Consider the following 115,343-nt stretch of genomic DNA (forward strand, 5'->3'; position numbering starts at 1 on the left):
CAAACTCCTTGGATACGGTTCTCCATTCATAGGCTTTGACTTGGTCCGACCAAATCTCCAGCGTATGGCTTCCCTCATAAGGCGTATTCGGGCCGTTCGCATACCGGTCGGCATAGGTAACGTTCTCCGCACCGGCTCCCGCGCTCCATTTCCCCGGCTGGTTCACCTCGTCAGGCTGATTAAAATCATCGATGATGATGGACGGCGTGTAACCCGAGACGCTTCTGACATGGGCAGATGCTGTCAGGTCAGGGTCATACGTACCTGCAAGGGCAATCCCCGCAGGGAATGATTGCAGGGCAATCGCCGCCATGGCGGCAACGAGCAGCGGTTTCATGAACCTCTTCAGCTTATTCACGTTCAATCCTCCTCGCATGGCTATGAATATGTTCACACACGGATATTACTGCTGCTTCACCATTCACCCCCTTTCCGCTCTCCTCCGCATTGTTCCGGATCCGTTACACAATCATCCCTTCTCGTGTGCTCACAACAAGCTCCGTTCCTTGCTCAGCCTTCACCGTCAGGCATTGCGGAATCGTCAGCTCATAGCGCAAACCTCCCCCTTCCTTTCGATTCCAGCGGGCTTCAATCAGCCCGTAACGGGTTGGCACTGCTCCTTCCGCCTCGGACAAATCACCCGGATCGAATTCAATTCGCACCTCCCGATCGCCAAGCCGTCTCAAATCCAATCCCAGCACATATTGGGTCAAAATATAGCTGGGCGACGCCCCCCAACCATGGCTGAAGCTCACAGGGATATGATCGATCAGATAGGTCGGCGTGTGTCCCTGATACGGACTCGGCACCGTGCTGAACGGCAGGGCTGGATCGAACGTCTCCCACCAGGTCGTCGCTCCGCGGTCCAGCATTCCGCCCCAGTATTCGCGAATAAGGTCCAGCGCGCGCCGGGTTCTCCCTTTGCCGATTAGCGTTTCAAGGACCACATGATAGAAGAAAGCGCCCTTTAAAGGAGGAAGCTTCCCGGCCTCATACCATTCATCCAGAAACCGATCGGCTTCCTGCGGATCCATAACGCCCGACCAGACGGCAGCAAAATTGGTCTGAGCCGTGATCTGAGCCGACAACCCTTCCGGACCGATGCAATCAGCGAATACGATATCGCCGGGCTTCCGCATCTGCCCCCGGATCGCCGTCCTCAGCCGGGCCGCATGCTCCCGCCACTGCCTTGCCAAATCGTGGAGATCCATCTCGGCAGCCAGATCCGCCGCCAATCCCAGCGCCTTGTAATAGAAGCAGGAAACGGCCGTCACCCGGTCCCGCCGATCGATGTAATCGGCCCAGTCGATAAAGCACCACCAGCCTGGCCTGTCGGCCCGTGCAAACAAGCCGCTGGAATCCTCCTGGTCCCGGAACCACGCCATGAGCCGCTCGACCGCTGGCCAGATTTCGCCGAGAAACCCGCGGTCCTTCGTGTAGAGCCAATGGGCGTGCACGCCGAACAGCCAGTGCGCGCAGAAATCCGGCAGCAGGAACGAATTTCGCTCCGGTCCCGTACCCGGAATGGAGCCGTCCGGATTCTGAATGCGCGCTCCTTGCAGCAAGCATTTACGAAGCAGCCGTTCGTCGCCGAAAGCATGGTAAATCACTTTGCCCATTACCACGGCATCCGCTACCCATAGCGCCTCCTCCCGCAGCGGGCAATCCAGCAGATGATCCTGGCTGTTGACGAGGGTCGTGTAGACGCCGACCTCCCAGATCCGGTTGAGCCGCTCATCACTGCTTCGGAAATAACCGGACCGGTCAAACGGATAATGCACGGATTCGACGGCAAAATTCGCCACCTTCAACGGAACCGGCGTCGCCTGGCACGACACCTGCAGAAACCGGAATGCCCGCCGACCGAACGGCTTAAGCCGGTTCATCCCTGGACGCAGAATAAACGTATCGTACAGCTGCAGCTCCAGCGATTCCCCATACGACAGCTGGATGACGCCGCCTTCCGGGGCATGAACCTCCAGCTCGGGGTACCCTACCGTTTCCTTGCCGAAGTCGAACACCACCCCGGGGAGCGATCCGGGGGCGCTTGCATCCAGCGTCCAGCTATCCCAGCCGCTGCCGCCGGCTCCGGCCGATGCTTGCGCTGCTTCGGCCAGCATTCGGCATTCTCCGGCGCTGACCCCGAAATTGGAGTCCGTCCGGACGATCGCAGCCGGCTTCGCCAATACCCGTTCCAGCGGCGGAATCTCCCGGGGAAGCAGCCGCGGCCAAGGGGAGTCCGGATCCAGCGCAGCGGCGACTACGGATGCTCCGGCCCATGAAGCATCGTGATAATCGGGCTCCTCCCAGCCATCCTCTTTCTCCGCCAAGTAAATTTCGCGGAAACCGTTCCACAAATGCTGCCTGGAGACCTGGGCCATCCACCTTGGCGAACGGCGGACCTTCCAGTCGGTATCCGTTGCAATAACAGCCAGTGTCCCGTCGCCCATCTCTATTTCCAGCTCAGCGATGAGGCCGCCCGGACCCTGCATCTGTCCTGTCACGATATCGGAGGTTCCGAAGTTGTAGGCGACGATCGCGAGCGCATTCCTTCCTGAGCGGATCAGGCCGGTTACGTCGATTTCGTCGTAATATTTCCACTGAAGGTCAGCGGGAGACGGGCCTCTTCCCGCAAAGCTTCCGTTGAGGTACACCTGATATTTTTGATTCGCCGACACGAACAGCCGGGCTCGGGAAGCTGATTTTTCAAGATCAAAGCTCTTTCGAGCCTCCAGGTAAACATTCGGCGTATTGGGGGGAATGTCTCCCCAGATCCAGCTCGCCTGCCATGACGCCTTCTTTTTGTGCAATTCAGCTTTCATCCCAGCCTCCCTGCCAGCTCCGCCCCTCGGATGCGGGCCGATTTGATCATACGACCGTCCTTCTCCAATCTCCACTCCACCGAAATGGGTCCCCGCGGGCTCGGGATCACGCCGCTTGCCGCCGTTAGCCCTCCGATGGCATGAGGTTCAAACGCAATGCGTTCATATCCGGGAGAAAGCGCCCGAATGCCGAGCACATACTTGGCGATCCACACGACCGGCGTACTGGACCAGCTATGGCACAGACTCATCCTGTAGGAGCTGTACGCGGTATATGTGGTCAGCGCGTGGTGAATATCGCTGCTCGGCGTCAGCCTCACGCCTTCCCAAAAGGTCGTTGCTCCCGCATCCAGCATCGTCCCCCACACGGTGGCAATCACTTCCCACGCCCGCTCGTGCATTCCATGCTCCGAATAGCACTCGGCCAGCCAATAAGCCGAAAGCGGGGTGAGCGGGTCCCTCAGCCGATAGCCAAGCAGAAACCGGCGTGCATGCTCTTTACCGACATACCCGCTCTTAATGCCGATGACCGAAGTCAGCAACGCGTAGGAGGAGCCGATGAATCGGCTCTCGTCAAGCTCCGCGCGCGGCTCACCCCACTGAATGCCAAGCTCCGGTATATCCCCTGCCAGCTGCTGCATTTGGCTCTTCGTCATGCTATAAATCGCATTCAAGCACGCCCAGGACTCGGACTCGGCCATCGGCGACCATTCGATGAAGGAGTAAGTCCCCTCGGCCTCCGGCATGAACACCCCGGTGCCGGCATCCGCATTCGCCCTTACCCAGGCGATATGCCGCAGCAGCTCCTCCCGGAGCTCCAGCACAAACGCACGGTCGCCCGTCTCAAAGTAGTACTCCCAAATGCTGCTGAGCCACCACAGCGTATAGGAGGGCAGATTGTTCATCCAATAGCCGTAAGGCGTCCGGCCCAGCTCGCGAAGCGACCGTTTCAGGACGGAGTAATCGTCCCACAGCGAATATTCGGTTTTGGCTGCCAAATAAATATCGTACGCCCAATTCAGACGGTCCCGCTTGATGCCGTCCCACAGCCCGATTTGGTGGCATACCCGGCTTGTATGGACCGATACATCATAGATTCGCCGCATCAACGGCTGATCGACCTGCAATTGCCCGACCTGGTTCAGTGCAACGCCGGCAGCCTCCAGCCGAATCTCGGCTTGGAAGGGCGCTCCGCAATCCCCGCTCACGTACATCCTGACGTAGCGCATGCCTTGGGGATTGGTTGCGACGGCGCTCCCCGCAGGCACGGTCAGCCATTCGGTCATGCATCCGTCGTAATGCAGCAGCTCTTGCAAAGATTCCGCGCCGTTCCATAACAGACCGATCTCCGTATCCCCCCTGTTCTCGACCCAAAACCGCACGTTCAGCTCCTGAGGCAGTTCAAGCAGCAGCTGCGGCACCCGGCTTAAATCCAGCTGGCGCTGCTGCGTCCGGCGTTCCTTCCACTCGCCCTGCTTCAGGAGATGGTAGAAAATATGCCGCTCGTTCCGGGCCTTTACCTCCCCCAGGAGGATCGGTCCGGTTGTAGTCCCTTGTAGAAGAAAGGCGCCATCCTGATCAGAGTCCGCCACCATGCCGTTAACCGACATAACGTTCACGCCATGGATCGGCTCGGTAGCGATATCGCCGTAACCGCCGGCAATGAACCAGCCGGGAGCCCCGTCCAGATCACCGAAGGGCTCCTCGCCCCATACGCACACCACTTCGGCGGGGGAATCGCCAGCGCTCCAGGTCTCGTCCGTGGCCAGCCACAATCCTTCACTTCCGCTTATATACGCGATACAGCCGACCGAGCGGTCGTGCAGATGCATGTTGATCGGATGCATGGGCATCGATACCGTGTTGCGGATTTCCAAACGAATCGTGTACGCCCCCGGCTCCAGCCGGTCCGGCAATCCTTCTACCTTGAAGAATGCCGACGTATGCCTGGCGTGCTCCGCAACGCGACCAACGGGCGCTCCGTTCAGCATGATTTCCACTTCTCCCGTGCAGGCAAGCTTCATCTCTATCCGCTCCGCCTCTTGCAGAACAAAGGATCTCTCCAGCACGATCCGTCGTCTGCCTTCCCGTTCCGGGTGCCAGATCCAGCTGGGAATCTTCTCCGCTTGTCTGTGTATATTCATCCATCTCTCTCCATTTGGTCCGTCGTTTATATTTTCAAGGCACCCTGCGTAACCCCTTGAATGTAGTACTTCATCCCGAAGCTGAACAGCAGCACGAGCGGAATCGCCGAAATGATATAAGCTGCGAATTCCACGCCCATGTTGGATATGCCGAACTGGTTCGTAAACTGCGTAAGACCGACGCCAATCATCTGAATGCTGTTCGATTTGATCGTGAGCAGCGGCCAAATATAGTCGTTGTAAATACCGACCGATTGCATGATCATCAGGGTCATGAGAACCGGAACCGACAACGGCAGCACCATTCTCGTAAAAACGACGAATTCGCCTGCGCCGTCGATTTTGGCCGCATCAAACAGCTCATTGGAAATCCCCGCCATGAAGCTTCTGCACAGAAACGTGCCGAAGATTTGTCCTCCAGCCGCGGCGCTGATAATAATAACCCAGGGCGTATTGACCAGGCCCAGGTTCGCATACAGCACGTACGACGGGATAAGGGTCATCACGCCCGGGATCATCATGATCGCGAGCATCATCATGAAGAGCAACTCCTTGCCGAGGAATTCCTTCTTGGCAAAGGTGTAGCCCGCCACAGCGGACAAGGCCACCACGAGCGTGCCTCCCACCGCCGCATACAGCACGGTGTTCAAGGTGTAGCGCCAAATGGCCGCGAACGCTTCCGCATAATTGCCGATTTGCGCCGGGACGGGCAGCGTCCAGATGCCTCCTAGAATCTGGGCGTTATTTTTGAAGGATGAGATCAGCGTAAAGACGATCGGGGCGAGGGTTAATCCTACAAAAACCGTAATCAGCACATAAAGCGCCGACTGCTGAACAAGCCTTGCCTTGGTATTCATGCCGCTCCCCTCCTAGTCCGTATTCGTTTTGATAAATTTCATATTGATGACCGTAATGATCATTATGATGGCAAACATGCTGACGCCGAGCGCCGAGGCATACCCCAGATCATTGAATTTCGTAGCGGCAAAATACATCTGCAGCGCCGGTACGTAGGTTGAATCCGCCGGCCCGCCCCCCGTTACGATCAGAATCGAGCCGAAGTCCTGGATGATGCCGATCAGCCCGAGCACGATCAGCAGCTTGAATTGCCCGGCCAGCAGCGGCAGATGGATGGTGCGGATAATCCGGAAGGATTTGGCCCCGTCGATCCTGGCCGCTTCAATGACCTCGTCCGGAATGGCGATCAGCCCCGAGTAGAGCACCAGCAGCTGAAGAATGCCGACGAACGGGAAGCCCATCATGATGATAGCCCACAGCGCGGTATTCGGGTCTCCCAGCCATGCATGGCTAAGCGATCCGAGCCCGATCATCCGCAGAACCTGATTCACGAGACCGATGTTCGGATCATACATATCCTGCCAGACCAGCAGCATGCCGACGGATGGAATGACCATGGAAATAACAAAGAACGTACGGAATACGTATTGTGATCTCTTGCTTCTCAGATGGTAGATCAGCTCCGCTACAATCAGCGGAGGGATGAGAGCCTTAATCAGCCCGGTCACGATCAGGATCAGAAGATTGCCCACGCCTTTAGTGACGTACGGATCATTCAGCATGCGCCTGAAATTGTCCAGGCCGATGAATTCGCTCCTGGCCCCCGGATTCCAGTCATATAAGGAATGAATCAAGCCGGAGAAAGCCGGGATATACAGGAATATGATCAGAAGCGTGAAGCTCGGCAGAAGCATGGCATAGGCCAGCTTGCTCCTCCACAATCGCTGAAGGATGTGGGGCTTCTTGCGCCAAAGCCACAGGAACAACAGTGCGATCAGCACGATGGAGACCACGACCGCCCCGATTTGAAGCATCTTCTGAGTCATCGCCGCTTGTTTGCCTTGCGCAAGCACGGCTCCGACTTCATATTGGAAAACGGCTCCTTGATCCGATCCTGCAAAGAGCCTCGTGCCGTCAGCGCTGAATCGGATTTGCTGGCCGGCACCAACCTCCTTCGTGCTCCACAGCAGAGAGCCGCCCTCGTCCGCCACGTAATAATTGCCGGAATAATCAGCGACCGCAACAAATGCTCCGTCATTGGTGATATGGACAGATGTGACCTTGTCCTTGGTCACCAGTTCGCCAAGGCTGTCGCCTTCGGACGAGTAGATGACCGCTTTATTGTTGGACGATCCTACGACCAGCGTGCCATTGTCGCCGACGGCCACATGCTGGATATCACCGTCTAGGGGGATCTGAAATAGCTGCTCTCCGGAAGGGCCGAACATATAAGCATACTGATTGGCCGCACCCGCTGCCAGCCATTGCCCATTCGGCGATAAGGCTGCTGTCTTCACGGCGATGCCCACAGGGATCTCTTGCAGCACCTCTCCCTGTTCGTCCAGCAAACGAATCACGCTTTCGTTGTGGAGCGTTATGATCACTCGTTTGCCGTCCGGTGTTGCCGATAAATTCTTGATCATTTTTCGGAAATCCCTGCTCCAGATCTCCTCGCCCTTCGCATCAAGCTTATACAGATGCCGGTCGTCGGAGGAGACCAGCATCTGTCCGTCATTCAGAAGCGCGACACCGGTAACGACGTTTTTTGCCGCAAATTCGAACTGCTGCGTGCCATCTTGCTGAAGCAATATTGCGGTTGCATTCTGCGTGCCGACCGCCACCTGCTCGCCGTCTTCGGAGATGGACATCGCTTTGATCGTCAGCCCCTGCTCCATGGTCCAGATCGGCACGGAGGCATAAATCGGCGGGATCCACAGACATAGCAGCAGCAGTACTAATAGGATGGATTTGATTGCCCGCATAACCTTATGTTCACACTCCCTTCCATGCCAAGTGGAAACGCAGGACCGTTCGATACGAGTACCCCTTTTTGTTTAAAACGGTACCCTGCGCTTCACGATTTCGCATGCTACTGCCTAACCGGCGGCTGCCGCTCCGGATGCTCAAGGTCGGAGAGCTCCTTCTTGCGTTCCTTCAGCATAGCCTCAAACTTGGCATCAATGTCGGCCTGGTACTGCTTCAGCAATTGGTCCACATCGATTTCATCGTTGAAATATTTGGAGATGAGGCCGATGTAGCTCTGCACGGACGGCTGATAGTCGTGGAGACCGCGCGCCAGCACATTGCCCGGGCTGTTCAGTCCTTCCGTGTTTCCGATCGCGTCGAACGACTCGAATGTCTTCTTCATTTCCTCCGGCAGCTCGATATCGTTTAACAGCGGAGCGCCGCTTAAGGAAGCATCCTTGGAGTTTTGAACAGCCTCAAGGTATACCTTGTATCCTTCCGGACTGGTCAGATACATCATGAAATCAATGTTCAGTGCGGTCTGCTCCGCATTCTTTTTGACAAAGCCGTAAAAACCGGTATAGATATGGATCGTTCTAGCAGGCGCCTGCACCAGCTCCCCTTCCATGGAAGGCATGTTGAAGAATCCGAAATCGAATGATTTTACGCCTCCGCTCTCGCCCGTCTTCTCCGCATCGGCAAAATCCTTCGGAAGCTGCCAATAAGAGGACGGCAGCGCAACCATGGTTGCGGCCTTGCCGGTTAGGAACAGCTTGTAGGCCTGCTCCTCCGACATGCCCATGAATCCCTCGGGTGCGTAGCTGAACAAGGTCTTCAGATTGGTCAACACCTCGCGCCAAGCAGGATTGCCCTCGACTTTGTATGGACCGACCTTGTCTTTGATTGCCTTATACATCCGCAGCTCATTCGTCGACACATTGGAACGGGAATCGTTGTACGGATCGTTTAGATCGAACTTCCAGTTATCGTCGATGCTCGGCATATAGGTATAATCTTCCGGCTTGGACCGGATCAGCTCCACATAGTCGCGGAAATACTGGTCCGGATAAATGCGCATCAGCCAACCTGCCTGACCGCTCCATAAGGAGAGCGCATTGCCGCCGATCGTAAACGGGATGTACCCTGCTGCCTTCAGCTTGTCAAAAGCCGCGGTCAGCTCGTTAAAGGTTTTCGGGGTGTCTGTGATGCCGGCCTTCTCAAACATCTCTTTGTTGTACATCCACAAAATTTGCACCGATTCGAAGTTCAGCGCTTGCAGCGTTTGCAGGTTAGGATCATCCAAATTGACGCCCATGCCGTCAAGATTGAAGCTTTCCTTCCAGAGCTTCCCCGTATAGGGGTTCTCCGTCTCCAGCCAAGGCTTGAAATCGACGAATTTCTGGTCTTCATTCAGATCGCTGTTCTCATTCGTGTTCACAAAATCGGCCTCCGGTTCCCCGGCGGCAAACTGGGCCTGCAACCAATCCCGGTACCCCTCGGCCGGCTTGATATCCACGACGACTTTAACGTCAGGATGCTTCGCCATATAGGCTTCGGCTACCTTGCCCCATACTTCAGCGGAGGCTCCGCGCAAGGAGATCTGGATGGTGCCGCTTTTTGATGGTGCTGCCGGCTGGCCGGTAGCAGGTTCTGCGGGTGTCGTATTGTCGTTATTGTCGTTACTAACGGGAGTCGGTGCCGGTTCGGCACGGTTGGCGCTGCCGCCGGAACAAGCGGCGAGCAGCGTAATGAGCGAGGTGATCAGGATGAGGCTAACGAATCTTCGAAATGGAAACATGACTTTCACTCCCCCTAAGCGTTCAATGTATTCGCTTACATTTATGTGAAGTCTAAGCTGATCAAGTTGACCTGCATCACTCCCTTCAATGACGATGGGGTACAAAAACGTTTTTGTATGGCTTAAAAAAAGAACCGTCCAACGAAATCTATTCGTTATCAGGTCGATTCTCTTTCGCACACGGTGCAAGGCAGTACAATGGTCTGGATATCATCAAAGCCGATCTCGCCGTCGATCAGCTTCATCAGCAGCTTCGCCGCTTCGAGTCCCATCTGTCGCATCGGCAGCTCGATCGAGGTGATGGACGGACGGGCCAGCTGGGATACGACGGTATTGTCGAAGCCGATGACCGCTACGTCGTCCGGCACTGCATAGCCGAGCTCCTGCGCCCGCTCCACAACGCGGGAGGCAATGACGTCCCGGCCTGCGATAATAGCGGTTGGGCGGTCCTTCAGGCTCAGCAGCTTCTCGGTTTCCGCATATCCGCTGTCCTGCTCGAACGAACCGATGGCAACCAGCTGCTCGTCGAACCGGCCCACGAATTCCTCCATCGCCAGACGATACCCGTTATACCGGTCAAGCGAGGCATCCACCTCCAGCGTGCATGGCGTAATAAGCGCAATGCGGCGGTGGCCCTTGCCGACTAAATACTTCACCGCTTCGTATGCCCCTTGTTCGTTATCCGCGTTAACGCTGTGGCATAGACCCGGGATGGCGGGCCTTCCAAGCAGCACGAACGGGAAGCGGTTCTTGATCAATTCATCGAATGGCTGATTGATGGCTGCCCCCATCAAAATCAGGCCGTCGGCCGACTGCTTCCGGTACACGTCGAGCAGATGATCCGCAAGCTTGCTTGTGCTGGGCTTCTGGAAGGAGAGCAGCAGATCGTAATTATTATCTCCCGTCGCCTGCCCGAGACCCTTGATCACGTCAAGAAGAATGCTGTTCTCCAGCCCGTCTACGGTGTCCTCGACGACCAAGCCGATGTTGTTCGTCTTCTTGGTCACTAATCCGCGCGCCGATTGATTCGGCCGGTAATTCAGCTTCTCGATTGCTTCAAAAATGCGTTTCTTCGTCGCTTCGGCCACATGGGCCGATCCATTCATCGCGAAGGATACGGTACATACTGCCACTCCCGCTTCGCGGGCGACGTCTCTAATGGTTGCTGCCATGGTTATCTCCTTATCTCGAATGAAATCATATGTAATCCGTGTAAGCGATATCATAATAACATAAACGATCGATTGGGGTAGTAGCTTGGTATGCAAAACGTTTTTGCAAAAACGATTTGTATCTAAAATACACCCGTAATTTACCAGTGTCAACAGAATTTTTTCCTCGATTCGATACCGCGGATTTGGAATGAGTTACAGATTGCTGTTAAGAAACCGGTTCAGCCCGGCTTGATAAAATCCTTATTGCTTTCCGCCCACGATTGCAATACCATTAAACATTATAATGATATAATGTTGTGACGTAAAAATCGTGAAACAGGGGGATTATCTCGATGAAATTACGTTTCGAGGGCCTAACCGCGGATATTGAATCCGGTGCCCGGATATTGTTGCATGAGCTTGGCGTGGAGATGAGTGAGGACGGATTTCCTGTCCGCATCGGACAGTCGGAGGGCGAACTCGTGGTCGGCCGCGAAGCGGACCATGCCTACATCCGCTATGGGGCGAAGCATCAATTCTTCCGTGGATTGGGCCTGCTCGTTCAGCACAGCCGCCAGCGCGAAGCCTTCCATATTCGGGAACAACAACAATTCGACCAGATCGGGCCTATGCTCGACCTGTCCCGCAATGCAGTGCTCACGGTAGAGAGCTTCAAGCTGATGCTGAATAAACTCGCCTTAATGGGCATGAATACCGTCATGCTGTATATGGAGGATACGTACGAGATCGATGATGAGCCCTATTTTGGATATATGCGGGGCCGCTATACGCAGGAGGAGCTGCGGGAAATCGACGACTATGCCGATCAATTCGGCATTGAGGCGTTCCCGAGCATCCAGACCTTGGCACATCTGGAGGAATTCCTGAAGTGGGAGCCGATCAAGCATTACCGCGATACGAAGGGAGCGCTGCTCGTTGGCAGCGAGCGAACCGATTCCCTTATTGAACGGATGATCGAAGCAGCCACCGCCCCGTTCCGCAGCAAGAAAATCCACATCGGCATGGACGAGGCGGAGGAGCTCGGCCGCGGCAAATATTTGGACCTGAACGGATATGAGAGCCGCTTCGACATCATGCTCGCGCACCTGGACAAAGTGCTGGCTGCCGTCCGCAAGCGCGGACTCAAGCCGATGATGTGGAGCGACATGTTCCTCAAGCTCGCTTCAGGCGGAGGCGGCGATGCGGCATATTACGCTAAGGACACCTCGATCCCGGAAGAGATGGCCCGCCGCATCCCGAAGGACGTGGACATGGTGTACTGGGACTATACCCACATGGAGCCGGGGGACTATGAGAAGTTGATCGCAAATCACCGTCCTCTCGGCTGCAACCTCGTCTTTGCCGGCGCGGTTTGGATTTTCAATACGTTCGGCGTCAATTACGGGCTCTCCCTTAACGCATCCGATGTCGCATTGCAGATGTGTAAGCAGGAGGGCATCCGCGAGGTATACGCAACCATGTGGGGAGACGACGGAAATGAGGGCAATCCGTTCGCGGCCCTGCTGGGCCTTCAGTTATACGCAGAGCATGCCTACTCGGAGCAAAAACCCTCCTGGGCCCACTTGGCCGAACGGGTAAAATTCTGCACGGGCATCGAGATGGACACCTTTCTGCTGCTCAAAGATCTGGACGAAATTCCGGGCCAGGAGCCGAACAATGCGAAGCAAAGTAATCCATCTAAATTTCTGCTGTACCAGGATGTGCTTCTCGGTTTATTCGACAAGCAGATTGAGGGCTTGGACCTCGCGAACCATTACGCGGAGCTGGAGCAGCGCATTCGCGACAAGCGCTGCCCGGATGCCGGGCTGGATTATCTGTTCGACATGCCGGAAAAGCTGAGCGCCGTATTGAAGCGCAAAAGCGAAATCGGCATTACGTTGAAGCATGCCTATGATGCCAAGGATCACGAGTCGCTGCGGCAAATCGCCAAAAGCGTGCTTCCTGCCATCGCGGATGCCGTCCGTGACCTGCGCGCCTCGCACCGCATCCAGTGGCACCGGATGTTCAAGCCTTTCGGCTGGGAGGTCATCGATATCCGCTACGGCGGCGTCCTCACCCGCCTGGACACCGCATCGCTCCGCATTCTTGATTATGTGGACGGACGAATCCCGCGGCTCGAGGAGCTGGAGCAGGAGCGGCTCGTGTTCAGCACCACCAACCGCTTCAACCACAAAGGCGTCGGCTGGTGCAGCCACTATTACCGGATGGCGTCGCCAAACGTATTCTATCATGTGCTGAATCCGTTCTGATCCGGCAAACTCCGAATGGACCCGAAGGCCGAAGGCCCTCGGGTTACCAGGTCGTACCTCTCGTCCATGTCGCAGCAATGAGCCAACATCATCGAACAAACAATGGGCCAACCACCAAGCCAACATGGAATCGACATTGGATCAACATTGAACCAACATTGGACCAACATTGGACCAACATGGAATCACCTCGAATCAAAGTTAAACCGGCTTCATCCGTTGAACCCAGCGTCTCATCCGCGGTAACTCAACCCATTTGCATCAGCTCGGCTGGCTCATCCAACGAGTGACCCAAAAAAAGAGCGGCCCCAAGGGTCGCTCTTTTTTCATAAAGTCAACGTTTCCTATAATCAAAGGCACTCCATTTATGCTACTCCATGCGATCCCATAGCGCGCCGAAGGCCTCGGCATCCATTTCGAAAAACACCTGCGCATGGCTGTATTTTGCATAAGGCCCGCTTTTGAACAGCCGCAGCTCTACCTTGGTTCCATCCTCCAGATTCAGATATAAGAATTTCTGTTCACCCGAACCGGCATCGTATATTCCGGCTTCCATCAGCTGGTTCTCCGCAACCGGCTTTGCCTCATATAACGCCTTGATGAAAGCGTCCAGTGAAGCATCCGCGGGCAGCTCCTCGAGACGGGTCTCCCCCATATTCCAGCTGTCAAAGTCCTGCCACTGCGCTGAGGCGATCCGGCCGTCAAGCTTAAGCTTGCCCGCGATATCCTCACCCCGCATAACGGTAATGCCATTCAAATGCTCATATAACTCGGCAAAGACCTGACCGTCGTGCTCTTCATAGGACATGATCCGAAACGTCTCATCGTACCCCTGTACCGCGTAAATATCCGCCTCGCCGATGGTGGAGGCAAGCTCCGTATAATCCGCCTGCGTGCTCCATTCCGTAATGCCCGCCGTCGTCCTGCCGAGCTTCTCTCCGCGCAGCTCCTTGGCCGTCTCGGCCGTGATCTGCGTCCCTGTCTGGGTGTAAATGTTGCCTTTATAGACGACCAGGCCGATCATATCCATCATGACGCCGTCGTCTTTCGGAAGCTCGATCGCAGGAAGCTCCACCTTCTCGTGCCCGGCTTCGGCCGGATCCCGAGGACCCTCCATCCCGGGCAGTGCGTCCTGGCCATCGCTCACGGTCGGCGTCACAGCAGGCGCTTCCGCTATAGGCGTATTCTCTGTCTGCCAGATGATCGATATCACCAGCACCACGCCTAGCATAACGGCAGCGCCAACGCCAGCCATGCCGATCCGGCTTCTCCTTATCGGCGGATGTTTCTCTTGCTCTTTTTCTCGGATTCCATTCATGAGACGTTCCTCCAATCCTTGATCAGGTTCTATACGATTTATCAATTTCTTGTAATCATTCCGGTTCATGGGCGCTCCTCCCCTTCCAGGTCCATTCGCAGCAGCTTTCTGCCGCGCTGAAGACGCATCTTGACGGCAGATTCGCTGATCTGGAGAATGCCGGCGATTTGCCGCACCGAATAATCCTCGTAATAAAACAGATGAATAACCGACTTGTATTTAAAAGGCAGGCCCATCACATGATCCATAAGCAGACGTTCCGACGGCTCCTCGAAGTAATCGTCCATATGCTCCATTCGGGTCACCCGTTTGCGCCACAAACTGGACAGCATGTTTTTGCACTGGTTTGTAATCACCCGGATCAGCCAGGCTTTCTCGTGCTCCCTGTCTGTGAACACAGGTGCTTTGTTCATCAGCTTGATGAACGTTTCCTGCATGGCTTCCTCGGCATCCTGCTTGTTTCCAAGGTATACCATCGCAATTTTGAACAGCATGCCGCCGTAAAGTTCATAGGCTTCCGCAATATCCCCGCCCGGCCGGAGCGAATATGTCTGCATGGTGTTTCAGACCTCCTTTTACCCTTAACACAGTTATGGACGCAGATGGGTCACATTTGGGTACAAAAAAAAAAGAGCCGTTCCCACAGGGAACAGCTCTTTTGCGGTCAATCCTCACAGCAGCGCGACACGCTGCCGTACATTTCGCACGATGATGTGCGCCCATGTTACTTCGCAAAGGTCAGCTTGCCCAGCATCCGGTTCAGCACCGCGGCGCTCTCGCCTCGCGTTGCATGGGACTTCGGCGCAAACCGCTGTCGGTTATCGCCGTTCAGAATATCAAGCTCGCCTAAAACTTGCACCGCTTCCTCGGCCCAAGCACCGATATGAGCCTCATCAGCGAAGCGGATTGGCACATCGCCGCCTTGCTCGTACCCGGCGTATTCCAGCGCCTTATGCGCCATAGCCGCCATCTCTTCGCGCGTAATCGTCCGGTCCGGCCGGAATGTGCCGTCCGAATAACCATTGACGATGCCCGCTCCCACAGCCGCCCGGATCGAACCGGCATGCCAATCGTATACCGATATATCCTCGAAGGAATCCGGTCCCGCAGCAGCACTCAGACCGAGCGCCCTTACAATCAGCGCTGCAAACTCCGCCCGCGTGATCGGAGCATCCGGCACGAAGGCTTGCTCCGAACGTCCGGTTACAATCATCTTGGCAGCGAGTGATTCAACGTCCCCCTTCGACCAGTGGGAACCGATGTCTGGGAACGTGGCCGTATTCCGGAGAACCAGATAAGTTCCGCTCTCCCGGCTGTAGATATCGACCTGCTGCGCGTTCACTTTGAACGGCACCGGTGTGTAGCGTCCCTCGTTCAGACGCACCACCGCCAGCGAATTGGCCGGTCCGGTCTGATCCACCACGACCGAACGTTTCACGTAAGAGGCAAATTCATTCAACTGTGCGGTTTTGCCGCTGGAGGCATGCGCCTCTACAGCGTAGTTCACCGCTTGCAGCGGGCGATAGCCCTGGGCTGCAGCTGCCTTCAGCGCGTCGGTATCCTTGGCCACCCGGACAACCAGGCGAATCCCCGCGGTATCCGTCCCAATCTGCTTCGCCAAGCCTTGAAGGTCAATCTCCTTCTTCGGCAGATCCAAGCTTCCGAAAGGCGTTACGACGCTCAGCACCTGGACGCCTGCTTGGGCAAGCCAAGCTTGCAACGCTTCGTTATCCACCGTAATCGAGGCGGATTGGAAAGGCTGCGTGCTTACGGCCTCGACCGTTACTTTTCCGCCAGTCGGCTGCTTCAACGCATCCTTCAAGGCAGACCCGGTCACCGTGCCGGAAGCTTCTCCATCCTTCACTTGAGCCTGCACCTTGACTTTGCCCGGCTCTGCAGGCGATGGCGTGCCGGTACCCGGCGGGTTCACCGGAGGGGTTGCCGGTCCAGGGGAACCCGGTGTGCCTGGATTTCCCGGCTGGCCAGGCTGCCCTGGCTGTCCTGGCTGCCCTGGATCCGGTCCTCCAGGAAGCGGTGCTCCCTTCAAGTCAACGATCCGGCCTTCGACTGCCGAGGTTTTGTCCGTAATCGTGCCTACCTTTTTCACATAACCCGAGAAAACCTCATAGTCCGGAAGATAAAGCAGCTTTACGCGCCCTTCCTGATAGGCCTTCTCTAGCGATGCGTAGAAATCGCCGCCCTTGGCGGTAAACGCGTTCGTAGCAACCTCGTACGATTGCTTCGGATCGATCAGCTCATAGCCGTTCTTGCCCTTCACTTCCATGCGGAGCACACGCTCACCGGCCGGTTTCGTGGAATCATAGTAGAACCTCATGCCGGCAATATGCGGGAACCGTCCGTCCTGGGCAGGGATTTTGGACACTCCGTTTTCCAGCGCCTCTTTAATTTCCTGACCGGTCAGGGTGATGGTAACCAGATCGTTGTTGAACGGCAGGACCGTCATGATGTCGCCCATCGTAACCTTGCCGGCTTCGATCGACTCCCGGATGCCTCCGCCGTTCTGCAGCGCGATCACCGCATTCGTTCCCGCTGCCCGCGCCGCATCCAGCATGCCGTCGGCAATCAGGTTTCCAAGATTCGTCTCCTTCGTCCGCACATCGGCCCGGACACCGTTTAATTTAACCTCCGTATAGCCGACCTCCGTCTGCTTCAGTTCCTCTACGCCCGGCTTATATTTCGTATTCAGAAGGTTGAGCGCCTCGGCATCCGGCTGGATCACGTACTGGCCGCTGCTATCCTTTTCATCAACCGAGATCAAGCGGCTGTTCCAATCCTGCAGAGCACCCTCGTCGTCGAACACGACTTCCAGCCTGCCTAGGAATTGACCCTTCTCGCCGGTCTGTACGATCAGCTTTGGCTCGCTGTCCGTACGATCCACGACGGCTTGATCCAGCTTGGTGTGGCTGTGCCCGCCCACGATAATATCGATGCCTTCCACGGCCTTGGCCAGGTTTACGTCGACGTCGTAGCCCAAGTGCGACAGCACGACGATTTTGTTAATGCCTTCCTGCTGAAGCATCGCGACGGTATCCTTAGCCTTCTGTACGGCATCGTCAAACGTGACCGGCCCCGGAGAGGCAATGTTCGCCGTGTCTTCGGTGGTCAGGCCGATCAGGCCGACCTCCTGGCCGTCCACTTCCATGATGACCGCCGGATAAATGTTGGCGGCTTTGGCATCCCGCGTGACGCCATCGTTGAATTTCTCCCGAAGCACAGGATCTGCCGAGAAGTTCACATTCGAAGACACAAACGGGAATTTTGCGTTCTCGATGAATGCGTTCAACACCTCGGATCCTTTGTCGAATTCATGGTTTCCGAAGGTCATCGCATCGTATTGAACCAGATTCATGAACGCCAGATCGGCTTGTCCTTCATATTGATTAAAATAGAGCGTCCCGGAGAATACATCCCCCGCATCCACAAGCAGCGGATTCACCGCTGAAGCCTTCGCTTCTTTAATGGCCGTCACCCGGCGCGCGATGTTGTCGGGCGAGCTGACGGTATCCAGATTCGCGTGCGTATCGTTCGTATGCAGAATCGTCAGCGGGAAGCCCGAAGCGGCCTCGCCCGTCAGGTCCAGCTGCGCGACCACCGGATCATGGTCGGACACGCGGCCTTTGGAGGCCGGGAAATCGGCGTTAAGATGGACAACGTCAACCTCAGCCGACTTCGTCAGATTCTTGCTGACCAGAATATGGTCAAGCACCTGCGAGTTGCCATCGTACGTATACGTATACCGCTCTCCCGGCGGCAGAATGTCGATCAGATTGTCGAGCTCATTGCCTTTCAGAATCGTTCCGGTCTGCGTGAACTGGAAATCATTCAAATCGCCCAGAACGATGATATTCGCGTCAGGATTGCCCTGCAGCACATCTGTGACGAAGCCGTTCACGACAGCCGCAATCTGATGGCGCTGAGCCTCACTGGATAGCAGTGGCGGCTGCGTGCTGCCAAAAGGCCCTTGGTCTCCCGATTTCGAATTGAAGTGATTCGCTACGACGATCACTTTTTCGCCGCGGAATTCGAACTGGGCGGCCAGCGGCTTGCGGGATGCATGGAACGCGCTGTTCTCCGGTTCGATCCGGCCCGGATTGTAGGTAAGCTGATCCGTGGCCGCATCATAGGCAACCGCATCCGTCGAGGAGCCTTTCTTGCCGTTCACGCTCTCCGACAGCTTGACGCGGTCGGCGTTATAGAGGAAGCCAACCCGGATATTCGCACCCGGTGCACCGCCATCTTTGTTGTTGACCGGATCGATGTCCGTGAAGCTGTACTCCGGTCCGCCGGCCGCTTTGATCGCTTCGATCAGCGCCCGATAGCTTTGATCCGCCGCGGTCGTGCCGTCATTCTTCTCCCCGTTGTTGTCCTGAACTTCGACCAGTCCAATGATGTCCGGGGATTTCAAATGACTCACGATGGAATCCGCAAGCTTGTTGATCTTGGCGGAGCCCACGCCAGGGTAAAAGTTCTCGATATTATAGGTCGCCACGCGAAGCTGGTCATCCTTCACGTCGATCGTGGATACCTCTTGTTCAAAGGAACCGCCTTCGATCGCAGGCAGCCCGTCTTTTGGAGGAATGACCTTGAAATTGCCGCTGTTGTATCCGATCACGCCGATGACATCCTCGGCAAACGTATCGCCCGTGCTCACTTCCTGCCCCGGATTCCCGTAAGCGATGATCAGGCGCTGCGGGTTGAAGTTGCCTTGCTCCTTCAGCACCAGACCGCCTGCCGGCGTAATGACGTCCGGAACGTTATTTTCGACACGGGTCGGAATGTTGTAGGTGCCGCTGCTCGTCCAATACGGACTAATAATCGTCGGCTCCGGCAGTCTGACCCGCATCCCTTCAAGCGATTCGTAGAAATCGATAGCGTCTTCTTCCGGATCGAACACCTGGAATCCGTCATTATCGATGATCGATGCCGGGATCGGCCGCCCGCCCTTGCCCAGCGTAACCGGCTCCGGCAGCGGCTGATTTTCCGAGATTACGGTGAGCGATTGCAGCTCGATCTGGGTTGAGGTCAGATTGGACGAGCTTCCTTCGTTATATTCCGCCACTTTGCCGGTAACGGACACAAGGTCGCCTACATCCGGCAGGTTAGTACTGCCCGTCCCAAACACGAAAATCGCATCGGAGGTGTTCGGATTATTATCCGGCTCTGCATCCTGGATATAGAAGCCCTTGATGCTGCCATTGGAGAAGGTATAGCCGTATTGCGTAACGATACCCTCAATGCCCTTTACGGTTTGCCCATTATACGGCGAGGCGTGTCCTTCGCCTTGAATGTCCGCAATGCGCGGCTGCTGTGTCGCCTTGTAAGCAAACTCATACACTTTGCTCACATTCGTGCCAGAGACCACGATGGCCTTGATGGTCATGTCGCGGTCCACTTGAATCGGCTTGGTGTACAGCGTGCTTGCCGTCGTCGGAGTCGTTCCGTCCACCGTATAATAGATGCTGGCTCCAGTCGTCGGACTCGACAGCTCTACCGTGCTTCCGATCATGATCGGGCCTGGCCCCGGGCTTGCGATCACGGAGAACAAGTCTTCAATCAAGGCATCATTGCTTAGCGGGATCAGCTCGTAGATATTGTCGTACTGCTTCACCACGCCCGTTACCCGGCTGAAGGTTTTACCCGGAGCAAGCTTCGACAGACCGGAATAAATGATGAATTCGTGCCCGCCTTGCTCGGCCGTAAACTCGCCCGCCCGATTCTCGGACTTAATGGACACATCCTCCAAATAAACCAGCCTTGCCTCGTAAGCTTCCCCTTTGTCTGCAGCAAGATCCGCTCCGCTAATCCGTACCGCCTGCGGCGGTCCGACGTTGCTGTCCGTCACGTTATACGGCAGCAGCGCATGCGGCTTGATCTCTTGCAAATTGTTGTAGATTTCCATCACGCCGGCCACGCTGACCCGATCACCCACTCCTGCGCCAATCGGATAATCGTAGAGCACGATGCCGGCCGTATCGTCCTGGATATAAGTTTCTCTGCCTTCGATATGCGTGATGATGCCTTCCGTCCAGACGTGTTCGCCTTTAGACTTGGTTCTCGCTTCCGCAACCGATGTTTGCTTCAAAATATCATATTGGAACGACGTTACCGGCCCATCCGGAACGCCTTCCATAGCGGCAAACGCATCGATTCGGGTCGGCTCGTTGATGACGATCGGACCGTCTACGAGCTCAAACCCTCTGCCGGCGTTACCCGAAACGTACACATCCGCATAGACCGAGGCGCCTACCGTAGGCGGGGCCAGCTTAATCTCTGTCCCTGCCGGCCAGGCATTCGGTTCCGGGGAGGCCGTTACCCTGCCTAAGCCGCTGCCGGGATTTCCGGGCGTAGCCTGATATGATTTGTTTCGAGGGTCCGGTGAACCAACGTAGAAATCTTCTGCATTGTTGTCCGTATCCAAACCGCGATTCCCTGGCTGACCTGCGGTCAATTCTTTCCGAATCGCCGCCGTGCCGGCGGATAACGCAGCCGTCGGCTTGGTTTCCGAATCGCTTGCGGAGCCGTAGCCGATCAGATCGACGCGCTCCCCTGCTGCGTTCACCAGGTCTACCTTGCCGTTACTGGCGGCTAGGGCCAAGTTCCCTGTCAGATCGGGTGTTGGAAGAGGCAGACCTGTGTTGCCCCCGCTTTGCTGAATTAATAGATATTGGTAAGGCTCGATGCTACCTGTTAAAGAGGTTGTGTTATTAAAATCACCTGCTGCACTTGCATAACGTACCTTCCAGCCTGTAAGGTCCACGGCCTGTCCCGTAGGGTTGAACAACTCGATGAAATCGTTGGCATAGACCGCCCCGTTGCCCCCGCCGCCCCCATAAACCTGGCTGATGACCACTTGATCATTCCGAGGCGAAGCTTCCGCTACCTGCACGGATCCGAAAGGAACAAGAATACTTACCAGCATAGCAATAGCAAGAAGTACACTAAGTGGTTTTCGGCCCTTCTGGAATCGAATGCGCATTCAGGTATTCACTCCTCAACTCTATTAGATTTTCAGCCTTATTTACTATATATACCAGAATTGTTTTGGCCGATCTAATAGAAAGTGAATCCTATGTAAAAAAACCTCCGTTAGACCCAGCCTTCCAGGCGGAGGTCCTATCGGAGGTTTCTTTTTTCGTCAAAATCCTATCGCTTGCCTGAGTCGAACGGCTCCCCGACGGCCTTAGGCGCATTGGAGGACTTCGAGAAAATGACCAATGCGATCAAGGTGACCACGTAAGGGAAAATCTTCAGGATCACCGGCGGGATCACGGCCAGCTGCGGAATAACCTGCGAGACGTTCGCCACGGTGCTCGCAAATCCGAAGAAGAACGTTGCCGCCAGAATGCCGAACGGCTTCCATTGGCCGAAGATGAGCGAGGCCAGGGCGAGGAAGCCCAAACCTGCGACGTTGCCGGTAAATTCGCCGGAATAGGTCATCAGGATAACGGCACCGCCAAGCCCGGCGAAAGCGCCGGAAATCATGACGCCGACATACCGCATGGCGCGTACCCGAATTCCGGCAGCCTCCGCTGCGTGCGGATGCTCGCCGCAAGCTCTTAGGCGCAGACCGAACGGCGTCTTGTACAGGATAAACGCGCTCACCAATAGCAGGATCAGCACGAGCCACGTCGTAATGTAAGTGTTCGTAAAGAACAGATCTCCGATGATCGGAATATCCGACAAAATCGGAAAATCAAACGGTCTAAAGCCGCTCGTAATGCGGATGTTGCCGCTCCCCGTAATATTCCGGGCCAGGAAGATCGTCAGGGCGCCCGCAATCATATTGATTGCCGTACCGCTGATGATCTGGTTGGCGCTAAGATTAATGCTCGCAAAGGCGTGAAGGAGCGAGAACAGGGCGCTTGCCGCCGCTGCGGCCAGAAGTCCGACCCACAGCACCCACCAGCTTCCCCCGAACTGCGCCTGCATTTTGGATACGACAAAGGCTCCAATAAAGGAACCGACGATCATCAGTCCATCGAGGCCGATATTCACGACCCCGCTTCGTTCACTGAACAGCGCGCCCAAGGCGGTTATCAACAGCGGGATGGTGAAGACGATGGCATACGGAAAAATCTGTTCAAGCGTTGTCCACATGTTCTCGTTCCCCCTGCTTTTTATTTGCCGCGCTGTGCGGTGCTCGTGACTTGCGCACTTTCCACTTGCGGAACAGGCGCTCGATCAGAATGCTTGTCGCCGCAAAGTAGATGATGATGGCAATAATCGAATCGGCGATCTCCGGCGGAATTTCCGTCATCGCATTCATGAATCCCCGGCCCGAGTACAGCACGCCGAAGAAGAGCGCGGAGACCATCACGCCAAGCGGCGCGTTCGCCCCGAGCAGCGCAACGGCAATGCCGTCAAAGCCCTGGCTCGGCAAGACGCCGATCTGAAGGCTCGACGCATTCCCGGCGTACTGCGCCACGCCCGCAAGGCCGGCAATGCCGCCGGCGATGAACATCGACAGCACGATGCTGCGCTTCACCGCAATCCCTGCGTATTCGGCCGAGTGGCGGTTGAATCCGACCGCCTTCAGCTCATAGCCGAGCGTCGTTTTATTGATCAGGAAGGCGACGACCAGAACGGCCACCACCCCGATAAAAAAGCCGAGATTGATGTACGAGCCCTGGAACATATCGCTCAGCCAGGACGCGTGAAGCATCGCCTCCGGCGGGAGCTGACGGGATTCCGTCTCCAGGCTTTCCCCTTTAAAATATCCCGGAATGACGTAATACACGGTCCAATACGCCGTCCAGTTCATCATGATGGTCGATACGACCTCATGCACGTTGTAACGGGCCTTCAAAATGCCGGGGATCAGCGCCCACAAAGCGCCGCCGATGAATCCGGCCAGCACCATCAGCGTCAGCAGCAAGGCCCGCGGCAGATCCACCGACAGGCCGACTGCCGTCGCGCAGAAGCCGCCGAACAGCATCTGGCCTGCGGCCCCGATGTTGAACAGCCCCGTCCGGAAGGCAAAAGCAACCGACAAGCCCGTCAAGATAAGCGGGGTTGCCGTCGCCAGCGTGTTGCCGATCCTCTCTGGGCTCTTCAGCCCGCCCTGGATCAGGAATTTGTAGCCTTCCACCGGATTGTGGCCGGTCACCGCCATCAGCAGCGCCCCAGCCAGGAGGCCGAAGAGGACGGCCAGCAGTGATTTTATGCTGTTATTCATGCGCTGCCCTCCTCTTTATGATACCCGGCCATCATGAGGCCCAGCTCTTGTTCGTTCGTTTCGGAAGCGTTGACCACGCCGACCAGCTCGCCGTTGTTGATGACTGCGATGCGGTCGGACAGGTTCAGCACCTCATCGAGCTCCAAGGATACGAGCAGCACCGCTTTTCCTTTGTCCCGCTGCTCCACAAGACGTCTGTGAATATATTCGATCGAGCCGACATCCAAACCGCGCGTCGGCTGAACCGCGATCAGCAGATCCGGATCCCGCTCGACCTCGCGGCCGATGATCGCCTTCTGCTGGTTCCCCCCGGACATGGAGCGAACGATGGAGCGGCCGGCCTCCCCGGAACGGACATCGAAGCTCTGAATGATATGCTCCGCATGCTTGCGGATGGCCGCTCGCTGCAATAGCCCGTTCTTGGAGTACGGGGGCCGCTTGTAGATTTCCAGAATCAAATTCTCTTCCAGCGTATAGTCCAGTACAAGCCCGCGCTTCTGACGGTCCTCGGGGATATGCCCGATGCCGCTCTCATTGCGCTGACGCACGGACAGCCCGGTAATATCCTTTCCATTCAGGATCACGCTGCCGCTCTCTGCCTGCCGCAGACCCGTGATAGCCTCTATCAGCTCGGTTTGCCCGTTACCGTCCACCCCGGCAATGCCGACGATCTCGCCGGCACGCAGCTCAAGCGAGAAGGCTTTAAGCGCATCGACCTTCTTGCTGTTCTTCACGGTCAGCGAGCGAATTTCGAGCACCGTCTCTCCAGGTCGACTCTCCTGCTTGTCGACCTTAAAGGAAACGCTGCGGCCGACCATCATCTCGGCCATCGTCTCCCGGCTCGTATCAGCCACGTCGACGGTGCCGATCGTCCGGCCACGCCGGATGACGGTGCAGCGGTCAGCCACCGCCTTGATCTCCTTCAGCTTATGGGTGATCAGGATGATCGATTTGCCCTCTTGAACCAAATTTTTCATAATGCCCTGCAAATCCTCGATTTCCTGCGGCGTCAGCACCGCGGTCGGTTCGTCGAAGATCAGCACCTCCGCATCGCGGTACAGCATTTTGAGAATTTCCACGCGCTGCTGCATGCCAACCGAGATGTCCTCGATTTTGGCGTGCGGGTCCACGTTCAGACCGTACTGCTTGGACAACGCCTCCACTCGGTTGGCAGCGGTCCTGATATCTAGCATCCCCACTCGACGCGTCTCGCTGCCCAGTATAATGTTCTCCGTCACGGTGAACGCCTCAACAAGCTTAAAGTGCTGGTGCACCATCCCGATGCCGAGCCTGTTCGCCACGTTCGGATTCGAAATCCGCACTTCCCGGCCGTTGACCTTAATGACTCCGCGGTCGGGCTGGTACATGCCGAACAGAATGCTCATCAGGGTTGATTTCCCCGCGCCGTTCTCGCCGAGCAGCGCATGGATCTCCCCTCTCTTCAACTGAAGCGTGATGTCGTCATTGGCCACGATGCCCGGAAATTCCTTGCGGATGCCCACCATCTCGACAACATAGTCCATGGTTTAGCGTCCTCTCCTTCATATTTGGTAGATGCCGTCTGTTGTTCCAATCCTATTCCCACTTACCTTAAAAAAAGACGGAGGGAAGTCCGTCTTTTTTTTAACGCATTGCGGTTATCCATTCAAATGTGCCCGGCAACCCCGAGCAGGGCGCTCCCTTGACTATTCGATCAGGTCGCCTTGCTCTGCCGCCACCGTAATTTCGCCGGCTTTGATCTTATTGAACACTTCATCCACTTGCTTGAGAATGTCCTCGCTCAAGTTTGGATTTTCAGCCGGAAGGCCGACGCCGTCATTCTTCGCATCCAGCGTGATCGTCTGTCCGCCAGGGAACTTGCCTTCGGTTTCGGCTTTGATCATGTCATAAGCCGCTTGGTCGATCTTCTTCACTGCGGAAGTCAGGATCACGGATTTGTCGCCTTCATACACGCCGTCTTGATACTGGTCGACGTCTACGCCGACAACCCATACGTCATTGCCGTTCTGCACACGCGTCTTGGCTTCGTTGATCGCCCCAACGCCAACGCCGCCTGCGGCAGCGAAGATGACATTCACGCCGCGGTCGTACATTTGGGCGGCCAGCTGGCTGCCTGCGGCAACATCATCAAAGGTACCCTGATACACGACATTTTCCTTGTTGATCGTCACTTTCGTCCCCAGGCTCTCATTCGCGTATTTCACGCCCTGCTGGAAGCCCCAGTTGAACTTCTGCACCGGAGGAATTTTCATGCCGCCGATAAAGCCGGCCTGTCCGTCCTTCACGTGAAGGGCTGTCGCAACGCCCGCCAGGAAGCCGGACTCCTGCTCGGCGAAGTAGATGGCTACGGTGTTCTCTTTAAGTTCTGGATCCGCATCCGGATTAGGACGAGGAGATCCGTCGATCAGGACGAATTTTGCGTCCTTATACTTCTCTTGTGCCTTATGCACAGCCGTCTCGAACTTGAAGCCAGGCGTTACGATGAATTTGAATCCGGCATCGTACAGGTTGCCGATCTCCTTGGAATAGTCAGCTTCCGTTGTTCCAGCCGGCTTCAGGTATTTATACTCCATATTAAAATCCTTGTTCGCCTTGACAATACCTTCATACGTCCCTTGGTTGAACGACTTGTCGTCAATGGTGCCTGCGTCGGTAACCATTCCGACCTTGAAGTTTGCCTTCGGTGCGTCCGAGCCTGCACCCCCGGTTGGCTCAGATGCTGGCTTGCCGCCGCAGCCCGCGAGCATGGTGACCGATAACGCCAAACTGATTAATGATAAGACCCCTTTTTTCATTAAGGTTGACCCTCCTAGGTTTATATGCCCGAATGGTAGATTCGCGCTATTTACAATATATTAATAATATAGACCGTTTTCAACAAAAATTTGGGTGTTTTTGCCAAAGTACATCTGTAAAGCGGTGAATGGCTTAAGCCTTGGTATATAGCCATTTCATGCGCATTTTAGAGCTCCTAAACAGAAAGAAGGCAATAGATCCGCATTTATAGATAACATAGGGATTACAGGAGGTGTGATGCAGTGGTTGAAGCAACGAATTTTATAGAGAAAGAAAAAAATAGAGTTGATCCTCTCATTCCAGTAGCATGCGCCTATTCCGTTCATTTGAAAGCATAAAAGAGCACCCCCCGAGGTGCTCATTCAGTATATATAATGATGCATTCTGTATATGTACGTTTACGGCTCACAGCTGAACCTTCTTACTTCCTACGCTGATGCTTCGTCATTCGGCTGTACGTGATGAACGCAGCAGCAATCATCGCGATGAACCCCAAATTACTCGCCGACTCCGGCGTCATGCCAAACAAAACGCATAAATTGGTTACCAAGCTTCTAGTCAGCAGCGCCGCCGCAATCAAGATCAACGGCCGCCACACATTATATCCTCTCATCCCCGCAACACTCCTGCTCCCAAGGTCTATTGACGCATCCTGCTCCCAGCATTATCATCTTTCATAAAAACATTATACCATGAATAAGTATGCGCATACATTTTATAAAATGGTTAGAAAGCAGCTCCAATGTAGAATCTACAATGAGATTCAAGCAACTATATTAGATAGCGGTATCCTGATAAAAACAGCCATAAGTTGGCCGCTTATCAAAAGCCCCCAGCTTATGGCTGTACTTTACGCCAGGCTCTGCCTGAATCTATCCCAGCTTATGTCCGCAGTTCGGACAAAAGTTCGAGCCCTCGTTCTTCGCTCCGCAGTTGGGACAGAAGTTCGGTTTGCTCTTGCCCTCGGAGGGTGAGGACGCCGGCGGCGATTGGGATTCTCCTCCTGCATGCTGCTTGTCGTTCCGGGCTTGGTCTTGCCCCTCCGCCCTCTCGGGGTCACGTTGGTCCCGAGTTGGACTGGCATTCATGTTTCGCATCATCTCATTGACCATATTCATCCCCATCATCATGCCGGCCATATCCGAAGCAGCGCCTCCGCCCTTTATTTTACCTGAAGCGATGCCGTCCGTTATGCTGACCTGCTGGTATTTCTGCAGGTTGCCGATCATTTCATGGGATGCCGTCTTCGTGATCATCTCTTGGATTTCCGCCGGATAATTGAAGCTCATGACCTGGAAGCCGGTGATAGAGATTCCATTGTCCATCACTTCCATATCCAGGTCCTCCCGGATGCCTTTGGCGATCTCGGAGGCATTCGCCTGTAGATTGAACATGTTCTTGCCTTCACGGCTGATCCATTTCATCAGGAGCTGATCCAAAACGGACGTAATGCGGATTTTGACATCCTCCACCAGATAGCTCTCCCGCATGCCCGCAATCTTGTCGATCAACGTCACATAATCGGTGACTTTGAAATTGAAGGTGCCGTTAGCCCGGATCGGCATGCCGCCCGGAAGCTGGGGCGTCGGAATCAGAATCGGATTTTGCGTTCCCCACCGGACGGTAAACTCCTTCGTGTTGACGAACAGAACCTCTACCCGCATACCGCTGTTGAACCCGAACCGAAAGCCCTTCAGCGTGGACAGAAACGGAATGATGTCCGAATCGATACTGTACTCGCCCTCATCTTCAAAGATCCCTTCAATCTTGCCGTTGTTCACAAAGATGGCGTCTTGGCCGGCGCGAATGATCAGCCTGCTGCCTTTCTTGATCTCCCGGTTGCTCCACTTCCAAAAAATCATATCGTCTCTAAACTCTTCCCATTCCACCACGTTGGAGAATTGATTTCTGAAAAATCCCATGCTACGATTCCATCCCTTCCTTTAGAATTTCCCACGGCTGCTGCTATGCGAATGGCCACCGCTCGTTACGCCTCCGCCGGAGCTGCCTCCATCATTTTTGGGTATCTCCCGTCTTGTTGTCGTCGTTCGAATGTACCGATCTTCCTGATCAATAATGCCCGAGGTGCTCGCATCCTCATAAGTCCGGCGATTGACCGTCACCCGGCCGCCGGCGCGGTACGTCATCAGGCCGACGGCCAATCCGCCGATCAGGACAGCACCGCCGAGCTGAACCCATATATTGAACAGCGGATTATCGGGATTGAATCCCGGCTCATAGCCCATATATTCATGCGCGGATATAATGTAGGCTTCGAATGCCTTCTTATACTCCCCATCCGATAAGTCGCCCGTGATCTTGCGGCGGATTTTATCCAGCCGGTTACGGTCGAGGTATTCCTCGGCTTTGTAATATCCTTGCAATTCCACATCGCGGTTGCGCATATCCAGCCCCAAAATGACGGCGTTGCCGTGTGGCCTGTCATACCCGGGCGCATACGCATCATAAAAATCCTCAATCAATATCTCGATATCCACATTGTCCGGATTGTCCGTAGTAATTATGATAAAGTCCGTCTCCCGTTCGGCTCCGTACTCGCGGGCCAAGGCGCTTAGCTCCTCATACTCCTGCGCACTCAAAAGCCCGGCGTCATCAAAGATGAGCGGCTTGGCCTCGGCAGCAGCGGCTGTGGTTCGAAGCGGCATCATAAGGAATACCGCCAGCATCATAATCCATCCTAACCTTAGCAACGACCGTCGTCTTCTCACCAGAACCCACCTCCCATCATCCAGGCGATCAGCTTCAAGGACAAGAAGGACACGCCGGATATCCCGGCGAACCACGCGGCGATCTTCGCCTTGCTGAGCGGCGGCCTGCCCACCACCTTGCCCGTTTGACCGTTCATGGCGAACGTGTATACGGTTTTGTTGTAGTCGTAATGCACCATCCATACCGGAAGAAGGACGTAATCCGCTTTTTTCATCGTTGTATCAATCTGCTTATTAGTGTAATTAACCGTTGTATACCCGGCGACTGCAGACGAAATAGCCGCATCGATGTAGCTGCGAACCTTCTCTTTCGCCCGAGGGAGAAGCTCCTGGTCGTTGTAGCTGTATTTTTCCGCCAAATATCCGGCAAGATACGGGGTTTTGAATTCCTTCAGCTGCTCGTAAGGAAAAGGCTCCAGCTTATCCATCAGCTCATCGTCCATTTTCGCCGATGCATCAAGCGGAAGCTTCGTGTAATTCAAGCGCATCTTACGGTAGATCTCGTAGTGCTGCGTTTCGGTATATTCGTAGTCACCTTGCGTGTATGTTCTTACCTTCGTTGCGTGACCGTGTACCTCCACCCGGTTATGCAGCTCATATAACCAGAACGGCACATACATGCCGGTTAAGCTCTTGATCCGGTTGGCGTTCATGAACCCCCGCGGCGTGAGAAGGCCGTTTCTGCACCATTTTCGAAAAGCCTTAATCGCTTCCTCCTTGCTAATGGAAAAAGGAATGACCATCGCCGGAGCAAGCTCTCCGGTCAGCCGATCAGCGAGCACTACCGCGGAACCGCAATAACTGCAGCTCGTTGCGCTGGTCTCCGCATCCGTCATGATCACGGCCCCGCAGCTGCCGCAGTGGTATTCCTTGACTTCACCCTCCGTAAACACCTGCTGCTTCATCGGATCGGGGAGCTGATCAATATGTTCTTGGTTTCCGCAGCCCGGGCAAGACAGCGTTCCCGTCGCCGCATCAAAGCTCATCCCGCTGCCGCAGTACGGACATTTGTATTCAATTACCGGCATCGGATCACCTCAATTCCCATCAGACCATTACTCCTTCTGTTTCGATTCGCCGCTGCGATCATCCGGGGCTGCTTCCGGACTCGCTGCCGTATGGCTATCATCGCTGCGTCGCTTCATCTGTTCCTCAAGCTCCGCCATCAGCACGTCCAAATCGTCTTCCTTCGATCCGGCCCGTAGCTCCGCGAGCGCCAGCGCTTCGTCCAGGGTCCGGTTCGCCTTCTCCTCCATCGATTGGAACGCCCCAGCAACGTCGCCACGGGAGGAGCCGCTCTCGTTTAAGCGCTGCTGATGCCTCGCCTCGGCCATTTTCCCTTTGAGCTCCAACCGTCTTGCTTCGAGCCGCTCCATATCCGCGACTAGCTTATCCTGCATCTGCTTCATGCTCACCGCATCGGAAGCGGCCTGCTCATATGCCTGCTGCAAGTCATCGAGCTTCACGGCCGTCTCCGCCTTACGCTCCAGGAATTTGCGGGCATCGACTTCATTTCCTGCTTCCGCCGCCTTCTCGGCATACCGCTGCAGCTTGGCGACCTCCGTAATGCACTCATCCAGCGTCCGTTTGGCCCGCCGCTCCTCCGCAAGCAGTGAGGCCGTCTCCGCCTTCACCTGGCCCAAGTCGCTGTGCAGGCTGCGCATATATTCATCAATCGTCTTCTCCGGATCATCCGACCGATCCAGCAAAGCGTTCACATTCGCTCGCATAATATCGGTAAATCTCGACAGCATTCCCATGGACATGTTCCTCCTTGGCAACTTTGTTTATCTAATAATACCGGAATTCATCCGGAGAGGTTTCATTTCTCGATATTTCATGGCATGTTTTCCGAAAATTTACATTAGGTAGCGAGAGGTAGTTAGGCGGGGCTTCATTAGTGGTTGATCGTAACGGGGAAACCATTGTCTATCCTGGTCGAATGTTGAGTATTTCTGGGAAATATGACGAGGAATTGTTGTTAAGGCAAATTGGACAAAAGGTTATCAAAGCGTCTAGCTTTAAGGATTTTTACTGGTTGAAGGAGGAGTTTTAGGCCTTGTGCGTAGATTCTTCATTCAGGCTTCCCCATTAAAAATAAGTCTATATTGAATTCGTTCGCTCCTCATCCCTTGATATTCTTCACTGCCTATTCGACTTATTTCTTTGAACCCTAAGTTCTCAAGCATTTTTCTTGAACGAGCGTTGGCCTCGTGAGTTTCAGCGTTAAAAAATGAAATTCCTAACTTCTTCGATGCATATTCCATCATACACTTTGCCGAAGCAGATCCGATCCCCTGCCCCCACAGCCTGCTCTCACCAATTGCAATGCCCAGTTCAGCCGTATTACCTTTCATGCAGGCCATATCTGCATATCCAATTAATTTCCCGTTCAACGTAATTCCCATTCGAATAAAATCTTCGGCAGGATGATTTACGCAATTGCGCCACCATTTATATAATTCTTCAGAGCTTCTGTTGATTTCCCATCCATTCGCTTCACAGAAGGAGTCATCCTTGCTCCATGCCAAGACATTTTCAAAATCATCCAGGGTAATCGGCCGTATGTGAATCCACTGTGAAAGGTTGCTTTGGCCATCCATTCACTTTCCCCCTCTACATATAAAGATTGAACATTGGCCGATAAACACCGGCCATCGTTAGTACAAATGATAATAGGAATTCGGGTGAGTGCCAACACCGCAAACTAAAAACAAAAAAACAGCCGCCCCTCAACGAGGGACGGCTGTTGAACACTGTTTACATCTGGGCGCCTGTTTGGTAACTGAGAAGCTGCCGGAAGGTGCCCTTCTGATCCTGAGACAGCTGCTGATAGCCTCCTTGCTGGATAATCCGCCCTTGCTCCATCACGATGACCTGATCGGCATGGCGGATCGTGGACAGCCGATGGGCGATCACGATAATGGTCATGCTTCCCTTCAGCTGCTCCAGCGCCTCCTGGATCTGCCGCTCATTCTCGCTGTCCAGCGCGCTTGTCGCTTCATCCAGCACAAGAATCGAGGGCCGCTTCAAGATGGCTCTTGCCAGGACGATCCGCTGTCGCTCACCGCCGGACAAGCGCACGCCGCGGTCGCCAATGACCGTGTCAAGCCCCTGCGGAAGCCTTCGCACGAATTCGTCCGACGCCGAAAACCTCAACGCTTCCCACAGCTCATCATCCGATGTCTCGGGAGCGGCCAGCTTCAGGTTATCCCGGATGCTCTCATTGAAGAGAAAAGGGTCCTGCGCCACATAACCGATGCTCCCCCGGAGCGACAGAAGCTGACGTTCATCCTGGATAGACACGCCGTCCGCCAGAACCTGCCCGCTCTCCGGCTGGATCAGTCCCATGAGCAGATCGATCAGGGTGCTCTTGCCCGCGCCGGATTTGCCGACGATGGCCGTCATGCGGCGGGCCGGAATATGTAAGTTAATGCCCCGCAAAGCGTAGGTCGGAGAAGAAGCGTCATATCGGTAGTCCACATCACTGCAAGTAATACCCTGCTGCAGATGCAGTCGCTCGCCATCCGGGACTCCAGCCGTTCCGGCAAGCTCCCGGTCTGCCTCGTATTCCGCTTGCAGCTCGCGTATTGCCCGAAACGCCGGGAAATTCGAAGCAAGCTGCTCGGTACTGGTTTGAATACTGATAAATCTTGGCCATAACCGTGAGAAAATAAGCACAATCATCAGCAGCTGCTCAGCCGGGGTGCGAAGCACCTCAAGAGCAAGGTATACGAACCCGGCAACGAGGATGACGGACGAGAGCCGGTAAATGAGCTGGGACAGGGAGTTCACTTTATTGAATTGGATGAAGTTCCGCTCCATTTTTCGCGACAGCCTGTCAAACCAATCCATATGGGACGGCTCCAGCCGGTTGCTCTTGATGTCCTTGATGCCGCTGAAATGCTCGCTGATGCCGGCAAAATAATATTTTGAAAGCTCGGTCGTCTGCTCGCCGATCCGCTTCGAGCTGCGGATGAACTTGCGCCCGAACAAGGCGAGGACCCCTCCGCTGACCAGCACGATGAGGGTTAACAACGGAGCCAGCCATAAGGCAAGGCCAATCTGAATGATCGTGAACAACAACGACGAGATCATTTGGAAGAACAGAAAGGTGCCTTGGTTCACGCGCCCAAGCTCATTGGTCATGACATGATTGAAATCCGATTTGCGGTGGCGGAGAAAAAACTCCCATTTCGCATGCAGTAATCCCTGGTACGTCTCCATGCGCAGCTTGCGGATAAATCGCTGCAGGATCTTGGCGTTTAGCAAGGTCTGGCTTCGCTGCAGCAGGGCCTGCCCGCCCACAATCACGACATAGATGGCCAGCACCACCGGCAAATTGAGCTGCAGGGACCACGAATCCGCAAGATCCATCAAGGTCGAGACGAGCGGGACTCCGCTCAGATCGGTCTGAAATACGCCGATCACGCCGAGAAGCGGGACGATCAGGTAGATGCCGATACCGTCCAGGATGCTGATGACCAGGATCATGCACATATTAAGGTAGAGCTTGAACCCGGCCATCCCGTGCATTTTTCGGATAAAATAAATGAGATCCTTCAACGTAAAAACTCCTTACCGGATGACCGATTAAAGTTCAGCTCCTCCGCCCGCATATCCTTGCCGAATATTCCGACGATCGCATATTTCTCATGCCCTTCCTTGCCCGTAACAATGTAAGAACCGCTGCGGAGCCAGGCGTGAGCCACCATTTGTCCTTGGTCATCCCGCCCGCTTCCTAAATACAGTGTATAGGGAATGCTTCTTCGCTCCAGCATTTTCTTGGCGGCAACGGCTTTGACCAGGCACTGGCTTTCCCACCAGGTAACTCGGCTCATCGCATGTACGGCTCTGGAGATTTGGCGAAGCTGCTTCAGCTCCTCCTCCGAGCAGGTATACGGCGTTTCCTTCATAAAATCGCCCAAGGAGGGCGCCACCTTCGCGAAAGGCAGCTGCTTGAACACTCTCCCCCAAGCCAAGTAAACATAAGCTTCGATGAACATCAGCTTCATCGCAACGGGAAAAGACATATACGTCCTTGCTTTCCGGTATAGACTCATTAGGCCTTCTTCACCTGCACAAGCCCTTCATCGGCAAGCTGCCGCAGGAACCGCTGTACCTGCTGCTCGCACGCATCCGGTTCGATATCGTATTCCTCAACGAGCCTCTCCACCATACCGCCGACCGTAATCGGCGTAGACGCCAGCTCCCAGATCCGGCCGCCAATCCGGCCCAGATTGTAATACTTTCCATTATCGATACTCAGCATAACCTTCTCGCCGTCCATATCACTGACCAGAAAGCCTTCGGACTGCATGATCAGTACCTCATCCGTAATGAATTCCGTGCTCATGGGCTCATCCTCCGTTCGTTTCACATCGTAACCGTTACTCCCGTCACACCGACGGCTGCTTCATCCGCCTCCAAAACCAAAGGAAGGGCCGAAGCGGAACATATAAAAAATAAAGCGGTTTAGGCAAAGGCAGCTGAAGGGCATCCCGCGAGCTTGGAAGCAGCTTATTAAACACGTAGGCGATTCTCTGTTTGCCGGACATCAGCGAAAAAAGATAACGGTTATAATGACGGGCTACGCTTTTTTCCGGTACCGGATTCAGCTGCACGATTCTTTGGATGTAATAAAGAGACTTCTCCGCCAGTCGGTACGATTTAGCGCCAACTGTTGCCGCCTCCAAGTCATGAGGAACCTTAGCCGAAAGGAGCAGCGACGATAAAATAAAGGCCTGCCCTGCATACATCTCGCCTCCGTACCGCTCCAGATGCTGGTTTAATCGGCTGTTGTCAAGCAGAGGCAGCAAACGGACAATATCCGCTAACCAACGTAATCGGAACCAGCCATGCCTGGCTCCATGGTCCGTCAGGTAACACAGCAGATCCTCGTTACCAAGGCAGAAATAGGTCTGGCTGGACAGCCTGACCTCTCTTCGCCGCTGCCACAGCTGCTCAAACGAGAAGGACCTGCTATAATGGGGATTTAATCGCCAATGAATCTCCACCTGAGCGAAATGCTCCCGATGCTCGAACGAGCGATGATGGCTTTTCTTCTTCCAATTGCCCAGCACGATCTCTTCCTCGGCCTCATATCCGAGCTGTGTCAGCACTTGCTCCGCCTTCTCCACATCTTCTGCATCGACTAGGATATCCAGATCCTTCGACGTTCGGTGAGCCACGTCCCCGTATAGGTGCAGGGCCAGAAGCGGCCCCTTCAGCCAAAGACTCCTAATCCTAGCCTCTGCGAATACGTCGCATATTCGGCTCATCTCTCTGCTTAAGTGAAGCATCTTGATCGTGTTGTTATGATAATGCCGCTGCAGCGACTGCATGACATAAGCCGGGATCAGCGAGGTATCGCTCCCTTTCAAAGCCAAGTAAACCAGCGGATAGACTCGGTGATGCACAGCCAGCTTCATGAACAGATTCCAATCCATGTCGGCGGCCTCCTGCGGAAGAATGGCCTGATCCTGATCCCGATTCCGTAAAATCGACAGCAGGAACGACAGCTCCTTCGGCGCATCGCGCATTTCAAGCGTCAAGGCGTCCTCCATAATCAATCCAACCACCCCAAATGTTTGCTTTGTCATAGCAAAATATACGGTGCAGGTTCCTTCACACCCCGATTCATCCCCGGACGGCCTACGGAATAGTACACTAGCTGCGTATTGGCCAGCTGCTCTTCCTTATAGATATTGCGGCCATCGATCAAATACGGGGACTTCAGCCAACTCTCGATCTCGGAAAGCGGAATGTGCTGAAACTCCTTCCATTCCGTGAGGACACATAGCGCATCCGCCTGCCAAGCGGCTTCGCGGGCAGTGTCGCAGTAGATTAGACTGTCGACATCGCAGTTTCTTCTGAAGTTCTCGGCAGCAATTGGGTCGTAAGCCTTCACCTTGGCCCCCATCTCGGTTAAAGCTGCAATGATTTCGAAAGCAGGGGAATCACGCACGTCGTCCGTCTCCGGCTTAAACGCCAGACCCCATATGCCAATCGTCTTCCCGGCGAGATGGCCCATCAAGGATTCCAGCTTGCGGATCACATTAAACCGCTGCTCCCGGTTCACCTCGACGACCGATTTCAACAGCTTGAAATCATAATCCATCTGTCCAGCGATTTGGATCAGGGCTTGGGTATCTTTCGGGAAGCAGGAGCCGCCGTATCCGATCCCCGCCTTTAAGAACGAAGCACCGATGCGCTGGTCAAATCCCATTCCATAGGCGACCTTCGTTACATCCGCTCCTACCTTCTCGCAAATATTCGCAATCTCGTTGATAAATGAAATTTTGGTTGCCAGGAATGCATTGGAGGCATATTTGATCATCTCCGCGCTGCGGATGTCCGTAACGATAATATTGGAGGTCAGGCTCCGATGGAGTTCGGTTAGCCGCTCCCGCACCACTTCGCTGTCCGTACCGATAATGATACGGTCAGGGTTCATCGTGTCCGAAACCGCCGTTCCCTCTCGCAGAAACTCCGGCACAGAAGCAATATCGAAAGGCTCCTTCGAATGCTGCGCGATAATGTCCCGGATACGCTCGTTCGTCCCTACCGGCACGGTACTCTTGGTGACTATGATTTTATAGCCGTTCATTGCCTGACCTATCTCGCTCGCCGCTTGTTCAATGAAGCTCAGATTAGCCTGGCCGTTCGGCAGCGAGGGCGTCCCTACCGCAATGATGATGACCTCGGCATGCTTTACGGACGCTCCCAAGTCGGTCGAAAAGCGCAGCCGCCCCCTCTCACGGTTGTTTGCGATCAACGTTTGCAGTCCCGGTTCATAAATCGGTACCTCCCCCCGATTCAGCATTTCAATCTTGGCCTCGATATGATCAACGCATATAACCTCATTGCCAAGCTCTGAAAAACACACGCCGGATACCAGCCCAACGTAACCTGTACCGATCACCGTAATTTTCATTGTTCTCACCTCACCTTTATGTTCGTTCTTGCACAACGGTCAGCCCTATTAATTCAAAACGCTAATCTTGATTTCATCCCAGTCCATGGCCAGCCGGACAATGTCGTCCTCAATCAGCTCGCTGCCCGTCTGAACCTCTATAATTTCAATATCCGTAATGGCCCGCAGGCTGTGCTTGGCTTCCGCCGAAATGATGACGACATCACCCTTGCCGATCATGCGAACGGCACCGTCCAATATCATTTCGCCTTGCCCGGATACGACGGTCCACACTTCGCTGCGCAGCAAGTGGTATTGATAGCTCAAATTTTTGCCCTGAAGGACGCAAATGCGCTTCGTCAACACCTCATGACCGTTCGGATACTTGATATAATCCAGCACGCGATAACGTCCCCATCGACGCTCTTCATACATCGGTCGTTGGTCTCCGAATTGGAGCACCTCCTTGATCCGCATGCTGGCATTCTTCTCTGATACCAGAATCCCGTCCGGGCTCGCGGCCACGATCAAATTCGGCGCACCGATTACCGTAATCGGGATATCCAATTCATTGATGACATGCGTATTCACGGAGTCGTCGGTCAGTGTCCCCTTTCCGACTAGTGGTGTATGAATCTCCTCCGTGAGCGCATCCCAGGTCCCGAGGTCCCTCCATAGCCCCTGATAAGGCAGTGCAACGATATTCTTCGCCTGCTCGACAACCGCGTAATCAAAGCTTGTTTTCTCGACTTGCCCGTACTGCCGAAGCAGCTCATCGTACTGGATTGGAAGGGAGCGCTCCAACAAGTGCTCAAGAACATATTCCAGCCGGAACGCGAAGACGCCGCAGTTCCACAGAGCCTTATGCTCGATTAAGCTGTGTGCGGCCTCTTCTTCCGGCTTCTCGACGAAGTGGCTTACGTTCAAATATTCCGTGCCGTTCTCGAGTCTCGATACCGACTGCGGGACGATATAACCGAACTTCGAGGAAGGATGATCCGGCGAGACGCCGATCAACCCTATATCTGCTCCGGTTTCCTGCATAAGCGTCTCCAACTCCTGCACCTTTCGGAAAAAATGCGTATCCACATACGGATCTACCGGAAGCACGATGGCAATATCCCGGGGACTGACGCCTTTAACGGAATACAGATAGCAGACCGATAAGGCGATGGCCGGGAAGGTGTCCCGGCGCTCCGGCTCGATGACCAGCTCCACTTCATAGCCCAGCTGATTCTGCAGCAATTCCACCTGGGACTTTCCGGTAGCGATCACGGCGGCTGGATGGAGATTCATGAGCCCTAGCTGGCTCCACACCCGCTGCACCATGGACTCCCGCTTTCCGGAAGCGCCATTTAATATTTTCAGAAACTGTTTGGATCTGGTTTCATTCGATAGCGGCCATAACCGATTACCGCTTCCTCCAGACAACAGCACGATTTGCATGGTTAATAGCTCCCTTCCACTTGCGCGATCTTGGCGCCTCTCTCCCTGGCGCCCATCAGTCCGTCGATGCTGGATTGCAGACGTTCGATGAATACATGCTCGCCGAAAGCCTCTGCATGCTCCCGAATCCGGGCCGGGTCCCATTCATATTGGTCGAAACGCTCGATCGTCTCCGCCAAGGATTCCACCGATTGCTCTGCAAAGAACAGACCTGTCCGCTCGGCTACAACCGTGTCCAATGCTCCGCCTCCGCGAAATGCGACAATCGGTCTGCCGCAAGCATTCACCTCGAGCGGCGTTATCCCGAAATCCTCGATTCCCGGAAAGATCAGTGCCTTGCAGCGCTGCATATGACTGACCACTTCCTCGTCGCTTCTTCTCCCAAGGAACGTAACCGTATTACCTGCAAGCTGCTCCAGCCGAGGCCGATCGGGCCCATCCCCAATCACGATGAGCTTTCGGCCAAGCCGGGAACAGGCTTCAACCGCAAGATCGATCCTTTTGTACGACACAAGTCTGGAGACAACCAGGAAGTAATCCTCCGGATCGCCTTCTCCAACACTGAACCGGCTGATTTCTACCGGAGGAAAAATAATCGTTGCGTTCATTCCGTACGTATGTCCGATCCTCTCTTTAACAATGGTCGAGTTGGCAATCAAACGATCCACCCGCTTGGAGTTGCGGCAATCCCATGCCTGAAGCGGATATGTCAGCCATTTTGCAATCCGTTTTACGTTCTTTGGCACCGGAACACCTTCCATATAGGCCTCGAAGTTCCAGGCGAATCGCATCGGCGTATGGCAGTAGCAGATATGTACACTGTCACGGCCCTTCCTTGCCCCTTTCGCATAAGCGCTGCTAGAGCTCAGGATGAGGTCATAGCCTTTCAACTTCATGGATGATACGGCGAAGGGATAGAGCCAGAAGAACAGCTTGAATTGGCGCAAAATCCCCGGTATCCGCTGCATCCAGGTTGTATGGATGTCCGCATCCTTCAATTCCGGAAGCAATTTGTCCCGGTCGACAATCGTCGTATAAATCGGTGCGTCCGGGAACATTTTGTGGAATACGGCCACCACCCGTTCCGCGCCGCCCATTTGGTTGAGATAATCATGGACAATGGCAACCTTCACTTTTCGCATTTACATGAACTCCTTTGCCTGTTGGCGTCGGGACCGTTCCCGGCCGGATTTCGTCAGCAGCTGCTGATAGATCAGTTCCACGCGGTGCGATGTCTGCATGATGGAGAACCGTTCCTCCGCCCGCTCCTGTCCGCCACGGCTCAGCATAGCCCGGATTTGCGGATCATCCAGAAGGAGACGGATGCAATGATTCAACTCGTCAATGTTTCCAGTCTCGTACATCAATCCGCTCTTGCCGTGCTCAATAATTTCGGGGACGCCTCCGCCCCGGGTTCCCACGACTGGGGTGCCTTGAGACATCGCTTCGATCACGACCCGGCCGAAGGGCTCGCGATCCGAGCATAATAAAAGGAGATCTGCTCCGCAGCAGATCTCCAGTACATCTTCTCTAAATCCCGTAAATATGACGTGTTGTTCAAGCCCTAACGATCGTACCTTTTCCCTCAAGCTAGTGAGGTAATCCTCATTCTCCTGGCGGAACTTCGCTTCACCAACGATCCACAGATACGCCTGCCTTCCCTCGCGGAATAAACGGGAAAGCGCCTCAATGGCGTCCTCTTGTCTCTTCCAAGGGGCGATCTGGCCTATGATTGCCATGACCTCCGCATCCTGCGGCGTTCCCAGCTCCCTCCGGGTCCGTTCACGTATCGATTGCCGCTCTTCAGCTCGGAATGGCTTAATCTCGACTCCATTATGTACAAGATGGCATTTCCCGGTTAGGGACCGATGGTCCATCGCTTGAATGACTGGCTCGGAAATGCCGATCAGCGCCCCGGCGGTGCTGCCTGCAAACCTCCGGATCAAGCGGCCTATTATTCCTTCCGGAGGCATATCCCTCACATGCCAGATGACCGGTATCCGATGGTACCACCGGAACAGCCCTGCCATGATGCCGGCGCGTATGGAGTTGGCATGGATGAGATCCACCCCGCTTTTCTTCATTAGAAGCGCCAGCCTCCAGCCTGCCAAGAGCATCCCCATAACATAGATCAGCAGGAGAAACGGATTGCGGGTCATTCTCGCACGGTAGCTAGGGAGGGCTACTACCTCAAGCCCTTGATCGCGAGCCTTCTGCAGCAGCTCCCCCTCGGGAGCGAATAGAATCGGCTCGGCTCTCGTCAGATGCTTGGCGGTCAGCAGAAGGCTGATCTCCGCGCCGCTGATCGCGCTCGTATGGTTATAAAAGGCGATCTTCATTTCCGAAACACCCTTCTCTTATCGATTTCCTCCGCGAACACCTCGGTCACGGCTTCTGCAACCCGGTTCCATGTGTATCGATTCAATACATGTTCTCTGCATGCTTCACGTGACGGGAGAAACGATTGCCCATTGAGCACGTCAATGATCTTGCGGCTCATCGCCTCAGACGTCCCGTCCTCAAACATCAAGTCGTCGGAGATGCGATGCAAAATTTCCTTCGTTCCTCCATACGGGGTGCCGAGCACAGGTGTTCCGCAAGCTAGCGATTCCACGGTGATCAGGCCAAAGCCTTCGAGCGTCAATGTCGGAACGATGCTGATATCGGCAGCCTGATAGTATTGCACAAGCTCCTCGTTCGTAATCCGGCCGAGCAGTCGAACATTGGCAGTAAGCCCGAGCTCCCGAATAAGCGCTTCATACGGTTCGCGCATCGGCCCGTCTCCCCCGATATAGAGGCGGACATCCGGGTGCTCGCGAACGACAGCCACCATGGCATGAATGAGGCGATCGATTCCCATCCGGCGTACCAGCCTCCGAATACAGAACAACACAGGCTGGTCCGGAAGGATCCCCATTTGCAATCGGAGCCCTTCCCGATCCGGGTTAGGCAGGAATAGATGATGGTCAACCGCACCCGGTATAATATGGATTTTTCGTTCATCTACGCCGTAGGTGTTCCTTAAAATGTCCCGGAAATACTCACTAAGCACGATGAAGCTATCCGACCGGCGATAGGTCAGCAGCTCCACTTGTTTTTTGAGCCAAAACTTCGCGCCTTGGATCATGCCGATATTGCCCTTCTCCTCTACCCTGGACTCCATCGCCCACGGTCCGTGAAAATGGGTAACGATCGGGATATGGGGAGGGATATGGCTTCTTGTAACCATCGTCGCATAAAAAGCAAAATGCGGATTAAAGACATCCGGCCGAAAGCTTCGGACCGCATGGACCGCATGCTTCTGCACCGATTTCATGCGCGGCAGGAAATGGTTGAGACGAAGCTCTTTGGTTGCATTGCTGATGTTCCGGTCGGGAGGCAGCTCCGCTCCTTGCGGGGCTACCACAACACCCAGCCCGGTATGCCCGTAATCCTTCATAGCCTTGGTGTAGTCCGCAAAATAGCGGTTCAGTCCTCCATGCTGGATATCAATCCATCCCATTCCCGTCGAAAGCACATTCATGGCCATCTCTCTTTTCTTAATTCTGATATGAGAATATTGAATAAATCAAACATTTAATCTCAGGATACTCCTAGCACCAACAAGAATTACGATTCCTGCGCATAACCCCTCTTCATCTCACGGATTGCCTGCTCATAACATGCCAATCGATTTTTTGCCGCATTGTCCCAAGTGAACTTCTGAGCCGTGCGATAAGCGTTGAAACGAAGCTGCTTCAGCAAGCTCGGATCGTGTATCAGCTTCTCTATCGCGACAACCATTTGATCAATGTTTCGCTTGGGTATGACAAGAGCATCGACCCCATCCGTTACAATATCGGCCGGTCCTGCCGTATCTGTCGTAATTGGCGCCAAGCCGCATGCCATACACTCGATTAGCGTTTTACCGAATCCTTCGGATAATGTCGGGAATAGTTTAATATGATAGCCTCTTAGCAGGTGCGGCAGCTCACTGTGTTTATACGTTGGAATGGTCGTGACCCTATCCCTGACCTCGGGATCGAAGTCGGCCAATACCTTCTCATCTTCACAGCCCGTACCCATAAAGGCAACTTCCACATGGGCATATTTTGCAAGGATGGTATTCAGGGCCTGTGCACTATAAGATATCCCCTTCCTGTGGATGTAGCTCCCAACCTGGGCTATCTGGATGACTTCATTGTTCGCTGTTTCCATATCATTTACCGGAAGATTCAAGAAATAACTTGGGATCCCATTAAAAATGGCGCTAATTTTATACGAATCTTTGCCAATCTGATCCTGTACGAAGTGTTTGTCCTCGGAGTTGAGGACTATTGAGAAGTCGGCTCGCTTAAAGGATTTGGATACCTCCCAAATCCGATAACCTCCCCAGTAAATAAAGTACTTCTTGCTGAGAGGCAGATTGCCTAAACGATGTTCCTCCAAAATTTCCCTATGGGCCAGATGTTCAAGTCCATGACTGCTTGATACAATTACTGGACGTTTTCTGAAGTATGACAAAACCCAGCTATCTCCAGAAGCAATATCCAACAAATCATATTCCTTCCATTTCGACAGTCTTGAGGCCAGCTTCCATGGAAAAATAATTTTGTCCATGATCCCGCCATCGAATACTTTAAAGTCGTCCATGAAATATGTATCGACTTGTACGCCAAGCTGTCGTAACGATTCAGCAATCGCGATCCTTGTTCCTGACACGCCTGAGTTCACATTATGATTAGAGTTTGCTATCATGGCTACTTTCAAGGAAACTCACTCCAATTATTCATATCTTCATCTCCTGCCCTGCTGCAGTATGCATAAATAGCGCACTCCCAGTTCTAACTAATCAGAATCTCCTCATAAATTCGTAATGTTTCTTTCGCGACGCGTTCCACCTTATAGAAGTCCAGACCTTGCTGAGCGGAGTGTTTGTACTCCTGGCGAAGCTTCTGATCGCACAGCATGTTGAGCATCGCTGCAGCCAACTTCTCCGGTGCCTTTGGCGGAACCAGCATGCCTGATCGCCCGAAATCCAGCGCCTCCGGTATACCGTCCACCTCGGTAGCGATGATCGCGCATCCCGACTCCCGCGCCTCAAGAAGAACGAGCGGGAATGGATCTTTATGTGATGCTAGAACAAATACATCGCACGAGCACATGTATCGTCTTGGATCTGTCTGAAAGCCTTCAAAATGAATTTTATGAGAATGAGCCGATTGGGAAGCCATCTCTTTAAATCGTTCCCTCTCCGGTCCGTCTCCAACGATATACAATTCCGAATCAGGGCATTGCTCAGAGACGATACTAAACGCCATAATGAGATCTGCAATGCCCTTCCGTTCATTAAGCCCTGCAACGGTAACGATGGAACGTCCTTTGAGCTGTACTTCTTCCATGCCCGTATTCCTTCTGCTGCCTATCGTTCCGTTAAGGACAACGCGGAGTTTCTCTTCATGAACTCCGCGTTTGGCCATCGATTGGGCTACAGCATGGCTGACGGCGATTACCGTGTCACCAACCTTCATGTAATCGGCACTCTTCTGGAATTCGTTATGGACATGCGTGACGATCTTGTATTTGCTTAAACCTTTCAAATAACGAGACAGTAACGCACCTGTCATCATATGTGCATGGATGATGTCCGGCTGGAATCGTTTGACGATGCTTCTAAAATCAAAAAAAGCCTGAAGCATCTGCATCGGCTTTCTCGTTTGGTCCAACTTGTAATGATCGATATGATGTTGTTTCAGCAGTTCCAGGTACTCCCCTCCTTGGGAAGCTACCGCCACTCTATGTCCCAGAATCGCTTGTTCACAAGCCAAGTCAACCATGACATTAACAATACCGTTTCCCGACTGTTTTACATGGTTTGCTATGTGCAAAATATTCAAGGGATCACCCCGTCTTATTGTTCTTCTGTGCCTTTGACCTTCCTCACATGGCTTCAGTATTGCTCCGTCCCTTTTGCCTGCGTATACGCTCAAGAAGCCATACGATATCGCTTTTTGAAATCATCCAATGACGCACTGCAACTCGATGCTTCAACGTATAAACCAGAAAAATGACCGACAATTCTATCAAAGCCGTAGCCAACAAGGAGATAGCTGCCCCTTTGATACCCAGCAGCGGTATGAACAAATTCATAAACACGACGTTCAGTCCAAGCGTGGTCATCCGAATAATGGTCACTGCTCCGGGCTTGCCGATGGACATAAAACCTTGTGCCAAAATCCACGAAATACTGGTAATCGCGGTTTGGAAGATCAAAATCCGAAATACAGAGACCGCTTCCGCAAACGAGGGGCCGTATAAAAGAATCAGAAAATAGGGCGCAATTACAAATACCGCTGCCCCCACCATGAAGGTTATAACCGAACTGATGCGCGTTACTTTAAACGTTAGTCGCAAAGCTTCATCCTGCTGAAGGCCCGAAGCCTTGGGAAACAATACCGAGGTTATGGACCCCTGAATTGTGTTCAACATTTTGGCTAAGTTAAGTGACACCACATAAAGACCCAGGCTGCTTGGAGATAGCAGCCCTACCACTAAAATCTGGTCGATGTACCCGGAGAAGGTTCCGGCCACGTCCGTTCCGTAGGAACGGATGCCGTAGCCTAGCAGCTTTTTCCCGGACTTCGCCTTGTTTTTTTGCTTCAACCTGTAACGGGAGACGAGTTTAAATGTCGTCCAGACGGCGATCGGAATAGCCGGAAAGAGATATGCGACGGACGTAAGGAAAGGCGTAACGTGCCCGGTTGCAACAAGCGCACATAATAATATCAACGTTCCGAGCACCGGAATATATCGCATAAAATTATAAAGACCGTACTCTCCCCTGGACTGTAAAGCTGCCGTATTGATGGTTCCGATCATGGCTACTGGAGACATGATCAAGGCCCACACGGCAAAATCAACGACTTCGCCGGAGTACCCCTTCATCCAGACAGGGATGATCACGGCTCCAACCGCCATGGCCACAAAACCAAGCAGCACACTCATGTACAATGCCGTTACATAGAGGGAGCCCTGATCCTCATTTTTTTTCTTCATGTAATAAACAAGCGCCGCTGGAATCCCTAATGTCAAGGAATACGCCAGAAATCTAGGCCACATAATCATGGCCGCTTGCTCGCCTCGTCCCTCTGGCCCCAAGAACCTTGCAATTATTATGCCTGTCAGCACATTTAATCCAAGAATAAAGACATTGGATGCAAAGATTTGGACAACATTCCCAAGACTGCCTCTTTGTTTTACTGAATTCGTAAGTGCCATTTATACGTATCCCTTCAGGCCTGATTAACGGTCTCAAATTTAGGATGCATCGCATAATGAAACAATCGTAAATATTTGCCGGACATATGCTCCCAAGAATGGCTCTCCGCATCCTCCCTCGCCTTGACCGCCATCATTTCCAAACGCTCTTTATTAGAGGACAGTTCCCGAAGCGCCCGTACCAACGCAGAAGTATCGTCCGGATCTTCAATTACAACGGCGGATTGATCGGACAGCAGTTCCACAACTCCACAACGGTTGCTTGTGATCACGGGCAGTCCAGAAGCCATCGCCTCCAGGATAACAAGAGAGAAGGGCTCGTACCTGGAAGGAAAAATAAATAAATCGGCGAGCGACATCATGTCTGCGATATCCCGCCGGTACCCCAGGAAGTGAACACGGTCGCTAATTCCAAGCTGCTCGGCTAACTGGGGATACGGGCTTCTCTCGGTATATCCGAGTACAATAAGCTCAATATCCTTGACCTCGGCCAGCGCTGCCAGGACTGTATCTAGGTTTTTTCTCCTCGATCTCAAATCACCGGCGAACAGCGCATAGGTTCGATCATCGGCCAAATAATAATCGGCCCGGTTTACAGTTCGGGGATAAAATTCATTCAGGTCAACTCCATTGGGAATGACCGCAATCCGTTGAGCCTCTACCCGTGCATCCTGTACCAGCTCTTGCTTGACCTGCTGCGACACCGCTATAATTTGCCTCGTCCTTCTTAGGGCATACCGTTCCAGGAATGCATTCAATCCGTTATAAATCAATTGATAGAAGCTTCTAGCATTTTTATGTTCCCGGAATGGATGATACCAGGACTTTATCCATGCGCTATGAACGAAGTGAATACAGTTAATGTCGGAGCGGGCATACGTGATGAAACCGTTCACCACGACAAGATCTATCTTGCTTCGGTTCATCCAAATCCAAATTGCTGAAATCAAGGCGAACCACTGGTATTGAAGCAGAAGCGTCGGGATCCTTCTCGTTCCTCTCTTAAGCCAAGTCACTTGGGGATGTCCTTGGAGCTCCTCTGCCAATTCGGAGCATATAATGCTTACTTCGTGCCCCTCCGTTATTGCTTTCACGATGACCTCGTAGTTGACTCTTCCTTGACCGTCTCCCTTCTTCACCTTGTGCGTAACGAAACAGATCTTCATCCGCTTACCTCTCTCATTACATGCATACGTTCATCATCTATTAGCGAGTACTTCACGATTGTGTCCATGAGAGCCTCGGCAATTTTGTTATGCCCTCCCTCATTCGGGTGGAAGCGATCCTCGAAATAATCATCCCATCGATGTAACTTGGTTGACGAATCGCACATGAACACCCGGTTTGTCGATTTGCTGTTTTCATAAATGTCCCGAAGTGCATCGCGGTACTTCTGCATGGAAGCCGGAGATCCGGGGAAATACCTTTCTTCGATATCGCCTGGGGTAAGAAGGATTATTTTCGTTTTTTGATTATGACCCAGCACGTTAAGAATGAAGTCCGTGGTGTGTTGCTTAAATTCATCGACACTCATCCATGGCCTGCCTCCCAAGGTTTTAATGAGGATTACCTTCACCCTCCACCGGAGACTCGACTCCAATTTCTCTAGCCACACTTTAGGCTTTCGTCTTGAGAAATAAGGCCTTGGATCCATCCAGCCCGGCTTCCTCCATCGTTTCGGTAAAAATCTAAGATGCTTTTTCTGTTCCCTGACTACAGACTCCGTAATTCCATGCGCGAATATAATAATCTCGGGCTGCATTTCCATCAGTTTTTTTTCATATTTCATTCTGGATTCATGAACCTGCATGGCACTCCCTGCAAGATTCATGAGTTGAACGGATTGGGCATATAGCGATTGGAGCTTACTTTGCAATAAATTCCCGTAAGACCTGCCATATTTACTAACACCTAGCCCTTGTGTAACGGAATCGCCCAAACAAACGATTAACACGCTATATTCCCTCCTCTCCTGGCCTTGGCAAGTAGACAAGCGAAATAACCAACAAAAGAATAAATCCGCTAAAACCACTTAAAACGTTGCTCCCCATAAGCAGCAACAATGTAGCTGTAATAGCTGCGAAGGATATCGGAGAATACATCCTTTCAGTCCGACTCGATTTATATAGATAAATTAGAAGGTAAATGAGTACGCTAACGACCCCTAACCCCAAAGGCAAACCAAAGGTATAAAATACATTCAAATAGCCGTTATCGAATACCGTCAGCGTATCCGAATTCTGGGTTAATTTCGCCCCTAACCCGGAGCTGCCAAGCCCCATGCCAACCGGATTTGCTAGAACTGCTGAGAAGATGTGCGTAGAAAAATGAAGCCGCTCATTGAAGGAATGGTCCTCTTCAAGGGACCCGAACGTATCGATGCGAGAAGCCACCTGGCTTGCCCCCGGCAGAACAGGCAGCAGGAATTGATAGGCGAGCACGATGACAATCCCGAGCATAAGCAGCTGCAATTTGCTCTTTAACTGAGAACGAAGAAAGTAGGCTAATATCATCAAAACATAAGCAATCCAACCAATGCGGACAAGGGTTAGCAGTAGAGCGAAGGCTACGAGCAAGAGCCCGACTACTCCGAACGCCCTCCACCTCTTTTGAACCGTCATAATGGCCAGTGCCAGGGCAAGAAATACCCCGGTAGGCCCTGGGGAATTTAGCAACGAAAATACCCTGAATTTTTGAGGCTCCGCAGGACCGATGGATTTCATCTCGGAACTGGTCATCCAGAAGTGATCCCATGGAGGAAGGACCATGTACTGATAGATTCCGTATGCTGCAACGATTACGGCAAGATATCCGAAGCTGCGAAGCCATTGATCTCGTACATCCCGGCCAAAGCGGCTTACGCTTACATAAGCCAGGACAAGAAACGGCACAACGTAATTCAATAGGTCAAATACGGATGAAAATCCGTATTTTAGAAAGCCGACGCCAAAACCATAAATCAAGGCAGCCCCTAAAATTTTTAAGAGGATGCCCACTTTACGGTCCAATTGTTTCATGTTTTTGATAATTGGAATTAACATGGTCAAGCTCACGCAATAAGGAATGAGCGAGATTAATGATGTATCGGTATATGAGCGAAAGGACCAATCGAGCAGTCGCCTCAGTTCCGGGCTTACGACCCACATCAACAACGCATATGGAACTAACGCATGAGGGCGTTTAAAGTGTATGCGCAGGGCCGCCATCATACTGAGGATGAGAAGCGTAAATTCCAAGAGCCTCATATGAAGCGAGCCCGTCGCCCCAGCAACGCCGACCATCCCCCCAAGAGCGATTACACACGCCAGTAGGATCAAGCGCCTAAGGCCCGCTGGCAGTGCCGATGCGCTTATTCCAAAGATCCTCTCCATGTTCTCCAACCATCCCATCTGCCTTTATAGGCCAGCCATACTTTTTTTAACGCTGCCGTTCGTTCTCGGGGAAGCAACCGCAGGAACTGAATGATTCCTGGCGAAGCCTTACTCCCGACTATAAGCACCCACAAGACGTACAGCGCTCGATGGCACGTGCCGAAATGCTTCAATACGGCATACGTTTCGTTATGCACCGCATTCAAAAAGGCGGTCTCGTTAAAGCTGTTCCGTTGATCCTCGTCGAAACGTTCGGCCGGAAAATGATCCACGCATACCGTAGGGTCGTAAATCAGCTTCCACCCCTTCTTTTTCACAGCCAGGCTAAATTCCAGCTCGTTATGAACCTGTGCGCCCGTCCCCTTCATCCGCTCGTCAAAGGCTAAGCCACAGATGGCCTCTCTTCGGAAGCTCATATTCGCACCTTTCAGAATATCCACTTCCCGGGCGCTGCCAATGCCTACATGATGATTGCCGATGATTCTGCCATAGGGTTTGATGATACCAACCTGCTGTTTTCCCGCTGGAATCTCATGTCCGCGTAAAAACACGATATCTCTGCCCCCTACGCCTCCGATTTCCGAGTTCGACGCATAATGCCGCTCAAGTTGTTCAAGCCAATTCGTATGAGGAACGGTATCATCATCGGTTAGTACGATAATCGAGCCCGTACTCTGCCTGATCCCGGCATTCAGTGCGGCAATCACGCCGCTTCCCTCAATCAGCGCAATTTTTGTGTTTCGGATGTTCAAGGATCGAAGGTAATTCAATGTCCGTTCATCTGTATTTCTAACGACCAGCATAATCTCGTCCGGATATCTCGTTTGCCTTTGAATCCCTTCGAGGCAGTGTTGAAGAGCTTCCACACGCTTGTACGTTGGAATGATGACGCTAATTGTCATGTTCATTCTATATCCCCCCGCGATCTAATAGGCGGAATTCGGAAAAACCATAATCTTGACCGTTCGAAGCATGACCTTCACATCCAGCCATATTCCTCGGCGTTCGATATATTCCAAATCTAATGCCAGCATTTCCTGAAAACTTAAATTGTTGCGTCCGCTCACCTGCCATAGACCCGTACAGCCGGGACTTACTCTCAATCGCAGTTTGTCATAGCTGCTGTACTGCATCACTTCTCTTGGCAAGGCCGGGCGAGGTCCTACCAACGACATCTCTCCACGAACGACATTCCACAGCTGCGGCAATTCGTCAATGCTGGTCTTCCGAATGAATTTACCGATTTTCGTAATTCGGGGATCTTCTTTCATCTTAAACATGGCGCCGCTGATTTCATTCTGTTCCAGCAGCTTATCGAGCAGTTCCTCGGCATTGGATACCATTGAGCGGAACTTGTACATCCGAAACGGCTTTTCGTCCTTACCGACACGGGTTTGATAAAAAAAAACGGACCCCTTCGGGTCCTCAAGCTTAATGAGTATCGATACGATCAGGAAGAGCGGAGAAAGCAGAACAAGCCCAATAAGCGCGAACACGAAGTCCATCCCTCGCTTAATCAGCAAATACAGGACCTTGGATTTCTGGTCATCAAATGCGTAGTTCGCATAGTCCGAAGCTCCTTCAAAAACTGCGTCTGCTTCGTTCCGTTGCGGATTGGGGTACATCTGTCGTTCACCTCATTAGCGATTTATTTTGATGAGCTTCTCTCTCTCGAGAATCGTCTCCATCCCCTGCAGCAGAGGTGTTCGGAGCTCCTCGTTTTTCAACGCAAAATCAAGCGTCGTCATAATGAAGCCTAGCTTCTCTCCTACGTCATATCGGGTTCCTTCGAAATCATAAGCGTACACGCCTTGGGTTTCGTTCAGCTTTTGAATAGCATCTGTCAGTTGAATTTCGCCGCCGGCGCCTTCTTCCTGATGCTCCAAAAACTCGAAAATTTCCGGTGTCAATATGTATCTGCCCATGATGGCCAGTCGTGATGGTGCCTGCCCAACAGGCGGCTTCTCGACAAAATAATCCACTTGGTACAATCGATCGATTCGCTCTAGCGGTGCGACGATGCCGTAACGATGCGTCTGATCCTGGGAAACCGTCTGAACTCCGATCATGGATTTCTGCGTCACTTCGAATTGCTGTGCAAGCTGCTGGATGCAAGGCGTCTGAGATTGTACAATATCATCGCCGAGCAGCACGGCAAACGGCTCGTCGCCGATGAAATTGCGGGCGCACCACACAGCGTGCCCAAGTCCACGGGCTTCCTTCTGACGTATGTAGTGAATTTCAACATTCGAAGATCGGCGGACTTCGTCAAGCAAGTCGAATTTCCCCTTGCTGAACAAATTATGTTCAAGTTCGAACGCATGGTCAAAATGATCTTCGATAGCACGCTTGCCTTTGCCGGTCACAATGATAATGTCTTCAATCCCGGATGCCACCGCTTCTTCAACGATATATTGAATGGTCGGCTTATCCACGATTGGGAGCATCTCTTTCGGCATCGCCTTCGTGGCAGGCAAGAACCTTGTTCCCAGCCCAGCTGCGGGAATAATGGCTTTCTTTACTTTCTTCATCCTTCATTCACTCTCCAACTCTTTATATGGTATTTGTGCGATAATCCCATAACCCATGATCAGTGCTTCTATAGCAGAAGGGCTTAGCTATGTACTCTTCGAGTGAAAAGGACATAGCTAATACTTCTTGAAAAGGGCATTGAACCCACCCTCACATCACACCCTCGACAATCATGTCTAAGGTCCTTTAGGACCCACAGTGTGACCGAGTGCCTACAGTGATAAAGGTGCAGTAGACATTACCTGTATTGTTGTAAGGGTTACAGCCTTTCTCTTTGATGAGCTAGTGCCCATTTGTGGAAGAGGAGTTTAAACCACCCGATTGAGGACAATACCGAGCATGCGGGCATTCACATGGTCCAGTTGTTCCTTCGCCTTCTTGAGATGATCTTTCTTTACCTTGCCGGCCGCGGCGACCATAATGACGCCGTCACATAAAGCACTGACGATGACGCTATCCGACACGGATAAGACAGATGGCGTATCGACGAGAATGACGTCGTATTGATCTTTTATCTGATGAAGCAGCTCGCGCATTCCCGAAGAATCGATTAATTCCGAGGGATTGGCAGGAACCGGGCCTGAAGGAAGGAGCCAAAGGTTGTCGATCGATGTCTTTTGAACGGATTCCTGAATGCTCGAATGACCAGTCAGTAGCGAACTTAAGCCCTGATGATTTATCTGGGAAAACACGCGATGCAGTGAGGGCTTGCGCAAATCCGCGTCGATTAGAAGCACCTTTTTGCCTTCCTGAGCGTAGGTAACGGCCAGATTACTTATGGTTGTGGTTTTTCCTTCCCCTGGCTGAGAAGAAGTTACCATTACCGTCTTAAGTTCCTGGTCCTTGGAGAAAAACGGGATTTTGGTACGAAGAAGACGATATACCTCTGAAATGGATGATTTAGGGTTGTGTGATACGATCAAGCTGCCCTCACTGATTGAGCGTCGCATATTGGCTCTCACCTGCCTTTTGTTTTTGGACGGCTTTCCCTCTGGCTGATTTTTTCAGATCGCCTTTGCCGATTTTGCCTACGACGGCTAGAACAGGAACATCCATAATTTCAATAATTTCGGCTTCCGTCTTGAGCGTATCGTCCAGATAATCCAGAAGGAATACGAACCCTATGGCCAGTACGAGGGAAACAACGAAGCTGATTAGCAAATTCATAAAAGGATTGAAGTTAATCGGGGCAGGAGCAGCTGACGTGTCGGCCTCGCTAAGTATTGTGATATTATCGATGTTCATAATGTTCGGAATTTCCTCTTTGAATACGGTGGAGACAGCATTGACGACCTTGGCGGCCTTGGCGTAGGACGTGTCCTGGTAAACCAAATTCATGACCTGCGAATTACTTGCTGAAGTAACGGATATTTTAGCGGCCAGCACCCCAGGACTCTCGCCAAGGCCCGGATATTGCTGGACAACTTTATTCATGACAGCTGACGACTTAATAATCTCCTTATAGGAATTAATGAGAAAAATGCTGGTTTGGATCGTACTTGCATTGAGTGGTCCATCACCCGATGATTGGTTGACGATCAGCTTTGCGTTTGCCGCATAGATCGGTGTCGTAAAGTAGAAGCTTTTGACACTTGCCGCGGCCATCGCTACGAGGACGATTACAGCGATCAACCACCATTTTTTCTGGATAATTCGAAAATACTGCTTGAGTTCCATCTCCTTAGCAGCCCCCCGTTGAAATCTGAATTGGATATTACGCTGGCCTTGAGGCCTTTCGACGCATAACCGGGATGAGGACTAAGCCTGCAGCCCCTCTTTTGCTACATTTCGTATACATTTATATCCCATAATTTACGATACACTTTGTATCATGTCAAGGCTAATTTTCATGAATTTTCATTTACAGGAGACAAAATGTATCGCTGTTAGCGCTTTCGATTTCTGAGGAGTTCGGAGATGATTCCTTTTCTTACAAGCCTTTCGAAAGCAACAAAATAAGCCCCGCCGATGCAGGGATCGACGGGACTGACTGTATAAAATGATTTTTTATTCATCAGGCCTGCGTAATTTGCAAGCTGCCATTGGCCATCGAAAGGCGATACCTTTTATTCGTTACGGAATCCGTAAGAATCAATCCGTTGCCTGGTCCGCCGATTTCAAGCGAATCGGCCATATAGCTATGGGGGTAGGGGGAATATGATCCGATATGGTCCCACGTGACCATAACGCCCGCAATGTAGGTGTCACCGGTCTTCGGAATAAACCCGATGTTGAATTCATGCAACAATCCGGACTTGCTTGCAAGCTCTCTGCCTCGCAGATGCTTCCATCCCTTCGTTTTCCACGTGACGGCGTCGTTAAAAATAAACTCTGCGTTTTGGGCCGAGATCCGTCCAATCGACTTGTAGGAAGTTCCGCTTTCGTATTCCGTTTCCAGAATAAAGTACTGCATGGCCAAGTTTCTCCCCGCATCTCCCTGAAACGGCAGCGGCTGTGCATTGAATTTGATTCGGAGGCTGGGCGAAAACACCCCATTCGGTGTTACCTTTAAAATAACTGGCCGGCTGCCGATAACCTGTTTCATCTCGTTCGTGATGGGAACGGGTACTTCATCCACTGTGACAAGACTGATCATTCCGCCATTAGTCACGGTCCAATTGGATAAAACCTCCGGATTGGAGAGTAGATTAGGAGCTGACACCGGCATAAGAGTTCGATGTTCCCGTTCCTTCATCCGCTCCTGCAAGTCAACCGTTTTATACAAGGGGGTAACCTTTCTCCTGATGACCGTATCATCGATGCCAAGTCCAGACAGATCGGATTCCTTGTCTCCTGTTAAAATATCAATATAGGCCGAACCAGCTGCTCCGGGAGCGGTAGACTTTCTTAAAACCCCCAAGTCATCGTTGAATGTGACGGGAGCCGTTACCGTTCCGAACCAAGCTGCATACTGCTGTTTCTCTTCGAGCGGTTTCAGTTCATCCGGCAGAGGAAACTCCCAGACCCCTGAGTTTCCGGAATAGGCTGGTACCGACCAGGAAAAGCCGAAGCCGAACATCCGTAAATTTGAAGTGGCGGATTTCTCCAGGAGCCGGATGGCCGCTTCTCCACATTGCTCAAACTGGGCACCTGTGAACATCCCGCTTAATCCTCTGACGGAGGAAGACCTGTTATATTCATCCAGCGAACTGTCAATGCATTGGTAGATGCCGTATGGCGAGAATCCTAAATGTACCCGATGCAAATGGCCGTCAAATCCTCCCCGATGGCCTGCATTCAATATAGTTCCAAGCAATAACCCACAGAATGCTCCCGATATGCCACCACCCTGATAAAAATAATCGCCGGAGTTCACCCGGCAATAAACACCAACCAGTCCGTTCCAGCTGCAATCATATGAATATACGTGACCGTTGGTGCTGTTTAGCAGCTGACCCACCTTAACGCCGGACGTCCTAATATTCCTGAAGATCGGAGTCGATTTGGCTGCAATTTCAATGGCAACGGCTCCAACCGAAAACATGTCATATCGATTTTGCTGGAATAGATTCCTATCGATCCAAGCTGCTAGATTTCTAGAGTTATATTCGGAAATTCCCGTAATGGAAAAGTTCTCGAACACGGCTTTATCCCCCGAGCTTCGAATTCGTAGACAAGGAAGCAAATCAGTGGCGATATCAACTGGATCCCAGATGATTCGCGAGCCCATTTGACCGCTGTCCACATAGGGGGCAATTCCAAAAATCCCGCGGCTGTTATTCTCAATAGTTTGCCTGACCCGATAGTTTCCAGCAGGAATAAACAATCTATACCGCTTGTCGCACACGGCCATAGCAGCCTGAAACGCAGCCGTATCATCAGTCCGGCCGTCTCCCTTAGCTCCGAACCACTTGACGTTGATCCCGCGTTCCATCAATTCCTCATCGAGCATATTGAAATTGGAGCTTAAATCCTCTGGATTGATCGGGTCTGTGGATGACCATGTATCCATCTTCATGAAATCCGTTTCCTTGGCCATGCTGATCCCCTCCTTGCTACCATAGTAGTGGTTCCTTTGCGGATGTGCTTGATGAAGATGCCTATTTGGGACGCATGCCTCTCACCCAATTTATGACTTGCAATGGCCCCGATCCTCCTATAATATACATATCTAAAGATACATTTTGTATCATCATACTTAAGGCTAACAACATACATTTTTATAATAGAAGCGTTTTCATTAAAGGAGCTTTCTCATGCGCACCATTCTAACCGTCCTATGGGGCTTGATTCTCTTCATCTTCACCTGCTCACTGAACTTTCAGCTTCTTATCCGGTATCACATCATCAATTTTCAACTAAACCCCTCCCCGGATTGGTCGGAGCTCTTTAAAATGGATTTTCAATGGTACAGCACGGATTGGGTCATGCGAAAAATAGGTCATTTCCTAGGCTTCTTTATTCTTGCCCAGCTTGCCTCCGGCTTCGGCAAAAGCAAGATGGCCTTCTATGTATGCGTGGGATATGCGGCATTAACCGAGATCTTGCAATTGTTTTTCTTCAGGGGCGGGCGGATCTATGATGTAATCAACGACGCCTTCGGAATCGGTCTCGCTTACCTGATTTGTCTCATATTCCGTAGGAATGAACACAGAGCAATACATCTAAAAAAATGATTGGGATTAAGTTATTGCATAATACGGGTGAAAATGTATTGATACAAAACGTATACATGATATATAATGTCAATGATACGAAATGTATCCAAATATAATCGTGAAGATAAAGCCGGGATAGGCCATAACGGAGGAATATATAAATGGGCGCAATTGCCGGTATTTATCGTTTTTATGGGCAACCGGTTCACTTGGGGGACGGCGAGCTCATCATGTCAGCGATGGACGCTTATCCTGCAGATCGAAGAGCTCTATGGCACAAAAGCCACGTTATAATGGGTTGTCTTGCCCAATGGATTACGGAGGAAGCAGTCGACGAGACGCTGCCTTATTACGATCCGCAGCGCGGGCTTGCCATTACGGCTGACGCCATCCTAGACAACCGGGACGATCTCATGGATCAGCTGCAGGTTCCGCATCCGGTAAGAGCAATCATGACGGATAGCGAAGTGATGCTGTTGGCTTACGAGAAATGGTCAGAGGCGATGGCGGAGCGTTTGACCGGAGATTTTGCCTTTGTCATTTGGGATGAACGCAAGCAGCTGTTATATGGGGCAAGGGATTTTTCCGGGGCTCGTACCCTGTATTATCACCGGAATGAACAGCAGTTTTCCTTCTGCACGCTTATGAATCCGTTGCTCGCCTTGCCTTATGTACATAAAAAGCTTAATGAACGGTGGCTGGCCGAATTTCTGGCGATCCGCGGCGTATTCGAACCACCTGATGCTTCAACCACCGTGTATCACCAAATTCATCAGATCCCACCTTCCCACTTCTTTGTCATCCAGCGCGACCGGCTGCGCATCAGCCGATACGACTGCCTGGGACATGAAGAGCCGCTGCGACTGAACTCGTCTGAAGAGTATGAAGAAGCCTTCCAGAACGTATTCCAGCAGGCCGTCACATCCAGACTTCGCCGAACCCGGCGTCATGTCGGCGCCCATCTGAGCGGCGGTTTGGACTCAGGCTCAGTAGTCAGCTTCGCTGCCAGGGCACTTCAACAAGAGCAGCGTCCTCTCCATACATTCAGCTACGTCCCTGAGAGCGACTTCGTTGATTGGACACCGAAGCACAGGCTCGCGGACGAGAGGCCTCTTATCAAGCAGACGGTGCAATTCGCAGGTAATATCGAGGATCATTATTTGGATTTCCAGGGGCGCAGTCCCTTTACCGAAATTGACGATTGGCTCGACATCCTGGAAGCTCCTTATAAATTTTTCGATAACTCCTTCTGGCTCCGAGGCATCTATGAACAGGCCCAGCAGCGCGGTATCGGTATTCTGCTTAATGGCGCCCGAGGGAATTACAGCATCTCTTGGGGCCCGGCGATCGAGCACTATGCCCAGCTTATGAAGAGGTTTCACTGGATTCGGCTAACACGGGAGGTCAATCAGTACAGTCGGAATGTCGGTGTCGGTCGTAAGCGGCTATACTCCATCCTGGGCCGCAAAGCCTTTCCTTCCCTACAGAAGCTGGCACCGCTCGGATCCTCCACCGATGATCTCCCGCAGCTTGTACATTCCGATTTTGCCAGACGGACTGGAATTTACGATAAGCTGGAGGACCGCGCATTTATCGGGATCGGATCGACGGACGATCTGCCGAGTGATCCTCTGGAGGCAAGAGTGCAGCATTTCAAACGAATCTATATATGGACCACCACGGGAACGAGCGGATGCAAAATGTCTCTTCGATATGCTGTCTGGAGCCACGATCCGACCAACGATCTGCGGGTCATCCGTTTCTGCCTGGCGACACCCATGGAACAATTCGTTCACAACGGGATGGACCGCGCCTTAATCAGACGCTCAACCAAGGGCTGGCTTCCCGACGCGATCCGGCTCAATCAGCGAACCAAAGGCATTCAGGCTGCCGACTCTATCCATCGGATGCAGAGAGACTGGCCTCAATTTATCGATGAGTTGGATCGGCTCACCCGTGATTCCAGAATGCAGGACATCATGAATATGCCCGTTCTCCAAGATGCGCTTGCAACGGCGCGTCACGGAATGGACACGAATCAAGCCTACGGCCCTTCCATTAAGCTGCTTATGCGGAGCTTGATTCTATATCGATTTCTTCAGAAAAACTTATGAAAGGAGGTGAACCAAATGAAAAAGCAATGGAGTGAGCCTGCTTTGGAGGTACTGGACATGAAGATGACGATGGCTGGTCCTGGTAACGCAATTCCGGACGGTGTACAACCGGATCCCGATGAATTGGTCCATACTAGCTAATAGCAAGCTGGAATTTTTCTGAGTGAGCCCCTATACGCCTGAACGGGTATAAGGGCTTATCTTCTTTTATTGGAATATGAATTTTTGGAGTGAGGACCTTGCTTCACACAATAAAATCAACTGCTTATAAGGCCTTCGGGCTCACCATACATAGTGACATTCCCCTTCCGGAGCTGCAGTCCGCCCCCAACCTCGGAGCTTCCGCTGATATTAACGTGGGCTATGCCGATTTGGCAGAGGCATGGCTGGAGGAATCGAGCGCGGCCAACGCCTCATTCGTATGTACAGAGAACAGGGTCATGTTCAGGGTACCCGAGCTTGCGATCTTTGCCATCGAAAATGGCACACTCATTTCGGTCTCCCCCGAAAAGAATGGGGAGGAGGATCGGATTCGGCTGTACGTGCTCGGATCCTGCATGGGGGCGATCTTGCTGCAGCGCAGAATCCTCCCGCTTCACGGCAGCGCGGTTGTCGTCGACCATAAGGCATACGCCTTCGTCGGCCACTCCGGACATGGCAAATCAACATTGGCATCAGCCCTGCTGCAGCGTGGCTATCGGCTATTGACCGATGACGTGATCGCCGTCACGCTGGATGAGCAGAATATGCCCCTTGTCACGCCTGCTTACCCGCAGCAGAAGCTGTGGCAGGAAAGCCTGGACGCCTTCGGGATGAATTCGGTTGAGTATCGCCCCCTGGCCGACCGCGAAACCAAATATGCCATTCCTGTAGTAGAGCAATTCTCCAATGCCAAGGTACCGCTGGCTGGTGTTTTTGAACTGGTGAAATCCGATTGTGACAAGGTTCGGATTCAACCGATCGACAGATTGGGGAGGCTTCCGCTTCTATATCTTCATACATATCGCAATCTGCTGCTCTCGGGCAGCGGATTAACCCAGTGGCATTTTGACTTTACCGCACGGTTATCCGGATGTATAGACATGTACCGTTTGGAACGACCGCTGTATGAATCGACGGTTCATGAGCTGGCTGAGCTGGTTCTTTCGACGATCGGTGCCGACGACAATAGGTGAGACTAGGCATGGTTATGGATGGCTCCAACGCAGCAAAAGCTGCCCCCTGGTGATATCACCCTGGAGGCAGCCCTTTATATAAACGCGGCTTAAGGCCGCGTAATTGGATTACATGTCATCCCGGATTTGGATCCGTTTAGCACGAGTGTCCGGCTGTTTCGGGATTTCCAGCTTCAGCACCCCGTTCTTCAACGATGCGGTGATGCCGTCTTCGTCAATATGCTGAACATGGAAGCGGCGTACGTATTCGCCGTAGCTGCGTTCTCTCCGGATGATATTTTGATCGGAATCCTCCACGCTGCTAGCTTCCTTGCGCACGGCTTTAATCGTCAGGTAAGGCTCCTCGTAGCGAATTTCAATGTCGTCTTTATGAAAACCGGGCAATTCCGCTTCAACCAGATAAGCGTTCTCCGTCTCACGGATGTCGGTCTTAAAGGACATCGCCGCCGAACCCTTGAACGGTGCAAAAAAGTCGTTGCTAAACACATCATTGAATGACTTCATCAGCTGGCTGATGGAGTCCTCTCTGCGTTTTCCAAAAGGAATCATATCAAACATGATGCATTCCCCTTTCTTTGACCTTGTTTGACCTTACATGTTCATTATATGCCCGTCGAAGGGTTATGACAAAGCCGAATAAACCCGATATGGCCCTGAATCCGCTTGTTTTGGCCGGAAATGGCCGTGTTTTAGCATTCGATTTTTGATTTTGACTATCTTTGACCTTTTTCGTTCTGTTGAGACTAAGCACTCGCGGAAGATATACATCAACCATTCATCATCGAAAATAGACTTCGACGAATTTGTACCCGTTGATCGACGATTACGTTACTTACGAAATAGCTTGTCATCATTCTAAGATATGTGTACTATGAGAGTGAATATTGGAAATTGAAGCGGGCAGAGAATATGAGAAGCCCTTTGCATCATCAGAGCCTTTATCGATTAAAGGTTTATTGGTGCAAAGGGCTTTTTCTTATTACCCCTCGCAGATCTGCTGTACTTTTACGAAATTCATACCGGTCTTGAAAAAAACGTCCACAGGAGTGAGTCCATGAACGTCATTGCCATGAATGAAGCGATCTGACATTATTTTCTTTCATAAGCTCATGACTCTCTAACTGTTGCCAAAATGGATGGGTTTCTACCTTGGGACAAGAACTGCACAAGATCGGTTTTTTCGGCTACATTATCGGTTCATTGGCTAACATCACCTTGGTTCTCCTGTTCCCGTTTGCCTTAATATGCGCGAAGGGGTTTAGGCCGCCAGCTTGAATGCTCTCTGACTAAATCGCTGATCCCGACGAACTCCACTTTTTTTTGGAGCTCCGGAATGGATTTTTTCAGCGCCTCTGCCGTACGAATTCCGTACACGCCTACATGGCCTATCGCTATACAAAATGTTCTTTCTTCCGCTTGCTGTGCCGCCGTTTGGAGTTGCTTGCTCACGTGCTGTACGGCATGAATATCATCCAGGAATATGTCGTTGGCAATGGATGGCATTCCCTTCTCTACAGCCAGTTTGCCGACAACGCTGTGGTAATTCGTCTTGCTGTCGATGAAGAACAATCCTCTCGCCCTACAGACATCGAGCACGATGGACATGCCCCGTTCATCTCCGGTAATTTTGGAGCCCATATGATTATTTAATCCAACGGCGTAAGGAATCGAATCGATTGCCTCTTCCATTCGTTGACGAATTTCTTCATCCGTAAGCGAACTCAAAATTGCCCCCGGTCCAAGCCATGAGGATCGGCCTTTCTTAGGCTCCATGGGCATATGGATAATGACGTCATGGCCATGTCGATGCGCAGCCTCTGCGTCTTTCTTGCTTGTCGGTAAAAAAGGCATCACGGCTACCGTAATCTTGACAGGCAAATTTAACATCTCCTGCGTCCCTTTTTGACCATTTCCAAAATCATCGATAATGACGGCTAATTTGGCCTTCTCTTCCTGTCCAGTCATGATGCCATCGGAGTCTATCTTTACTTGGGTTGGTTTCTGACGAGACGGATCAGCCAAAGCCCCCCCATCAGCCCCATAGCCAATACGTGATCCGCATACGATCCCCCACATCATACACAGCAGGATCACCGAATTTTTATGCCTTTTTCATGCTTTAGCCCTCCACTCCTGTTCATGATAATCTAACTACCCGTATTGTTTGAGAAGAGGTATAAAAATATGTAAGCCAAGAATGAAGATTATATTCTGTACGACCCATTAATTCCTTCGATTCTATTCAGTTGAGAAAATTGCATATGAGTTTACCCAGAGAACCCTCCATATTTTTTCAGATGGGGTTATTCTTCATAATCACTTATATGTCAGATTTGAAACGAAAAGTTCCATAAATTAAACTACAACAAACATAAATCATCATTCGAATAATGGTCTGTGTTGTTATTATTCCAGATTCTGAATGATGAGTAAAATTATTAACAATAGTTCAGTCCGGGTATTGCTACAAGATAATAATGAACGACAATTGATATACTTATACCAACGATTAATCCAATTAATGGTACTTTTTTATACTCTTGGACCCAAAGTATGCTTGTGCTGACCTCACGTATACCGACAAGCAACGGAACGATAAATAAATATTGAATGGGTTTTGCAGCTTCGATTGTGTCAAATAGAATAAGTGAAATTTCCTCATTATAGACATAAAGAAATAGACTCGCTGTCCAGCCCCATATCCAGCTTATCTTCAGTGCTATTCTCGTACGCAGATAAAAACCATCAAAGTTTCTTGCCTCCCAATCTGCTACCATTCTCATAGCTAATGTATGTGAAATCGCGGCAGTGACCAATGTGGGCATATAGGCTACAAGTGCAGCCATGCCTGTGAGAACTCCAAAAATTGCCGTTGCTTCTGCGGATGTATAACCAGCGGCTTGAAGTCGGTTAGGGATAATGATCGCGTCCAAAGCATCTGAGAGTGGTACCAGTAATCGGGTAAGAGATATAATGAGAGAGCTGTTTAAGAACCATTTTATTTCCTTTTGAAAACTAGTGTCTTTCCAACGAGGCGGAGGTTGATCACTTTTTCGATTCACGAATAGATAATATGAAATTAATACGAAGAAAGCAGAAATCGCACCCAATGATGTACTTATCATGCTGTTACCGGTTGCAATGGCAGGACCTTGAGGCATATAGAGAACAACAATGACCAGCATGAAGAACACTCGAATGGCTTGCTCTATAATTTCGGAGAAAGCAATGACATTATACAATTCAATGCCTTGCAGATAACCGCGAAGCAGACTTAATAATGGAACCACAAACAAGGCTGGTGCCAGCTTCCTGTTCCCCAGTTAAATCGGGAATCCTGCTCTTTTTGGATTGTGACCATTCCAGCCGCGTGTTTGGATTCCATTCAGCAGAAACAAATACCAAATCAAATTCCACTTAAGGGGTCATGTTCATGCCGAGGACGTCCCGCCTGAACATGCCCTATAAATATGTAGCACTAAATATGTAGCACTTTTGACAATATGAAAAGCGACCGGTGCTCGGCCGCTTCTTAGGTGATTGTTTTTTGGGACAGGGTAGTTAAAAACAAAAAAACAGCTAGAAGGGAGTAGAGGGGGTACCCCTTGATGATAGTTCTTGGACTTGTTTTCGTTGTACTTGCCATCGCTGACATGCAGTGCTTGCTTTCGGCGATCATTGCGGGCCTGCTGGTGCTGGGCGTCCAAGCTGTTCACGGGCGTCTCATCCAGTCTCTCGACCGTATTGATCAAATTATTGTCCGGTTGGTTCGTGCTCAAATGTAAGGCCTTCCTTATGCTGGAATCGATTGTGATGAGTATTATGTGTGGGAAGCAAAGCGGGTATTTAAGCATACGGGCTGTGCCATCCTGTTAGGACTCCCGGTTGTTGATAAACCTCCGGTTTTCCGGGGCCTTGTACGAGTGTTTCATAAGGACGGTTCTTTGACTTCCTTCACCGCAATGAGCTCAATGGCTTTGCCAGGCTTTAAGATGATCAGCATGCCGCTTTGCAAGATCATATTCTCCAGACTTGTACAAGTCGCCGGCAAATAAAAAGGTGTTGTCCCCATCGTGCATCTTCATCACGAGTGACTGTTTATTGATATTCTCTGCCGACCAATCCTCAAATTTATCCGGGGATATGCCTTTTTCCGATTCAGCAGCTCAACCTCCACATGCTCGCGATCTGATGGCGGTCGCCGTCCTTCAACACATGCAGCGGGATATATCATGCTGCTCAAACAAATCCATCACCGTGCGGTATGTGCCGGTCGTGTGTTCAATATTCGGAATATAAAATCCGCCAATTTCTTTCGCCCTTAGCAGCGATGTATATCCGCCCATATGGTCATAATGAGGACGGGTATTTATGGCGTAATCGATTCGGGTTACACCCAGCCGTTCATATACTCCTCCAATTGGGAGCTTGTCTCGGGAATGCCTGCGTGGATCATGATGTTGAGCCCGTTGGGCGTTTTGCAGAAAAATAGAGTCGCCGGGTTTCTCCTCCCGGTCGAGGAAAAAATAACGTACTGTGAGCTGATCCTGGTATGATTTCGTATCGAATACGTCACCCGTCCGGTGGACAATCGCGTATTCGGACCGCGGCTTAGCAGATGCATCGGCTGAAGCGCTGGCGTTCTGCAGGTTCGAGGGATCTGAAGCTCCTGTTCTTTGGCGCGCAGCTCCTGTTGTCCGCGGTTTCACGCTCCGGCCTGCGAGCTTCGATCTGCGCGAATACCGCCTCCCCCGCGCCTACAACACCAACATAAGGAAAAAAACGAAGCTGCCGGACGGCAACGGGATCTGCGCTAGGATTTCTTTGCTGTACATCAACGGCATCCGACGCAAGTCGCTTCGTGAACACTGTCACTTTCGCGAGATAATTTTGAAATGACGTCTGTTGGCTTAAGACGACCGGTGCTTGGTTAAGATCAATCTTTGCTCAAAATCATTTTAAACTTTGGACATGATTCCTAACTTCAAATTGTGAATATGTTGTTAAGAAATAAACCAGGAGGTAAGAGCCATGTTTAATATGCCGAGTTATTATCAGCTTAGTTCTATACAAAGGGGCTATCCATATTATCGTAGTGCATCAGGAGAATCCTCGTACATATCTTTAGAGGAGGCACTATCATTAATTGAACAAGCAGTTTCTGGGGAGCGAGAAGATGAGTTGTTTTATGATTATTTAATTTCAATGGCACCAACGCAGCAGGAAAGGGAAATTATAATTAGTATCAGGGATGATGAACGCAAACACAATAGGATGTTTCGTATGATCTTTGAGGCATTCACAGGGAGAGCGATCCAGTCTCCGACGGAAGTCCAATTTCAAAAGCCAGAATCATTTAATGAGGGTGTAGAGAAAGCTTTAATGGGTGAGTTAAAAGCGGTAGAAAGATACCGTAATATCAGAGCAGGACTGCTAAACAGGTATTACCGAGACATGGTATTTGAGATACTAACTGATGAACTCAAGCATGCAAGTAAGTATAATTTTATTTTGAATTTAGAACTCAAAAGAAAGTTGAATGATATTGCTAATTGATGATACGTATAACCATTAGTTCTGAAGTATTGAATCAGGTTGCTGAATAATCACATTTGTGTAACTGGCAAAAATAAATTTTCATATATCACGGGACCTGCAGAACATAGGAGGAGATAGTTCCTATCATAGAGGATTAGTTTTGGGGGGAAGAGCAGTGAGAAAAAATAACAATAACAGTAATGGAAGGAACAAGAAAAACGGTAAATGTAAAAAAAAACTCACTGCCCAAGTTATCCCCTGCCCAGATTGCAGTAATAGTCGGAATACTTACCAATGCCTTAGAAGTAAACTCTGTCCTTATCGATAAAGACCAAAAGGTTCAAGTATTATTGGAGGGTTCATTTAGAAAGAAGACCAAAGCAGATAAAGTCGCTGAAGAACTTGACGATATCAGTGTGAGTGACTTAATCGAAGCATATATTTTACGATAAGGTAGACTATTTCTTAGCCTTATCGTTTTTATTTTTCTAAAACTGCCCATACTTAGGATAGAAAATGTAATCTATGGAGGTTTGGATGAAGCATGGTTGATCATATGATAATTTTACTTCGTAGTATATCAGCATTCGTAATTCTGTTAATTATTACGCGTTTCTTAGGAAAACAAACACTATCTAACATGAATTTTCATGAGTTTGTTACAGCCGTTATTTTGGGTGCAATTGCTGCGAATTTTGCTTTCAATGAAAAAATGCAAGTCATTCACTTACTGATTTCGCTTGCCGTTTTTACATTTACGTCATATCTTTTATCAATAATTATCGTAAAAAACCGGAAATTCCGTATGTGGACTGAAGGGACACCGACGATTCTTATTGAGGGCGGGAAAATTCTTGAGGATAATTTAAAGAAAAACCATCTAACTTTAGACACATTAAATCAGATGCTGCGCCAAAAGGATATATTTGATTATAGCGAAATTGAATATGCTTTATTGGAGATCAACGGGAAAATCTCAGTGATGAAAAAAAAGGAATATCACAACGTAACGCTAAAAGACTTAAAAAAGGGATCCAAAGACCTTGGAAATTTTCCGATTGAACTCATAATGGATGGACAACTATTAGAGGGGAATCTAAAGGTCAACAACATCCCCCCGGAGTGGGTTATGGATAAACTAACCGCTCGCGGGAAGCAACTGGATGATGTTTTTTATGCAGTAAAAGGGAGTAACGGACAACTGTACATTGATTTCTATAATGATAAAATAACCCATCCCATTGATATCGAATAAGAAACAGTTGAGGTTAAGTGTAATAATGCAAAAAAGCTCAGAAACGCTCTGGGTTCAGTTAAGTATGAATGCGTGACGTTTAATGATGACGCGTAATTCCAAGCGACAGGCATACTGTAATAGCAATTGGAGCAGCTTTATAGTGCGACCATTTGTTTTTCCAGCACCTTGAAAAGGCTCCCTCTCGGGAGCCCTAAATATGGTCAAACATAGCACAACGATAGTCACTGGAATATCATATTATGCCAGTCGTTCAATAACAATAGATGCACTCACTGTCGGTGTGCCTCCGCCGATGGCAGCTTGCAAGGTCTGTGTTCCCATGAAGTCGATACGATTTAAGGTTAGTACCCCCCCTGCTGTTAATGAAGCTACGACTTGACCTTGGTATGGTTGGTTACCAGACCCTGCTCCATAGTTGCTACATGGAACCAGCGCGGGAGCAGCAGGTCCAGCAGCGTCAGGGTCAAAGAACAATCCAAAAGCACTGTTACCAGCGGTTGGGAATACCTCCCAACTAATATGATAGACACCTGTCTCGTTAAAGGTGAAGGTTGATGGTGCGGTGAAAGTAACGGACGTCCCACCAATAACTGGAGGGTTGTTAAACGTCACAGCTCCACCTTGAGCACCTGGTGCTGGAGCAGCGGCCACGGTCTGTGCTTCCGAGCTACATACAAAGGCAAATGCGGCAAGTCCGCCTGCTGGTCCTGTAGGTCCTATTGGTCCAGGGGCTCCTGCCGGTCCTGCAGGACCAACTGGTCCTTGTATTCCTTGCGCCCCAGCGGGTCCTTGCGCCCCAGGAATGCCTTGTGGCCCAGGAATGCCTTGCGGCCCTTGTGGCCCTTGTGGTCCAGGAACAGGAGTAACATTTATTTTCGGTGTAGGACAGGTTACTCTTACCACCTTTCTTTTTTTAACCACAATTTCTTTTTTCTTTTTCCCGTGGCAACACGAGAGTGTTCTCTTTAGTGGCTTTTTCTTTAATTTACTTATAGATCGATGCAATAGAGGCACCTCCTTATGGTTTAATGCAGGGTATGTTGAAATGCCTTTAGATGCATGGATGTACACCTACGATTTATTAGACTATAGTTGGATTTCGTTGAAAACAGGCTAAAACATACAAGGAATCGTGTTTTTTTAAAAAAGAGTCATTTTAGCCTGAACGTATTAAAGAAGTTCTGTATACATTGGCATGAGAACGATTATACACTTCCTTAATTGGGCCCATTCCATGGGCCTTTTTTTTTAAAACTAAATGTAAACTTAATATTTCAACTATTCTTACAAAATGGTCTATATAAGAAAAATCTATGATGGAATTACCTTGTTAGCTTCCCAGTTCATGACTGATTTTGCATCAACGCCGAGTCTCTGTGCTGATCGATCTCGCGCAAGCGAATGCCGTCCTTTGCGTACGTGTGAACGATATAGTCGCGCAGCGTATAAACACCTTATAATGGATAGTCGCCGGTGACCAATACCATGTTGGCCGGGTCGAAGTTCCTGACATGCCCTTCGAGCCCAAGCCGCGCGCTTCTTAAATGCGCCGTTGTCTCGGGTCCCGTCTCAATCGCAAAATAGTGTTGCACACTCGCTAAGCTCCTTGTATGCGTTATGCATCGTTTCATAGGCGGCGCGCTGTTCTCGTCTTAGAGAGCGATTTCGATATATGTCGTAACGACACGAGTGCCCAACTCGATCAACTAGGTCAAGAATACGCTTCGATTTCTCGACTTTAGCTGGATTCGCTCCCGATCCTGGAAGCCGTGGCCGCCTAAATCGCCGGCAAGCGCGGAAATTTCCAGCCCGAGTGACTCGATGAACACTTCCACTCCCGGCGATTGGCCGGCGTCAAGGCCGCCAGGTCCATCTCTCCGGTTACCGCATAAATTTGCACTCCGTCTGCGCCGATGGCTTTCGCTTTATGAAGTCTTTCGCGGACACCGACCTGGGAGGCTGGCGACAATTAGGCCGATTTTGAATGTAGGTAAAAATCGATTGCTTATGTTTTATCAATTTCCTGAAAATCAATATATTCCTTGACAGGAATATTCCTGTTGTGGTATATTCAATTCATAAGGAATGCAATATCCAAATAGGAGGGAAAACAAAGCGAATCAGGAAGTTACAGCCTACATTGAAAATCTGCCGAAGTGGCAAGGTGAGGTCAGTTCAATCTTGCGGGACATGGTTCATGAAACGATTCCGGAGGCCGAAGAACGTATTCAGTACAAAAAACCTCATTTTCTGAAAAACGGACATTACGCAGCTGTCATTTCGCCTTCAAAGGACGCCATTGCATTCATGATCATGAATGCAAACGGGATTGACTTTCCGAAGGGATTTGAAGGACCTGCCGAACGAAAGTGGATTAAATTGCGGGAAGGGGACAATCTGGATCTTACAATGCTGTCGGGGTTTCTCAAACAAGCCTCCAGCTCTTTATAACGATCATCTCATCGGGAGGGACTAATGAATACGACAACCTTGAATGCGCTCGCGGAACCCAACCGATTGCAGATCATTGAACTGATGCGCGAGGGTCCGCTAATGGTCGGAGAAATAGCGAATCGCTTGCACCTTCGGCAACCGCAGGCATCCAAACATCTGAAAATCTTGAGTGAGGCAGGTCTTGTTGAAGTACATGCGGACGCCAACCGAAGAATCTATCGAATTCGCCTAGAACCCCTAATAGAGCTGGATGATTGGCTAGAATCATTTCGTGGGATGTGGGAAGAACGTTTTGACCGTCTATCCGATTATCTTGATCATCTGAATAAAGAACGAATTATCCCTAAATCCTAAGGAGGAAGTGTAAGGAAGAACCAACAACAAGGCATTGTATTGAAACGTGAGTTTAACGCCCCTCGAGAACTGGTATTTAAGGTGTGGACCGATCCAGCGCACTTTGGTAACTGGTGGGGTCCCCAAGGATTCTCGCTTGAGGTGGAAAAAATGGATGTCCGTCCAGGGGGAATTTTTCTGGGATGCCAGAAGTCTCCGGATGGGCAGCATGCCATGTGGGGCAGATTTGTTTACCATGAGGTAAAGGCGCCTGAGAAATTGGTATGGGTACAATCCTTCTCCGATGAAGAAGGGAACATTATTCGAGCCCCGTTCAATCCGAACTGGCCCCTTGAAATACTGAATGTCCTAACGCTTGAAGAAAACGAAGGAAAGACGTTGCTGACACTGCAAGGTGGACCGCTCAACGCCTCTGCTGAGGAACAGGAAGCGTACAATGCTATGGCACCAATGGTTTCGCAAGGTTTTGAAGGCACGTTCGAGCAACTTGCTAATTACTTGGCAAGTCAACAATAATGCGGATACAATCTGCTTTGACGAGAGAGCTGCGGTGAATCGCTCCGCAGCTCTCTCGTCTGTTATCGTATAAGTAGACGGAAGAATTGGCGATAAAGCTGCTCGAAAGCAGCTCTGCTCAGAAGCATACCCCAAGAGGCTTCGACGAGCTAGCAAGACGTATCACGAGGTCATGAACCGCAACGGTGAGTTGGTTCAGTTCAGTGATGCCGGAATTTAAAGAGGCTGCATCGGCATCCTCTTCAGTATTTGGTCACCGCTCCTCCACTCTCTTCTGCTTCTAACCAACAAATGTATGTAAAAAACTAAGTATCTCCTTTAATTTGCAAAAAGACACTGGATCTAACTGGATGCTACAATTTCTGGAGAAAGGAGGCTGCCTGTTAAGTAATGAAAGCGCTTAATATTCTTAGGTTAGGGGGAGTACAGTAAATGAGTAAATGGATCAAACAAGGCATCTCGATTCTGATCGCGGCAGCTTTACTTCTTCCGACGGGCTGGAGAGCCTCGGATGTTCGGGCTGACGCACAGGAACCGGAAGCCACCGAAACCGTTTATCATGAAACCTTTGAGACAGGCGTAGGAAAAGCCGTGCAATCCGGCAGTGCCAGCATATCGCATGTATCCAATAAAGCGTTTGCCGGCAATGAGGACGGAGGCGCTCTGTATGTAAGCAACCGAGCCAATAACTGGGACGCGGCCGATTTCAAATATGTCGACTTGGGCTTGGAGAACGGCATAACGTATACGGTGACCGTCTCTGTATATGTAGACGCCAATGAGCCTGTGCCAACAGGCGCTCAGGCTTTTCTTCAAACGGTAGACAGCTATGGTTGGCTGGCCGGTGCGGATTTTGCCGCAGGCACGCCTGTACAGCTAAGTAAAGAATTCACCGTTAATACCGAAGTCGATTCGGCCCTCCGGGTTCAATCCAACGAGGACGGGAAGACGGTTCCCTTCTACATCGGGGATATACGGATCACCAAGAAGGCGGCTTCCGGCGGTGATGGTGAGGAAGAGCCTCCTAGGGAACCCGCTTTACCCTTCACTCCCATCGATTTTGAAGACCAAACGGCTGGCGGATTTGAAGGCAGATCCGGTAATGAAACGTTGACCGTCACCCAGGAAGCCAACCATACCCCCGGCGGCTCTTACGCTTTGAAGGTAGAAGGCCGTACAGCCACATGGCACGGGCCATCATTGCGAATCGAGAAATACGTTGATCAAGGCAGCGAATATAAAGTAACGGCATGGATCAAATTGATCGAGCCCGCAAGCTCGCAGCTCCAGCTGTCCTCCCAAATCGGCTCCGGAAGCAGCGCGAATTATGTGGCCCTTTCCCCCAAAACGATCAGCACCAGCGACGGATGGGTCCAGTTCGAGGGAACCTATCGGTACAACAGTGTGGGGAATGAATACTTAACCATCTATGTAGAAAGCTCGAATAACGCGACGGCATCCTTTTATATCGATGACATCAGCTTCGAGAAAACAAGCGCCGGCCCCGTCGAAATCGAGAAAGACTTGATTCCGGTCAAACAAGCGTATCAAAATGATTTCCTCATCGGCAACGCCATTACAGCGGAGGATCTTGAAGGCGTGCGGCTTGAGCTGCTATCGATGCATCATAATGCCGCCACCGCCGGAAACGCGATGAAGCCGGATGCGCTGCAGCCGACAAAGGGTAATTTTACATTCACGGCCGCGGATGCCATGGTGTATAAAGTTCTGGCTGAGGGCATGCAGATGCACGGGCATGTGCTGGTATGGCACCAGCAGTCCCCGGCATGGATGAACACGGTACAGGATGGGCAAGGGAATACGGTCCCTTTAAGCCGGGAGGAAGCCCTTGAGAATCTGCGCACGCATATCCGCACCGTAATGGAGCACTTCGGCGACAAAGTTATCTCCTGGGATGTCGTCAATGAGGCGATGAGCGATAATCCGCCGAATCCGTCCGATTGGGAAGCCTCGCTGCGTCAGTCCCCTTGGTATCAGGCCATCGGTCCGGATTATGTCGAGCAGGCATTTCTCGCGGCAAGGGAAGTACTTGACGATCATCCGGAATGGGATATCAAGCTTCATTACAATGACTATAACGAAGACAATCAGAATAAGGCCCAGGCCATTTACAATATGGTGAAAGCAATCAATGACAAGTATGCGCTGGACCATCCGGGCAAGCTGCTCATCGACGGCATCGGCATGCAGGGACATTACAATATCAACACCAATCCGGAAAATGTGAAGCGCTCCCTGGAGAAATTTATCTCCTTGGGCGTGGAAATCACCATCAGCGAGCTTGACATCCAGGCCGGAAGCAACCATCAGCTCTCCGAGCAGTTAGCCAATGCACAAGGCTATTTGTATGCCCAGCTCATGAAAATTTTCAAGGAGCATGCGGCTCATATCAGCCGCGTTACCTTCTGGGGCCTTGAAGACAGCTCAAGCTGGCGGGCCGCCTCCAACCCGCTGCTGTTTGATAAGAACTTGCGGGCCAAACCGGCCTATTACGGTGTCATTGATCCTGATACATTTATTCAGGAGCACCAGCCTGATTCGAAGGATGCCAACCAGTCCACTGCCATGTATGGCACACCTGGCGTAGACGGCACAGTCGACCCGATCTGGTGCCAAGCTCCCGAGATGTCGATCCATCAATACCAGACGGCATGGCAGGGTGCGACCGGTGTGGCCAGAACGCTCTGGGATGACCACAATCTATATGTATTGATCCAGGTTAGCGACGCCCAGCTTGATAAAGCGAGCGTGAATGTGTGGGAGCAGGACTCCGTTGAAATTTTCCTGGACGAAAACAATGCCAAAACAACGTTCTATCAAGCGGATGACGGGCAGTACAGAATCAACTTTGATAATGAAACCTCATTTAATCCTCCAGCGATCGCAGAAGGCTTTGTGTCCGCAACCAAAATTTCCGGAACGAACTACACGGTGGAAGCAAAGATCCCTTTCAAATCCATCAAACCTGCAAATCAGGTTAAAATAGGCTTCGACGCCCAGATCAATGACGCGAAAGACGGCGCTCGCCAAAGCGTTGCCGCGTGGAATGATACGACCGGCAACGGCTATCAGGATCCTTCCGTGTTCGGCGTCGTTACCTTAGACGGCAAACCCGCAAGCCCTGGGAACGGCGGCGGCTCTGACAATGGCAGCGGCGGCGGTGGAGGTAACAACAATGGAAGCAGCCCAAGCAGCAGCAATGGCAGCAATCCCGGCTCCGGCAATGGAAGCACCCCGCAAGCCGGAAGCATTAGGAACGAAAACGGCGTGATTACCATCAAGCCCGCAGTGAAGGTCGCTAATCGACATGCAGTAGGCGCCATTGCTAGCGATGATCTCGCAAAAGCGCTTGGGCTAGCCACTCCTAACCCCAACGGCAAGAAACAAATCGTAATTGAAGTGGCCCCTCAAAATGCCGTAGATGCATATGAAGTACAGCTGCCGGGCCATAGCCTGAACGCCCAACCAGCCTTTGAGTTTGTGTTGAAAACGGACAACGCGACCCTTCATATCCCAAGCAGCGGGTTGTCGCAAGCGGCAAAAGCCGCAAAACAGGTGTCGATCCGCGTAGGCACAGCTTCAACGGCTCATCTGGCTGCAGCGGACCTCGAACGGATCAGCGGCCGACCAGCCATCGATCTGAGTCTTTCGGCAGACGGGAAAGCCATAGACTGGGATCATCCTGAGGTTCCTGTAACGGTCAAAATTCCATATACCCCAACCGCCAAAGAACTGCTTAATCCGGAGCGCCTGGTGGTTTGGTACATGGACGGCAAAGGAAAGGTTGCGGTCATTCCAAATGGCCGACATGATGCTTCGGCGGGCGCGGTTGTTTTTCAAACGACCCGTTTCGGTACCTACGCTATAGCTTACGAGGCCAAGTCCTTCGAAGATTTGCAAAAGGTTCCTTGGGCTGAGCAAGCCATTCACCATATGGCTGCGCGGGATGTCATCAAAGGGACGTCCGAGGGCAGCTTCTCTCCCGAAGCATTTATGACGAGAGGCGACTTCGTCGCACTTCTTGTCAGAGTGCTCGAGTTGAAGGGATCCGGCGGCCAAGGGACAGCGACTCTGCAAGCAGGCTTCAGCGATGCCGAGTCTGCCGGTTACGATCACAGCGAGCTGGACATCGCCTATGCACTCGGAATCGTAAAAGGTTTTCAAGATCAGACCTTCCAGCCGAATGAGCCGATCTCAAGACAAGACATGATGGCGCTGACCGTGCGGGCATTATCGGCAGCCGGCAAATCCCTCGAGGGTACCGGAAGCTTAGACGGTTACCGCGATGCGGCAAGCGTCTCCGGTTATGCATTGGAAAGTGCGGCCCGACTGGTCAAGTCCGGGATTGTAAACGGCAAGAACGGCCGCATTGCACCGCACGATCCCCTCACCCGCGCCGAAGCAGCGGTGATTCTGTACCGTATTTGGAAGCTGTAGTACAGCAATAGAACAGGATGAAAAAACAGACGCCGGTTAAAAATCGGCGTCTGCTTTTGATGATGGGGGATATTGGCCAAAGAAGCGGCTTACTACGATCAAAATTCTTCGTAAGTGCTCGGATCCTGTCCCCACAACCGTCCATCCTCGCGGCTGAAGGATGAAATGACATCCATCTCCTCCGCAGTCAGCTCGAAATCGAAAATATCGAGATTTTCCGTCTGATGCTGAAGGGAGCCCGACTTAGGAATCGGAATGGCCCCAAGCTGGGTGTGCCAGCGCAAAATCACCTGCGCTCCCGTTTTTCCATGAGCCTCGGCTATTCGGACGATTTGTTCATCCTGCACGATATCATTGCCGCGCCCAAGTGGGCTCCACGATTCCGTAACGATGCCATGCTCCGCATCCTTCTTCCGCTGATATGCCTGGTCAAAGAAAGGATGAAGCTCCACCTGATTCAAACTAGGCGCTGCCCCGGTCTCTTTAATTAGACGGTCAATATGTTCGGGAAGGAAATTGCTAACCCCGATGGACCGGATGTATCCGCGTTTTTTGGCTTCAATCATCGCCTGCCAGGCTTCCACGTAGATATCCTGCTTGGGATTCGGCCAGTGGATCAGATAAAGGTCATAATAATCAAGATCCGCTCGGTACAGCGACTCCTCGATGGTCACGAGCGCCTCTTTGTAGGCATGGCGGCGGCCCGGCAGCTTGGAGCAAATCAACAGCTCTTCCCTGGCAACGGAGCTCCGCTTAATGGCTTTGCCGACGGCACCTTCATTTTCATAGTTAAAAGCCGTATCGATCAACCGATACCCGGCATCCATCGCGGCAGCCATGGCTTTAACGCCTTCTTCGCCTTTCAGGCTATAAGTGCCGAGTCCGATTGCGGGCACCTTCAAGCCGTCATTTAGCGTAAGCTCCGGAACATTCTGATTCATTGGAAAGCCTCCTTACATAAAATTTGAGTCCTCGCTAGTCCTATTATAAACCTCATTCAGGGGACATGACCCATTCATGATTCAGCTAGCTCGCATCTTTTATTTACTCTTTATAACACGAAAAAAATCCACAACCAGTAAGGCTGTGGATTTTGCAGAAAGGCGAGGGGATCTGAGCCTATGTTACAGACCCTTGCACCCTATTTCCATGAAAACTCGAACTCTCGTGATCGAAGGATGGCTAATTATATTATTTTTTATGGATCACAGGCCGAACTACCCGTGTCGTTAATACATTCAGCGTATCCCGGGTATCTCTTGCGAAGTCGAGCGGTTGATCCAGCCTTTCAAAGTGAATATACCAGAGATTCGGATTCGTAAATAACCAATGGTTATGAAGCGCGGTTACCTTGATTCCATGCTTGCGCAGCCGGGAAAATAATGGGGGTGATTTCCTTTGTCAGATAACCGTCTCTCCCAAACATAGAGCTCAACCGTCTGGCCCAAGGCGGATTATTTTGAATTAAGAAATCCAAATTACCCCGATTTGTAAGGAATCGGGAGATGAAATTAAAAAAAGCGACCAGGTCCGGTCGCCTTCTAATGAATATTTTCTATCCCTGCCTCAATATCCCCGCGAAAATTCCGGGCTTTGCTTGAGTTGGACGATATCATGGCCGCTTGGATTTTGGAAGGCACGAAGCCCGAATGTCGGCGCGACTGCGAAAATATGGTCAAAAATATCCGCTTGAATCGATTCATACACTGCCCAGGTGGTATCATTGCTGAATGCATAGATTTCTAATGGCAGCCCGTTATCTCCCGGCTCTAACTGCCTGACGATCAGCGTCATTTCTTGATGAATTCTCGGATGATGCCTCAGATATTGTTGGATATATGCCCGGAACACGCCGATATTCGTAAGTTGTCTGCCATTCACTTTGCTCTCCGTATTAATCTGGTGTTCAAGGTTGTACGCGTTGATCTCGCTTAATTTTGTCGTGATATAGTCGGTAAGGTAGTGAATTTTCTGAAACTCCTCAATCATTTCCTTGGTACAAAAGCAGATGCTGGTCGTATCGACATAGAAGCTTCGCTTGATCCTTCTGCCGCCGGATACCTGCATGCCCCTCCAATTCTTGAACGAGTCGGAGATGAGTGCATAGCTTGGAATCATGGTGATCGTCTTATCGAAATTCATCACCTTCACCGTATTTAAGGTAATGTCGATGACGTCGCCGTTCGCATCGTATTTCGGCATTTCAATCCAGTCGCCGACACGCACCATATCATTTGACGATAACTGAACGCCTGCCACCAGGCCTAAGATGGAGTCCTTGAAGATTAGCATCAGCACAGCCGATAATGCACCCAGCCCGCTGAGAATAATCAGGGGATTCTGACCGATGAGGTTCGAGATGACCACAATGCCGCCGACGATGTAAAGAACGATCTTCGCTACCTGAATGTATCCCTTAATCGGCCGGATCTTGGAAACCTCGAACGAACGATAAATCGCATCAAACGCATTGAGCAGCGCATTAAATACCATGATCGTTACGATAATCATATAAGTCATGGCTGCCTTTTCAATCAAAGTTTGATAGGACGGAAAGATCGACGCCGAATAATAGATGATGATTGCCGGCACCAGGTGCGAGAGCTTATGAAACACTTTTTTCTCCACAATGATATTGTCCCACGTATATCGATTGTTATTGACGATGTGAATGATGATCTTCAGCACAATCTTTTTGGTTATAACATTGGCCAGTATGGAGACCAGCGCGATGAAAAGGACCATGATCATGTTGGAAAGATAGATCACCGTTTGCTCGCTCATGCCATATCCGTCTAGTTGATTTCTGATAAAATCCATTGTTGCCTCCTAAAGCCTTGTTTCCTATATGAGTATGAAATTGATGCACTGCCTAGTACGTAAAATGTTCGTGCTGTCTACACCTCATTTCGTTCAACTTATATAGCCTACTATTATAAAGTAGAGGGCGACCCGAGGTAAAGGACACGGATTCGATGGTTATATGTACCATATTTCTTTTAGCTATCGCCTTCTTATAGCATAGATGGATAAAGGCGACCCCGAATTTCTAGCTGACCCCGATGCCCCGTCACCGCTTCTCCATGGTCAACCTGATTGTCTTCTTCAGTTAGCTTCAGGCGAAGACTAGCCAGCGTATTCCACTAAAGTTGGACCCTCATTACATCTCTTGACGATGGAGAGTGTGAGAACGTAGTTAGTTGAAATTCAAATTCATAATTGTATAATTGTTATAACGATTGAATATGCTGATAAGGAGAGAACCTTTATGAATAGGATGGTTGTGATGGAACGAAAAGTGACCAAATTCGGCAACAGTTTAGGTATAACCATGACTGACGCTTTGAAGCAAATCGGATTGGATCAAGGTGATACAGTCAGCATTGATGTTAGCCCGGAAACAGGAGAAATTATAATCAAGAAGTCAACAAGAGTCTCATTACCTGAAGGAATTAGTGCAGACTTCATGGATACTTTAACAAATGTTATTGAGGAATACGATCAAACACTGCAAGGACTCAAGGATAGATGACATCAGCTCGTTATTTATCCGTCCAAGAAGTCATTGCCATTAATGTATCCATGATTCAACGCTACAGTCCAGGTGAACAAATCGGGGTAAAGGAACCAGGGTTGCTCGAATCCGCTGTACTACGCCCTCAGTCCTCCGCTTTTGGGGAGGAGGCCTCTCAGACCGTTTTCGAAAAGGCTGCAGCTCTGTTTGAGTCATTAGGGCAAAATCATCCTTTTTACAATGCTAATAAACGCACCGCTTTTACAGCACTTGTCATATTCCTGCGTTATAATGGCTTGTATTTTAGGATGAACCCAAAGAAAGCCGAGGATTTTACGGTAGATATGGTTAATCATAAATATCAGTTTCCCGACTTAGCAGCTACCATTCGGAAGCATTGTGTCCCAGTAGCCAAACCAACAGGGGAAGTATAAAAGCGACCGAACCACGGTCGCTTTTATATTCGTAAGAGGAGGCGAGGGGAGCCTACCCCCCTGTCCGAAGACAACACCACATAAGCTTCCACGGATGCGGTCGCCCTTTAATGTCACCCGAAAGCATTGCAGTTGAGGTAGTCATGCCCCGTGCATCCCTTTTTTGACCGACGTCCGCTCTACTCCAACTCCATATAAAAGAGATTCGCCGTGTTATCTTTTGTAATCGTATGCGCTCCTGGGAGAAGTGACACCCTGACAACACCATTCGTCATTGGATAACTCGTTCCATCAATCTTGATCTTGGTTCCGTCTGCCGAATTAAACACTAATGTTAATGTGGCCGTTTCCGTAGAGGTGAAGGTGATACGGGTCGAGCTCTCGATTTTCAAACATTGGGTTAGCGTCAAGCCGTTATACACCACGGTTCCCTTCGTTGTCGAAAGATTCCCTACAATATCAAAGAAATCACTTTCCAATCCGGACGTTGTAAAGTTATGAGCCGGTTCCCCTGTGGATGGCTCGGGCTCGGGCTGGGGCTCGGGTTCCGGTTCCGGATCTGCCCCGCTTGAATTCCCACCTACGGATACGAGCCCGCTGGTGTAGCTTCGTATTTTAGCCATAAGAGCGGTGTTAAGGGCATACGACGTGTCGTCAACGGAATCATCGAATTGCCACGTGAAGTCCCCGTTATTCAGGCGTCCGGCTTGTGCGGTAACAATTTTCTCCACATCGCTGACGTTATCAATATCGGCGTTATTCACTCCCGTATCGACGGTTGTATCGAAGTTATTATAAGCCGTTCCTCCCACTAACGCTCTGTAAGAGCTTGGTACGGTTTCATTTCTTGACGAAGCCAAGTATGCATCGAATGAGGTTGCATGTGCCGGAGCTGTCCCTGTATTGGAGTTTGCATAAATCAGACTGTCCGCATCTACGATCCTATTGTTATAGGCCTTAATCACGCCTCCGTCTTCGCCCGAAAATGTCCCTTCCCCTAAAGCATCCGTACCTTGCAAGGAACTCAGCATCGGGTATTTGGCATGTCTAAAGTAATTGGATTCCACAAAGGCCGAAGCTCCCGTTGTCACACCGACCCCATATTTTGAGACTCCGTCATAGAAGTTATTATAGATGTGTACCGATGCCAATCGAATTCGTGGATGGCGCGAGTCCGAGTGATCAAACCAATTATGATGGAAGGTGACAAAGAATTCCTCCGATTCACTCAACCCGACAAGAGCCGCTTTTCCCGAATCCCAGTAGTGATTGTAAGAGATGGTAATATAGGTCGATCCTTTCTTCAGATCCGTTGAACCATCGCCCTTGGCCTGGTCGGCATCTCCTCCAGCAGTTCCATAAAATAGATCATTATTATGAACCCACACGTTGATGTTGCCAGTATCCATGGAAATCCCGTCATCAGGGAACAACATGAGTCCGAGGTTTCTTACTTCCACATTCCCTACATATCTAAGGAGCAATCCCCACCCATAAGCATAAGCGTCGTCTCCGATCCCTTCGATCGTCGTATTCATTTCCGAGTAATTGTTTTTGCCTTTTACTTGAAGGTAGCCGCTGCTATTCAGCTGTCCGCTCATGTCATCATCGGTAACCTTTCCAATAACCCGGATAGCAAGAGGGGTTGTATCATAGCCCTTTTGTCTTAGCGTCAAAATCTCGCCGATCCCCACGCCCGTTTGAACCCCGCCTGAGCTATTGATTTTCACATCAAGAGTCACGGTTCGTGCCGTCTCGGAGGTCACATAAATAACTTGTGCACCGTCTTTAAGCGTACCGTCATCATTGTAGGCACCCGAGCCTGTCCCGTATGGCGAGTCTGAGGAAAAAGCAAACCCGGATCGATCATGGGAAGCTACGGACAGGTTATTCGAAACGGTGCTTACCGTCGAACCGTCACTCAGCCTGGCTTCAACCTTTATGACATAATTTCCGGCAGCTAGGCCTACGGCATCCGCTCTCAAATAAGAAGGGTATTGTCGGATGAGCTCATTATCGATTTGTTGATAGCTGGAATCCGGCGCGCCTGCGTTTTTAACATATACATTGTATCCCTCCGCATTACTTAGGGGTGACCATTCGATATACGCCGTTTCATTCCAGCCCCCACCGCCGATGATCGAAAGACCGGCTGCATGGACCGTTGTCTTATTCGTCCACCCTCCCGCTATGAGAGACAGTGCCAGAGAAAACAACAACACCATGCCGGTTGCCTTTGCTACCCTGTTCTTCATTTTATCTCCTCCTTTTTTACTCATCCGATTTTTGTAACCGCTTGCAATAAATTGAGCTTTCTTATCGACCTCCTCGCTTATGGACCAGGTTTTTCAAGGTCCTTATTGAAAATCAACAAATTTTGGAATTTCACCCACAGCATATCAGCTGCGAAAGCAGTTCCGAAATAATCATTTTCTCATACTTTGCACATTCCGCGATATTCTGAGTTAATGATTATTCGTCTGGGAAATGACACTTACGCTTGAAGAACATCCTTGCCGGCAAGTCGTGAACTGCAGAAAGCAACAAATTCAAGGTGCAGATTAGGATAGTTCAGGCTTAACCGGGCGCAAACGAAAAAGCGACCGGTTAAGGTCGCTTTAGGGAGGGCTTTTAAAGCTCTCTATAGGCTGGCTGCATCATCCCTTGAGCGGGCTGATCCTCCAGGTACTCATCATATTGCGGCTGAACGGACGCATGGATTTGCGCTTCCATTGGCGGTACTGACGGCTGCTGATAGGGCTCATCCACATACATGATTCTGCGCTGAATTTGCATGAGCCCATTCACGACGCGCAGCGCGACCCAGAACAGGACAAGACCAACGCCTACGTACAGCAGGTATTGCTGATTATAAGTCCAATCGATATGGAAATAACTGAACAAGCTATTCTCCAAAATATCAAGCTTCAATTCATTCATCAAAATGATATGCACGACGGGAAGAGCAATCAATCCGAGTCCCAGTGAAATCACCGTTACCATAATAACAAAGAATACGATGCCAGTAACAAACCTTAGGAATACGAGCAGCAGATTTCGAATAAATAGCGCTCCGTCAAAACCGCTCACCATTCGTTTCAACCAGTTCTGCCCAGCTACAGGCTGTTGATGGTAGGAATATGAAACGGATGGGGCAGGAAGGCCCAAAATTTGCCTAATCATGCTTTGTTCAAAGAGCACAATCCCGTTCAACAGCTTCGCTACGCCAAAGAACAGCGGTATTCCGATAAATATGGGAGTTAGACCGATTGATAATACTAGTCCTGTTATCGCTACTGTAAAATAAATGATCCCTAACGGGAGAGATAGCAATAAATAGAGGATCGTCGCGTAGGTTTTTGGATTAAAAAGCACCCATTTCACCTTACCTGCCCGCGCCGTGTTCGTCGCTTCGATTGCTTTCAAATTCAAACACCCCTTTTGGCTTCATATATCACGTATCAGCGAGTTATATAAATTCATTATAACCGCGCCATTTACCTGACATAACCGTCTTAAGGGGTATCTGAACCTAGACTTAAGACTAGGGATCGGCCTGGCTCTGGTGAATTTATTTTACGGCTATTCTCAATCGGAGCTTCTGTAAAGGGTCCAATTCGAATCGTTGCTCTTTGATATATATGTAGGCGAAGGGATTGTACACCCATTCACTGGACTATCCGGGAGACCTTCATTAATGCTGATCCTTGAGGACTAAAACCGGGTATGATAAGATAAGAATAGAAATAAGGACGGATGGCAGTCCGTCCTCAGCACAACCTCTTGAGTGGGGATTCCCTCCAGGGTAATGCTTGTCCAGAGAAGTAACCCACGGTTTGCCAACCTTAAGAGTGGGTTACTTCTTTTTTCGGTCGATATAGGTCAGTAACGCAACGATAAACCCTGCGAATACGATCACATCGGAAAAAGAGAAGTTCATATGGACTCACCTCCTTTCCGGAGGAAGCCCCACCCACTCAAGGTGTGTTGTACATTCCAAATTATAGCATACAAGCTCCGTTGTTCGGGGCTTTTTTCTTTCGCCTTTACATCAGTAAAATCCTATTAAAATTGACCCGCTTTTTCAGAATTTCTCGGAGTTCTCCTCAATCCAACCATCCCTTGCTACGTGCGATATCGATTGCCTCGATCCGTGTATTCGCCCCGAGCTTCCCAATCGCCTCTGACATATAGTTACGTACCGTTCCATAGGATAGAAACAGCTGTGCTCCAATATCTTGAAGAACTAAGCCTTGGGCAGCCAACTTCATGACTTCACGCTCCCTGGGTGATAATGGACATGGATCATCCCATACCGCGAGCGACAATTCTGAATTGATGACGCGTTTCCCATCATAGACCCGACGAATCGCATCAGCCAGTTCATCGCTGCCCGTATCCTTGAGAAGATAACCATAAACTCCTGCCTGCATGGCCCGCTGGAAATATCCGGGACGCGCGAACGTCGTCAAGATGATGACACGACAACCCAACTTATTTTTTTGAACCCATTCCGCAATATCTAACCCCGTTTTCAGTGGCATCTCAATATCCAGAACAGCTACATCCGGTTCATACTCCTGAATCATGGACATCACTTCTTCCCCATTTTCAGCTTGACCGACGACTTCAATATCATCTTCTAACGAGAGTAACGTTGCCAGTGCTCCCCTTAATAACTTTTGATCTTCTGCCAAAACAATACGAATCATCTAAGCGCTACCTACCTTTTCATTTCGTAATACCCTAGGTATATGTAAGGTGACCTCCGTCCCCTTGCCTGGGGACGAAGACAGCGACATACGACCATCGATCATAACCAACCGCTGCCGTAAACCGGCGAGGCCATTACTGCTAGTATAGAATTGATCCATATCTGCCCCAATACCGTCATCACTTACGGATACACGAACTTCCCCTTCCTGAATGTCGAGAAGAACGCTGCAACTTGTTGCTCGGCTATGACGAACCACATTTGTAATCGTCTCGCGAAAACACATTGCCAAGATCGTCTCCTGCAAGGGTGTTAACGGAAGCGGATTGTTCACTAAAGCGTCTTCCGTCCCTACATTAGAAGGTCTGGGATCTGAAATCGATTGATATTGAAATAAAAGCGGTATGCCCGCTGCTGAACATAACGATACAGCATGCTTATATTCGTCAGCGAGATATGTAACTTTCATCTCCGTAACCAATTCTCGCATTTGTTTCAAGGCTGCGCGTGCCGTTTCTCGTATTTCACGAGCCTCTGCTATCGCTCTCTCGGGTTGACGATTGACCAATTTCTCAACGACCTCACCTTTTAGTGCGATTAATGACAGCGTATGTCCCAATGTATCATGTAATTCACGCGCGATCCGCTGGCGCTCCTCCTGCTGTGCCATTCGTTCAGCCGTTTCTGCCCGCAGCCGCGCAGACTTCTGTTGAAATCGGGTCGAAGTTCGAATAATATACGGCAGAATACAGATGCCAAACATAGGCACCAGCCCTATCCATACTAGGCTGCCCATCCGGTCCAAGTAAGGAACGGCGATAAATCCCATAGCTACCGTAAAAACGATCGTTATAGAGAGTAATATCGGCAGCTTTTGTTTGCTCAGCGGAGCAGCGATCATAAAACCCATAAACGTATACATAGGGTGAAAGACAGCTGCTAAAATTAAAAGTATACCCACCTGAACGATCAATATTGGCGTGGCCCACTTTAAATAAAAGTAGGATTGTCGAAACAATAGAACGAATATGCCTAACAGAACAAAGCCAAGCCACTGTATACTTGATGGCTCATAGAGTAAAAAGTACATGGGTATTATTAAATTTGTTAACAAAATATAAGGGGCGACTCCTTCCGATTTTGGAAAGAGACGCCATTTCTCTCGATTCAATTAAACCGCATCCCGTCGATTGTATATATAGATTGATAGTAGCATAAAGAGGAGTCCGCATCCTGTCAAAATTATGAAATCGATGCTTGCCGGATTTTTTCCGGCGATCATATTCCATGCCCCATTGGCGTAACGGTGAGATGGCAGCCATTCCCCGACCGAGCCCATCCAACTTGGCAAAGTACTAAGCGGCATCCAAAGCCCCCCCACAATGGCAAGCCCCATCTGTAACACATTTCCTATGGCAACGGAGGTATTCGCATTTTTAAGCGTTCCTAACAAGGCACCAAGCGCAAGAAAAGATATGCTCCCAATCCATAACCATAATCCGCATAAAATCCATTGCCCGGCTGTCAATTGTATATCATGAACAAGGCCGGCAGATAAAAAGATAACTACGATGACGATCAAGTGAACAACCATTTGCGATACAATTTTGCTGCCAATCCAGACGGCAGGAGATAGTGGAGTCAGCTTCAACAGGCGCACCCACCCATCTTGATGCTCGAACGAAAGACGGATACCGAATTGAGATACGGCTGTACCGATCAAACTGAAAGCAGTCATCGACATCAATGAAAAGACACCCCAAGTTGTCGATTGGATCGATTGATCTACCCCATTCATACTCGCAAATAAAAAGTAGAAAGCAAGCGGCATCGCAATGGAGAAGAGTAAGAAAAATGGACTGCGGATAATTCGTATACTTTCTGCTTTGGTCTGGGCAACAAACATATGGAACATGGCTATTTTCCTCCTAAAAATGTTTATTATCGTATAATCGTTTATTTATTTGAGCCTGTAAGACTTCGGAATGTATCTTCTAAACTGGCGGATTGTATATCAATATCGGAAATTCCCCATTCAGACTGCATCAGTGTAAATAACAATACATCGGTCTCTTGGGCATAAAGGCGAATCCGCTCGCCGTTGCATTCCGCCTTTTCTACACCAGGTAATGTGAGCCACTCCTGCTGGGCTGGCGCATTTGCCGCCCGAAATGAAACCGTTCTAAGTGCTGTTTGTGCCTTTAAACGTGCCGGAGTCCCTTCCGCAACAACCTGTCCCCTGGCGATGACTGCGATATGATCTGCGACAGCATCAGCTTCATCTAAATGATGTGTAGTTAAGAGCACCGTACGTCCGTCACTTGCCAGTGCTTGAATGGTGTCCCAAAAGCGACCCCGAGCCTCGATATCCATTCCGACGGTTGGTTCATCCAGCAGGAGAAGCTCCGGATTCCCCGCCAAACTCTGGGCGAAAGCTAATCTACGACGTTGACCTCCAGACAGGGAGGATGCGCGTCGTTTCTGATCCGCGTGGAGACCCGAAATGTCTAACAATCGCTCTAGCGACATCGGATTACGATAATAACTGCGGAACAATTGAAGCACTTCTTTCACCGTAAGTCCATCTGCTGCTTTAACATCCTGCAAAAGCGCTCCAACGCGCTGCCGTAATTCTTTTGTTCCAGATGGCATCCCCAAGACCCTGACTTCTCCTGATGTTGGCTTGATCATTCCAAGTATCATGGAAATGGTGGTTGTCTTGCCTGCTCCATTCGGTCCGAGCAATGCTGATATTTGACCTTTCTCAAAAGATAGATTCATATGATCAACGGCGCAGTACTCGCCGAATTTCTTCACTAGATTGATACATTCAATCGCCTTTGTCATTTTGTCCTAACCTCCGCTAATTTCTTCTTTCGTTCCTTGATGTCCTTATTATATTGAGAAAGCGCGAGAACCAATTAGTGTGGGTTGTCACAAGCCGATTATGACAAATGTCAGAAAAAAAGGGGGCAAAAAAAGAAGGACCTCTAAAGGCCCTTCTTATGCATAATGTACATTTGATACTCTTTGAGTGAGGTGTCTTGCTTTGCAAACTTATAGCTAAGAATTTTACACTTTTAATCGAACACAGCAAGATTATTTCGGGAAGTGACTTAGGGCTGTTGATTATTCCTAGGACTTACGTTTTCTCCTAAAAGCTGCGCAGCTTCAATGTTTGGTGATATCGCGGTTTTTTGATCGACTTCGAAAATATCGAGCAGGAACATAAAGATCGGAATCCCGAGAATTAACCCCCAGATCCCCATGAAGTGCTGGGAGAAAATAAGAACAATAAAGGTGTAAAACATCGGCAGCTTCGTTTTATGAGCATACAGCTTCGGATTTAAGAAGTATGTCTCAACTGCATGGATGATCAAAATCATGACAATCGCCCAAATGACGGTTGAGATACCGCCAATCTGGTAACCGATAATACTGATCGGAATGAAGGAAAGAACAACACCGGCTACCGGCACAAGACTTAGTAGAAAAACCATAATCGCTAGAGCGAACAAGTAAGGATAGCCCAAAATCGACAACCCGATCGTCGTTAGAATCGTGTTCAACAAGGCGATCATTAATTGAACCTCGATCACTTTACCAAAGGAGGAGGTGAATTTTTGGCCAAAATATTTAAACTCATTGTAAGCCCAGCTTATTTTGCTTTTGCTCAACTTATCTGTAAAGTCATTGACGGTTTTCTTCTGGATTAAGTAGAAGTAGCTCAATACAATAACAAAAATGATAACCTCCGCCCACTTGCCTAGCTTCAGAATATAATTTAGTGCCTGGCTTCCGTATTGCTCTAATTCCAGCTTACTAAGTGCGGAGGAGACAAGCGCAGCAATTTCATCTGACTGAGGTGTATTTAGAAATCGGATAATGGAAAAATACAAATCAGAAATTTGACTAATGAGCTTCGGAACATAATGGAGAATTCCGTAGACAAGCCCAAATATTAAAGCCGCATACAATACCGTATTAACGACAATAGGCGATATAGGAAACAGCTTAGATATTTTCTTCGTAATATATTGCTCGAGGCGTCCCATGACGAAGGTAACAAGAAACAGCAATAACAGCAAATTGAGCATATCTCTCAAGCTATACAGCAATAAAACGACTAGTAGGAGGAATAGAATTCTTCTTACTATATTGTTAGCAAAAAACTCCCGCAAAAAATTCATTCGCTTCCCTCATTTAACTATATTTTAGTTATCTAATCATTTACGGAGTTCAACTTAGACAGTTCAATTATATATGAAGATTGTTACATTATGAAATGTCGGCACTTAAGCAATAAAACACATGCCATTTCTACTGCCCAAGACACATACAATGACGGCAAATGAATAGGTGGATTTGCATTTGGGTAGAGGGGGCTGTCCCCTCCCCAAGTAATAAGAAAGCAAACCCTTCTATAAAGAACATGTTGAATTCAGACTGAAGCTAAAAGTGATAACAAGCAAAAAAAGCGACCAATTGCGGTCGCTTTTTACTGTATGCATGGAGGCGAGGGAGGTCGAACCTCTGTCCGAAGATAACGACAACACAAGTTTCTACAGATGTAGTCACAGTTTTAATGTCGGCAAAATTAATGAGCGTGTCACGATTCCTGCATAGACTTCGGTCGGTCGAAACAACAATTCTAGGTCTTTACTCAAGTGTCCCCTTTTTCATTGGGCGATGTCTGTAATTCGCGATAAAGATACGCCAGCACAGCTTTATAAGATTCGGAACAGCGCGTGCGTTATCTTTGAGATAGGACCATGCCGGACGGTTTCCACGTTTCGTATTGCATTCGCTGCAGGAAGCGATCAGGTTGTGGGGAAGATCCGAGCCGCCTTTGCTTGAGGGGATAATATGGTCTACTGTCGTGGCGTGCCCTCCGCACCACAAACAAGTGTGATGATCTCGTTTCAGTGCAGCTTTTCGATAGCCCCGAAATAAGAACGGATTATAAAGCAATTGGATCGTCTGCTCATCAATCCAGACAGCTCGGGATCGCTCAACTTCCCGCCAAGCCCTATGGAGCAAACACGGGGTTAGCTGTTGACCATCCATATTGAGCACCGTTATCAATCGATCCTCTCCATCATGACTATGATTCATCGATTTCACTCCATCTGTAAGACATGCTCTAGCCTATAGTATTAATATAAAACAAAAACACCATCCTCATGCGGATGGTGTTTTTCAAGATGGAGGCGAGGGGAGTCGAACCCCTGTCCGAAGATAACGACAACACAAGTTTCTACGGGTGTAGTTACAGTTTTAAATGTCGGCAGAGCAAACGCCCCGTAACCGGCTTTCGCTATGCCCAGCCTGATTGTCTTCTTCAGCACACCCCAGGCGGAGATGTGACTGCGTATCCCACTAAAGTTGAGCCCTCATCCCGGTACATGGGCGATACAGAGCGAGAGCACGCGTGCAGGTTATTAAGCTGTAATATCCCCTAGAATACATCATCAACTATGGTCTCTAATAACACTTGCAGACCAAGCAGGTATATGATCTATGCAATATATCAGCTTACTTCCTGCGATTTCAGCAACAATCATGGGTTCATTTGTATTATCTATAATAAAAATCTGATCTGCAATGGCTAGTGCAGGCCTTAAATTTTGCAATGACTGGCCTTATCGAAAACGAATATCCTCTTCTGCAATCCAATGTCCACCCTGCTCGACACGAGAGGCCACACGGTCAATATGCATTTGCACATCTTGAAGGCCAATATAGTACATGACGATGTCATACCCGCTTTCTTTAGCAACTTGCATATGCTTTAGAACAAATGTACCTGATAGTGTCGTTTCAATTGCAAAATGCTCCTGTCTTTTTATCAACGATCTGATTCTTTTGACCGCTTCTCTTCCCGCCGAAAGATCGACACTTCTTGGATCATCTGGTTTTAGTTCACGGGCAATCTGATCAGGATCAACCAACTCGCCTAACCATGCTCTCATTTGCATACTCAGCGTGCTTTTTCCGGCCCCATTTGTTCCGGCAAAAACCGTCATAACTGGTTTTTGCTTATTCATGATATTCGAACTCATGTCGTTTTCCGGTTGCATCATAAATGATTTCGAACTTATTTCCGTTAGCATCCTCACGAACTCGTTTATTATCCTTGATATAGTAAATGGATGCCCCTGACTCCTTGGCTTGCTTGCGTGCATGTTGATTTGCTTTTTTCAGAATTTCTTGGAGCTGCTCTCGATTGGCAACCATCCTGAGTCCCCTCCAGTTTTCTAATTACTTATCATAAACAGAAGAGCCACCAACCAGATCACTGGCTGATGGCTCTATCATTGTTATGTATGGAGGCGAGGGGAGTCGAACCCCTGTCCGAAGATAACGACAACACAAGTTTCTACGGGTGTAGTTACAGTTTTAATGTCGGCAAAGCAAACGCCCCGTAACCGGCTTTCGCTATGCCCAGCCTGATTGTCTTCTTCAGCACACCCCAGGCGGAGATGTGACAGCGTATCCCACTAAAGTTGAGCCCTCATCCCGGTACATGGGCGATACAGAGCGAGAGCACGCGTGCAGGTTATTAAGCTGCTACAGCGTAAGAAGTTTGTTGTTTGCCAGTTATTATGGCTTTAGCGTTGATGAAGTGGACGCGTCCCCACTACCCGCTACTCATGCCCGAACTATCCCCGTCGAATCCAAAGAACGCCCCCTTATGTGGAGAAATGCCGATGCGCTAAGCACCTGACGTTTCCGCCAAAAAGGGTACCTGGATTAGATCTAAAGATGATTCAGCCACAGTAGTCAATCAAACGTTCGCATTCCTTCCCTCCAAAGAAAGAATGCCGTCTACTGCATGCTGTTGTCAAAGAGTCAATCTTGCCTTACATCAAATAGTATATCACAAACTGCATCAAAATGATATATATAATGCAGGTAACACAGCTAAAACATGCCACTCAAAAAGCCAACTTGCTTCATCAACGCACAATCTTCTGCTTCTCCCGCAGTGCCCGCTGGATATCGCGCTGCGCGTCCTTCTTGGCAGCATCCGCACGCTTGTCGTACTGCTTCTTACCTTTGCCGAGGCCCAGCAGCAGCTTGGCATAACCGTTGCGGATATAGATTTTAAGCGGAACGATCGTATATCCCTCCTGCTTGGATTGCCCTAGCAGCTTGCGGATCTGTTCCTTGTGCAGCAGCAGCTTCCGCGCACGCGTCGGGTCGGACGGATTGCTCCGGTTCCCTTGCTCAAACGGGCTGATGTGCATATTGTGAATGTGGATCTCGCCATTGCGAATTGTCGCAAACGCGTCGCCAATATTGGCACGGCCGTTACGGATCGACTTGATCTCGGTCCCGGTCAGAACCATCCCCGCTTCGTACGTATCTTCTATGAAGTAATCATGGGAAGCTTTCTTGTTCTGGGCCAGAACCTTCCCGTCACTCTTCTTACCCATGGTCTCACTCCTTGTCATGAGCAGTAAATGGAAAAAGGACTCCGGCAGACCGCCGAAAATATGCAATCTCACCAGAAGTCCATTGTATCAAACGTAGGCCTGCTTACGCAAGGCGGGGCAAGCGTTCCACTCTGAATATCGAATGGCAAAATCGGCAGCCATGATTCCAAGGCCAAGTGCACCGGGGAGGGACTTCAAGATTAAAAGTATCCCATTCCCCTTCATTACTGTGTTCACAGTGCTGGTCCTAGGGATGCCAAAGCGCTTGCCGTCCGCCCCAGCCCTACTTTTTCTTCTTCCTCACAAAAGCGGCTGTGCCGTTCCCGCCTTTGCTCTTCCGCTTGCGCCGTCCGCCGCCGCTTGCGGCATCGCCCTCAGCGCCGGCTGGCCCGCTGCCCGGCGTCGGTCCTTCGCCGATGAAGATGCCGCTGCGCGACGTCTTCTTCCGGCGGCCCTTGCCGCCTCCGCCGCCCGAGCGGGCGTTGCGGTCAAAGCCAAGGGCCCCGCCGCCGGCGGAGCTGTAGCCGCCCTTGCCGGAGCCGAACGCGAAGCTGCGCGTCTCCGTGCCTTCGGCGGCGGCCTCTCCGCCGCCGCGCTTCCCGCCGGCACGGCCGCCCTGGCCGCCGGCGCTGCCCTCGCGGCGCCCTGCCGGCGCGCCGCCTTCTGCCGCGGCGCTGCGCTTGCCGCGGCCCTTGCCCCCGCGGGCTGCGCCATCGCGGGCGCCAAACCCGCGGCCACCGGCTCCGCCGCGGTCGCCGCCGCCAGTACCGCCGCCGCGGCCTTGCCGGCGCGGCTTCATATCCACCATCTCAAAATCGATGGTGTGCTCATCCATATTCACCTTCGCCACGCGCACCTTGACGTCATCGCCAATGCGGAACACCTTCGATGTCCGCTCCCCGATCAGCGCCATGTGGCCTTCGTCGAAGTGGTAATAATCGTCGGTCAGCGCGCTGAGCCGAATCAGGCCTTCCACCGTATTCTCCAGCTCGATGAACATACCGAAGCTGGTCACGCTGCTGATAATGCCCTCGAATTCTTCGCCGACCTTATCCAGCATGAACTCGGCCTTCTTCAGGGCCTCGGTGTCACGTTCGGCATCAACGGCGACGCGCTCGCGCTCCGAGGATTGCTGAGCAATGTCCGCCATGCGGGCCGCGAGCTGCTCATGCCGCTGCTCGCTCAGCGTTCCGCCGCTCTCCAGCACCTCCCGGATCACCCGGTGAATGACCAGGTCCGGGTAACGGCGAATCGGTGAAGTGAAGTGGGAATAGTACTCGGCCGCCAGACCAAAATGACCTGTACTCTCCGCATCGTACTTCGCCTGCTTCATCGAACGGAGCATCATCGTGCTGAGCACCGTCTGCTCTTTCGTGCCGTGGATGTCGTCCAGCAGGCTTTGCAGGGCACGCGGATGAATCTGATTGCCGCGCCCTTTCACATGGTGGCCGAAATTCGCGGCAAACGCCATGAAGTTCTGCAGCTTCTCCGGATCCGGGTCCTCGTGGATTCGGTAGATGAATGGCACCTTCAGCCAGTGGAAATGCTCAGCCACCGTTTCGTTGGCGGCCAGCATGAATTCCTCGATGATCTGCTCCGCGATGGAACGCTCCCGTTTGACGATATCGATCGGCTTGCCGTTTTCATCGACAATGACCTTCGACTCCACAAAATCAAAATCGACCGCGCCCCGCCGCATCCGGCGGTTCCGCAGCTTCAGCGCCAGCTCCTGCATCAGGCGGAAATCCTCCACCAGATCGCTGTAACGCTTGATCAGCTCCGGATCCTCGTCGACCAGAATTTTACGCACATTGTTGTACGTCATCCGTTCCTTCGTCCGAATCACGCTTGTGAAAATATCGTGCTTCACGACCTTCATCTGCTCATTGAATTCCATGACGCAGGACATCGTGAGACGGTCCACCTGCGGATTCAAGCTGCAAATGCCGTTGGACAAGCGGTGCGGCAGCATCGGAATGACCCGGTCTACCAGGTAGACGCTGCACCCGCGGTTGTACGCTTCCTTGTCCAGCTCGGAATGCTCACGCACGTAGTAGCTCACGTCGGCAATATGCACGCCCAGACGGTAATGGCCATTCGGCAGGCGCTCCACGTTGACCGCGTCGTCCAAGTCCTTGGCATCCTCACCGTCAATCGTGACGATATTTAAGCCGCGAAGATCCCGCCGGCCCTGCTGGACGATCTCTTCTTCCGTAATGGAATCCGGCGCAGCATCCGCCTCGGCCAGCACCTCTTCCGGAAAGCCTTCCGGCAGCTGATGCTTACGGATAATCGACAGGATGTCGACGCCCGGATCGTCCTTGTGGCCCAAAATCTCCACAACCTCGCCCTCGGCCGCCGCCCGTCCCTCCGGATAGCTCACCAGCTTGACGACGACCTTCACGCCGTCCACGGCGCCGTTCATCGCATGCTTCGGTATAAAAATATCCCGGTTAATCCGCTTATCATCCGGCAGCACGAAGCCGTATGCCTCGTGATTTTGGAAGACGCCCACCACTTGGGTGACGGCGCGGGTGACGATGCGGACAACCTCGCCTTCCATTTTGCCGCCCTCGCTATGCTGCGAGCTAATGCGAACCAGCACCGTATCGCCGTTCATGGCGCTCTTCAGGTCGTTCGCATGAATGTACACATCGGGATGCTCCCGATCATCCGGAATCAGAAAAGCAAAACCCTTCGGATGCGCCTGCAGTCGCCCGCGCAGCAAAGACATCCGCTCCGGCACGCCGTAACGCTGGGTGCTGGTCAGAATGATTTTTCCGGACTGCTCCAGATCGTTCAACAGCTTTAAAAACTCCCTGAAATCATGAGCATCCTCAATCGCAAAATGCTGCTCCAATTCCTGGTACGTCATCGGTTTGTATGCAGTTTCCCGCATAAAATCGAGTAAAATTTGTTCCGTTATCATGATTATCACCTCGGGGAACCTGCGAATTCATTCGTTCCTCTATCCATTCTTTACCTACATATACACATACCCTAGTATACACGAATTTAATCCGCGGTATCCTTCGAAATCCCCCCAAAGATCACCATTCGCCCAAGGCATATAAAAAGCCCCCGCTCTTCCAGAGTGAAAAGCGAGGGCCGTATTATTATTTCAACATCGCAACAACAATCGCCAAGATCATGAATCCTGCCGCCAAACCAACGGTAATGCGCTGCAGCACGAGATCCATACCGCGAGCCTTCGTTTTGCCAAACAGATGTTCCGCACCGCCGGAGATGGCACCGGCAAGACCTGCACTTTTCCCTTTCTGGAGAAGAACAACCGTAATCAACCCGATGGAGAAAATGACGAGCAGCACTTCGAACAATACAACCATGACTTCCACCTCCTACGCGTATGTAAACATCAGATTTATAATCAAATATAATGTTCAAATTCTGATGAAAAACAGCATTATTATTGTACCATAGCTTATTCTGACTGACAAGGCATTACCAACCGTCTCTGGTGATCTGATCTAATGTTTGGATTCAAGAGACTCAAGTGATTTAAAAGAGAAGGCAGAATTCCAAGAACGCAACAAATTCATGAGAACGTTTCGACAGACACAAGATTCGTAGGATTCCCTGATTCGAAGTTTGTGAGCGATAATACGTGAATACGAGAAATTCAACGTTGAGAAACGTTTATCTAACTATGTATCGCAACAAAGCCTATAGAGCTTACCTGGTTTCAACAAAAAACGGCCTGCCCTCTCCACCCTTAGGAGACGACAGACCGCTTTTTATTCCGTCTTGCTTCATTTCACCCGGAATGATCCGGTGCTTATGGCAACCAGTTCTCCCTTTGCATCCGTAATTTTACATTCCGTCGTGACCGACCGGCGCGTCTGATGAACGATGCTTGCCGTCACCGTGAGAACCCCCTCCCTGGCCGGCATGACAAAATGCACGTTCAGGTTGCTGGTCACGGTCGACTCGCCGGGACGCTCCAGCATGACGGCGATGCCCATAGCATTATCCATCAGCGAGGAGAGGACACCGCCATGCACGATCCCCATCATATTCATGTGATGAGGCTGCACATCCAGGGTGACGACAACCGCTTCCGGGGTAGCGGAAGCCAGCTCACAGCCGAGATATCCCCAGAAGGTGGGCTCGGCCGCCTTGGCCATCGCCTCCATGTAGGCCTCCCGGTCAAATGTCGGCTGTTCGGCCTTCGGATCCTGGCTCGTATCGGCTTTATGCATAAGGCCGCCTCCTTGTATCGAATTTATTACACGGCATACTTACAATATTCAACGTTTAGGGTACCCCATCTTCCGATTTTCAACGTTACCTAATCCTAGTTATTGATGATAACTTCTTAAAAATCGGCGGAAAATCGCCGACGACATGCTGGGAGTGACCTCAGTGGGTCATCCAAAGGGCATGGCTGGTCGCCCGAGCGTCGACGCTAAGCATCGTGCAGCAGTCATCCTTACACAGCGCCGGGAGAGGCACGCGGTAAGAGGAGAAGCTACGTCTTGTCGACCGATGCATGCCCACAGTGCCTGCACCTAACTTCTCCATCCTATGCATCAGCCCGTCGGTCTGCCTTCCTCCTCTTCCTCCAGCAGCTTGCGGCGAAGCACCTTTCCGACCATCGTCTTCGGTAAAGCGTCACGGAATACGAACTGCCGCGGCACCTTATAAGCGGCAAGCTGGCTGCGGCAAAACTTTTCCAATCCCGAAGGATCGGGAGCAGCTCCATCTTTTAGCACGATGTAGGCTTTGACCGTCTCGCCGCGGTAATCGTCCTTGGTGCCGACCACTACGGCTTCCTTGACGGAAGGATGCTCATACAGCACTTCTTCGATCTCCCTCGGGTATATATTGTAACCGCTTGCAATTATCATATCCTTCTTCCGGTCGATGATCGTAAAATATCCTTCCTCGTCCATCGTTGCCATATCGCCGGTAAACAGCCAGCCATTGCGGATCGTATCAAAGGTCTCCTCCGGCCGGTTCCAATAGCCTTTCATGACCTGAGGGCCCTTCACAATAAGCTCGCCTGGCTCGCCGACCGGCATCTCCTCGCCTGTCTCCGGGTTGACCACTTTTGCCTCCGTATCGGGAACAGGGATACCGATCGTCCCGATCTTGCGTCTTCCCCAGATCGGATTCGCGTGGGTCACCGGCGAGGCTTCCGTCAATCCGTAGCCCTCGATCAGCCGTCCCTTCGTCAGCTCCTCGAACTTATCCTGCACCTCGACCGGGAGCGCGGCGGAGCCGCTGATGCAAGCATTAATGGAAGACAAGTCGTATTCCTGAATCCGCGGGTGATTGATGAGAGCAATATACATGGTCGGCGCCCCGGGGAAGAGCGTCGGCTTTACTTTTTTGATCAAATCCAGAATCATCGCCACTTCGAATTTAGGGACCAGAATCAGCATACCGGCACGGTACACCGCCTGATTCAGCAGCACCGTCAGCCCGAATACGTGAAAACACGGCAGCGCGGCCATATACCGCTCCTTCCCGTCTTCAACCTGGTAACACCAGTTCGCGGACTGGACCGTATTGGCCACCAAATTCAGATGCGTCAGCATGACGCCCTTGGGCGTCCCCGTCGTGCCGCCGGTATACTGCAGCAGTGCCAAATCCCTTTCCGCATCCACGCTTTCGCAGATTGGATCGTTAGGCGATGCGGCCAGCAGCTGTTTAAATGCATGCACCCGGCTGCCATAATGGACGACCGGGAGAGGGCCTGCCTGCTTCGCTTTGATCGGATAGAGCAGATTCTTCGGGAACGGTAGATAGTCCTTCACCGACGTTACGATGATATGCTCAAGCTTCGTCTCCTCTATTACCTTCTCCACCCGGGAGACGAACATATCCATCGTTATGATGATTTTGGCACCGGAGTCCTTCATCTGATACGCGATTTCCCGCTCCATATAGAGCGGATTGGTCATGACGCACACCGCTCCAGCGAGCAGCGCGCCATAATACGAGATGACGACCTGCGGACAATTGGGCAGCATGATCGCCACCCGGTCTCCCTTCTTCACGCCCTTGCTGCGGAGCGCATTTGCCATGCGGTAGGCGGAGTCCAGCAAGCTTTGGTAGGTGATCATTTTCCCCATAAAATACATCGCCGGCTTCCAGGGATATTTCTGTGCCGACGTCACGAGAAACAACGCCAAATTCTGTTTCGGATAATCAAAAGCGGGGGCTACTTCCGGCGGATAAAACTGCAGCCAAGGCTTTGTATCCATACAAAACCAACCCTTTCCTAAGGAATGCTTCTTCCTTTCCTACTCCAAGAAAAAACCTGTCTCTTTTGATAAGCTCCAAAAAAATCCGGTATAGATCACCCCCGCACATCCCGGGAGGAACGGTTTAGATCGTGCGCTTGCTTGGAGTTGCCCGCTGTCTTAGAATGTCCGCGTGCTCTGAATGTCTGGACATCGGTTTGCCCGGATTTATCGAACCGCTTTGGTCCGGTCTCCGAGTCGTACGCCCTTTGGCTGTTCGCACGACTTGACTCCTCCCTGCGTTTATACGAGGCGGGAACCCTATGAACTCGTTCACAGGGTTCTCCGTTATCCGCAAACTGCGCAATGAGCTTCAGGGCGATCCGCCGGAAGATTTGGATACCTTGTTAATATGCCGGCAGCAGTATGGGCGCAACGTTACTTACACCGTATACCGCTCGTTTTTGACGACGCGGGCCGCAATGCTGCGCTTCAGCGCTACCGTATCGACCGGGCTGGTGCGGGTCAGCTTTTTCAATACCGACAGCTGCATGCGCAGCATATCGCCGGTTTCCACCGAGGCCAGCGTTTCTTTGGCGAGCGCCTCGATGCGTTGGAACGCTTCATACGCAAATACCTGCGTCATCTCGATCATGCCGGCCGCTTTCTCTTCCGATGTACGAGCGATATGCTTCTTGGTGCGCAGCAGGGCGCTTTCCAGCGCAAAAATATCAATCATCATGTCCGCCAGATTGGACAATAGCTCCTGTTCCTTCTCGAGCTTGGTCCCGAATTTTTGAACCGCGAGGCCGCCGGCGAGCAGGAAAATCTTTTTGCTCATGTCCAGGAAGTGGGCTTCCTGCTCCAGCGTACCCTCGAACGTTTGGCCTGGAACGATCTGCAGCAGTTCATTTTGCAGGCCTTGAGCTTTTTGCAGCAGCGCGATTTCGCCCTTCATGGCTTTTTTCACGAGTGTTCCCGGGATGAGCAGGCGGTTAATCTCGTTCGTGCCCTCGAAGATGCGGTTGATGCGGGAATCGCGGTAGATCCGTTCCACCTTGTATTCCTGAATGTACCCGTACCCTCCGTGGATTTGAACCCCCTCGTCCGCTACAAAATCCAGCCCTTCCGAGCAAAATACCTTGTTGATCGAGCACTCGATGGCATAATCCGAGATTGCGGCGGCCGATAAGGCGCCCGCGTCCTCGCTGGCATAATCGATGTCCTGCAGCGCCTCGTCGAGCAGGCCGGCTGTGCGGTACACCATGCTCTCCATCACGAAGGTGGCAATGTTCATCTCGGCCAGCTTTTTGCGCATGAGCGGGAACTGGGAGATCGGGGTGTCGAACTGTTTGCGGGTATTTGCATATTTCGCGCTCAGCTCGATCGTTTCCTTCGCCGCGCCGACCGTACCGGCTGCCAATTTATACCGTCCGATATTCAGGATGTTGAAGGCGATGCGATGGCCTTTGCCGATTTCGCCCAGCAAATTCTCCTTCGGCACCTTCACGTCCTCGAAGAAGAGCGGACGCGTCGAGGAGCCTTTGATGCCCATCTTCTTCTCTTCGGGTCCGAGCGTGAAGCCTTCCATCTCCTTCTCCACGATAAACGCGGTGAAATGCTCGCCGTCGATCTTGGCGTACACGATAAAGATATCCGCAAATCCGGCATTGGTAATATATAACTTCGATCCGTTCAAAATATAATATTCGCCGTCATCGGATAAACGTGCCGTCGTTTTGGCGCCGAGCGCGTCGGAGCCCGACGTCGGCTCGGTCAGGCAGTAGGCCGCGATTTTGGCCCCGGTGGCCAGGTCCGGCAGGTACTTCTTCTTCTGCTCCGCCGTGCCGAAGAACACAATCGGCAGCGTCCCGATGCCGACGTGCGCCCCGAAGGACAGGGCGAAGGACGAGCCCTTGGCCAACGCTTCGCTGATGATCGTGGAGCTCACTTTATCCAGCCCGACGCCGCCGAACGGCTCCGGCACGTCAGCGCCCAGCAGTCCGAGCTCCCCGGACTTGCGCAGCAAATCCACGGTCAGCTCGTAATTGAGCTTCTCCAGCTCCTCGTCATGCGGCACCACTTCACCGTCGATGAAGTCCCGGACCGTGTCGCCGATCATTTTATGCTCCTCGGTGAAATCCTCCGGGGTCAGGATGCGCTGCACGTCCAGGTTATCGATAATATAGCTGCCGCCTTTGATTTTCGGTTCTTTCGTTTGGTTGTCGCTCATGGTTATGGCTCCTTTCTGGAATGGGATTAGTGATTGTGGTGGTGCGTCTGCTGCGATGATTAGGTCTGCTTGCTTAGATAGCGTCGCTTCGATGACTACTGTGAATGCTGCTTGGTGTCCGCTGCGATGGCGGATTGCACTTCCTGGTGTTCTGCTTCGATGACTAGTGCGGGGGCTGCTGCGATGTACTTCCATGGATAGCGTCGCTTCGGTGACTACTGTGAATGCTGCTTGGTGTCCGCTGCGATGGCGGATTGCACTTCCGATCACTGTTAATTTCAGATTTCCTGAATGACCCTTAGTGCGGTCGAAATCTGAAATTAAAGGCGAACACTCCGTTTCTCCAGTCCAATTCCGCCCTCTCCGCTGGGTAGGGCCGCCTCCCCCCCACAATCACTGTTGGTGGGGGGAAGGGCGCGGGTGCCCGGTCCGTGTTCGGAGCGGGCACAGCGCTTGTTGGCTGTGATCTGCTTCGATGACTGGTGCGGGTGCTGCTTCGATGTACCTCCTTAGATAGCGTCGCTTCGATGACTGGTGCGGGTAATGGCCGGGTGTCCGCTCCGATGGCGGATTGTATTTCCGATCGCTGTTAATTTCAGATTTCCTGAATGACCCTTAGTGCGGTCGAAATCTGAAATTAAAGGCGAACACTCCGTTTCTCCAGTCCAATTCCGCCCTCTCCGCTGGGTAGCCGCCTCCCCCACAATCACTGTTGGTGGGGGGAAGGGCGCGTGTGCCCGGTCCGTGTTCGGAGCGGGCACAGCGCTTGTTGGCTGTGTTTATGCTTCGAAGACTGTACGGGTGCTGCTGCGATGTATTGGATGGCGTCGCTTCGATGACTGGTGCGGGTAATGGCCGGGTGTCCGCTCCGATGACGGATTGTACTTACGATCGCTGTTAATTTCAGATTTCCTGAATGCCCCTTAGTGCGGTCGAAATCTGAAATTAAAGGCGAACACTTCGTTTCTCCAGTCCAATTCCGCCCTCTCCGCTGGATAGGACCGCCTCCCCCCTCAATCACTGTTGGTGGGGGGAAGGCGCGGGTGCCCGGTCCGTGTTCGGAGCGGGCACAGCGCTTGTTGGCTGTGAAGGTGCCTGCTCCGATGTAGTGAATAGCTACCTCACGCCCCGGCTGCATGCACCTCGAACACCCCCGCGGCGCCCATACCGCCGCCGATGCACATGCTCACGACGCCGTAGCCGCCGCCTCGCCGGGCCAGCTCGGACACAAGGCTGACCGTCAGCTTCGCTCCGGTGCAGCCGAGCGGGTGACCAAGGGCGATGGCTCCGCCATTGACATTGACTTTGCTCTCGTCAATGTCCAAGGCGCGGATGATGTGGAGACATTGCGAAGCGAACGCTTCGTTAATCTCGAACACATCCACCTCACCCAGCCCGATGCCCGCCATCCGAAGAGCCTTCGGAATGGCCTCCACCGGGCCCACGCCCATAATTTCGGGCTCCACGCCCGCCAACGCGAAGGACCTGAAGGTCGCGAGCGGCTTAAGGCCGAGCGCTTCCGCCTTCTCGCGGCTCATGACCGCGACCGCCGCCGCGCCGTCGCTGGTCTGTGAGGCGTTCCCGGCGGTTACGGTCCCGCCGAGAGCAAAGGCAGGCCGCAATTTCGCCAGTACCTCCGGCGATGTGTCGGGACGTACGCCTTCATCCATATCGAAGGTGAAGGACTTGCTGCGCACCTTGCCCGACTCGTCTGCGGCAGCCAAGGACACGTTCACCGGCACGATCTCGTCCCGGAACTTCCCTTCCGCAATGGCAGCCGCTGCCTTGCGGTGACTGCTGGCCGCGAAGGCATCCTGCGCTTCGCGGGTAATGCCGAACCGGCGGGCGACCTCTTCCGCCGTATGCCCCATGCCGATGTACACCTCCGGCATCTCATCAACGATCGTCGGATGCGGAGCCGGCTTGAAGCCGGTCATCGGCACATGGCTCATGCTCTCGACGCCGCCAGCGATAATCACGTCGGCGTAACCGAGCATAATCCGTTCCGCTGCAAAGGCGATTGCCTGCAGGCCGGAGGAGCAGAACCGGTTCACCGTCAGGGCGGGAACCGTGACCGGATATCCCGCATACAACGAGATGATCCGGGCGACGTTCAATCCCTGCTCGCCTTCCGGCATCGCACACCCGAGGATGATGTCTTCAACATCCTCCTTCTTAAGGCCCGGCGCACGAGCTATGACGGCTTCCAGCACCGCCTTCCCCAGGTCCTCCACGCGCGTCTGGGCCAAACTCCCTTTCTTCGCTTTCCCCACCGGAGTTCGGGCAAGCGATACGATGACTGCTTCTCTCATGCCATCTTCACCTCGTCACCTTGAATTGGTTGGATATAATAGGACAACTTCTAACTTCATTAGCTAATCGGATTTGCCGACTATAATTCAATCAGGACCTAAGGCACTGCTGGAAATCGAAAGGTTCGATGAACGTATAAGACCTATTTGCAAGCAGCAACAGCATTTGATGAATGGTGAATCACAGAGGAATTGTCAAAGTAAAATCTAATCCCCAACGGAATACCACCAACTCCCCTAATTCCGCAGTGACTTGCTTTTGACCAACAACTCCCCTAGTTCCGCAGCGGCTTGCCCTTGGCGAGCATATGCTGCATGCGCTGCTGCGTCTTCACCTCGCCGAGCAGGCTGAGGAACGCCTCGCGTTCCAGATCAAGCAGATGCTCCTCGCTGACGATGGTTCCGGCCGGCACGTCACCGCCGGTCAAAATATGCGCCAGCTTCTTCGCAATCAGCAGATCGTGGTCGCTGATATAACCGCCTCGCCTCATGTCGATGGCGCCCATCTGGAGCACGGCGCGGCCGTCGCGGCCGACGACCCGGGCCTTGCCCGGCTGCGGCGGGACATAGCCTGCGCGATCAAGCTCGAGCACGGCCTGCTTGGCCTCATAGATCCGGTAGTCCTGATTCATGACCACCGTATCCGCCCCGCGGCCGTACATTTGAACCGCTTCGTGACCGCTGGTGGACGTCTTCGCCATGGCCACCATCTCGAACATGCGGTTAATCTCCGGCTGCGGATCGCTGCCCGGATCCGGGTAGCGGCTGCTAGCCATCAGGGCGAGCTCCTTGCAGCCCCCGCCTGCTGGAATCAGGCCGACACCGGTCTCTACCAGGCCGAAGTAGGTCTCGGCCGAGAAAACAATCCGGTCCGCCGGCAGGCACGCCTCCACGCCGCCGCCGAGCGTCATCCGATGCGGCGCCGCGACGACCGGCTTCTCCAGCCGTTTGAGCTTCATCATGCTGCCCTGGAACAGACGGATGATGTCATCCACCTCATCCCAATCACCGCTTTGGGCCTCCATTAGCATGAGCATCAGATTCGCCCCGACACAGAAATTGCGTCCTTCGTTAGCAAGAACCAACCCGCGGTAATTCGCCCGGACTTCCTCCACGCTCTGCTGGATCATGACCAGAATGTCCGCACCGATCGCATTGTTCGGTGACGTGAACTCCAGCAGTGCGACATCGTCCCCGATATCGATCAGATTCGCCCCCGTGTTGGATCGGATGACCCGATTCTGCGCTTTGAGCGCCGATAGCGAGATCCGCTCCGGCTCTGCATCTACGGCTTTGTATTCGCCCTTCAAGTAATGGAACACCTGACCGTCCTTCTCTTGATAGAAGGATTTATTCCCTGCGGCGATCCAGTCCTTGACCCAGGCCGGCACCGTCAGCCCCTCGGCCTCCATCCGCTGCACCGATTCCGGCAGGCCGATCAGATCCCAGGTTTCAAACGGCCCCAGCTCCCAGTTGAAGCCCCATTTCATGGCATTGTCGATCTCCTGGATGGAATCTGCAATTTCGCCCAGCTTCTCGGCGGAGTACACGAGTACCTGCTTCAGCACATTCCAGGCGAGCTCCGAGTAGCGGTCCTTCGTGCCGAGAAAAGCCTTGATCTTCCGCTTGGCCCCCTTCACCGCCTTAGCCGCCTCAATGGATGCGGAGCTGATTTTAGCGCTCGGGTTATATTCCATCGTGGACAGATTCAGGGACAGAATGGTGCTGCCCTGATCTCCTTTTATTTTCTTATAAAAGCCCTGGCCGCCCTTCTCCCCGATCCATCCGCGGGATACAAGCTCATTCAGCACGTCGGGCACTGTAAATACGTCCTTCTCATGTCCGTCCTGCACGTTGTCGTACACATTCTTCGCCACATGGACGAACGTATCGATCCCGACCAGATCGAGCGTACGAAAGGTGGCGCTTTTCGGCCGTCCCAGCACGGGGCCGGTCGCCGCATCCACTTCCTCGACGGAGTAGCTGTTCCTTACCATTTCCTGCAGCGTGACGAGCAGGCCATAGGTGCCGATGCGGTTCGAAATAAAATTCGGCGTATCCTTCGCCAGCACAACGCCTTTGCCAAGACGCTTCGTGCAGAAATCCACCATGAACTGCGTAATATCGGGATCGGTATCGAAGCCCGGAATGATCTCCAGCAGCTTCATATGGCGAGGGGGGTTGAAAAAATGCGTCCCCAGGAAATGTCTGCGGAATTCCTCGCCGCATTCCTCCGCCATCGCATTGACCGAGATCCCGGATGTATTGGTGCTGACGATCGCTCCATCCTTGCGAACGCCTTCGATCGTCTTCAGAATGCTCTTCTTGATCTCCAGCCGCTCGGTGACGACCTCAATGATCCAGTCGGCCTCCTTCAGCTGGCTCAGGTGATCCTCCATATTCCCAGGCGTAATGCGGCTGGCAAAATCGGCACGGTACAGCGGAGCGGTGCTTGATTTCGGCAGCGCAGCAACAGCCTTGGCCGCCAACCGGTTACGCACCTTCGGATGGTCGAGCGTAAGACCGGCCTTCTCCTCCTCCGGCGTCAGATCCTTTGGAACGATATCGAGCAGCAGGCAAGGGATGCCTGCATTGGCGAGATGGGCGGCAATGCCGGATCCCATCACGCCGGAGCCGATGACAGCGGCTTTGGTAATGTTTCGGCTAGCGACGCCGGAGCCTCTGACGGCTTCCCGGGTAGTGGTTTGATTCATTGCACAACGACCTCCTGTTCATGGATTTCGGATAGACCAAATACGGATAACTCCAAAATTTCCGCGATATCCCGCGTCCTTACGCTGTCCTCCACTTCCTTCAGCTTCGTGCCGTCCTCCAGCATCGTCAGGCAGTACGGGCAGGCCGAGCTGATCATCGTCGGCGAGACCGCCAGCGCCTGCTCGGTTCGCGCCAGATTGACGCGCTTGCCGGCATCCTCTTCCATCCACATCTGGCCGCCGCCGGCTCCGCAGCACATTCCGTTCTCGCGGGTACGCTCCATCTCGAGCAGCTCCACGCCCGGAATCGCGCGAAGCACGTTTCGCGGCTGGTCATAGACGTCGTTATACCGGCCGAGGTAGCAGGAATCGTGGTAAGTGATTTTTTCCCGGATCGGATGCTTCGGCGTAAGCCGGCCTTCCTTTACCAGCTGATCCAGCAGCTCCGTGTGATGGAGGACTTCAGCCGTGAGCCCGAACTCCGGATATTCGTTTTTGAAAATATTGAAGGTATGCGGACAAGCTGTGACGATTCGCTTCACATCGTACTTCTGGAATGTCTCGATGTTCTCCATGCACAGCTGCTGGAACAAAAATTCATTGCCCATCCGGCGCGGGGTATCGCCCGAGTTCTTCTCCTCATTGCCGAGAATGGCGAAGTTCACGCCCGCTTCATTCATGAGCCGGACGAAGGCGCGGGTGATTTTGCGGCTCCGGTTGTCATAGGACCCCATGGAACCGACGAAGAACAGGATGTCGAAATCCGGATTTTCCTTCACGGTCGGAATTTTTAAATCCAGCGTTCCTTCCGGATCAATCTCCTGCACCCATTTGCTGCGGTCAGCACGGCTGATGCCCCATGGATTGCCCTGGCGCTCGATGTTTTGCATGGCACGCTGCCCCTCCTGCGGCACACTGCCTTCCATCAGGACCAGATGCCGCCTTAGGTCAACGATTTTGTCAACGTGCTCGTTAGCGACCGGGCATTGATCCTCGCAATTCCGGCAGGTGGTGCATGCCCATATCTCTTCTTCCGTCATGACCCCGCCGATCAGCTGGACATCCTTCGGATCCACGCCCTCAACCTGATGCCAGGAGCGCTTCTGGACCTCCATCGTCGGCCCGATATCGGTAATGCCCTCGCCCTTCCAGCCGACCAGCGCCAGATCGGTGGCGGCCATCGTATGCACGCCGGCGGATCCAAACACCGAAGCCGGCATCCACGGCGACTTGGAGGTAAGGGCCGCCCCTTTCTCCGTCAGGTGGTCGCGCAGCTTCACGATCATGTGCATCGGCGACAGCAGCTTGCCGGTATTCGAGGCCGGACACACATTCGTGCACCGTCCGCACTCGACGCAGGCGTAGAAATCGAGCATTTGCTTCTGGGTAAAGTCCTCGATTTTGCCGACGCCAAACGACTCCGCCTCTTCATCCTCGAGATCCAGCTTGCTGAGCTTGCCGGGAGGATCGGTACGGCGGACCAGAATGTTGATCGGTGCCGTAATAAGGTGAAAGTGCTTCGACTGCGGCACGTAGACTAAGAACGACAACAGAATGAGCAGATGAATCCACCAAAATGCGAAATAACAAACCGTGACCGCCGTGGAAGGCATCCAGGCAAACGCGGCGGCAATGCTCGAGGAGATCGGTGCCAATGCCGACCAGGGAAGACCTTCCCGCAGACGCTCGAATGCCATCGTCAGAAGCACGGAAGCCATCAGCGAGGTAATGAAGAAGATCACGATGCTCGGCTTCCACCCGCGCTTCAGCCGCTTCAGCTTCTCGCCGTACCGCCGGTATGCCGCATAGCCGATCGCGAGCAGAATAAGGGCCACTGTAATCTCCTGCATCAGGATGAAGCCCGCATACCCCGGAATCGGGAGCCCGTGCCCTGACAGGCCCTTCCATATAATGTCGATCGCGCCAAACTGCAAGATGATGAATCCATAAAAAACGATAAAGTGCATGATCCCGCTCTTGCGGTCCTTGAACAGCTTGCTCTGGCCGAACACTTGAATCGCAAATTGGCTCAAGCGCTCCTTCAGATCCTTTTTCAAATTCGCCGGCCTTCCCAAACGGATGTACAGGTATCGGCGATACACCACGCTCGCGAACATATATACCGCCCAGCCTGTGATTCCAACAAAGAGCACGGCGTTGATCAGATCAAGAATCATCCCTCTCAGCTCCTTGCGTTATTTTTCTTTCCCCTGCTTGCCGCTCAGGCGATGTGGTTGGACTCTAAACCCGCCTCCTAAGCCGGAAGACTGCCAACAACGAGGTTGGTGTTGATCCAACTGCACTCTGCACCGTGAAACCAGGCTGCCGTCACCCCTTCCGCTAATCCGCCCGTCCATGCGTGAATCGGACAACATATGAAGCGCTTACATTCATGGACTAAAAATAGACCTTCATAACCTGTGCCTGCCGACTTCTTCAAACCGAACTTGCTTGCGTTAGCTGCGTATCTAGATCCTTTAAACCGGTAATGGCTTTGCCGATCCTTAAAGCTGCATTTCGCTCTTACGGTTAAACTGCCGTCTGTTGCCCTAGTGATATGAACGTCTATAATTTGTGGTCCGAATACGCCCGCTTCATAAATTTCCCGGCCTCATCAACCGGTCGTTGACAATGACATGAACGTATTTTATGATGGATACAAGAACTGAATGAGTATTCATTCATAATTTTAACTGTATTCTAACATCGGGGTGAGCATATGACAAGTAAAAAAAATGAGAAGTACCATCTGATCCTTCAAGGCGCCCTGAAAGTATTCGCCGAGAACGGCTACCACCGCTCCCAGGTGTCCAAGATCGCCAAGGCAGCCGGCGTAGCCGACGGTACCATCTATCTATACTTCAAGCGAAAGGAGGATATCTTGATCCGTCTGTTCCAGGAGAAGCTCGGCGAGCTCGTCGGAAAATTCCACGAAAGCGTGAAAGGAACGACAGACGCGGTGGAAGCCCTGCGGACCGTATGCAGCATTCATTTTTCCGAGCTGGAGAGCAATCCGGAACTGGCTTATGTCACGCAGATTGAGCTCCGGCAGAGCGATCTCGAGCTTCGCAAGGAAATCGGCAATGCGCTTAAGCCCTATATCGTATTGATCGAGAATATCCTGGAGCAGGGTATCCAAGAGAAGAAGTTCCGCCCCGATCTTAACGTTAAGCTTGTGCGCAGCCTGATATTCGGAGCGATGGACGAAGCGGTAACCTCCTGGCTCATCTCGGGCCGCAAGTATTCCCTGTCCGATCAGGTGGAGGAGACGCTTGGATTTTTTCTGAACGGTGTGTCCAGCGGGCAATAAAACAAGTCCCGCTCATCATATTTTATGAAGGCAACCATTCGAAAGGAGAGCTGAGGCCGATGAAGATTGTAGTATTGCTGAAGCAAACATTTGACACCGAGGAGAAGATTGAGATTGAGAACGGGTCGATTGCCGAGGATGGCGTCAAATTCGTGATTAATCCGTATGACGAATATGCTGTGGAGGAAGCCGTAAAGCTCCGCGACGAGCATGGCGGCAGCGTCACGCTTCTCTCGGTCGGTCCGGACCGCACGTCGGAGGCTTTGCGGACCGCGCTTGCGATGGGTGCGGACGATGCGGTGCTTATCTCGGATGAACGGATTCCGGATGACGAATATGCCGTATCGAAAGTGCTCCATGCGTATTTGGCTAAAGAAACGCCGGATCTGATTCTAGGCGGCAACTTCTCGGTCGACCGGGGTTCGGGCCAAGTCGCGATACGCCTTGCGGGATTGCTCGGCATAGCCCATGCCGGATCGATTACCAAGCTTACGATCAGCGGCAATAAGGCTGAAGTGCACCGGGACGCCGAGGGCGATCTCGAAGTGCTGGAGGTTCAGCTGCCAGCGATTTTCACCGCCCAGCAGGGCTTGAACGAGCCGCGTTACCCGTCGCTGCCGGGCATTATGAAGGCGAAGAAGAAGCCGTTTCAAACGCTGTCGCTGGATGATCTCGGTCTCTCCGAGGACGATATCCGCCCGGCGACGAAGCAAAGCGATCTGTCCTTGCCGCCGGAGCGCAGCGCCGGACGCATTCTGAAGGGTGAGCCTGCCGAGGTGGCGCATGAGCTTGTTACGCTGCTGCGAACCGAATCCAAGGTGATCTAGTTTTTTACGGAATACGGGGAGATTCTTCGCTCCTTACTTTTATACGATTCGTTGAATGCGGTTACACAGGGGCTGATCGAGCACTTCCCCTTTCACTACGTATTCTGATTGTATGGTTCATGGGATGTCCGTCATGCACGCATTTCGATGGCCGGGCCCTAGGTTCGGGTGGGCGAATTACAGCCCTCTGATTAATCTAAGCTTGAACCGCGATTGTTTGATTGGCTCTTAACTTATTGATTTATCATCTCTTCATCCATCTCGATAGGGACCTAAGGAGGTTATGTTATGAGCAAAACGATACTGGTATACGCGGAAACCCGCGACGGGAAGCTGCGTCAGGTCGCCCTGGAAACGCTGGGGGCAGCCCGTCTGATCGCAGGTGACGGGGACAGCATCCGCATTCTCGTGGCTGGCTCGAACATTACGGAGGCCGTATCCGCTCTTAAGCCTTACGGCGGCGAAATCATCTATACCGTTGAGCATGACGACCTAGAGCACTATAATCCCGACGCTTACATGGCGGCGATCGAAGCGGTGCTAGGCGTTGCGAAGCCGGATGCGGTTCTATTCGGACATACGGCGATCGGACGCGATCTCGCTCCGCTGGTGGCGGCTTCCATGGATGCCGGTCAAATCTCCGACGTAACCGCGATTGAGAATAACAGCGGCGAAGCGGTATTCACCCGTCCGCTCTATGCCGGCAAAGCATTCGAGAAGCGGGTGTTCGTAAACGGACCATGGGTGGTGACCGTGCGGCCCAACAACATCCCGGCAGCCGAAGCTGTTGAGGGTGTGGACACGAGCATCGAGGATGTCGCCTTTCCCGCGCCTTCCCTCCGCTCCGTCATCAAGGATGTCGTCCGCAAAACAACGGGAAAAATCGACCTCTCCGAGGCCAAAATCGTCGTCTCCGGCGGGCGCGGCGTAAAGAGCGCGGAGGGCTTCAAGCCGCTCGAGGAGCTGGCCGAGCTGCTCGGCGGCGCTGTCGGCGCTTCCCGGGGCGCATGCGATGCCGGATACTGCGATTATGCGCTCCAGATCGGGCAGACCGGCAAGGTGGTTACGCCGGAGATCTATATCGCTTGCGGCATCAGCGGCGCCATTCAGCACCTGGCGGGCATGAGCCAATCGCGGGTCATTATCGCGATCAACAAGGACCCGGAAGCGCCGATCTTCAAGGTAGCCGATTACGGCATCGTCGGCGACCTGTTCGACATCGTGCCGCTGCTCACCCAGGAATTTCGCAAGGTGCTGGTGTCTTAACCGGCCAAAGCAGTAGCGGCCTGTGCTCATAAAGCCTACCCGGCTTCTCCAGCTCAAAGAAGGTCGAGTTCCCATCCGGCATATCGGATGACAGGACTCGACCTTTCTTTTTTTCATACATTAATGTTCTATGTCAATCCGTCACTGCACTCAGGAGCTGAACCGTTTCAGCAGCTTCTGCTGATGTGCCCGAAATGCCTCCTCCAGCGATATATCATAGAGATCGGCCAGCAATGATATATTGCCAAGAACGTCGCCGATTTCCTCCACCAAATCCTGCTTCAGCCGCTCTCGGGACGATACTTCCTCGTCCGGTCGGTCTCTCCCGATTTCATAAGCGCGTACTGCCCTGGCGGCCTCCCCCGCCTCCTCCATCAGAAAACCGATGCGGATAAAAGGACCGTAGTCCGTCCAGCCCCGCCCTCCGTAAAATTGCTTGATCCATTGCTGCGCTTCATTCATGTTCACTGTCCAAATACCTCCGAGTTCTGGGCTGTACCCTATGTCGTGTCTTGAGCCGCTAAAAAGATACGCCTTGCCCAAAGCCGATTCATTTCATGGTTGAAACCGCGAGTGTTGTCGGCTTATTCATAAATTTTTACATATAAGGGGAATCTTCTAACATGCGGTTTAACATAAGGCGAGTACGATATAAACATGCTCTAACTTAAGGAACACGAAGACATGTTTTTTCGTTCCATGACACCAATCACTATATATAGTATAATTACTCGGAATGATTATCAACATCTGGTTAGGAGTGGCTGAATTGAAATCAATATGCGTATTTGCAGGCTCGAACATGGGTGAGCATCCGGATTATAAGACCCAAGCGGCAGCGCTCGGCGAACTGATTGCCCGAAAACAATACCGGCTGGTATACGGCGGTTCGCGTGTCGGATTGATGGGCGAGGTGGCCAATACGGTGCTTGAGCTTGGCGGCGAGGTCATTGGGGTCATGCCCCGGGGGTTATTTAAGGGCGAAATTGTACATACCGGACTAACTCAGCTGATTGAAGTTGCGGATATGCATGAGCGTAAGGCAACGATGGGGAAATATGCCGATGGCTTTATCGCTTTGCCTGGGGGCTTCGGAACCTTTGAGGAATTGTTCGAGGTGTTGTGCTGGTCTCAAATCGGGATTCACCAGAAGCCGATCGGGCTGCTGAATATCCGGAATTACTACGATCCGCTGATGAGTCTGGTCCAATCCAGCATTTCCGCGGGCTTTGCGAATTCGTCCCATTTGAATCTGATCAATATTTCTGACGATCCGATCAAGCTTCTGGAGCTGATGGAGAGCTATACGCCGCCTACGCTGGATATGAAGTGGAAGGATCTTGATTAAGTCAACGAGAGGCCCGTTGTTACATAAGAGGCTGACTCAAGGTTGCCTTAATTTGACACCATTCACGATCAAGTGTTTACACCCTATCCTTTTGAAGGCTGTTCCCGGTTGCTGTCTTAGATCAGCTAAGCCCATAGAAAGCCAAATAGCGGCCAATAAGACGAGCCCCCAAATAAAAAAATCCCGCGGATTTACTCCGTGGGATTTTCGCTTAGTCGGCTGCCTTGATTGTGTATTTACTAATGGCTTTATCTTTCAGTTTGTTGTAATGCTCCGTATTTTCACCAAGGTATTCAACATCTCCTAATTGTTGTGGAGAAATTGAATTACTCGTGAAGTTCGAAACTTTACCCGGTTTATCAACATTAAATTTGCCCTGGTAAGATCCATTAACAGCATATGTGTTATCACCGGTTTTGCGCAAAAACAGTAAATATTGATTGGAATCGTTCATTTTGACGTATCCTTCCAGGTTGTGGTATACACCATCTTCAATACGCCCATCCTCCATTACGGTGATTGTAGATTGTTTAAAGATGTTACCCTTAAAAACTTTGTCAATCTGAAAAGGCGTTTTATCAAGCTTGTCAATTATCGCTCCAGTATCTGTTTTAACTTGATAGGTGCCTTGTTGCCCTACTGCATGTCCAATTACGATTATTTCCGAGTAGTTCTCTAAAGTGCTAAACTCTTCAAAGAAAGGTATTTTAGCGTGGGTCGTAGCTATTTGATAGGTGCCTTCCTTCAGTTGTTTTGTGCCTGCAACCTGACTGGTATCTCCACCAGTTTGTATCATTCCAAATCCGATCGATGAGACGATTGCCAAAGAGGCAATGATATAAATAGCTTTTTTCACGTGATTCCCCCTTAGTATTTGTAAAAGATATTTACGTAGTCGAGAACGAAATCCACTATTAAATGTTGCGTATTTGTATTAATCCAATTTTTAACAAATATATATCCCCAGGAACTTCCGGCAGCTCCCTCAATCAGAATGTATATTTAGCGTATAACTATCCATTGTGCGGCCATCAACGCCCAATGCTTCAATCGATATATGATCATGCAGCGGTTGATCCCCTACCTTCCATTCCAAAGACCAGCCATCGGAACCATCGGCATCATAACCTATTATTTTACGTTCCTTCCCCGTCTCGGTGCCGGTAGGAGCAATCCAGAACAGAACCGTATTCGTATGCTCCGCTTCCACCTTAAATGTCACGGTTTTCGTGTTTTCCGGAACAATGAACCAGTTGTCCTGTTCCTCCAGGGTTGTAGATACATTTGTAATTTTGGCTTGGGGCAGCTGTCCATGCTGTTCTTCTTGATCTTCAGGTAGAGGATTCTCCGCCTGCTGTGGAGAACACGATCCTAAAACAAAGGTGCAGCAAAGAAGTACAGCAGCAGTCATCCATTTGATCACTTTCAAGAACCATTCACCTCACAGTTATACGAAAATCTTACTCCCACGCTTATAAGATCACCACAAAGAAAGGGAGCCGAATGTTGATCGGCCCCCTAGTTTCTTCATCTTGTTTTTCGAATCTGCAGCATGGAGTTGCCATTGATCATAAATTCATAGGACACCTGTTTCTCAGTCACTTCGAGACCTTCAGCTTCCAGATCTTGAATCAGTCGCTCCAGATACTCATATCGGTTCCCCGACAAATCGGCTAGCGGAAAAATACGTACTTCCTCCGAAGCAACCCGAAGCAGCTCTCGAATCGTGTTTCGGTGAAAGTCATAGTCCAAACGGTCGCTGTACATAAACAGAAAATGAGCGGATAACACCAGATCGAACTGTTCTTCGCAAAATGGCAGCTCCGGCAGCACTGCAGCCACATACCGCTCCGGATGTGCTCTCATATCCGAAACACAGTCCTGGAGGGCTTGATGGCGATGACGGCTGACGCCCGCAACATCCCCGTAAAAGTCCCATACAAAGTTTCGCTTCGTCTGCTCCATGGATTCCATTGCGTGCGCGGTATCCTCCAAGCCCTTCCGCTCCAGATCATCGATCCGATGATCGTAAGCGATGTCGCTTGCGGTGACATCCAATCCGGCCGCTGCGGCATGCGCCGTAAAAGAGCACGCTCCGGCGGGGCAATCTAATATTTTCTTGCCTGCCAGCTCCCCTGCCTGCAGATCAAACATCTGCATGTACTCCTCATAGGTCCGGCCGATAAACACCACCCGGTTCAATTCCAGCTTCGTCTTCCCTTGCCTCTTCTCGTCTCTTCTCATCTCATCTCACCTCAGCTATGATCTTGGTGCGGATTCCGGCCATCCAAGCGCCATCTCCGCAAACCTATATTACCATATGATGGAATGCATGGATAATAGTCATTTTCCGATCCGTGCAGGTGCCCGTGTACTTGCCTCTTCTCTATCATCCCTTCTCCATTCGTTTTCGGCCCTCCCCTGTTTAAGCTATACTCTTTTTATGTACGTATTTAATTTGAAAAAAGCCATATAAGGAGGATCACACGTATGCTGCCTTACCCTGCTCCCACGACAAGAGAGGAAAAAATGAAATTGGTTGCCCAAATCAAGGATCGGCTGCTTCAGCTTCACGGCGATGCCATTCTGGCGATCGGCCTGTACGGCTCGCTTGCCCAAGGGATCGACGGGCCCTACTCCGATATCGAGCTTCGGGTGATTACGAAGGATGGCATCTCTCTTCCCGGGCATGAATTTATCTATCCTCCATTCAAAATCGAAATCGGAATGAAGCAAAAACACGAAGCCATGCGCTCCGCTGCGACCGTTGACGATTCCTGGGCCATTAAGGCAGGCGCATATGCTCATTTGCAAGCAATCTATGATCCGGACCGGCTGCTCGATGAGATTCGCACACGGCCGATGCAAATTTCCGACGAAGCAATTCGGGACGTAATGAGAGAATTTATGATTTGGGAGCCTTACGAAACGATGGGCAAAATCCGCAACAATAAACAGGCAGGCAATTACGGCTACCTGCCCCTCGGTGCCAAGGATCTGGCGTGGCAGAGCGCAAAGCTGATCGGACTCGCCAACAAAACATTCTATACTACCCGAGCCAGAACCTATGAGGAATCGCTTCAAATGCCATCTCGCCCATCGGGCTATGATGAGCTTATCGAATTGGTGACACGGGGACAGCTTCATGATTCGGAGCTTATATATGAGCGCTGCGAGCATTTGTGGACCGGACTAAACGAATGGTATGCGGAGATGGGCATCGAGTATAAGTTGGACAAGCTTCCTTTTTGATAATCGCTCCAAGCATGAATTTCTCACAGGCAGCTATTTGTACACCGTGCGCATTGCTCTCTATGCGTACGGTGCAAAAAAGCATAGGCTAAAAAAACAGCTGCCCCTCAAGTTTTTGTACTTGGGGGGCAGCTTGTTACTTTGGTAAGTTGTTCTTTTAAAGGAATACGATTATAAGCTATGATAGGAAGCAGCATACTCTCTTCCCAGAATCACCGCTCGTTCGATGTACGGCAGCTCAGCGCGACGTACACCACAATGACCATAGAGAGGTAATCAATCATATTGAACAAAGGATTGTCGTCATGTTAGCAGCAATTACGGCACTAGTGCTTTTTATAATCGTGATGGTCGCAGTCAGCTTTTATTTTTATCACGTCGCCATCGCCCGCGCAGATAAGGAATTTCTAGCAGAGAATCCGGACCTGGCAGCCAATGCGGATGTCGAGAACCCTTTTGCGGACAGCAAAGACTGGTGGAGCGCGCAAAGCTTCGAGAATTGGAGTCTTATCGCGGACGATGGCCTGAAGCTTCATGCCTATTATTTGCCGGCAAAAAAGGCCACTAACCAAACGGTTCTCCTTGCGCACGGCTATGCCGGACGCTCCGAGCAAATGAGCAGCTTCGCTCACATGTACTATGAGGATTTAGGCTTTAATGTCCTTCTGCCTGATGCCCGGGGCCATGGCTTGAGCGAAGGTGATTATATCGGCTTCGGATGGCCGGAGCGCAAGGATGTGGTGAAGTGGATTCATATGATCGTTGAACATACGGGAGAAGAAGCGCAGCTCGTCCTGCACGGCGTATCCATGGGCGCCGCAACCGTCATGATGGCCAGCGGCGAGGAGCTGCCTCCCCAGGTGAAGGCCATCGTAGCGGATTGCGGGTATACCTCGGTGGCGGATGAGCTGGCGTATCAGCTGAAGCGCATGTATAAGCTCCCCTCGTTCCCGATCCTTCCATCCACAAGTCTGCTCACTAAGCTGCGCGCAGGCTATTCGTTCAAAGAGGCTTCGGCTTTGGAGCAGGTGAAGAAATCCAAAACCCCCATTCTGTTCATCCACGGCGGCGGCGATTTGTTTGTCCCGACAGAAATGGTCTACAGGCTGTACGAGAACGGGCCTGCGGAAAAACGACTGTTTGTCGTTCCCGGTGCCGGCCATGGCCTGGCTCGTCAGTTCGATCCCGAAGGCTATGACGGGGAAGTGACGGAGTTTATCGGGGCGTATGTCCGTGAGGAGAATAAAAGAGCGGCCATGGTACGCTAAAAATCCTAGTTTAACCAAGCAGCAAGAAGCCGCGCCCAAGGCGCGGTTTCTTCTCGTATCATGCTATTCATAATGATGACCCGGTCTTTTCCCCTCGCTCAGCAAACCGTCGATCCGCTCGATCAATGCCGGAAGATCGCGCATCGTATCGATCGTAAAATCCGCCCCGTGCCGAATAAACGTCTGCCGTGTGCTCATGATGGCTTCCGCCCGCTCCGATTCGGACAAGGATTCGAATTCCTCAGGGGACAGTCCCATTTCCGAGCTGCCCACAGCAACGCCTACCGACCACACCCCGGCATTTACACCTTCTTTAATATCAGACGCGGTATCCCCGACCTTCACGACCTTCCAGGCAGCCGACAGCTTCAGATGCTCCATGTTCCGGTAGATCATATACGGATAGGGGCGTCCACATGAATGCGTATCATCCGGCGTAAAGAACACATCGGGGCGATACCCCTTGCGCTCGGCATACGATACGACCACCTCCATCATCCCGGCCGTATAGCCGGTTGTAGAGCCAA

The 115,343-nt window shown here is 51.5% G+C and carries 96 protein-coding genes, 2 other RNA genes and 1 pseudogene (2 of these 99 only partly in view); 21 read left to right on the forward strand and 78 right to left on the reverse strand.

Annotated elements, in window-relative coordinates; all coding sequences use genetic code 11:
* The 7 genes from J2Z18_RS04955 to J2Z18_RS04985 form a co-directional block, all read right to left on the reverse strand.
* Positions 1–358 carry the 5' end (the start) of a DUF5722 domain-containing protein gene (locus tag J2Z18_RS04955; protein WP_276824972.1) on the reverse strand. 3,467 nt of this gene lie to the left of the window's left edge, so the window shows 358 of its 3,825 coding nt (coding positions 1–358); the start codon lies at positions 356–358; its stop codon lies off the left edge, out of view.
* A 103-nt stretch (positions 359–461) separates the two neighbouring features.
* Positions 462–2,822 carry a family 78 glycoside hydrolase catalytic domain gene (locus J2Z18_RS04960; protein ID WP_210094266.1) on the reverse strand — a complete coding sequence of 787 codons (2,361 nt, stop codon included), beginning with the start codon at positions 2,820–2,822 and terminating at the stop codon, positions 462–464.
* Positions 2,819–4,966 (reverse strand): alpha-L-rhamnosidase C-terminal domain-containing protein, encoded by a 2,148-nt coding sequence (locus tag J2Z18_RS04965; RefSeq protein WP_210094267.1) that lies wholly within the window; start codon positions 4,964–4,966, stop codon positions 2,819–2,821. The genes J2Z18_RS04960 and J2Z18_RS04965 overlap by 4 nt, the downstream gene beginning before the upstream one ends.
* 26 nt (positions 4,967–4,992) lie before the next feature.
* The gene (locus tag J2Z18_RS04970; RefSeq protein ID WP_210094268.1) at positions 4,993–5,823 is read right to left on the reverse strand and encodes a carbohydrate ABC transporter permease; all 831 of its coding nucleotides are present in this window, start codon (positions 5,821–5,823) and stop codon (positions 4,993–4,995) included.
* 12 nt (positions 5,824–5,835) lie between these two features.
* On the reverse strand, positions 5,836–7,746 hold the full coding sequence (locus tag J2Z18_RS04975; protein WP_028404136.1) for an ABC transporter permease subunit: 1,911 nt from the start codon (positions 7,744–7,746) through the stop codon (positions 5,836–5,838).
* Positions 7,747–7,853: 107 nt separating this feature from the next.
* On the reverse strand, positions 7,854–9,527 hold the full coding sequence (locus J2Z18_RS04980) for an ABC transporter substrate-binding protein (protein WP_028404137.1): 1,674 nt from the start codon (positions 9,525–9,527) through the stop codon (positions 7,854–7,856).
* A 158-nt stretch (positions 9,528–9,685) separates the two neighbouring features.
* The gene (locus J2Z18_RS04985; protein WP_007132633.1) at positions 9,686–10,699 is read right to left on the reverse strand and encodes a LacI family DNA-binding transcriptional regulator; all 1,014 of its coding nucleotides are present in this window, start codon (positions 10,697–10,699) and stop codon (positions 9,686–9,688) included.
* 335 nt (positions 10,700–11,034) lie between these two features.
* Here J2Z18_RS04985 and J2Z18_RS04990 point away from each other — a divergent pair, with 335 nt between their 5' ends.
* Positions 11,035–12,951: a beta-N-acetylhexosaminidase gene (locus tag J2Z18_RS04990; RefSeq protein WP_210094269.1), complete on the forward strand. Its 1,917-nt coding sequence runs from the start codon at positions 11,035–11,037 to the stop codon at positions 12,949–12,951.
* A gap of 370 nt (positions 12,952–13,321) precedes the next feature.
* Here J2Z18_RS04990 and J2Z18_RS04995 read toward each other — a convergent pair whose 3' ends face one another.
* The 34 genes from J2Z18_RS04995 to J2Z18_RS05160 all read right to left on the reverse strand — a co-directional run bounded on the left by J2Z18_RS04995 (position 13,322) and on the right by J2Z18_RS05160 (position 55,490).
* On the reverse strand, positions 13,322–14,269 hold the full coding sequence (locus J2Z18_RS04995) for a hypothetical protein (RefSeq protein ID WP_244869055.1): 948 nt from the start codon (positions 14,267–14,269) through the stop codon (positions 13,322–13,324).
* A gap of 65 nt (positions 14,270–14,334) precedes the next feature.
* The gene (locus J2Z18_RS05000) at positions 14,335–14,826 is read right to left on the reverse strand and encodes an RNA polymerase sigma factor (protein WP_210094271.1); all 492 of its coding nucleotides are present in this window, start codon (positions 14,824–14,826) and stop codon (positions 14,335–14,337) included.
* Between the two features lie 167 nt (positions 14,827–14,993).
* Positions 14,994–21,266 carry a 5'-nucleotidase C-terminal domain-containing protein gene (locus J2Z18_RS05005; RefSeq protein WP_210094272.1) on the reverse strand — a complete coding sequence of 2,091 codons (6,273 nt, stop codon included), beginning with the start codon at positions 21,264–21,266 and terminating at the stop codon, positions 14,994–14,996.
* A gap of 167 nt (positions 21,267–21,433) precedes the next feature.
* On the reverse strand, positions 21,434–22,387 hold the full coding sequence (locus J2Z18_RS05010; protein ID WP_007132638.1) for an ABC transporter permease: 954 nt from the start codon (positions 22,385–22,387) through the stop codon (positions 21,434–21,436).
* A complete protein-coding gene (locus tag J2Z18_RS05015; RefSeq protein ID WP_007132639.1) occupies positions 22,371–23,465 on the reverse strand; it encodes an ABC transporter permease in 1,095 nt (364 codons plus the stop codon). The genes J2Z18_RS05010 and J2Z18_RS05015 overlap by 17 nt, the downstream gene beginning before the upstream one ends.
* Positions 23,462–24,988: an ABC transporter ATP-binding protein gene (locus J2Z18_RS05020; protein WP_210094273.1), complete on the reverse strand. Its 1,527-nt coding sequence runs from the start codon at positions 24,986–24,988 to the stop codon at positions 23,462–23,464. Before J2Z18_RS05020 ends, J2Z18_RS05015 begins: the two co-directional genes overlap by 4 nt.
* A gap of 162 nt (positions 24,989–25,150) precedes the next feature.
* Positions 25,151–26,260, reverse strand: coding sequence for a BMP family lipoprotein (locus J2Z18_RS05025; protein ID WP_210094274.1), 1,110 nt, complete (start codon positions 26,258–26,260; stop codon positions 25,151–25,153).
* Positions 26,261–26,682: 422 nt separating this feature from the next.
* Positions 26,683–26,874, reverse strand: a complete 192-nt coding sequence (locus tag J2Z18_RS05030; protein WP_210094275.1) for a hypothetical protein — start codon at positions 26,872–26,874, stop codon at positions 26,683–26,685.
* A gap of 259 nt (positions 26,875–27,133) precedes the next feature.
* The gene (locus J2Z18_RS05035) at positions 27,134–28,183 is read right to left on the reverse strand and encodes an SPFH domain-containing protein (protein ID WP_210094276.1); all 1,050 of its coding nucleotides are present in this window, start codon (positions 28,181–28,183) and stop codon (positions 27,134–27,136) included.
* A 21-nt stretch (positions 28,184–28,204) separates the two neighbouring features.
* The gene (locus tag J2Z18_RS05040; RefSeq protein WP_210094277.1) at positions 28,205–28,990 is read right to left on the reverse strand and encodes a TPM domain-containing protein; all 786 of its coding nucleotides are present in this window, start codon (positions 28,988–28,990) and stop codon (positions 28,205–28,207) included.
* Complete coding sequence (locus tag J2Z18_RS05045; protein ID WP_210094278.1) at positions 28,987–30,018, reverse strand: TFIIB-type zinc ribbon-containing protein; 1,032 nt, start codon at positions 30,016–30,018, stop codon at positions 28,987–28,989. The genes J2Z18_RS05040 and J2Z18_RS05045 overlap by 4 nt, the downstream gene beginning before the upstream one ends.
* 27 nt (positions 30,019–30,045) lie before the next feature.
* A complete protein-coding gene (locus J2Z18_RS05050) occupies positions 30,046–30,750 on the reverse strand; it encodes a PspA/IM30 family protein (RefSeq protein WP_007132646.1) in 705 nt (234 codons plus the stop codon).
* 318 nt (positions 30,751–31,068) lie between these two features.
* Positions 31,069–31,593 carry a GNAT family N-acetyltransferase gene (locus J2Z18_RS05055; RefSeq protein ID WP_210094279.1) on the reverse strand — a complete coding sequence of 175 codons (525 nt, stop codon included), beginning with the start codon at positions 31,591–31,593 and terminating at the stop codon, positions 31,069–31,071.
* Positions 31,594–31,750: 157 nt separating this feature from the next.
* A complete protein-coding gene (locus J2Z18_RS05060) occupies positions 31,751–33,556 on the reverse strand; it encodes an ABC transporter ATP-binding protein (protein WP_007132649.1) in 1,806 nt (601 codons plus the stop codon).
* Positions 33,553–34,053, reverse strand: coding sequence for a lasso peptide biosynthesis B2 protein (locus tag J2Z18_RS05065; protein WP_210094280.1), 501 nt, complete (start codon positions 34,051–34,053; stop codon positions 33,553–33,555). Before J2Z18_RS05065 ends, J2Z18_RS05060 begins: the two co-directional genes overlap by 4 nt.
* A complete protein-coding gene (locus J2Z18_RS05070) occupies positions 34,053–34,346 on the reverse strand; it encodes a lasso peptide biosynthesis PqqD family chaperone (RefSeq protein ID WP_007132651.1) in 294 nt (97 codons plus the stop codon). The genes J2Z18_RS05065 and J2Z18_RS05070 overlap by 1 nt, the downstream gene beginning before the upstream one ends.
* Positions 34,347–34,389: 43 nt before the next feature.
* Positions 34,390–35,556, reverse strand: coding sequence for a nucleotidyltransferase domain-containing protein (locus J2Z18_RS05075; RefSeq protein ID WP_245255871.1), 1,167 nt, complete (start codon positions 35,554–35,556; stop codon positions 34,390–34,392).
* Between the two features lie 32 nt (positions 35,557–35,588).
* Positions 35,589–36,926, reverse strand: coding sequence for a UDP-glucose dehydrogenase family protein (locus J2Z18_RS05080; RefSeq protein WP_210094282.1), 1,338 nt, complete (start codon positions 36,924–36,926; stop codon positions 35,589–35,591).
* Positions 36,927–36,974: 48 nt separating this feature from the next.
* Positions 36,975–38,351, reverse strand: coding sequence for a sugar phosphate nucleotidyltransferase (locus J2Z18_RS05085; RefSeq protein ID WP_210094283.1), 1,377 nt, complete (start codon positions 38,349–38,351; stop codon positions 36,975–36,977).
* A 2-nt stretch (positions 38,352–38,353) separates the two neighbouring features.
* Positions 38,354–39,493 carry a glycosyltransferase gene (locus J2Z18_RS05090; RefSeq protein ID WP_210094284.1) on the reverse strand — a complete coding sequence of 380 codons (1,140 nt, stop codon included), beginning with the start codon at positions 39,491–39,493 and terminating at the stop codon, positions 38,354–38,356.
* Positions 39,494–40,690, reverse strand: a complete 1,197-nt coding sequence (locus tag J2Z18_RS05095; RefSeq protein WP_210094285.1) for a glycosyltransferase family 4 protein — start codon at positions 40,688–40,690, stop codon at positions 39,494–39,496. It abuts the gene before it with no gap.
* Complete coding sequence (locus J2Z18_RS05100; RefSeq protein WP_210094286.1) at positions 40,687–41,874, reverse strand: glycosyltransferase family 4 protein; 1,188 nt, start codon at positions 41,872–41,874, stop codon at positions 40,687–40,689. The genes J2Z18_RS05095 and J2Z18_RS05100 overlap by 4 nt, the downstream gene beginning before the upstream one ends.
* An 86-nt stretch (positions 41,875–41,960) precedes the next feature.
* Positions 41,961–43,100 (reverse strand): glycosyltransferase family 4 protein, encoded by a 1,140-nt coding sequence (locus J2Z18_RS05105; RefSeq protein WP_210094287.1) that lies wholly within the window; start codon positions 43,098–43,100, stop codon positions 41,961–41,963.
* Positions 43,101–43,174: 74 nt separating this feature from the next.
* On the reverse strand, positions 43,175–44,227 hold the full coding sequence (locus J2Z18_RS05110; protein WP_210094288.1) for a glycosyltransferase family 4 protein: 1,053 nt from the start codon (positions 44,225–44,227) through the stop codon (positions 43,175–43,177).
* A 43-nt stretch (positions 44,228–44,270) separates the two neighbouring features.
* Positions 44,271–45,608 (reverse strand): lipopolysaccharide biosynthesis protein, encoded by a 1,338-nt coding sequence (locus tag J2Z18_RS05115; RefSeq protein ID WP_210094289.1) that lies wholly within the window; start codon positions 45,606–45,608, stop codon positions 44,271–44,273.
* 14 nt (positions 45,609–45,622) lie between these two features.
* On the reverse strand, positions 45,623–46,774 hold the full coding sequence (locus J2Z18_RS05120) for a glycosyltransferase family 4 protein (RefSeq protein ID WP_210094290.1): 1,152 nt from the start codon (positions 46,772–46,774) through the stop codon (positions 45,623–45,625).
* On the reverse strand, positions 46,771–47,418 hold the full coding sequence (locus tag J2Z18_RS05125) for an SGNH/GDSL hydrolase family protein (protein WP_376773059.1): 648 nt from the start codon (positions 47,416–47,418) through the stop codon (positions 46,771–46,773). The genes J2Z18_RS05120 and J2Z18_RS05125 overlap by 4 nt, the downstream gene beginning before the upstream one ends.
* A 145-nt stretch (positions 47,419–47,563) precedes the next feature.
* Positions 47,564–48,979 (reverse strand): O-antigen ligase family protein, encoded by a 1,416-nt coding sequence (locus tag J2Z18_RS05130; protein ID WP_245255872.1) that lies wholly within the window; start codon positions 48,977–48,979, stop codon positions 47,564–47,566.
* Positions 48,958–49,887 carry a glycosyltransferase family 2 protein gene (locus J2Z18_RS05135; protein ID WP_244869059.1) on the reverse strand — a complete coding sequence of 310 codons (930 nt, stop codon included), beginning with the start codon at positions 49,885–49,887 and terminating at the stop codon, positions 48,958–48,960. Before J2Z18_RS05135 ends, J2Z18_RS05130 begins: the two co-directional genes overlap by 22 nt.
* 18 nt (positions 49,888–49,905) lie before the next feature.
* Positions 49,906–50,604, reverse strand: a complete 699-nt coding sequence (locus J2Z18_RS05140; protein WP_210094293.1) for a sugar transferase — start codon at positions 50,602–50,604, stop codon at positions 49,906–49,908.
* A gap of 15 nt (positions 50,605–50,619) precedes the next feature.
* Complete coding sequence (gene galU, locus J2Z18_RS05145) at positions 50,620–51,510, reverse strand: UTP--glucose-1-phosphate uridylyltransferase GalU (RefSeq protein ID WP_210094294.1); 891 nt, start codon at positions 51,508–51,510, stop codon at positions 50,620–50,622.
* A gap of 309 nt (positions 51,511–51,819) precedes the next feature.
* Positions 51,820–52,461, reverse strand: a complete 642-nt coding sequence (locus J2Z18_RS05150; protein ID WP_210094295.1) for a CpsD/CapB family tyrosine-protein kinase — start codon at positions 52,459–52,461, stop codon at positions 51,820–51,822.
* Positions 52,442–53,188: a YveK family protein gene (locus J2Z18_RS05155; RefSeq protein WP_210094296.1), complete on the reverse strand. Its 747-nt coding sequence runs from the start codon at positions 53,186–53,188 to the stop codon at positions 52,442–52,444. Before J2Z18_RS05155 ends, J2Z18_RS05150 begins: the two co-directional genes overlap by 20 nt.
* Positions 53,189–53,525: 337 nt before the next feature.
* On the reverse strand, positions 53,526–55,490 hold the full coding sequence (locus J2Z18_RS05160) for a glycosyl hydrolase family 28-related protein (protein WP_210094297.1): 1,965 nt from the start codon (positions 55,488–55,490) through the stop codon (positions 53,526–53,528).
* A gap of 217 nt (positions 55,491–55,707) precedes the next feature.
* Between J2Z18_RS05160 and J2Z18_RS05165 the strand changes: the two genes are divergently transcribed.
* From J2Z18_RS05165 to J2Z18_RS05180, 4 genes are all read left to right on the forward strand, one after another.
* A complete protein-coding gene (locus J2Z18_RS05165) occupies positions 55,708–56,127 on the forward strand; it encodes a VanZ family protein (RefSeq protein WP_210094298.1) in 420 nt (139 codons plus the stop codon).
* A 143-nt stretch (positions 56,128–56,270) separates the two neighbouring features.
* Positions 56,271–58,223, forward strand: a complete 1,953-nt coding sequence (locus J2Z18_RS05170) for an asparagine synthase-related protein (RefSeq protein WP_210094299.1) — start codon at positions 56,271–56,273, stop codon at positions 58,221–58,223.
* A gap of 15 nt (positions 58,224–58,238) precedes the next feature.
* The gene (locus tag J2Z18_RS05175) at positions 58,239–58,364 is read left to right on the forward strand and encodes a paeninodin family lasso peptide (RefSeq protein ID WP_028404171.1); all 126 of its coding nucleotides are present in this window, start codon (positions 58,239–58,241) and stop codon (positions 58,362–58,364) included.
* 98 nt (positions 58,365–58,462) lie between these two features.
* Complete coding sequence (locus J2Z18_RS05180) at positions 58,463–59,398, forward strand: aldolase (RefSeq protein ID WP_210094300.1); 936 nt, start codon at positions 58,463–58,465, stop codon at positions 59,396–59,398.
* A 108-nt stretch (positions 59,399–59,506) separates the two neighbouring features.
* Here the strand turns inward: J2Z18_RS05180 and J2Z18_RS05185 are convergent, their stop codons facing one another.
* The 3 genes from J2Z18_RS05185 to J2Z18_RS05195 form a co-directional block, all read right to left on the reverse strand.
* The gene (locus J2Z18_RS05185; protein WP_007132667.1) at positions 59,507–59,956 is read right to left on the reverse strand and encodes an Hsp20/alpha crystallin family protein; all 450 of its coding nucleotides are present in this window, start codon (positions 59,954–59,956) and stop codon (positions 59,507–59,509) included.
* A gap of 681 nt (positions 59,957–60,637) precedes the next feature.
* Positions 60,638–61,363 carry a divergent polysaccharide deacetylase family protein gene (locus J2Z18_RS05190; RefSeq protein ID WP_376773062.1) on the reverse strand — a complete coding sequence of 242 codons (726 nt, stop codon included), beginning with the start codon at positions 61,361–61,363 and terminating at the stop codon, positions 60,638–60,640.
* 473 nt (positions 61,364–61,836) lie between these two features.
* Positions 61,837–62,694: an MATE family efflux transporter gene (locus tag J2Z18_RS05195; RefSeq protein ID WP_210094302.1), complete on the reverse strand. Its 858-nt coding sequence runs from the start codon at positions 62,692–62,694 to the stop codon at positions 61,837–61,839.
* Positions 62,695–63,003: 309 nt separating this feature from the next.
* Here J2Z18_RS05195 and J2Z18_RS05200 point away from each other — a divergent pair, with 309 nt between their 5' ends.
* Positions 63,004–63,183 carry a hypothetical protein gene (locus J2Z18_RS05200; RefSeq protein ID WP_210094303.1) on the forward strand — a complete coding sequence of 60 codons (180 nt, stop codon included), beginning with the start codon at positions 63,004–63,006 and terminating at the stop codon, positions 63,181–63,183.
* A gap of 143 nt (positions 63,184–63,326) precedes the next feature.
* On the opposite strand, the gene J2Z18_RS05205 is transcribed toward J2Z18_RS05200, so the two are convergent.
* Both J2Z18_RS05205 and J2Z18_RS05210 read right to left on the reverse strand, forming a co-directional pair.
* Complete coding sequence (locus tag J2Z18_RS05205; RefSeq protein ID WP_210094304.1) at positions 63,327–63,470, reverse strand: hypothetical protein; 144 nt, start codon at positions 63,468–63,470, stop codon at positions 63,327–63,329.
* A gap of 136 nt (positions 63,471–63,606) precedes the next feature.
* Complete coding sequence (locus J2Z18_RS05210) at positions 63,607–64,107, reverse strand: MBL fold metallo-hydrolase (RefSeq protein WP_210094305.1); 501 nt, start codon at positions 64,105–64,107, stop codon at positions 63,607–63,609.
* 322 nt (positions 64,108–64,429) lie between these two features.
* Here J2Z18_RS05210 and J2Z18_RS05215 point away from each other — a divergent pair, with 322 nt between their 5' ends.
* The 3 genes from J2Z18_RS05215 to J2Z18_RS05225 all read left to right on the forward strand — a co-directional run bounded on the left by J2Z18_RS05215 (position 64,430) and on the right by J2Z18_RS05225 (position 66,191).
* The gene (locus J2Z18_RS05215) at positions 64,430–64,954 is read left to right on the forward strand and encodes a ferritin-like domain-containing protein (RefSeq protein ID WP_245255848.1); all 525 of its coding nucleotides are present in this window, start codon (positions 64,430–64,432) and stop codon (positions 64,952–64,954) included.
* A gap of 182 nt (positions 64,955–65,136) precedes the next feature.
* Complete coding sequence (locus J2Z18_RS05220; RefSeq protein ID WP_245255849.1) at positions 65,137–65,388, forward strand: hypothetical protein; 252 nt, start codon at positions 65,137–65,139, stop codon at positions 65,386–65,388.
* Between the two features lie 92 nt (positions 65,389–65,480).
* Positions 65,481–66,191 (forward strand): DUF421 domain-containing protein, encoded by a 711-nt coding sequence (locus J2Z18_RS05225; protein WP_210094306.1) that lies wholly within the window; start codon positions 65,481–65,483, stop codon positions 66,189–66,191.
* A 240-nt stretch (positions 66,192–66,431) separates the two neighbouring features.
* Here the strand turns inward: J2Z18_RS05225 and J2Z18_RS05230 are convergent, their stop codons facing one another.
* Together J2Z18_RS05230 and J2Z18_RS30340 are read right to left on the reverse strand one after the other, a co-directional pair.
* Positions 66,432–67,199 (reverse strand): collagen-like protein, encoded by a 768-nt coding sequence (locus J2Z18_RS05230; RefSeq protein ID WP_210094307.1) that lies wholly within the window; start codon positions 67,197–67,199, stop codon positions 66,432–66,434.
* A 377-nt stretch (positions 67,200–67,576) separates the two neighbouring features.
* Positions 67,577–68,203 (reverse strand): annotated as a pseudogene (locus tag J2Z18_RS30340) (sugar phosphate isomerase/epimerase family protein); the annotation flags it as partial.
* 76 nt (positions 68,204–68,279) lie between these two features.
* On the opposite strand from J2Z18_RS30340, the gene J2Z18_RS05240 reads away from it, so the two are divergent.
* The 4 genes from J2Z18_RS05240 to J2Z18_RS05255 all read left to right on the forward strand — a co-directional run bounded on the left by J2Z18_RS05240 (position 68,280) and on the right by J2Z18_RS05255 (position 73,976).
* Positions 68,280–68,645, forward strand: coding sequence for a DUF1801 domain-containing protein (locus J2Z18_RS05240; protein WP_210094309.1), 366 nt, complete (start codon positions 68,280–68,282; stop codon positions 68,643–68,645).
* 24 nt (positions 68,646–68,669) lie between these two features.
* Positions 68,670–69,002, forward strand: coding sequence for an ArsR/SmtB family transcription factor (locus J2Z18_RS05245; protein WP_210094310.1), 333 nt, complete (start codon positions 68,670–68,672; stop codon positions 69,000–69,002).
* Positions 69,003–69,035: 33 nt separating this feature from the next.
* On the forward strand, positions 69,036–69,518 hold the full coding sequence (locus tag J2Z18_RS05250) for an SRPBCC family protein (RefSeq protein WP_210094359.1): 483 nt from the start codon (positions 69,036–69,038) through the stop codon (positions 69,516–69,518).
* A gap of 432 nt (positions 69,519–69,950) precedes the next feature.
* Positions 69,951–73,976 (forward strand): glycoside hydrolase family 10 protein, encoded by a 4,026-nt coding sequence (locus tag J2Z18_RS05255; protein ID WP_210094311.1) that lies wholly within the window; start codon positions 69,951–69,953, stop codon positions 73,974–73,976.
* 98 nt (positions 73,977–74,074) lie between these two features.
* Here the strand turns inward: J2Z18_RS05255 and J2Z18_RS05260 are convergent, their stop codons facing one another.
* The 3 genes from J2Z18_RS05260 to J2Z18_RS05270 all read right to left on the reverse strand — a co-directional run bounded on the left by J2Z18_RS05260 (position 74,075) and on the right by J2Z18_RS05270 (position 76,796).
* On the reverse strand, positions 74,075–74,917 hold the full coding sequence (locus tag J2Z18_RS05260) for an aldo/keto reductase (protein WP_028404176.1): 843 nt from the start codon (positions 74,915–74,917) through the stop codon (positions 74,075–74,077).
* Positions 74,918–75,167: 250 nt separating this feature from the next.
* Positions 75,168–75,347 (reverse strand): DUF1259 domain-containing protein, encoded by a 180-nt coding sequence (locus tag J2Z18_RS05265; protein ID WP_245255873.1) that lies wholly within the window; start codon positions 75,345–75,347, stop codon positions 75,168–75,170.
* A gap of 195 nt (positions 75,348–75,542) precedes the next feature.
* The gene (locus J2Z18_RS05270) at positions 75,543–76,796 is read right to left on the reverse strand and encodes a mechanosensitive ion channel family protein (protein ID WP_210094312.1); all 1,254 of its coding nucleotides are present in this window, start codon (positions 76,794–76,796) and stop codon (positions 75,543–75,545) included.
* A gap of 448 nt (positions 76,797–77,244) precedes the next feature.
* On the opposite strand from J2Z18_RS05270, the gene J2Z18_RS05275 reads away from it, so the two are divergent.
* Both J2Z18_RS05275 and J2Z18_RS05280 read left to right on the forward strand, forming a co-directional pair.
* Positions 77,245–77,508, forward strand: a complete 264-nt coding sequence (locus tag J2Z18_RS05275; protein WP_007132682.1) for an AbrB/MazE/SpoVT family DNA-binding domain-containing protein — start codon at positions 77,245–77,247, stop codon at positions 77,506–77,508.
* Entirely contained in the window at positions 77,505–77,924 is a 420-nt protein-coding gene (locus J2Z18_RS05280; protein WP_210094313.1) for a type II toxin-antitoxin system death-on-curing family toxin, read from the forward strand. The genes J2Z18_RS05275 and J2Z18_RS05280 overlap by 4 nt, the downstream gene beginning before the upstream one ends.
* A 179-nt stretch (positions 77,925–78,103) precedes the next feature.
* Here J2Z18_RS05280 and J2Z18_RS05285 read toward each other — a convergent pair whose 3' ends face one another.
* The 22 genes from J2Z18_RS05285 to J2Z18_RS05390 all read right to left on the reverse strand — a co-directional run bounded on the left by J2Z18_RS05285 (position 78,104) and on the right by J2Z18_RS05390 (position 105,722).
* Positions 78,104–80,179, reverse strand: coding sequence for a pectate lyase family protein (locus J2Z18_RS05285; protein WP_210094314.1), 2,076 nt, complete (start codon positions 80,177–80,179; stop codon positions 78,104–78,106).
* A gap of 376 nt (positions 80,180–80,555) precedes the next feature.
* Positions 80,556–81,350, reverse strand: a complete 795-nt coding sequence (locus J2Z18_RS05290; protein WP_210094315.1) for a sensor domain-containing protein — start codon at positions 81,348–81,350, stop codon at positions 80,556–80,558.
* A 680-nt stretch (positions 81,351–82,030) separates the two neighbouring features.
* Positions 82,031–82,636 (reverse strand): response regulator transcription factor, encoded by a 606-nt coding sequence (locus J2Z18_RS05295; protein ID WP_210094316.1) that lies wholly within the window; start codon positions 82,634–82,636, stop codon positions 82,031–82,033.
* The gene (locus tag J2Z18_RS05300; RefSeq protein ID WP_210094317.1) at positions 82,637–83,809 is read right to left on the reverse strand and encodes a sensor histidine kinase; all 1,173 of its coding nucleotides are present in this window, start codon (positions 83,807–83,809) and stop codon (positions 82,637–82,639) included.
* Positions 83,810–84,553, reverse strand: coding sequence for an ABC transporter permease (locus J2Z18_RS05305; protein WP_007132688.1), 744 nt, complete (start codon positions 84,551–84,553; stop codon positions 83,810–83,812). It abuts the gene before it with no gap.
* 41 nt (positions 84,554–84,594) lie between these two features.
* On the reverse strand, positions 84,595–85,485 hold the full coding sequence (locus tag J2Z18_RS05310) for an ABC transporter ATP-binding protein (protein ID WP_210094318.1): 891 nt from the start codon (positions 85,483–85,485) through the stop codon (positions 84,595–84,597).
* Positions 85,486–85,754: 269 nt separating this feature from the next.
* Positions 85,755–86,828: an AI-2E family transporter gene (locus J2Z18_RS05315; protein ID WP_007132690.1), complete on the reverse strand. Its 1,074-nt coding sequence runs from the start codon at positions 86,826–86,828 to the stop codon at positions 85,755–85,757.
* Positions 86,829–87,297: 469 nt separating this feature from the next.
* Positions 87,298–87,753 carry an HNH endonuclease gene (locus J2Z18_RS05320; RefSeq protein WP_210094319.1) on the reverse strand — a complete coding sequence of 152 codons (456 nt, stop codon included), beginning with the start codon at positions 87,751–87,753 and terminating at the stop codon, positions 87,298–87,300.
* 98 nt (positions 87,754–87,851) lie between these two features.
* Positions 87,852–88,124, reverse strand: a transfer-messenger RNA (tmRNA) gene (ssrA, locus tag J2Z18_RS31105).
* A gap of 156 nt (positions 88,125–88,280) precedes the next feature.
* The gene (locus J2Z18_RS05330; protein ID WP_210094320.1) at positions 88,281–88,685 is read right to left on the reverse strand and encodes an ATPase; all 405 of its coding nucleotides are present in this window, start codon (positions 88,683–88,685) and stop codon (positions 88,281–88,283) included.
* Positions 88,678–88,875: a hypothetical protein gene (locus tag J2Z18_RS05335; RefSeq protein ID WP_210094321.1), complete on the reverse strand. Its 198-nt coding sequence runs from the start codon at positions 88,873–88,875 to the stop codon at positions 88,678–88,680. The genes J2Z18_RS05330 and J2Z18_RS05335 overlap by 8 nt, the downstream gene beginning before the upstream one ends.
* Before the next feature lie 87 nt (positions 88,876–88,962).
* Positions 88,963–89,330: a transfer-messenger RNA gene (gene ssrA / locus J2Z18_RS05340) on the reverse strand.
* Between the two features lie 267 nt (positions 89,331–89,597).
* A complete protein-coding gene (smpB, locus tag J2Z18_RS05345; RefSeq protein ID WP_007132695.1) occupies positions 89,598–90,077 on the reverse strand; it encodes an SsrA-binding protein SmpB in 480 nt (159 codons plus the stop codon).
* Positions 90,078–90,360: 283 nt separating this feature from the next.
* Positions 90,361–93,006: a ribonuclease R gene (gene rnr, locus J2Z18_RS05350; protein ID WP_210094322.1), complete on the reverse strand. Its 2,646-nt coding sequence runs from the start codon at positions 93,004–93,006 to the stop codon at positions 90,361–90,363.
* A 187-nt stretch (positions 93,007–93,193) separates the two neighbouring features.
* Positions 93,194–93,424 (reverse strand): preprotein translocase subunit SecG, encoded by a 231-nt coding sequence (gene secG / locus J2Z18_RS05355; protein WP_007132909.1) that lies wholly within the window; start codon positions 93,422–93,424, stop codon positions 93,194–93,196.
* A gap of 423 nt (positions 93,425–93,847) precedes the next feature.
* Positions 93,848–94,297, reverse strand: a complete 450-nt coding sequence (locus tag J2Z18_RS05360) for a PaaI family thioesterase (protein ID WP_028404207.1) — start codon at positions 94,295–94,297, stop codon at positions 93,848–93,850.
* Between the two features lie 330 nt (positions 94,298–94,627).
* Positions 94,628–96,307 (reverse strand): long-chain-fatty-acid--CoA ligase, encoded by a 1,680-nt coding sequence (locus J2Z18_RS05365; protein ID WP_210094323.1) that lies wholly within the window; start codon positions 96,305–96,307, stop codon positions 94,628–94,630.
* A gap of 124 nt (positions 96,308–96,431) precedes the next feature.
* Positions 96,432–96,569 carry a hypothetical protein gene (locus J2Z18_RS05370; RefSeq protein ID WP_186332929.1) on the reverse strand — a complete coding sequence of 46 codons (138 nt, stop codon included), beginning with the start codon at positions 96,567–96,569 and terminating at the stop codon, positions 96,432–96,434.
* Positions 96,570–96,728: 159 nt separating this feature from the next.
* Positions 96,729–98,519 carry an acyl-CoA dehydrogenase FadE gene (locus J2Z18_RS05375; protein ID WP_007132912.1) on the reverse strand — a complete coding sequence of 597 codons (1,791 nt, stop codon included), beginning with the start codon at positions 98,517–98,519 and terminating at the stop codon, positions 96,729–96,731.
* Between the two features lie 1,121 nt (positions 98,520–99,640).
* A complete protein-coding gene (locus J2Z18_RS05380; RefSeq protein WP_210094324.1) occupies positions 99,641–100,831 on the reverse strand; it encodes an acetyl-CoA C-acyltransferase in 1,191 nt (396 codons plus the stop codon).
* Between the two features lie 275 nt (positions 100,832–101,106).
* The gene (locus J2Z18_RS05385) at positions 101,107–103,545 is read right to left on the reverse strand and encodes a 3-hydroxyacyl-CoA dehydrogenase/enoyl-CoA hydratase family protein (RefSeq protein ID WP_210094325.1); all 2,439 of its coding nucleotides are present in this window, start codon (positions 103,543–103,545) and stop codon (positions 101,107–101,109) included.
* Positions 103,542–105,722: a (Fe-S)-binding protein gene (locus J2Z18_RS05390; protein WP_028404211.1), complete on the reverse strand. Its 2,181-nt coding sequence runs from the start codon at positions 105,720–105,722 to the stop codon at positions 103,542–103,544. Before J2Z18_RS05390 ends, J2Z18_RS05385 begins: the two co-directional genes overlap by 4 nt.
* 542 nt (positions 105,723–106,264) lie before the next feature.
* Here J2Z18_RS05390 and fadR point away from each other — a divergent pair.
* The 3 genes from fadR to J2Z18_RS05405 all read left to right on the forward strand — a co-directional run bounded on the left by fadR (position 106,265) and on the right by J2Z18_RS05405 (position 108,948).
* A complete protein-coding gene (fadR, locus tag J2Z18_RS05395; protein WP_007132916.1) occupies positions 106,265–106,855 on the forward strand; it encodes a fatty acid metabolism transcriptional regulator FadR in 591 nt (196 codons plus the stop codon).
* A 59-nt stretch (positions 106,856–106,914) separates the two neighbouring features.
* Positions 106,915–107,682 carry an electron transfer flavoprotein subunit beta/FixA family protein gene (locus tag J2Z18_RS05400; protein ID WP_007132917.1) on the forward strand — a complete coding sequence of 256 codons (768 nt, stop codon included), beginning with the start codon at positions 106,915–106,917 and terminating at the stop codon, positions 107,680–107,682.
* 288 nt (positions 107,683–107,970) lie between these two features.
* Positions 107,971–108,948: an electron transfer flavoprotein subunit alpha/FixB family protein gene (locus J2Z18_RS05405; protein ID WP_210094326.1), complete on the forward strand. Its 978-nt coding sequence runs from the start codon at positions 107,971–107,973 to the stop codon at positions 108,946–108,948.
* A gap of 150 nt (positions 108,949–109,098) precedes the next feature.
* Here J2Z18_RS05405 and J2Z18_RS05410 read toward each other — a convergent pair whose 3' ends face one another.
* On the reverse strand, positions 109,099–109,410 hold the full coding sequence (locus tag J2Z18_RS05410; RefSeq protein WP_245255874.1) for a MazG nucleotide pyrophosphohydrolase domain-containing protein: 312 nt from the start codon (positions 109,408–109,410) through the stop codon (positions 109,099–109,101).
* Positions 109,411–109,717: 307 nt separating this feature from the next.
* On the opposite strand from J2Z18_RS05410, the gene J2Z18_RS05415 reads away from it, so the two are divergent.
* On the forward strand, positions 109,718–110,296 hold the full coding sequence (locus J2Z18_RS05415; RefSeq protein WP_210094327.1) for an LOG family protein: 579 nt from the start codon (positions 109,718–109,720) through the stop codon (positions 110,294–110,296).
* Between the two features lie 211 nt (positions 110,297–110,507).
* Here the strand turns inward: J2Z18_RS05415 and J2Z18_RS05420 are convergent, their stop codons facing one another.
* The 3 genes from J2Z18_RS05420 to J2Z18_RS05430 all read right to left on the reverse strand — a co-directional run bounded on the left by J2Z18_RS05420 (position 110,508) and on the right by J2Z18_RS05430 (position 112,540).
* A complete protein-coding gene (locus J2Z18_RS05420; protein WP_007132921.1) occupies positions 110,508–111,152 on the reverse strand; it encodes a hypothetical protein in 645 nt (214 codons plus the stop codon).
* 129 nt (positions 111,153–111,281) lie between these two features.
* Positions 111,282–111,719, reverse strand: a complete 438-nt coding sequence (locus tag J2Z18_RS05425) for a hypothetical protein (RefSeq protein WP_276824936.1) — start codon at positions 111,717–111,719, stop codon at positions 111,282–111,284.
* Between the two features lie 104 nt (positions 111,720–111,823).
* Positions 111,824–112,540 (reverse strand): class I SAM-dependent methyltransferase, encoded by a 717-nt coding sequence (locus J2Z18_RS05430; protein WP_210094329.1) that lies wholly within the window; start codon positions 112,538–112,540, stop codon positions 111,824–111,826.
* 285 nt (positions 112,541–112,825) lie between these two features.
* On the opposite strand from J2Z18_RS05430, the gene J2Z18_RS05435 reads away from it, so the two are divergent.
* Entirely contained in the window at positions 112,826–113,548 is a 723-nt protein-coding gene (locus tag J2Z18_RS05435; RefSeq protein WP_245255850.1) for a kanamycin nucleotidyltransferase C-terminal domain-containing protein, read from the forward strand.
* Between the two features lie 305 nt (positions 113,549–113,853).
* Positions 113,854–114,816 carry an alpha/beta hydrolase gene (locus tag J2Z18_RS05440; protein WP_210094331.1) on the forward strand — a complete coding sequence of 321 codons (963 nt, stop codon included), beginning with the start codon at positions 113,854–113,856 and terminating at the stop codon, positions 114,814–114,816.
* Between the two features lie 63 nt (positions 114,817–114,879).
* Here the strand turns inward: J2Z18_RS05440 and phnX are convergent, their stop codons facing one another.
* Positions 114,880–115,343 carry the 3' portion of a phosphonoacetaldehyde hydrolase gene (gene phnX, locus J2Z18_RS05445; RefSeq protein WP_210094332.1) on the reverse strand. 358 nt of this gene lie beyond the right edge of the window, so 464 of the gene's 822 nt are visible here — the last part of the coding sequence; its start codon lies off the right edge, out of view; the stop codon is at positions 114,880–114,882.

Source organism: Paenibacillus lactis, assembly GCF_017873605.1.
GTDB lineage: Bacteria > Bacillota > Bacilli > Paenibacillales > Paenibacillaceae > Paenibacillus_AQ > Paenibacillus_AQ lactis.

Coding starts and splice junctions, on each gene's coding strand:
- J2Z18_RS05130 (WP_245255872.1), bottom strand. CDS start 48,979: ATGGAGAGGATCTTTGGAATAAGCGCATCGGCACTGCCAGCGGGCCTT.
- J2Z18_RS05085 (WP_210094283.1), bottom strand. CDS start 38,351: ATGCAAATCGTGCTGTTGTCTGGAGGAAGCGGTAATCGGTTATGGCCG.
- J2Z18_RS05375 (WP_007132912.1), bottom strand. CDS start 98,519: ATGAGCGACAACCAAACGAAAGAACCGAAAATCAAAGGCGGCAGCTAT.
- J2Z18_RS05400 (WP_007132917.1), top strand. CDS start 106,915: ATGAAGATTGTAGTATTGCTGAAGCAAACATTTGACACCGAGGAGAAG.
- J2Z18_RS05385 (WP_210094325.1), bottom strand. CDS start 103,545: ATGAATCAAACCACTACCCGGGAAGCCGTCAGAGGCTCCGGCGTCGCT.
- J2Z18_RS05430 (WP_210094329.1), bottom strand. CDS start 112,540: ATGAGAAGAGACGAGAAGAGGCAAGGGAAGACGAAGCTGGAATTGAAC.
- J2Z18_RS05055 (WP_210094279.1), bottom strand. CDS start 31,593: ATGGATGGCCAAAGCAACCTTTCACAGTGGATTCACATACGGCCGATT.
- J2Z18_RS05015 (WP_007132639.1), bottom strand. CDS start 23,465: ATGAATAACAGCATAAAATCACTGCTGGCCGTCCTCTTCGGCCTCCTG.
- J2Z18_RS05405 (WP_210094326.1), top strand. CDS start 107,971: ATGAGCAAAACGATACTGGTATACGCGGAAACCCGCGACGGGAAGCTG.
- J2Z18_RS04965 (WP_210094267.1), bottom strand. CDS start 4,966: ATGAATATACACAGACAAGCGGAGAAGATTCCCAGCTGGATCTGGCAC.
- J2Z18_RS05020 (WP_210094273.1), bottom strand. CDS start 24,988: ATGGACTATGTTGTCGAGATGGTGGGCATCCGCAAGGAATTTCCGGGC.
- J2Z18_RS05025 (WP_210094274.1), bottom strand. CDS start 26,260: ATGAAAAAAGGGGTCTTATCATTAATCAGTTTGGCGTTATCGGTCACC.
- J2Z18_RS05165 (WP_210094298.1), top strand. CDS start 55,708: ATGCGCACCATTCTAACCGTCCTATGGGGCTTGATTCTCTTCATCTTC.
- J2Z18_RS05010 (WP_007132638.1), bottom strand. CDS start 22,387: ATGTGGACAACGCTTGAACAGATTTTTCCGTATGCCATCGTCTTCACC.
- J2Z18_RS05205 (WP_210094304.1), bottom strand. CDS start 63,470: ATGGGGACAACACCTTTTTATTTGCCGGCGACTTGTACAAGTCTGGAG.
- J2Z18_RS05065 (WP_210094280.1), bottom strand. CDS start 34,053: ATGAGTCTATACCGGAAAGCAAGGACGTATATGTCTTTTCCCGTTGCG.
- fadR (WP_007132916.1), top strand. CDS start 106,265: ATGACAAGTAAAAAAAATGAGAAGTACCATCTGATCCTTCAAGGCGCC.
- J2Z18_RS05220 (WP_245255849.1), top strand. CDS start 65,137: ATGGAAGGAACAAGAAAAACGGTAAATGTAAAAAAAAACTCACTGCCC.
- J2Z18_RS05185 (WP_007132667.1), bottom strand. CDS start 59,956: ATGTTTGATATGATTCCTTTTGGAAAACGCAGAGAGGACTCCATCAGC.
- J2Z18_RS04985 (WP_007132633.1), bottom strand. CDS start 10,699: ATGGCAGCAACCATTAGAGACGTCGCCCGCGAAGCGGGAGTGGCAGTA.
- J2Z18_RS05035 (WP_210094276.1), bottom strand. CDS start 28,183: ATGGGATTTTTCAGAAATCAATTCTCCAACGTGGTGGAATGGGAAGAG.
- rnr (WP_210094322.1), bottom strand. CDS start 93,006: ATGATAACGGAACAAATTTTACTCGATTTTATGCGGGAAACTGCATAC.
- J2Z18_RS05335 (WP_210094321.1), bottom strand. CDS start 88,875: ATGGTTGCCAATCGAGAGCAGCTCCAAGAAATTCTGAAAAAAGCAAAT.
- J2Z18_RS05225 (WP_210094306.1), top strand. CDS start 65,481: ATGGTTGATCATATGATAATTTTACTTCGTAGTATATCAGCATTCGTA.
- J2Z18_RS05305 (WP_007132688.1), bottom strand. CDS start 84,553: ATGTTCCATATGTTTGTTGCCCAGACCAAAGCAGAAAGTATACGAATT.
- J2Z18_RS05050 (WP_007132646.1), bottom strand. CDS start 30,750: ATGGGAATGCTGTCGAGATTTACCGATATTATGCGAGCGAATGTGAAC.
- J2Z18_RS05320 (WP_210094319.1), bottom strand. CDS start 87,753: ATGAATCATAGTCATGATGGAGAGGATCGATTGATAACGGTGCTCAAT.
- J2Z18_RS05120 (WP_210094290.1), bottom strand. CDS start 46,774: ATGAAGATCTGTTTCGTTACGCACAAGGTGAAGAAGGGAGACGGTCAA.
- J2Z18_RS05160 (WP_210094297.1), bottom strand. CDS start 55,490: ATGGCCAAGGAAACGGATTTCATGAAGATGGATACATGGTCATCCACA.
- J2Z18_RS04975 (WP_028404136.1), bottom strand. CDS start 7,746: ATGCGGGCAATCAAATCCATCCTATTAGTACTGCTGCTGCTATGTCTG.
- J2Z18_RS05295 (WP_210094316.1), bottom strand. CDS start 82,636: ATGATTCGTATTGTTTTGGCAGAAGATCAAAAGTTATTAAGGGGAGCA.
- J2Z18_RS05070 (WP_007132651.1), bottom strand. CDS start 34,346: ATGAGCACGGAATTCATTACGGATGAGGTACTGATCATGCAGTCCGAA.
- J2Z18_RS05075 (WP_245255871.1), bottom strand. CDS start 35,556: ATGGAGGACGCCTTGACGCTTGAAATGCGCGATGCGCCGAAGGAGCTG.
- J2Z18_RS05390 (WP_028404211.1), bottom strand. CDS start 105,722: ATGATTCTTGATCTGATCAACGCCGTGCTCTTTGTTGGAATCACAGGC.
- J2Z18_RS05285 (WP_210094314.1), bottom strand. CDS start 80,179: ATGAAGAACAGGGTAGCAAAGGCAACCGGCATGGTGTTGTTGTTTTCT.
- J2Z18_RS05080 (WP_210094282.1), bottom strand. CDS start 36,926: ATGAAAATTACGGTGATCGGTACAGGTTACGTTGGGCTGGTATCCGGC.
- J2Z18_RS04960 (WP_210094266.1), bottom strand. CDS start 2,822: ATGAAAGCTGAATTGCACAAAAAGAAGGCGTCATGGCAGGCGAGCTGG.
- J2Z18_RS05280 (WP_210094313.1), top strand. CDS start 77,505: ATGACATCAGCTCGTTATTTATCCGTCCAAGAAGTCATTGCCATTAAT.
- J2Z18_RS05000 (WP_210094271.1), bottom strand. CDS start 14,826: ATGCAGACATATTCGCTCCGGCCGGGCGGGGATATTGCGGAAGCCTAT.
- J2Z18_RS05380 (WP_210094324.1), bottom strand. CDS start 100,831: ATGAGAGAAGCAGTCATCGTATCGCTTGCCCGAACTCCGGTGGGGAAA.
- J2Z18_RS05005 (WP_210094272.1), bottom strand. CDS start 21,266: ATGCGCATTCGATTCCAGAAGGGCCGAAAACCACTTAGTGTACTTCTT.
- J2Z18_RS05255 (WP_210094311.1), top strand. CDS start 69,951: ATGAGTAAATGGATCAAACAAGGCATCTCGATTCTGATCGCGGCAGCT.
- J2Z18_RS05240 (WP_210094309.1), top strand. CDS start 68,280: ATGCAATATCCAAATAGGAGGGAAAACAAAGCGAATCAGGAAGTTACA.
- J2Z18_RS05125 (WP_376773059.1), bottom strand. CDS start 47,418: ATGCAGGTTCATGAATCCAGAATGAAATATGAAAAAAAACTGATGGAA.
- J2Z18_RS05270 (WP_210094312.1), bottom strand. CDS start 76,796: ATGGATTTTATCAGAAATCAACTAGACGGATATGGCATGAGCGAGCAA.
- J2Z18_RS05045 (WP_210094278.1), bottom strand. CDS start 30,018: ATGCCGGTAATTGAATACAAATGTCCGTACTGCGGCAGCGGGATGAGC.
- smpB (WP_007132695.1), bottom strand. CDS start 90,077: ATGGGTAAGAAGAGTGACGGGAAGGTTCTGGCCCAGAACAAGAAAGCT.
- J2Z18_RS05030 (WP_210094275.1), bottom strand. CDS start 26,874: ATGAGAGGATATAATGTGTGGCGGCCGTTGATCTTGATTGCGGCGGCG.
- J2Z18_RS05330 (WP_210094320.1), bottom strand. CDS start 88,685: ATGAATAAGCAAAAACCAGTTATGACGGTTTTTGCCGGAACAAATGGG.
- J2Z18_RS04995 (WP_244869055.1), bottom strand. CDS start 14,269: ATGAATGGAATCCGAGAAAAAGAGCAAGAGAAACATCCGCCGATAAGG.
- J2Z18_RS04970 (WP_210094268.1), bottom strand. CDS start 5,823: ATGAATACCAAGGCAAGGCTTGTTCAGCAGTCGGCGCTTTATGTGCTG.
- J2Z18_RS04980 (WP_028404137.1), bottom strand. CDS start 9,527: ATGTTTCCATTTCGAAGATTCGTTAGCCTCATCCTGATCACCTCGCTC.
- J2Z18_RS05440 (WP_210094331.1), top strand. CDS start 113,854: ATGTTAGCAGCAATTACGGCACTAGTGCTTTTTATAATCGTGATGGTC.
- J2Z18_RS05190 (WP_376773062.1), bottom strand. CDS start 61,363: ATGACTGGACAGGAAGAGAAGGCCAAATTAGCCGTCATTATCGATGAT.
- J2Z18_RS05115 (WP_210094289.1), bottom strand. CDS start 45,608: ATGGCACTTACGAATTCAGTAAAACAAAGAGGCAGTCTTGGGAATGTT.
- J2Z18_RS05245 (WP_210094310.1), top strand. CDS start 68,670: ATGAATACGACAACCTTGAATGCGCTCGCGGAACCCAACCGATTGCAG.
- galU (WP_210094294.1), bottom strand. CDS start 51,510: ATGAAGAAAGTAAAGAAAGCCATTATTCCCGCAGCTGGGCTGGGAACA.
- J2Z18_RS05365 (WP_210094323.1), bottom strand. CDS start 96,307: ATGGATACAAAGCCTTGGCTGCAGTTTTATCCGCCGGAAGTAGCCCCC.
- J2Z18_RS05410 (WP_245255874.1), bottom strand. CDS start 109,410: ATGAATGAAGCGCAGCAATGGATCAAGCAATTTTACGGAGGGCGGGGC.
- J2Z18_RS05155 (WP_210094296.1), bottom strand. CDS start 53,188: ATGGAACTCAAGCAGTATTTTCGAATTATCCAGAAAAAATGGTGGTTG.
- J2Z18_RS05215 (WP_245255848.1), top strand. CDS start 64,430: ATGTTTAATATGCCGAGTTATTATCAGCTTAGTTCTATACAAAGGGGC.
- J2Z18_RS05315 (WP_007132690.1), bottom strand. CDS start 86,828: ATGAATTTTTTGCGGGAGTTTTTTGCTAACAATATAGTAAGAAGAATT.
- J2Z18_RS05260 (WP_028404176.1), bottom strand. CDS start 74,917: ATGAATCAGAATGTTCCGGAGCTTACGCTAAATGACGGCTTGAAGGTG.
- J2Z18_RS05435 (WP_245255850.1), top strand. CDS start 112,826: ATGAAATTGGTTGCCCAAATCAAGGATCGGCTGCTTCAGCTTCACGGC.
- J2Z18_RS05135 (WP_244869059.1), bottom strand. CDS start 49,887: ATGAACATGACAATTAGCGTCATCATTCCAACGTACAAGCGTGTGGAA.
- J2Z18_RS05275 (WP_007132682.1), top strand. CDS start 77,245: ATGAATAGGATGGTTGTGATGGAACGAAAAGTGACCAAATTCGGCAAC.
- J2Z18_RS05090 (WP_210094284.1), bottom strand. CDS start 39,493: ATGCGAAAAGTGAAGGTTGCCATTGTCCATGATTATCTCAACCAAATG.
- J2Z18_RS05100 (WP_210094286.1), bottom strand. CDS start 41,874: ATGAATGTGCTTTCGACGGGAATGGGATGGATTGATATCCAGCATGGA.
- J2Z18_RS05360 (WP_028404207.1), bottom strand. CDS start 94,297: ATGCATAAAGCCGATACGAGCCAGGATCCGAAGGCCGAACAGCCGACA.
- J2Z18_RS05170 (WP_210094299.1), top strand. CDS start 56,271: ATGGGCGCAATTGCCGGTATTTATCGTTTTTATGGGCAACCGGTTCAC.
- J2Z18_RS04990 (WP_210094269.1), top strand. CDS start 11,035: ATGAAATTACGTTTCGAGGGCCTAACCGCGGATATTGAATCCGGTGCC.
- J2Z18_RS05175 (WP_028404171.1), top strand. CDS start 58,239: ATGAAAAAGCAATGGAGTGAGCCTGCTTTGGAGGTACTGGACATGAAG.
- secG (WP_007132909.1), bottom strand. CDS start 93,424: ATGGTTGTATTGTTCGAAGTGCTGCTCGTCATTTTCTCCATCGGGTTG.
- J2Z18_RS05095 (WP_210094285.1), bottom strand. CDS start 40,690: ATGAAGATCGCCTTTTATAACCATACGAGCGCGATCAGCGGCGCGGAG.
- J2Z18_RS05140 (WP_210094293.1), bottom strand. CDS start 50,604: ATGTACCCCAATCCGCAACGGAACGAAGCAGACGCAGTTTTTGAAGGA.
- J2Z18_RS05150 (WP_210094295.1), bottom strand. CDS start 52,461: ATGCGACGCTCAATCAGTGAGGGCAGCTTGATCGTATCACACAACCCT.
- J2Z18_RS05310 (WP_210094318.1), bottom strand. CDS start 85,485: ATGACAAAGGCGATTGAATGTATCAATCTAGTGAAGAAATTCGGCGAG.